The sequence below is a fragment of the Peristeroidobacter soli genome (assembly GCF_004138485.1).
In the GTDB taxonomy this organism is placed as follows: domain Bacteria; phylum Pseudomonadota; class Gammaproteobacteria; order Steroidobacterales; family Steroidobacteraceae; genus Steroidobacter; species Steroidobacter soli.
The window spans coordinates 1-115343 of the sequence record NZ_RYEV01000004.1; the positions used below are offsets into that span (position 1 = coordinate 1).

At 60.1% G+C, this 115343-nt stretch carries 88 protein-coding genes, 3 tRNA genes and 3 pseudogenes (1 of these 94 running past the window's edge); 42 read left to right on the forward strand and 52 right to left on the reverse strand.

The features are described from left to right. Window positions 1–149: 149 nt before the first annotated feature. The gene (locus EKO19_RS15785) at window positions 150–1415 is read right to left on the reverse strand and encodes an IS256 family transposase (RefSeq protein ID WP_129777438.1); all 1266 of its coding nucleotides are present in this window, start codon (window positions 1413–1415) and stop codon (window positions 150–152) included. Window positions 1416–1661: 246 nt separating this feature from the next. Next, on the reverse strand, window positions 1662–2972 hold the full coding sequence (locus EKO19_RS15790; RefSeq protein WP_129777439.1) for a glycosyltransferase: 1311 nt from the start codon (window positions 2970–2972) through the stop codon (window positions 1662–1664). A 304-nt stretch (window positions 2973–3276) separates the two neighbouring features. Between EKO19_RS15790 and EKO19_RS15795 the strand changes: the two genes are divergently transcribed. After that, a complete protein-coding gene (locus EKO19_RS15795) occupies window positions 3277–5562 on the forward strand; it encodes a hypothetical protein (RefSeq protein ID WP_129777440.1) in 2286 nt (761 codons plus the stop codon). A 287-nt stretch (window positions 5563–5849) separates the two neighbouring features. Here EKO19_RS15795 and EKO19_RS15800 read toward each other — a convergent pair whose 3' ends face one another. Together EKO19_RS15800 and EKO19_RS15805 are read right to left on the reverse strand one after the other, a co-directional pair. Next, window positions 5850–6881 carry a glycosyltransferase family 2 protein gene (locus EKO19_RS15800; RefSeq protein WP_129777441.1) on the reverse strand — a complete coding sequence of 344 codons (1032 nt, stop codon included), beginning with the start codon at window positions 6879–6881 and terminating at the stop codon, window positions 5850–5852. Window positions 6882–7253: 372 nt separating this feature from the next. After that, complete coding sequence (locus EKO19_RS15805) at window positions 7254–8651, reverse strand: MATE family efflux transporter (RefSeq protein ID WP_129777442.1); 1398 nt, start codon at window positions 8649–8651, stop codon at window positions 7254–7256. A gap of 754 nt (window positions 8652–9405) precedes the next feature. On the opposite strand from EKO19_RS15805, the gene EKO19_RS15810 reads away from it, so the two are divergent. Both EKO19_RS15810 and EKO19_RS15815 read left to right on the forward strand, forming a co-directional pair. Further along, the gene (locus tag EKO19_RS15810; protein ID WP_129777443.1) at window positions 9406–10623 is read left to right on the forward strand and encodes a Gfo/Idh/MocA family protein; all 1218 of its coding nucleotides are present in this window, start codon (window positions 9406–9408) and stop codon (window positions 10621–10623) included. A 12-nt stretch (window positions 10624–10635) separates the two neighbouring features. Further along, a complete protein-coding gene (locus tag EKO19_RS15815) occupies window positions 10636–12129 on the forward strand; it encodes an LVIVD repeat-containing protein (RefSeq protein ID WP_129777444.1) in 1494 nt (497 codons plus the stop codon). Between the two features lie 108 nt (window positions 12130–12237). Here EKO19_RS15815 and EKO19_RS38310 read toward each other — a convergent pair whose 3' ends face one another. From EKO19_RS38310 to EKO19_RS15830, 3 genes are all read right to left on the reverse strand, one after another. Next, window positions 12238–12711 (reverse strand): gluconate 2-dehydrogenase subunit 3 family protein, encoded by a 474-nt coding sequence (locus tag EKO19_RS38310; protein WP_157995280.1) that lies wholly within the window; start codon window positions 12709–12711, stop codon window positions 12238–12240. 188 nt (window positions 12712–12899) lie between these two features. Next, window positions 12900–14588 carry a GMC oxidoreductase gene (locus EKO19_RS15825; protein ID WP_217705400.1) on the reverse strand — a complete coding sequence of 563 codons (1689 nt, stop codon included), beginning with the start codon at window positions 14586–14588 and terminating at the stop codon, window positions 12900–12902. A 467-nt stretch (window positions 14589–15055) separates the two neighbouring features. Next, window positions 15056–15271 (reverse strand): hypothetical protein, encoded by a 216-nt coding sequence (locus tag EKO19_RS15830; protein ID WP_129777446.1) that lies wholly within the window; start codon window positions 15269–15271, stop codon window positions 15056–15058. Window positions 15272–15335: 64 nt separating this feature from the next. On the opposite strand from EKO19_RS15830, the gene EKO19_RS15835 reads away from it, so the two are divergent. Further along, on the forward strand, window positions 15336–16298 hold the full coding sequence (locus tag EKO19_RS15835) for an aldo/keto reductase (protein ID WP_129777447.1): 963 nt from the start codon (window positions 15336–15338) through the stop codon (window positions 16296–16298). Window positions 16299–16329: 31 nt separating this feature from the next. Here EKO19_RS15835 and EKO19_RS15840 read toward each other — a convergent pair whose 3' ends face one another. The 8 genes and pseudogenes from EKO19_RS15840 to EKO19_RS15880 form a co-directional block, all read right to left on the reverse strand. Continuing rightward, the gene (locus tag EKO19_RS15840; RefSeq protein WP_175597079.1) at window positions 16330–18306 is read right to left on the reverse strand and encodes an outer membrane protein assembly factor BamB family protein; all 1977 of its coding nucleotides are present in this window, start codon (window positions 18304–18306) and stop codon (window positions 16330–16332) included. A gap of 390 nt (window positions 18307–18696) precedes the next feature. Continuing rightward, window positions 18697–19161: pseudogene (locus EKO19_RS15845) on the reverse strand (IS3 family transposase); the annotation flags it as partial. 81 nt (window positions 19162–19242) lie between these two features. Next, a pseudogene (ltrA, locus tag EKO19_RS15850) lies at window positions 19243–20767 on the reverse strand (group II intron reverse transcriptase/maturase). A 670-nt stretch (window positions 20768–21437) separates the two neighbouring features. Then, a pseudogene (locus EKO19_RS40160) lies at window positions 21438–22162 on the reverse strand (IS3 family transposase); the annotation flags it as partial. A 196-nt stretch (window positions 22163–22358) separates the two neighbouring features. Then, complete coding sequence (locus EKO19_RS15865; RefSeq protein ID WP_129777452.1) at window positions 22359–24977, reverse strand: alpha-mannosidase; 2619 nt, start codon at window positions 24975–24977, stop codon at window positions 22359–22361. A gap of 516 nt (window positions 24978–25493) precedes the next feature. Beyond that, the gene (locus tag EKO19_RS15870) at window positions 25494–27380 is read right to left on the reverse strand and encodes an alpha-amylase family glycosyl hydrolase (protein WP_129777453.1); all 1887 of its coding nucleotides are present in this window, start codon (window positions 27378–27380) and stop codon (window positions 25494–25496) included. Between the two features lie 114 nt (window positions 27381–27494). Next, entirely contained in the window at window positions 27495–29099 is a 1605-nt protein-coding gene (locus EKO19_RS15875; protein WP_129777454.1) for a sodium:solute symporter, read from the reverse strand. A gap of 20 nt (window positions 29100–29119) precedes the next feature. Then, window positions 29120–29905 (reverse strand): phytanoyl-CoA dioxygenase family protein, encoded by a 786-nt coding sequence (locus tag EKO19_RS15880; protein ID WP_129777455.1) that lies wholly within the window; start codon window positions 29903–29905, stop codon window positions 29120–29122. Window positions 29906–29950: 45 nt separating this feature from the next. Between EKO19_RS15880 and EKO19_RS15885 the strand changes: the two genes are divergently transcribed. Continuing rightward, a complete protein-coding gene (locus EKO19_RS15885) occupies window positions 29951–30946 on the forward strand; it encodes a helix-turn-helix domain-containing protein (RefSeq protein ID WP_129777456.1) in 996 nt (331 codons plus the stop codon). On the opposite strand, the gene EKO19_RS15890 is transcribed toward EKO19_RS15885, so the two are convergent. The 3 genes from EKO19_RS15890 to EKO19_RS15900 all read right to left on the reverse strand — a co-directional run bounded on the left by EKO19_RS15890 (window position 30895) and on the right by EKO19_RS15900 (window position 33553). Further along, window positions 30895–31287, reverse strand: coding sequence for a GtrA family protein (locus EKO19_RS15890; RefSeq protein WP_129777457.1), 393 nt, complete (start codon window positions 31285–31287; stop codon window positions 30895–30897). The genes EKO19_RS15885 and EKO19_RS15890 overlap by 52 nt on opposite strands. A gap of 45 nt (window positions 31288–31332) precedes the next feature. Further along, window positions 31333–32103, reverse strand: a complete 771-nt coding sequence (locus EKO19_RS15895; protein WP_129777458.1) for a class I SAM-dependent methyltransferase — start codon at window positions 32101–32103, stop codon at window positions 31333–31335. A 334-nt stretch (window positions 32104–32437) separates the two neighbouring features. Next, window positions 32438–33553, reverse strand: coding sequence for a glycosyltransferase family 2 protein (locus EKO19_RS15900; protein WP_246038903.1), 1116 nt, complete (start codon window positions 33551–33553; stop codon window positions 32438–32440). 862 nt (window positions 33554–34415) lie between these two features. On the opposite strand from EKO19_RS15900, the gene EKO19_RS15905 reads away from it, so the two are divergent. Together EKO19_RS15905 and EKO19_RS15910 are read left to right on the forward strand one after the other, a co-directional pair. Then, window positions 34416–36134, forward strand: coding sequence for a hypothetical protein (locus EKO19_RS15905; RefSeq protein WP_129777459.1), 1719 nt, complete (start codon window positions 34416–34418; stop codon window positions 36132–36134). A gap of 394 nt (window positions 36135–36528) precedes the next feature. Continuing rightward, complete coding sequence (locus tag EKO19_RS15910) at window positions 36529–37866, forward strand: SGNH/GDSL hydrolase family protein (protein ID WP_129777460.1); 1338 nt, start codon at window positions 36529–36531, stop codon at window positions 37864–37866. A gap of 23 nt (window positions 37867–37889) precedes the next feature. Here the strand turns inward: EKO19_RS15910 and EKO19_RS15915 are convergent, their stop codons facing one another. Continuing rightward, window positions 37890–40019: a CehA/McbA family metallohydrolase gene (locus EKO19_RS15915; protein WP_129777461.1), complete on the reverse strand. Its 2130-nt coding sequence runs from the start codon at window positions 40017–40019 to the stop codon at window positions 37890–37892. Window positions 40020–40443: 424 nt separating this feature from the next. Between EKO19_RS15915 and EKO19_RS39175 the strand changes: the two genes are divergently transcribed. Beyond that, complete coding sequence (locus tag EKO19_RS39175; protein ID WP_281281088.1) at window positions 40444–40680, forward strand: integrase core domain-containing protein; 237 nt, start codon at window positions 40444–40446, stop codon at window positions 40678–40680. Window positions 40681–40977: 297 nt separating this feature from the next. On the opposite strand, the gene EKO19_RS15925 is transcribed toward EKO19_RS39175, so the two are convergent. Beyond that, window positions 40978–43842, reverse strand: a complete 2865-nt coding sequence (locus EKO19_RS15925) for a condensation domain-containing protein (protein WP_175597081.1) — start codon at window positions 43840–43842, stop codon at window positions 40978–40980. A gap of 597 nt (window positions 43843–44439) precedes the next feature. On the opposite strand from EKO19_RS15925, the gene EKO19_RS39875 reads away from it, so the two are divergent. The 4 genes from EKO19_RS39875 to EKO19_RS15935 all read left to right on the forward strand — a co-directional run bounded on the left by EKO19_RS39875 (window position 44440) and on the right by EKO19_RS15935 (window position 48857). Then, window positions 44440–44847 carry an SxtJ family membrane protein gene (locus EKO19_RS39875; RefSeq protein ID WP_407676652.1) on the forward strand — a complete coding sequence of 136 codons (408 nt, stop codon included), beginning with the start codon at window positions 44440–44442 and terminating at the stop codon, window positions 44845–44847. A 7-nt stretch (window positions 44848–44854) separates the two neighbouring features. After that, entirely contained in the window at window positions 44855–45007 is a 153-nt protein-coding gene (locus tag EKO19_RS39180) for a DUF5989 family protein (protein ID WP_246038904.1), read from the forward strand. A gap of 3 nt (window positions 45008–45010) precedes the next feature. Beyond that, on the forward strand, window positions 45011–46846 hold the full coding sequence (locus EKO19_RS15930) for a carbamoyltransferase family protein (RefSeq protein WP_129777464.1): 1836 nt from the start codon (window positions 45011–45013) through the stop codon (window positions 46844–46846). Between the two features lie 604 nt (window positions 46847–47450). Further along, entirely contained in the window at window positions 47451–48857 is a 1407-nt protein-coding gene (locus EKO19_RS15935) for an efflux RND transporter periplasmic adaptor subunit (RefSeq protein WP_175597082.1), read from the forward strand. Here EKO19_RS15935 and EKO19_RS15940 read toward each other — a convergent pair. The 5 genes from EKO19_RS15940 to EKO19_RS15960 form a co-directional block, all read right to left on the reverse strand. Beyond that, on the reverse strand, window positions 48823–50118 hold the full coding sequence (locus EKO19_RS15940) for a DUF262 domain-containing protein (RefSeq protein ID WP_246038927.1): 1296 nt from the start codon (window positions 50116–50118) through the stop codon (window positions 48823–48825). The genes EKO19_RS15935 and EKO19_RS15940 overlap by 35 nt on opposite strands. 218 nt (window positions 50119–50336) lie before the next feature. Continuing rightward, window positions 50337–51176 (reverse strand): DUF6615 family protein, encoded by an 840-nt coding sequence (locus EKO19_RS15945; RefSeq protein WP_129777467.1) that lies wholly within the window; start codon window positions 51174–51176, stop codon window positions 50337–50339. Window positions 51177–51284: 108 nt separating this feature from the next. Then, window positions 51285–52598 (reverse strand): McrC family protein, encoded by a 1314-nt coding sequence (locus tag EKO19_RS15950; RefSeq protein ID WP_129777468.1) that lies wholly within the window; start codon window positions 52596–52598, stop codon window positions 51285–51287. Continuing rightward, the gene (locus EKO19_RS15955) at window positions 52595–55093 is read right to left on the reverse strand and encodes an AAA family ATPase (protein WP_157995285.1); all 2499 of its coding nucleotides are present in this window, start codon (window positions 55091–55093) and stop codon (window positions 52595–52597) included. The genes EKO19_RS15950 and EKO19_RS15955 overlap by 4 nt, the downstream gene beginning before the upstream one ends. Window positions 55094–55257: 164 nt before the next feature. After that, on the reverse strand, window positions 55258–56025 hold the full coding sequence (locus tag EKO19_RS15960; RefSeq protein WP_175597083.1) for a restriction endonuclease: 768 nt from the start codon (window positions 56023–56025) through the stop codon (window positions 55258–55260). Window positions 56026–56842: 817 nt separating this feature from the next. On the opposite strand from EKO19_RS15960, the gene EKO19_RS15965 reads away from it, so the two are divergent. Beyond that, window positions 56843–57076, forward strand: a complete 234-nt coding sequence (locus tag EKO19_RS15965) for a hypothetical protein (protein WP_129777471.1) — start codon at window positions 56843–56845, stop codon at window positions 57074–57076. Window positions 57077–57236: 160 nt separating this feature from the next. Here the strand turns inward: EKO19_RS15965 and EKO19_RS15970 are convergent, their stop codons facing one another. Further along, complete coding sequence (locus EKO19_RS15970; protein WP_129777472.1) at window positions 57237–57512, reverse strand: hypothetical protein; 276 nt, start codon at window positions 57510–57512, stop codon at window positions 57237–57239. 872 nt (window positions 57513–58384) lie between these two features. On the opposite strand from EKO19_RS15970, the gene EKO19_RS15975 reads away from it, so the two are divergent. After that, entirely contained in the window at window positions 58385–59080 is a 696-nt protein-coding gene (locus EKO19_RS15975; RefSeq protein ID WP_281281065.1) for a proline racemase family protein, read from the forward strand. A gap of 373 nt (window positions 59081–59453) precedes the next feature. Here EKO19_RS15975 and EKO19_RS15980 read toward each other — a convergent pair whose 3' ends face one another. Next, window positions 59454–59753 carry a hypothetical protein gene (locus EKO19_RS15980; RefSeq protein WP_129777474.1) on the reverse strand — a complete coding sequence of 100 codons (300 nt, stop codon included), beginning with the start codon at window positions 59751–59753 and terminating at the stop codon, window positions 59454–59456. 628 nt (window positions 59754–60381) lie between these two features. Between EKO19_RS15980 and EKO19_RS15985 the strand changes: the two genes are divergently transcribed. Then, window positions 60382–61419, forward strand: coding sequence for a proline racemase family protein (locus EKO19_RS15985; protein ID WP_129777475.1), 1038 nt, complete (start codon window positions 60382–60384; stop codon window positions 61417–61419). 9 nt (window positions 61420–61428) lie between these two features. Here the strand turns inward: EKO19_RS15985 and EKO19_RS15990 are convergent, their stop codons facing one another. From EKO19_RS15990 to thrS, 9 genes are all read right to left on the reverse strand, one after another. Continuing rightward, window positions 61429–61971: a sigma factor-like helix-turn-helix DNA-binding protein gene (locus EKO19_RS15990; protein WP_129777476.1), complete on the reverse strand. Its 543-nt coding sequence runs from the start codon at window positions 61969–61971 to the stop codon at window positions 61429–61431. Window positions 61972–62269: 298 nt separating this feature from the next. Next, window positions 62270–62626, reverse strand: a complete 357-nt coding sequence (locus EKO19_RS15995) for a MerR family transcriptional regulator (RefSeq protein WP_129777477.1) — start codon at window positions 62624–62626, stop codon at window positions 62270–62272. Further along, a complete protein-coding gene (gene ihfA, locus EKO19_RS16000) occupies window positions 62607–62906 on the reverse strand; it encodes an integration host factor subunit alpha (RefSeq protein ID WP_066919939.1) in 300 nt (99 codons plus the stop codon). Before ihfA ends, EKO19_RS15995 begins: the two co-directional genes overlap by 20 nt. Before the next feature lie 16 nt (window positions 62907–62922). Continuing rightward, entirely contained in the window at window positions 62923–65304 is a 2382-nt protein-coding gene (gene pheT, locus EKO19_RS16005; RefSeq protein ID WP_129777478.1) for a phenylalanine--tRNA ligase subunit beta, read from the reverse strand. Window positions 65305–65354: 50 nt separating this feature from the next. Next, window positions 65355–66383: a phenylalanine--tRNA ligase subunit alpha gene (pheS, locus tag EKO19_RS16010; RefSeq protein WP_129777479.1), complete on the reverse strand. Its 1029-nt coding sequence runs from the start codon at window positions 66381–66383 to the stop codon at window positions 65355–65357. Between the two features lie 89 nt (window positions 66384–66472). Continuing rightward, on the reverse strand, window positions 66473–66841 hold the full coding sequence (gene rplT, locus EKO19_RS16015; protein WP_129777480.1) for a 50S ribosomal protein L20: 369 nt from the start codon (window positions 66839–66841) through the stop codon (window positions 66473–66475). Window positions 66842–66852: 11 nt separating this feature from the next. Next, window positions 66853–67050 (reverse strand): 50S ribosomal protein L35, encoded by a 198-nt coding sequence (gene rpmI, locus EKO19_RS16020; protein WP_116810930.1) that lies wholly within the window; start codon window positions 67048–67050, stop codon window positions 66853–66855. 169 nt (window positions 67051–67219) lie between these two features. Then, window positions 67220–67744, reverse strand: a complete 525-nt coding sequence (gene infC, locus EKO19_RS16025; RefSeq protein WP_129777481.1) for a translation initiation factor IF-3 — start codon at window positions 67742–67744, stop codon at window positions 67220–67222. Window positions 67745–67747: 3 nt separating this feature from the next. After that, the gene (thrS, locus tag EKO19_RS16030) at window positions 67748–69673 is read right to left on the reverse strand and encodes a threonine--tRNA ligase (protein ID WP_129777482.1); all 1926 of its coding nucleotides are present in this window, start codon (window positions 69671–69673) and stop codon (window positions 67748–67750) included. A gap of 786 nt (window positions 69674–70459) precedes the next feature. On the opposite strand from thrS, the gene EKO19_RS16040 reads away from it, so the two are divergent. After that, window positions 70460–72934, forward strand: coding sequence for a hypothetical protein (locus EKO19_RS16040; protein WP_175597084.1), 2475 nt, complete (start codon window positions 70460–70462; stop codon window positions 72932–72934). 164 nt (window positions 72935–73098) lie between these two features. Beyond that, window positions 73099–73173 (forward strand) — tRNA-Val (locus EKO19_RS16045). A 111-nt stretch (window positions 73174–73284) separates the two neighbouring features. Here the strand turns inward: EKO19_RS16045 and uvrB are convergent. Beyond that, entirely contained in the window at window positions 73285–75321 is a 2037-nt protein-coding gene (gene uvrB / locus EKO19_RS16050) for an excinuclease ABC subunit UvrB (protein WP_129778488.1), read from the reverse strand. A 185-nt stretch (window positions 75322–75506) separates the two neighbouring features. On the opposite strand from uvrB, the gene EKO19_RS16055 reads away from it, so the two are divergent. From EKO19_RS16055 to EKO19_RS16070, 4 genes are all read left to right on the forward strand, one after another. Then, window positions 75507–76703 carry a pyridoxal phosphate-dependent aminotransferase gene (locus EKO19_RS16055; protein ID WP_129778489.1) on the forward strand — a complete coding sequence of 399 codons (1197 nt, stop codon included), beginning with the start codon at window positions 75507–75509 and terminating at the stop codon, window positions 76701–76703. Window positions 76704–77104: 401 nt separating this feature from the next. Continuing rightward, complete coding sequence (locus EKO19_RS16060) at window positions 77105–77332, forward strand: hypothetical protein (RefSeq protein WP_129777485.1); 228 nt, start codon at window positions 77105–77107, stop codon at window positions 77330–77332. After that, complete coding sequence (locus EKO19_RS16065) at window positions 77329–77706, forward strand: helix-turn-helix transcriptional regulator (protein ID WP_129777486.1); 378 nt, start codon at window positions 77329–77331, stop codon at window positions 77704–77706. Before EKO19_RS16060 ends, EKO19_RS16065 begins: the two co-directional genes overlap by 4 nt. Then, window positions 77703–77921 carry a hypothetical protein gene (locus EKO19_RS16070; protein ID WP_129777487.1) on the forward strand — a complete coding sequence of 73 codons (219 nt, stop codon included), beginning with the start codon at window positions 77703–77705 and terminating at the stop codon, window positions 77919–77921. Before EKO19_RS16065 ends, EKO19_RS16070 begins: the two co-directional genes overlap by 4 nt. 83 nt (window positions 77922–78004) lie before the next feature. Here the strand turns inward: EKO19_RS16070 and EKO19_RS39520 are convergent, their stop codons facing one another. Continuing rightward, window positions 78005–78277 (reverse strand): helix-turn-helix transcriptional regulator, encoded by a 273-nt coding sequence (locus EKO19_RS39520; RefSeq protein WP_322095750.1) that lies wholly within the window; start codon window positions 78275–78277, stop codon window positions 78005–78007. A 317-nt stretch (window positions 78278–78594) separates the two neighbouring features. Between EKO19_RS39520 and EKO19_RS16080 the strand changes: the two genes are divergently transcribed. From EKO19_RS16080 to EKO19_RS39880, 6 genes are all read left to right on the forward strand, one after another. Next, on the forward strand, window positions 78595–79128 hold the full coding sequence (locus EKO19_RS16080; RefSeq protein WP_129777488.1) for a plasmid mobilization relaxosome protein MobC: 534 nt from the start codon (window positions 78595–78597) through the stop codon (window positions 79126–79128). A gap of 382 nt (window positions 79129–79510) precedes the next feature. Then, window positions 79511–80161 (forward strand): DUF4145 domain-containing protein, encoded by a 651-nt coding sequence (locus tag EKO19_RS16085; RefSeq protein ID WP_129777489.1) that lies wholly within the window; start codon window positions 79511–79513, stop codon window positions 80159–80161. Between the two features lie 87 nt (window positions 80162–80248). Then, window positions 80249–81019: a hypothetical protein gene (locus EKO19_RS16090; RefSeq protein WP_129777490.1), complete on the forward strand. Its 771-nt coding sequence runs from the start codon at window positions 80249–80251 to the stop codon at window positions 81017–81019. 117 nt (window positions 81020–81136) lie between these two features. Continuing rightward, window positions 81137–81547 carry a DUF2513 domain-containing protein gene (locus EKO19_RS16095; protein WP_129777491.1) on the forward strand — a complete coding sequence of 137 codons (411 nt, stop codon included), beginning with the start codon at window positions 81137–81139 and terminating at the stop codon, window positions 81545–81547. Window positions 81548–81620: 73 nt separating this feature from the next. Further along, a complete protein-coding gene (locus tag EKO19_RS16100; RefSeq protein ID WP_129777492.1) occupies window positions 81621–82214 on the forward strand; it encodes a hypothetical protein in 594 nt (197 codons plus the stop codon). Between the two features lie 103 nt (window positions 82215–82317). Next, window positions 82318–82668, forward strand: a complete 351-nt coding sequence (locus EKO19_RS39880) for a toxin-antitoxin system YwqK family antitoxin (RefSeq protein WP_129777493.1) — start codon at window positions 82318–82320, stop codon at window positions 82666–82668. A gap of 83 nt (window positions 82669–82751) precedes the next feature. On the opposite strand, the gene EKO19_RS16110 is transcribed toward EKO19_RS39880, so the two are convergent. The 4 genes from EKO19_RS16110 to EKO19_RS16125 form a co-directional block, all read right to left on the reverse strand. After that, a complete protein-coding gene (locus EKO19_RS16110; RefSeq protein WP_129777494.1) occupies window positions 82752–83960 on the reverse strand; it encodes a tyrosine-type recombinase/integrase in 1209 nt (402 codons plus the stop codon). Between the two features lie 164 nt (window positions 83961–84124). Then, window positions 84125–84199: transfer RNA gene (locus tag EKO19_RS16115), tRNA-Asn, on the reverse strand. A 290-nt stretch (window positions 84200–84489) separates the two neighbouring features. Beyond that, window positions 84490–84846 carry a hypothetical protein gene (locus tag EKO19_RS16120; protein ID WP_129777495.1) on the reverse strand — a complete coding sequence of 119 codons (357 nt, stop codon included), beginning with the start codon at window positions 84844–84846 and terminating at the stop codon, window positions 84490–84492. Next, on the reverse strand, window positions 84843–85976 hold the full coding sequence (locus EKO19_RS16125) for a PEP-CTERM sorting domain-containing protein (protein ID WP_157995287.1): 1134 nt from the start codon (window positions 85974–85976) through the stop codon (window positions 84843–84845). Before EKO19_RS16125 ends, EKO19_RS16120 begins: the two co-directional genes overlap by 4 nt. An 856-nt stretch (window positions 85977–86832) precedes the next feature. Between EKO19_RS16125 and EKO19_RS16130 the strand changes: the two genes are divergently transcribed. The 4 genes from EKO19_RS16130 to EKO19_RS16145 all read left to right on the forward strand — a co-directional run bounded on the left by EKO19_RS16130 (window position 86833) and on the right by EKO19_RS16145 (window position 92723). Then, on the forward strand, window positions 86833–88788 hold the full coding sequence (locus EKO19_RS16130) for a hypothetical protein (protein ID WP_129777497.1): 1956 nt from the start codon (window positions 86833–86835) through the stop codon (window positions 88786–88788). A gap of 51 nt (window positions 88789–88839) precedes the next feature. Continuing rightward, window positions 88840–89811, forward strand: coding sequence for a hydrogen peroxide-inducible genes activator (locus EKO19_RS16135; RefSeq protein WP_129777498.1), 972 nt, complete (start codon window positions 88840–88842; stop codon window positions 89809–89811). A 4-nt stretch (window positions 89812–89815) separates the two neighbouring features. Continuing rightward, window positions 89816–91306 (forward strand): tryptophan halogenase family protein, encoded by a 1491-nt coding sequence (locus EKO19_RS16140; RefSeq protein WP_129777499.1) that lies wholly within the window; start codon window positions 89816–89818, stop codon window positions 91304–91306. Window positions 91307–91436: 130 nt separating this feature from the next. Next, window positions 91437–92723 carry a cation:proton antiporter gene (locus EKO19_RS16145; protein WP_129777500.1) on the forward strand — a complete coding sequence of 429 codons (1287 nt, stop codon included), beginning with the start codon at window positions 91437–91439 and terminating at the stop codon, window positions 92721–92723. Here EKO19_RS16145 and EKO19_RS16150 read toward each other — a convergent pair. Next, window positions 92694–93182, reverse strand: a complete 489-nt coding sequence (locus tag EKO19_RS16150) for a hypothetical protein (RefSeq protein WP_129777501.1) — start codon at window positions 93180–93182, stop codon at window positions 92694–92696. The genes EKO19_RS16145 and EKO19_RS16150 overlap by 30 nt on opposite strands. A 191-nt stretch (window positions 93183–93373) precedes the next feature. Here EKO19_RS16150 and EKO19_RS16155 point away from each other — a divergent pair, with 191 nt between their 5' ends. The 4 genes from EKO19_RS16155 (at window position 93374) to EKO19_RS16170 (ending at window position 98581) form a co-directional block, all read left to right on the forward strand. Beyond that, window positions 93374–95731 (forward strand): VIT domain-containing protein, encoded by a 2358-nt coding sequence (locus EKO19_RS16155; protein WP_129777502.1) that lies wholly within the window; start codon window positions 93374–93376, stop codon window positions 95729–95731. Further along, on the forward strand, window positions 95718–96515 hold the full coding sequence (locus tag EKO19_RS16160) for an archaeosortase/exosortase family protein (protein ID WP_129777503.1): 798 nt from the start codon (window positions 95718–95720) through the stop codon (window positions 96513–96515). The genes EKO19_RS16155 and EKO19_RS16160 overlap by 14 nt, the downstream gene beginning before the upstream one ends. Then, the gene (locus EKO19_RS16165; protein WP_129777504.1) at window positions 96505–97059 is read left to right on the forward strand and encodes a hypothetical protein; all 555 of its coding nucleotides are present in this window, start codon (window positions 96505–96507) and stop codon (window positions 97057–97059) included. Before EKO19_RS16160 ends, EKO19_RS16165 begins: the two co-directional genes overlap by 11 nt. Before the next feature lie 313 nt (window positions 97060–97372). Beyond that, window positions 97373–98581, forward strand: coding sequence for an RtcB family protein (locus EKO19_RS16170; protein WP_129777505.1), 1209 nt, complete (start codon window positions 97373–97375; stop codon window positions 98579–98581). A gap of 9 nt (window positions 98582–98590) precedes the next feature. On the opposite strand, the gene gstA is transcribed toward EKO19_RS16170, so the two are convergent. From gstA to EKO19_RS16185, 4 genes are all read right to left on the reverse strand, one after another. Beyond that, entirely contained in the window at window positions 98591–99199 is a 609-nt protein-coding gene (gstA, locus tag EKO19_RS16175; protein WP_129777506.1) for a glutathione transferase GstA, read from the reverse strand. A gap of 108 nt (window positions 99200–99307) precedes the next feature. Continuing rightward, entirely contained in the window at window positions 99308–99466 is a 159-nt protein-coding gene (locus EKO19_RS38315) for a hypothetical protein (protein WP_157995288.1), read from the reverse strand. Between the two features lie 131 nt (window positions 99467–99597). Further along, on the reverse strand, window positions 99598–100788 hold the full coding sequence (gene tuf, locus EKO19_RS16180; protein WP_129778491.1) for an elongation factor Tu: 1191 nt from the start codon (window positions 100786–100788) through the stop codon (window positions 99598–99600). A 267-nt stretch (window positions 100789–101055) separates the two neighbouring features. Then, window positions 101056–102366, reverse strand: a complete 1311-nt coding sequence (locus tag EKO19_RS16185; protein ID WP_129777507.1) for an MFS transporter — start codon at window positions 102364–102366, stop codon at window positions 101056–101058. Window positions 102367–102538: 172 nt separating this feature from the next. On the opposite strand from EKO19_RS16185, the gene EKO19_RS16190 reads away from it, so the two are divergent. The 3 genes from EKO19_RS16190 (at window position 102539) to EKO19_RS16200 (ending at window position 105422) form a co-directional block, all read left to right on the forward strand. Continuing rightward, window positions 102539–103456 carry a M55 family metallopeptidase gene (locus tag EKO19_RS16190; RefSeq protein WP_157995289.1) on the forward strand — a complete coding sequence of 306 codons (918 nt, stop codon included), beginning with the start codon at window positions 102539–102541 and terminating at the stop codon, window positions 103454–103456. Window positions 103457–103618: 162 nt separating this feature from the next. Then, window positions 103619–105256, forward strand: coding sequence for an alkaline phosphatase D family protein (locus EKO19_RS16195; protein WP_129777509.1), 1638 nt, complete (start codon window positions 103619–103621; stop codon window positions 105254–105256). Window positions 105257–105332: 76 nt separating this feature from the next. Beyond that, a tRNA-Ser gene (locus EKO19_RS16200) sits at window positions 105333–105422 on the forward strand. 343 nt (window positions 105423–105765) lie between these two features. Here EKO19_RS16200 and EKO19_RS16205 read toward each other — a convergent pair. Next, on the reverse strand, window positions 105766–106362 hold the full coding sequence (locus EKO19_RS16205; protein WP_129777510.1) for a DUF3800 domain-containing protein: 597 nt from the start codon (window positions 106360–106362) through the stop codon (window positions 105766–105768). 120 nt (window positions 106363–106482) lie between these two features. Continuing rightward, complete coding sequence (locus tag EKO19_RS16210; RefSeq protein ID WP_129777511.1) at window positions 106483–107505, reverse strand: right-handed parallel beta-helix repeat-containing protein; 1023 nt, start codon at window positions 107503–107505, stop codon at window positions 106483–106485. Between the two features lie 217 nt (window positions 107506–107722). On the opposite strand from EKO19_RS16210, the gene EKO19_RS16215 reads away from it, so the two are divergent. The 3 genes from EKO19_RS16215 to EKO19_RS16225 are packed head-to-tail and all read left to right on the forward strand — an operon-like array spanning window position 107723 to window position 110920. Further along, window positions 107723–108397: a response regulator transcription factor gene (locus EKO19_RS16215; RefSeq protein ID WP_129777512.1), complete on the forward strand. Its 675-nt coding sequence runs from the start codon at window positions 107723–107725 to the stop codon at window positions 108395–108397. Window positions 108398–108401: 4 nt separating this feature from the next. Continuing rightward, the gene (locus tag EKO19_RS16220; protein ID WP_175597085.1) at window positions 108402–109736 is read left to right on the forward strand and encodes a sensor histidine kinase; all 1335 of its coding nucleotides are present in this window, start codon (window positions 108402–108404) and stop codon (window positions 109734–109736) included. Next, window positions 109733–110920: a carbohydrate porin gene (locus EKO19_RS16225; RefSeq protein ID WP_129777514.1), complete on the forward strand. Its 1188-nt coding sequence runs from the start codon at window positions 109733–109735 to the stop codon at window positions 110918–110920. Before EKO19_RS16220 ends, EKO19_RS16225 begins: the two co-directional genes overlap by 4 nt. A 27-nt stretch (window positions 110921–110947) precedes the next feature. On the opposite strand, the gene EKO19_RS16230 is transcribed toward EKO19_RS16225, so the two are convergent. Beyond that, entirely contained in the window at window positions 110948–112087 is a 1140-nt protein-coding gene (locus EKO19_RS16230; protein ID WP_129777515.1) for a PepSY-associated TM helix domain-containing protein, read from the reverse strand. A gap of 373 nt (window positions 112088–112460) precedes the next feature. On the opposite strand from EKO19_RS16230, the gene EKO19_RS16235 reads away from it, so the two are divergent. Next, window positions 112461–113135 (forward strand): Bax inhibitor-1/YccA family protein, encoded by a 675-nt coding sequence (locus tag EKO19_RS16235; RefSeq protein WP_129777516.1) that lies wholly within the window; start codon window positions 112461–112463, stop codon window positions 113133–113135. A 78-nt stretch (window positions 113136–113213) separates the two neighbouring features. Here the strand turns inward: EKO19_RS16235 and serS are convergent, their stop codons facing one another. Both serS and EKO19_RS16245 read right to left on the reverse strand, forming a co-directional pair. After that, on the reverse strand, window positions 113214–114494 hold the full coding sequence (serS, locus tag EKO19_RS16240) for a serine--tRNA ligase (RefSeq protein ID WP_129777517.1): 1281 nt from the start codon (window positions 114492–114494) through the stop codon (window positions 113214–113216). A gap of 90 nt (window positions 114495–114584) precedes the next feature. After that, on the reverse strand, window positions 114585–115343 hold the 3' portion of the coding sequence (locus EKO19_RS16245; protein WP_129778492.1) for a replication-associated recombination protein A. It continues 474 nt past the right edge of the window; only the last 759 of its 1233 coding nucleotides appear in the window; its start codon lies beyond the right edge, outside the window — the gene reads right to left on this strand; it ends in the stop codon at window positions 114585–114587.

Below are 115343 nucleotides of genomic sequence, written 5' to 3' on the forward strand. Positions count from 1 at the left end.
CGGGCTCGGTGGGATGAGCCTGTGCGACAGGCTCGGACGGATCGACTCTGGACATCGGCGGGCCACTCCTCGGCGCCGGCGGCGCCTCGAAAAGCGCTCCGCCAGGTGGTCCCCAACCGAGGAAATCCGGTGGTCCCGAACTCAGGAAATCAGGTGGTCCCCAACCCAGGAAACTGGGTGGGTCTCAACGGAGGAAATCGTGCAGCCAGCTTCCACTCGCGCGCTGATCGTACCTTGCCATCGTTGATATTGCGAAGGGCCAGCCAGAGCAACTTGATTGCGGCCTCATCGCTGGGGAAGTGGCCGCGGTTCTTGATGATCTTGCGCAACTGCATATGCAGGCTCTCGATCATGTTGGTGGTGTAAACGATCCGGCGCACTTCCGGCGGGAAGGCAAAGAACGGGATGACGTGCTCCCAGGCTCGGCGCCAGGACTGCACGATCGTTGGGTATTTCTGGCCCCAACCGCCGCTGGCAAAGTCCTCCAGCGCCTCGTGAGCGGCCTCCAGGGTTGCCGCTGCGTAGATCGGGCGCAGCGCTGCCGCGATGGCCTTTCGTTCTTTCCAGCTCGCGTAGTCGAGGCTGCTGCGGATCAGATGCACGATGCACGTCTGGACGGTGGTCTGTGGGAACGCGGTGGCGATCGCATCCGCCAGGCCCTTGAGCCCATCGACCACGGCGATGAGGATGTCATTGACGCCGCGTCTGCGCAGCTCGTTGAAGACCTTCAGCCAGAACTTCGCCCCTTCGGTCTGCTCGATCCAGATACCCAGCACGTCGCGGGTGCCGTCGGGCAGCACCGCCAGCGCCAAGTAGACGGCCTTGTTGCGCACGACCGCGTCGTCGCGGATCTTCACGCGCAGTGCATCGAAGAACACGACCGGATACATCGGCTCGAGCGGCCGGCTCTGCCAGGCAACGACCTCGGTCATCACCTCGTCGGTGACCTTGCTGATGAAGTCCGGCGAGACCTCGGTGCCGTACATCTCCAGCAGATAGCCTTGGATCTCCCGCACCGTCATGCCACGGGCGTACATCGCGATGACTTTCTGGTCGAAGCCAGTGAAGCGACGTTCGTGCTTGCCGACGATCAACGGCTCGTAGCTGCCTTCCCGATCGCGCGGCACCTCGATATCGACAGGGCCATCATCGGTGAGCACGGTCTTGCCGCTGGTGCCGTTGCGCTGGTTGGTCTGCCCGGGCGGCTTAGGTTCGCCATGCTTGTAGCCCAGATGCGAGGTCATCTCCGCGCTCATCGCGCGCTCGATAATGGCTTTCTTCAAGGCTCGGTAGATCGACTCGAACTCACCCTGGGTGATCGGACCGGGGATCAGCTGATCCAACAATTCCTTGGGAATCTTCGGCTCAGCGCTCTGCGCCTCGGTCGGGGCGTTGGACTTCTTCTTTCTCGGCATATCGACTCCTATAGGTCATGATATGCCTCGAACACAAAAATTCAGACAGGTCCGCCGCAGATTTTGCAGCGGCTGGATGCCGCTGTCGTCCAGGCTGTCGTGGAAAACCGGGTCATCAAAGAAATGACCATCTAAGCAACGCCAACGGTACGATTCGGTGTTCGGCGTTGCTGTCCGCTCACGTCAATGCGGCCCAGTCCACCCGCTTACTCCTTAAGTTCGTTCCACCCTGCCGAATCCGCGTGACTATGACTGTCGCGCGTACACCTCGCATTCCAGCGCTCTCCGAACAAGCACCCTCCACTCTTGAGTTTGCTCACATCGGGCCTTCCTTGTCTCCTGCTCGATATACATGCTCAACTCGCGCAACGTTTTACCGCTTTCGATACATTGCTTGATAATCAATGCAGCCGCACGAGGATTAGCCAAATCGATGCGTGGGACGTTTGGAAGGAAAGGCAACCCACTCATTGCAGCATCAGTGGCAACAAACGGCATGCCGTAAGCGGCGCACTCTGCGAGCTTCAGTTTGGCACCAAATGGGTTGCTTATAGGAGCGACGAATAGATCGTCACTTAGCAGATGTCGAACGATCCCCTCCCGGCCTGCGTCACCGAGGAACACCACACTGCTCGACCGCCAGTGCGCAGGCACGCAATCATCGGTTGCCCCGACGATACACATCGTTACCGTGTCGTCCAACTCACTCATTGCAGGCATGAGTCTCGTGCATATCCACTCGATGGCGTATCGGTTCGAAAAGTGCCTGATGTGTCCCACAAACAATAGCCGCCGACTTTTGGTATGTTCCCAGCCTCTGCTTTGCTCGCTGAGCAAAGGCGGGAGCACGGCCGTGAGTTGATTTGCAGGACGCATTTTTGGAATGTCATTCCGCGTCAGCACTACTATGGCTTGACATCTCCTAACGATTCGCTCGAATTTCCGGCGAAACCTGAATTGCGCGATCCACCTCGACCAACGATATGTAGTGAGATCGGATCCCAAGTAAGATAGCAACTGCTTGTGGAATGACACTTCATCGTTGAGCAAGATCAGACACTTGCGTACATTGCTATCGAACACGGCCGGCAGATGAAAGGCTGCCCAGATGTCGTTAATCATCACTAGATCTGGCTGAACGGTCTCTACGATCGCCTTGAACTCTCGATCGATATGCGACTGCTTTCGGATCAGCTGCTCACCTATGTGATCCGAGGCTCGCTGAATCGTCCGCTTGACGCCAACCCACCTCTCAGTCCCGGACGTGCCCGCTCCGTTCTCCCGCCACTGTATGGCAACATGCTCGAACGCGCCCTCGAGTATTGCGTCCGCGTGATCTCTGCTCCTCGATGAAGTCTCACTCGTCACGACCACGAAACGAATGCCCTCAATTTGGCGCAGCTGAAACAGCAGATGTCGTGCCCAAGCGGCCGCACCATCCTTCCCGCCCAGATCTGCCATTAGAAATATCATCACCGTAGGCCGTCGCGTCGTCATACGAAGCTCCTGCTCGTAAGTTCCAAACTCCATTCGCGCCGTCAATTTCTCTGCATCCATCCTTACTCCATCACGCAATCTGAGCAAGCCGCCGATCTGAGCAATCGGCACCAACTTGAGGCAAAGAGCGGCCTGAAGTTCCAACCGAACGGCCCAGAGCCTCCGAATTCCAGTCGAGACAAAGCCGGATCAGCTCGATGCGGGGCGGGATCGAACACCACGATCCCGCGGCTTACGGCGCCGCACAGACTTCGCTCTTACGCGCGCAACTCACCGCTTCCGGCCCATTCATCGCCAAAAGGGGGCATCGGAGCAGGCACCGGCGGTCGATCCACTGGGCCGGCAAATCGGCACGGAGACGAACATGAGCGTTGAAGGTAAGGTCAGGCAGCAAAGACTCGCTGTATTGGTAGCCACGAGCCTGATCATCATCCCCCTAGCACCGAAGAATGCACCTGCTGGAGTAAAGGGATGTGAGTCAGTCACTTCATCGAATCTCACCGTTGATCACGGGCATCGCTGGCGACCGCCGTTCGGTCTCGACCTTGTGGGAAGCCCCCTCGTTGCACACGTCGAGATCTCGTCCGAACAACCGACATCGGCGAAATACTACTTCACCATTTTTCACGATGACCGCCCACTCAAGCGGCAAGCGCTCGAGCTTTCAGTCAATCCGAGTGACTACGCCGGATTCAGCAGCTTCCTCGCAGAGGCAAGCCGTGGCAAGCGCTTTGCTCACGTGAGCCTTCCGCCAGCGGCCACTAGTGTAGTACTGGAAAGCCACTGCAATGAGCGTACCGAAATTCTACAGCGGCGGGAGATTACGCGCCCGGAGCTTGAAGCTGATGCCGTCGCCCACCCTCTTCACCTCGCCAATCCCGTCGATTTGGGCACCATATTGCCTCCCTATAAGGAATTACTGATGCGAAACGGCGAAAGCGCCACCGTAGACTTTGCTGCCCTCTCAAACTCGACACACCTGCCGGCCGCTCGTCTCGTAGCTTGGTTTCAAGGCGACGGGAAAGTGGAGAAGCCGCTCCCATTGCGAAAAGGAAAACGCGTCACGGCCTCACTCACACTCCCCTTGTCAAGCGAGGCCACCCAAACCACCCTACACATCCGCTTGCTCGACGGAAAGCATCAGCCGCTATTCTCGAAGGAGATCGGCGTGATGATAGCCCACCTTCCACGTCAACCTTGGCCCAGCTTCGGTGCGGTGGAAACGAAGCTCCGATACGACGCCCCCATTCCATCCTTTGACCCACAGAATGGATTGCCTCGCCGATCAATCTCGTATCAATCCGCCTGGGATGAGCGTCTCAAGGACATCGTCGTGTTCCTGCCAAACGGCTCCCGCTTCGTATTCTGGCGTGGCGCTAGCTATGTTCCATTCTGGGCTGGGCAGCACAACACCGGAACCCTGTATCAATGGGTCGAGAATTGCAATAAAGAACTGATGGTGCCCCATCCGGATGGCTCTACCGACTGCCCCGAGCCAATCTTCGACAGTGAATTACGCTACGGCCGCGTACACATTGTCGAATCAAGTGCGTCCCGCGTCCATGTACGCTGGGATTATCAACTCACTGACATACATTATGAGATTAATGGGGGATCCGCTGTCGAAGACTTTTACTTCTATCCCGACGGATTTGGCACTCGCGTCGTAACGTTCGTCGCTCCAACGGATGCCGATCCTCCGCAGCTCTCGGAGTTCATAGTTATTACCCCTCCTTCTGCATACCCACTTGAGGTGTTTCCAAAGTACTCGATCGAGGCGATAGAGTTGGATTCTGGCCAAAAGGAACGTGTCTCCCTGCCATACTCGAAGACCGAGCCCCGCGATCTCGAGAGTTCTCGTACACAGTTCTCGCAGCTCCCCCTGCTAGGCACGACTCCGACCTTATACCGAGTCTTCTCCCATAAGGATGATAGATCTTCTGCGATCTACGTACACTTCAATGGGCGAAGCGAACTCCGCGTGCTCGCTCCTTACATATTTCCACCAATATACGATCGCGGCGAGATCGTTAGTCCTGCGTACTGGGGCAATCACTGGCCAGTGACGCGGGGAAAGTGGACAGGATGGACAATCAACGATCAGATATCCGCCGGACCAGCGCACAGCAGTCTTGCAGTATGGATCCCAATTGACCCTGACTCAAACAAACTGCGATTTGAAATGGCTCCGTTGCAACAGAGTCAATGGGAGATGCCTGACTGTGCCGCTCCGCCCCGTCTCTGCAATCTCAACAGATTCGTTTGGATGATTGGAAATACCGATCTGTCAGATGCAGATGTCATCGAGATGGCGAAGAGCTACTTACATCCTCCGTCCATCACGGTTACCGGAGGGCGACCCGCCGTTCCCGCGTACACTCCTGAGCGGCGCGCACTGCGTGTGGTCGCCGAATCATCATCGATCACTCTCGACCTCAACTCTCCGCGTGCGATCATCAATCCGACATTTGAGATTGACGACGCCCCAAGCAAGCTTGCGCTAATCACGCTTGACGGAACGCCTCTCCCCGCGAACGCCTATCAATGGGACGGTTCAATTCTCTGGATCAGGACGCGCATCCAAACAGGAAAAGGGAAATTCGACATCCAATTTATTGGAGATGTTCGCGACCACTTTCAATCCCCTTGACTACCGATAGCTCTTGAACGTCGCGCCGCATTACATTCCAAAGCATATTCACAAGCTGCGCATTTCGCTGAAGCGGGCCGCTTTGTCCGCCGACAGGCGGCCTAGGCGTTAGAGGCGAGGAGCATTCTGAATTTTTGTGGCCCTTGGAATGGCTCGATGACTGCGATAACGATGACCGGCGGTTGCGGCTCAAGGCAGAACACGACGCAGGGAACACTCACGCACGCTGCCCCGAGAAGGGACGTTGTGTCGCGCTCTTCGAACACAGCATCTTGAGTGCCCAGTGCTTAATGACTCGCCCCCCCCTCGAGCCCATCAACGTATTGGTTCCAAGAGTCCGGGTGCGTCTTCTTCCATGGCGTGTGCGAGAGTTTGTACCGCTTGCCAACCGATGAGATTAGCAAACCCAGCCAGCGGGCTACCTTACGTGGCGTATGTCCCACAAGCATCGGAATCACCCTCGATCTAACCGATTGCAGGAGCGGACGAACTGACCGCTTGTACTCCAGCGACGAGTATGCCCCCACCGAACGAAGCGCTAAGAGATAAGTGAAATCCTTCCACGGCTCGGGATTTGAGAAGCTGATCTTTGTCGCTTCGGAAATAGGAAGCGACCAAATCAGCCATGGCAACTTTATGTACCAAACTAAAAAGCCGTCTCTAGCGTGCGTCTGCGCGTTGCCGAGGCGCAAGCTCATCAGTACCGACGATATTGCATATGCCCCCTGAGGCAAAGGCTGCTGAAATATTACCCCCATATGAATGAACCTGGAACCATAGTAGGCCTTCCGATCTCTCTCGAGCCATACGCTTCGCTTGATGACGACACAGCAGATGCAGATCAGGCAACGACCCAGATCGGCAAATAATCCATCCATGTCTCCGGCAGAATATACTTTGTCAGAGTCCATCATGAAGAAGTTGGGAACGTGAACTTTCGTCATAGTGAAATCGCGGTGCTCACCATTTACTAGCACCAAGCTAAAGTCGTCCTGAAGCACTCTGAGAACCGTATTCAATGCGCCTGTTTTGAGGAGATCATCATCGGAAAATAGCCAGCAATACTCACCGCGCGAGAGTTCCACCGCGCGGTCAAAATCCTGATCTATACCATTGTTTTCAGCCTGCCTGATGTAACGCAATCGTTCAAACCTGCGTCTCCGCGCTGCGACAACTTGAGCAGTGTCATCGGTAGACGCACCATCAAGAACGACGATCTCGCAATCGCTCGTTGCTTGATTGATTATGCTATCCAGAGTATCTCCAATGAACGATCCGCGATTCATCGTTGCAATACATATGGACAGTTTTATGCTCATATTCAGACAGCCCTCTCGGCTCGCTCGAACAACGTTAGAACGGCCCCAGTTTCACTCGAACGCCGTCGTGCCAGAATCAACCCAGTTCGTCCTGGCTCGATCGTGAAATCCAGAGACTCTTTGAGGACAGCAGGACCAGCAAACCTGTTAACGGCTGCACGAAGCAGCCATTCGCGCGAGTGCGCGCCCGGAGTTCCTGCTCCTTCTCAATCGGCTCAGTCTGACCGTCACCGATCAGCTGGCTCAAGATCGCGCTATTCCCTCAGGACATGAGCCACTGCAGACGCTTCAGCCATCCTGATAAGTGTCAGCGGATGGAATATTCTCGATCACCGTCCCTCGTGGGCAAGGCGTACAGTCTGCCGCAGTACCCTATGCCGTCAGGCTTAGCCGCACGCCAGACCTCATGAGCCGCCAGGCGCCGTACCTGTAGTTGAGGATCGCCAGCACCGCTCCCACCGCGGATGACATCGAGATGCTCCACCAAATTGCATCCGCTTGCCAGTAATCGACGAGTGTCGATGCGATACCTATTCTAAGAACAATCACTGTCCCCATGTCTATCAGCATCGGCATGACAACGGATCCGGATGCTCGTGCAACGCCCAACAGGACGATTGAGACCGCGGAGAAAGCGAATGACCAGGCCACGACGGCGTTGATCTGAACTGCAACCACCGCCGCCGCTGAATCCAACGGTAGGAATGCTTGATATACCGAGCTTCCAGCAAAATAGAGAACCAGCACCATCAAGGAGGTGAACGTGACGGCATAAATTAGGCCGACATAGGCTATCGAGCGGATCCGCAGCCAATTTCCGGCGCCAACGCACTGGGCCACCATCGCAGTCACCGCAACGCCAACGGAAGTTGCCGGCATCACCAAATAGCTCCACGTTTGGCTGGCCGCCCCAAATGCGGCGGTCATTTCCACACCAAAGCGGTTCACGAGAGCGACTAGCATGCCGCTGCTCAGTAGGACCAGAAGCACCGGCACGCCCATCGGAATCCCCATGCTTAGCACCCTTTTAGCGATGCGTAAATTCGGCCACAGCATTGGAAGATCTCGTTTTCGAATACAGAGAACGGTGTTCCATCTATATGCAAAAACCATAAGCACCGTTGCGCCGACCGTTTGTGCAATTCCGGAGGCAACTGCGCCCCCTACAATCCCCAATGATGGAATTGGACCTATACCGAAGATGAATATCGGATTCAAAGCGATATCAAGACCTACCGAGAGCATTAGAAAGTACAACGGTGTCTTTGCATCCCCAATGCTGCGCATAGTAGATACTATCAACGCGAAAAAGCAGGTGCTCGGAAGCGATACTAACAGTGCCTTCAGGTATGGCATTGCTAATGGAAGAGCCTCTAAAGGTGCGCCCATCATCATCAATATTTGTTCTGCAAGCCAAAAACTGCAGATCGCGAGTAGCACGGAAAGTAAAGCGATCATCGACGCCCCGGTGCCTACGACTCGTCGCACTTCCGAGACATCGCCAGCTCCCAGGTACTGACCGACAACAATGGCCGCCGCCGCTACGAGCCCGTAGACAACGCCGGCGAGGACACCCACGACGGTGTTTGCTACGACCACTGCCGCGAGCGCCGCCTCTCCTAGGTACTTTCCTATCCAGATTGCGTTCACCACACCGTTGAGTGAGAGAAGCGCGTTTGCGCATAATGTCGGTACTGCCAAACGAAGCATCGCTTCGCTAACGCTGCCTTCGGCCAGGATGGATTGATTCATACCGCTGGATGCGAACATCCCTTCACCCTAAGCGTCCGCTCACAGGCCGGCGCTGTCTTCAACGCTAGATTCATGTCGGAAAGAACATGAATCCATCCCGCCATACAAGCCTCATCAGTTAATTATGTGCTCACCTCCCACACTGAAGCGCGATGCAGCCCTGCGCGCGCACGAGGCTCCTTCAGCCCGCAGTAAGCACCGGTCGACGACGCAATGATCCGCCGCGCGCAGTGTCAGACCGAGACAATCGTCAATATCCGAGGTGTACAACCACGCGCTCGGCAATCCAACCGTCCCTCCATACGCTCGGGTGTGGCCCCAGCAAGCGCGCATTTGGACGTCGCGACGTTGGCACCCTGGGTCGCACGTGCCCACACAGCTCCATTTGACACGATGATCGTGCAGTAAATCTGCGCCACGCGAGGCGCCACTTCCCGGATCGTTGGGCTCATCCATCACCTTCGACCGGTCTGTCTGTTGAATAGCTCAGCAGAAGCCTCAGCCACGGATCAGAACCTGCAGCGGGGGCTCCGCGAATCTATCGGTCCGTCATCTCAAGATGCCGCCCCTATTGCAGTCTCCCGTCATGCTTCGCCTTCCGCCCAATGGTGGTCGATGACTTGCAGAGCGCCAAACGCGCCGGTCAAGACGCGGCTGATCATGGATCGGTGCGCCCAGAGCCCGGGTACAGACTCAATCCTTCTAAGTTGCCCCGCTTGCAACGCGGCGCGGTGAGCGGATCGTACTTACCTTGCTCTTCGGAGAGATCTGCATGTCAAGCCGTCGTGAATTTCTCAAACTGAGTGGAGTAGGAGTTCTTTCGGCCGGTGGGATCCGGCTTGCAGAGGGGGTTGATAGGAAACCAACAGACCGCCGTGCAGGGAATGGAAAGCTTCGGCTGGCGATCGTTGGCACCGGGCAGGTTTCACACAAGTTTCTCAAGCAAGCAGCAGCTAGCCAGCGTGCACAGTTTGTGGCTACGTGCGCACGTACGTCGGAAAGCGCAGAAGCTCGAGCCAAGGAATATGGTATAGGCCGCTGGTTCAATGACTACAACGCAATGTATGACGCCGTCAAGCCGGACGCCGTCGTCATCGCTACCCCAAGCTCAGTCCATGCCGCACCGACCATTGCTGCACTGAATCGTGGGATTCATGTCATGTGCGAGAAGCCAATGGCAACCACCTACGAAGATTGCCAGGCAATGGTGGATGCCGGCCGCAAGAGCGGAGCGGTGTTCCTCAATCTACCCTTCGACGCCACACCATCCTTCTACGCCGCCTTACAGCAGCTGAACGAGGCCGCCATCGGCGTTTTCACCGGTGCAGAAAGCCAATTACTGATCGACGGTCATTCGCGAGCAAATTGGTACTACGATGCGAGTGTCGCCGGCGGTGTGATGCTCGACACGCTGGTCTACCCGGTGAGTCGGCTCATCGCGATGCTCGGCCCCGCCAGCCGGGTCACCGGTTTTGTGAACACACTGATTCCTCATCGTATCGTTGGCGATAAGACCGTGGAGACCACCATTGACGACAATGTGAGCCTCGTTATCGAGTGGCCAGGTGGGCAGCAAGCCTTGCTGAGGGCACTATGGGCCGTCTCTTGGGGGCGCACGGACGCGGTGATCTATTGTCGTCATGGCACCATATGGACTCAGCTGTTCGGCGACGAGGTGGTCGTCCATTCACCAAAGCGGTCGATTCCGGGCGCCACGCCTCTAGCATCGGATGGCCGCCCGGACTGCTATCGCCTAGCTACTCGAAAGGAAACTGGGCCCAGTGAAGGAGCGGTTGAACACTTTGTCGACTGCATTCGGGGATTGGCGTCGCCCACTTGTGGCGGTGACCAACAGTTGCACGTGCACGAAATTCTTTTCAAGGGGTATCTGGCAGCGCGCATCGGTCGCGTACAGGAATTGCAAACCACTTTTACGCCGTGGCACAAGCTGGATCGCGCCTTTCTCGATACTCGCTCACGCCCGATCTAGCGAAGGACAGTGATGCGAACTCATTCATCAGCCCGCCGTCGGATCAATCACGTATTTCGCGAGATCATAGTCGGAGCGGCGCTTCTAATATCGGTCCGCCCTGCTCTTTCTGAAGATCAAATCCACTCGATGAGCAGAGCCCCGTGCGGCGCTGGCGACCGCACGGAAAGCGGACTTCAGGGACAAACCACCCTCGCAGAGAGATTCAGCTCCGGCCCTACACTGGCCTACAACTGCAATCTCGAACTGGTCGGCGCATTTGCTGGTGAAGGCTCGGGCGCCGATGTGGAGGCCTTCGACATCTGCGCGTATTACTCAACGGCAAACAACCCTGCCCTTCAGCATCCTGGGGTTACCGTTCTAGATGTATCAAACTCACGCCGCCCGACAATTGCCACGTATTTGAGTAGCCCGGCGATGCTGGACGCACACGAATCTCTTGACATTCATGTTGGGCGCAAACTCCTGATTGCTAGCCGTCCGGGATCCACTTTCGATATCTACGATCTTTCGGCGGATTGCCGCCGACCGGAACTCAAGAGCAGCGTCTCCTATCCGGGACTCTTCTCACATGCAGGCCAATTTAGCAGTGATGGCAATATATACTATGGAGCGACTTGGCCCCCCACGGTAAATGGTGCCGTAGATTCCTCAGTCTTCGCACTTGACGTGAGCGACCCATCACACCCACGGATCATCGATACCTGGAAACCCCCACAACGAAACTGGACCACTCACAGCGTTGGCGTCAACAAGGAAGGGTCTCGCCTCTACGTGTCGCTCAAGCGGATGACCGATGAATCGGTGCCCGGCGCCGGCCCCAACGGACTCGTGATTCTTGATGCGAGCGATGTCTCGAACCATCGATCGGGCGGACAATTCCGACTCATCAGCACGTTGTTCTGGAACGACTCACACGGGGCGGAGGGAACGACGCTTGCAAAGATCCGCGGCCGCCCATACCTCATCTTCACAGATAACTCTGGGACGCTCGCAACTTCGCACCCGTGCGACCTCAAGAATGCTTCGGGAGGATTCGCGAGAATCATCGATCTCCAAAATGAGCAACTCCCCCGAGTAGCTTCTCGTCTATTGCTTGAGGTCGCGGACCCAGCCAATTGCGAGCGGATTCGCTATGACGCAGGCGCCTACGGTGGCTTTGCGTGCAGCGTGGATGATCCTGAGGACGCCAAGCTTGCGGCTTGCGGCTACTTCGAGAGTGGTTTGCGCATCTTCGATATTCGAGATCCAGGACGACCGGAAGAGGTTGCCTACTACAAACCGCCCGCGCTTCGCACGGGCCATCGACCAGGATCGCTCTTTCGGGCACTGGCGCCAAAGGATAAACCGGCACTAGACAAAACGGCGGATGCTGTGATCATCGCCCCATTGTTTCGTCCGAATGGCGAAATATGGTTTACCAGTGCAGACAATGGCTTTCAGGTGGTACGCTTCACTGATCGCTTTAAATCCCTACGACCCGAGCTATTTCGGCACCGCGAGTAGATCAACGAAGCGCTCGGGTCTAGGCCTGGGTCGCCCAGAGCGAGCTTCCTACGGTATCGCGCCAACGTCGAGTCGTCCGAGGAAACCTCGACAATCCGTCGCGGCCGATCAGTTCGCCTCAGGTACTTGCGACATCGATGAGGCCATCTGCGGTATGCCCGGCAGTGCCTGAATCTGTTGCTCCAAGTGACGCACGATATCCGCCGATGCGCCAGGAAATCGCTCCAGAGGAACGTTTCCCACATACGCAATAGCGGCGTGCCCTTCGCGCGTCGGGTAGTAACCATCGCAGATCAACTCAATCAATCGCCGCGCAAAGGCTGAACTATCTTTGAAGTTGCATAGTCGATCAAAGACTGCAGCTTGTCCCGGGAGGTCCATTTGCGCAAACGGCCGTCCAAACTCCCCCAATGCCGCTTCGTCGAGCTTTGCCAAACCTTCTAAGATGATGAATCTGTCGGATTGCATTTGCGGGTAAGGTGCGCTGAGCCATTCGTCCAGAAACTCGTGTACTTTGAGCATCCCGCCCGACGGATGAGGCGGCGCGGCTGGGATCACGATATCGCAGAGAGCAGCCAGCAACGCCAGCTCCGGCGTGCTCAAAGTCCTGGCCCAATTCACCGGCCGTGTTCGTAGGTCCGGATCACTGCCATATCCGCGTGCCGGCGCTCCCGCGGCATATGCTGGAAGATCCCGCCCCCCGCGTGCCGCCAAAAGGATGAGGCCGGCATATTTCAGTGCAGTTCGACGCGTGACCCCGCTCGATTCCACTAGACCTCCTTGCGCACGAAGCGCTGTGCGAGGTTCTCGCTCGCCCGCCAGGCGAGAGCCATGATCGTATGCGTCGGATTCTTGCACGCGTGGCTAGCAAGGCTCGCGCCATCCGCAACATACAGGTTGGGGACATCCCATGCCTGGCTGAATCCATTCAATACCGATTCTGAGGGCTTCGCTCCCATCCGCGCGGTACCCACTTCGTGTATAGCTTGTCCGCCGCGAGACATCGTAGCCACTACATTCGGCTTACCCCCCATCGCTGTAATCATGTCGCTCGTCGTCGTGAGAGCATGTCGCGCTTGCTCGATCTCTTGGGCACCAAACCGCCAGTGAAACTTGAGCACGGGAATGCCCCACTGGTCCTTCACCTTGGGATCGATCTCGCAGTGACAGTGCTCGTTCGGAACCATACCGCCGCAGGAGGTCAGCCACAGTTCTGAACCGTACTTGTGACGTAACACTTCATGGAGTTGCTTGCCGTAGATCGGCTTGCCCGATTCATCCAAAATGAATTTGAATGAACCAACCGAAGGCATCGATCGGCCACCACCAGCAAACAGCTGGTACTCCGTCTGAAAACGCAGCTTGCCCGCTCGCTGGTCGCGGTGGCGCCACCATGGAACCAGACCGTGTGCGGCGGATGTCCCATCATCATTGAACGGAGGCAACCCGCACAGTGCCGGGATGACCCCTCTCACCGAGGTGACGACCGAGTCGGTCAAATTGCGTCCCACCTGCCCGGAACTGTTTGCCAGGCCAGCTGGAAAGGAGGCACTCCGCGAGTTGAGTAGTATCCGCGCACTCTCACATGCGCTCGCAGCTAACACCACCGCACGAGCTCGGACGAAGCGTCGAGCACCCGTGGACTTGTCTATATACCGGACGCCGGAGACTCGACCTCGATGATCGATGGGCAGCTCGTACGCCATCGCGTTCGTGCGGATCTCGAGGCACCCGGACGCCAACGCAGGAGCAAGCAATACGGTCGGGCTTTGGAAGCTGGCGCGGATTGAGCACCCTCGTACGCACGGCGTAGCGTAAAGACAGGCTTGCCGACCATTGAGGGGGCGCGTGAGAACCGCGACATGATTGGGAACCATCTGAATGCCTAACCGGCGCTTGAGGACCATCTGCACCCATAGCTCGTAAACGTGAAGTGGCGGCGGCGGCAGAAGCACGCCAGGCGGCGAATCTGGACTGTTTTCGATACCTTCGGCGGCTCCAAAGACGCCAACCAACCGCTCCACCCGCTCGTAGTAGGGGGCAAGATCCTCATAGCCGATCGGCCAATCAGCCCCCAGCCCAAAGCGAGTAAATGTTCGAAAGTCGTACGGGCCGTAGCGTAAGGTGGTCTGCCCCCAGTGATTGGTGCGCCCTCCGAGCATCCGTGCTCGCAGCCACTGAAACTCAGTGCCTTCTGCACGCGTATATGGCTCTCCCTCGATCTCCCAACCTCCGATGTTGGCGGCGTAAAAACCAAATGGTCTGTCTGGGGTCGCCGCACCGTTCAGCGGAGCGTCCGCTTGTACCTGGAACATTGCTGCTTCGGCGACAGGATCATAATGCCTGCCCGCCTCGATAATCAGCGTCTTCACCCGGCGTTTCGTGAGTACATAGGCGGACATCCCGCCACCGGCACCAGAGCCAACGATAACAACATCATACCCGTCGCTGTCTTTCACCGGCTTCCCTGCGCATTTACACGGCACTTGAACGGAGTTGACTGCCCCTGTTTAGCACACACCATATTGCTGTCGCGCTAAGGTCTCAACACCGACAACTCGCCTTGCATCCGCTTTCAATGGATTCAGATCGCAACTCATTTGTGTCAGCCGTGGCCAACTCGCCGATCGGCGGAGTACGCATATGAATCGCTGCCATCAGAGAGTGCACGGAATTGGATTGCGTCCGCAGGTGATCACGTCCGTCTGCTCTACTCCCCGCATTCCGCCTTTTGCCTTTCCACAAACCTGACTCTTCATCTTACGGGCGATCGGCGAAACGCATCGGTGCTTCAATCGCCGGGAACGTCTGATATCGAAGGTCAGACTTGATCGGGACTCGACATCGGCAAGTGTGCTCTACCCGTACAAAACCCACTCCCCTTCACTTCGATACTGGAAATTAAGATTGTTCGACGCCCAGCATTTTATTCATCGCTCTTCCGTTCGGCGAAATCCCACGGATACTCTTGCTGCCCTGTGACCAGCTCCTCAGAGATCCCTATCTCCATCGCAATTCCGCATAGATGCTTCAGCGTTACTCCTTGAGTGACAAACCAAGTCAATTCCATTTCAGCTGCCGGATCGATCACCCCTATGTGGACAAGACGCACGTTTATCACCCAGACAGCGCTCGCCGGCATGCTCGCTGCCACGGACCGTTCTCAGCAGAGTTATCAGCTGAGTGGTGGCGCCCCCCTGAGGCCAATGACGACGCAGAAGATCGCCCGAACAGACCTGGCCGTCTCTCGCATCGCTTACGGGTGTGCCAAGCTCGTGCCGCTCAACTCGGCTCCACTCGACGCATCCGCGATCTCATCAGCGGAGCGACTCGTTCAAACGTCCATTGACAACGGGATCACCCTCTTCGATCTAGCTGATCACTACGGCTACTTCAAAGCTGAAGAAGCATTCGGCAAGGTCCTGCATCGCTCACCGAGATTGAGGCAGAGAATCGTCATTCAGTCAAAAGCTGGGGTGCGCGGGCAGACTCAGCCGTGGCTCCCTGGCGGCTACTACCTTGATTGCAGTCGCGAGCACATTGTCAACAGCGTCGAGGGCAGTCTTCGCCGGCTCGGCACGGACCATCTAGATATTTTGCTCCTACACTACCCGGATGCACTCGGCGAACCACAGGAGATCGCCGCCGCATTTGAAGATCTAACAGCCAGTGGAAAGGTGCGCTACTTTGGCGTGAGCAACCATACCGTCAGCCAGATTGAGCTATTGAGGAAAGTGCTGCGACAACCCGTGGTGGTCAATCAGATTCCGTTGGGGCTCGCGCTCTGCGATGTCATTGCCGATGGGCTCAACGGAAATCTTGCAGATAGCACACGTGTCACCGGAATCATCGATTACTGCCGCCTGCATGATATCTGCCTGCAGGCACACTCTCCGCTGCAAGGCACGTTCGCCAACTTACCCGCGGACGCGAACCCCAAAGCGAAGGAGGCTGCTCGTGTACTCGCAAGGATCGCCGCAGCTCGAAGCACCACGCCCTGGGTCATCTCGTTGGCATGGTTGCTGCGTCATCCGGCGGCAATCCTGCCCATCATAGGCAGCACCGACGCGGCTCACATTACAGAGAACTGCGCCGCTGATTCCGTCCATCTTGATCGAGAGGAGTGGTACGGACTGTTGGTGTCAGCTGCGGCCGCGTTGCAATCGTAACTCGCACTGAGCACTGGCGTTCGGCCGCGGCTCAACGATCAGCCAAGGCCGCCTCACGCGCGCCGGCTCGCACGTACATGAATATCGCCCGAAGATCCGTGTCAGACACATGATCAAATGCAGGCATACCTGCCGAGGCTAGTGCTCCCTCACGCACAACGGACTTGAACGCATCGAAATTCGTCGCCAATTGAGACTCTCGCAGATCAGGAGCAATGGACGCGTAGCTGTTGAGCCCAAAGCCATGGCAACCGGAGCACCGATGATTATCGAAGGCAACCGCTCCTCGAGCTGCGAGCGCCGTATCGATCTGCAAAGTTGGAACATCGATCGCTTTGACACTAAATCGTGGAGGCATGCCCGGTGGCAACGTCGCGCTCTTACCAAGAGCGAAGACGAGTAATCGCCGCTGCTGCTCGTTGAAGCGCCACCCGTAGTCACCCGCTTTGTTCGAATTGGCGGTTCCGCCAAAGCCCACGAGTACCGCGACGTACTGCACACCGTCCAGCGCGTAGCTCATGGGCGCTGCATTGATGCCAAGGCCGGCATAGAATGACCAGAGCTTCTCCCCGCTCGCTGCGTTGTACGCATTGAAATACCCTCGCCCGGTTCCTTGGAACACCACGCCGCCGCTGGTACTCAATACTCCGCCGTTCCAGAAGCTATCTTGTAAACGCACTTCCCAGCGCTTCTTCTGAGTCCTCGGGTCCCAAGCAAGCAGTCCTCCGGAGCCGTTGTCTTGGTCGGCAGCCGGATCGGTCGGATAGCCGAGCTTGATGGTCGGAACGTACATGAGCCCCGTATCAGGACTAAATGACATCGGTTGCCAATTATGCATACCGAAGGCACTAGGCCATTCTTCGGCGGGCTTTTTCTCGCCAGCAAATCTAGCGCTGACCACTGGACGGCCGGTCTGTAGATCGATGCGATCAGCCCACGTCACCTTGCCGATTTTTTCGGCTGAGATCAGCTTGCCCTCGACCCGGTCTATCACGTAGAAGAAGCCGTTCTTCGGCGCTTGCATCAACACGGCACGAGGTTGATCAGCAATGGTCAGGTCGGCTAGCACTATGGGGCTGGCGGCATCGTATTCAAGCGTATCGCCAGGATTCATCTGATAGTGCCACGCGTACTTTCCTGTATCCGCATCGAGGGCCACAATCGAAGCCGTAAAGAGCTTGTCGTTACTACGGGGAAGATCAGGTCGCATCGCACTGGCTGTGCCGAAGTACACCCGGTTGAACTTGGGATCGCACACGATGCTCTCCCAAACTGTTCCATGTCCGCCCTGCTTCCACCACTCTCCACTCCAAGTCTTCGAAGCCATCTCCATGGCAGGATCCTCAAAGCCGCTTGCCGGGTCACCTGGGACCGTGTGAAAACGCCACAACTTACGCCCGTCCTTCGCGTCGTACGCGGTGACATAGCTTCGCGTGAGGTCGTACCCTCCTTGGCCGATCACAATCTTTCCATCACACGCGCGCGGCGCGCCTGAGATGATTTTCTCCATGGCGGGTTCGTCGAAGGTCTGGGCAGACCAACGAACCTTCCCTGACTTGGCTTCGAGCGCAACCAGCCGACCATCAACCGTCCCGACGTACACCATTCCTTTCCAGACTTCGACGCCTCGATTTGCTCCGAAGATCGCCGCCCGAGAATGGGACGGATGAGTGGAAAGCTCCGGATCGTATTGCCATCGTACTTGGCCGCTGCGCGCATCGACGGCAAAGACCCACCCATTGGTGCCTGAAAAGTACAAAGTGCCGTCCACCTCCCGGGGCGTCGCCTGAAGCGTTCGCTGCCCGGGAAGGTCTACGTACCAAGCTAATCCCAGCTGTTTGACGTTGCTTGGGTCGATGGACTTTAGAGAGCTATGGTATTGAGTGAGATGGTCGCTCGGCGCGCTCAAGCCGGGGTGCGTGGGTACACTTTGGCTCAGTGCTCCTCTGGCATGCGCCCCAAAAGTCCCTAACGAAAAGCCGGTGAGTATGACGACAACTTTTAACATGATCATCCTTCCACAGAACCATTTTCAACCAGCTGCAATGAGTCGAGACGTTCACACTTGAGGTGAATACCTGCCGACGCAGCTTCGATTGCTGCACTTCAATGGGAAGTAGGGGTGTGTTGTCCAGCAACCATTCAACAAAGAGACTGCCGACTGACGCATCAGACCACTCGCGCAGGTTGACTCGAGCTGGTAATACGGCTTTCCATACGCCGAGGATTTACGACGGGTCCCATTTTAGAGATGGACTGATGGTCGGCGTTGCCCCCCCATCTTCTTAGAGACTGCGTTTGGAGCGCCCCATCGGCATCACGAAGATGGGCGTCCATCGCCGCCGACGGTGCACTTGTAATAGGGCTATGATCTTCCCCCGAGATCGCGGAGACATCGCTAAGCGACTTTGTCCATCGTCTCGAACTCGGCCGGTGAACGGTAGCCGAGCGTAGAGTGACGACGTTGCCGATTGTAGAACACCTCGATCCATTCGAAGATGTCCTGGCGTGCTTCATCTCGCGTGAGATAGCGACGATGATGCACGAGTTCGACTTTCAGCGTGTGAAAGAAGCTTTCGACCACTGCGTTGTCCCAGCAGTTGCCCTTGCGGCTCATCGAGCAGTCGATGCCGTGCGTGGCCAGCAGCCGCTGATAATCTCCGGCCGCGTATTGAACTCCACGGTCAGAGTGATGCAGCAGTCCGGGATGCGGCTTGCGCCGCCACAGTGCCATCGTCAGCGCCTGCGTCGCCAGATCCGCAGTCAGACGTTCGCCCATCGCCCAGCCGATCACGGCTCGCGAGTACAGATCGAGCACCACGGCCAGATACAACCAGCCTTGCGCCGTCCACAGTGGAGTGAGAGACCGGGCGTAGTCGAACTATTTCCCGGTCTCTCCGCCCCGAACCGGACTTGCACCTTTCAGCGCATCCGGCTCTCCATCTCAAGTGTTGCTCATAGCAAAGACGAGATCAGCGTAATGCGATTCGAATGTATTGTGCTTCTCTTCGCGCAAGATGTACGGATTGCCTTGCGGCAGCCGCCACTTGAACTGACCCTTCCGGCTCGTCACCAGTCGCCGCAGTGTGATTTCTCGGAAGGCTCCGCGACTATCCGGCCCTGGTAGGCCCCAGGTTTTGGCCCGCCCGGGTTCCGGAGCACGCACCCACTGACGACAGAGGGTTTTGAGGGTGGCTCGATATTTTCGACCGAGCCAGTGCCCGAGCTTCCAGAACACGATCCGATCCAATCGCTGGAACACAGTTGCCGTGTAGTCGGTGAACCGGTAAAACTCTGCCCATCCTGCGAGGATACGATTCAGAGATTCCACCTGGTCAATTTTGTTGATGCTGTAGTTGCCCGACAGTTCTTTGACAAGTTTCTGTGCAAGTCCCCGGTATTTCGCCCACGGTATCGTTGTGACGGGCCGCATGCTCCCACGAGGTCCTCGTTTGCGGATAATCCGGTGGCCGAGAAAGACAAAGCCGTCGTTCACGTGAGTGATATGGGTTTTCGCCATATTGAGCGTGAGCTTCAGTTTGCCTTCCAGAAAGGCCCGGCAGGCTTCACGCACTTCCTCTGCATGCGCCTTGGTACCTTTCACCACCACCGTAAAATCATCTGCATATCGGCAGTATGCCACCGCTGGCTTCCACTGCCGGCCTTCTCTCACAGTAATAGGTCGCCGCTTGAGAATGCCAAAGTTCCACGCCCACCGGTCTTTCCGCACTTTGCTTGCTCAGGTAGTTCGTTTCCATCCACTGATCAAACTCGTTGAGCATGATGTTGGATAGCAGTGGGGATAGGACTCCCCCCTGTGGAACGCCTTCGCTGGCAGCGCGAAAGAGACCGTGATCGACGCGACCGGCCTTGATGAGTCTCCACAACAATGCCAGAAAACGCTGATCTGCAATGCGCTTACGAACGGCTCTCATCAGCAGCCGATGATGGACGGTATCGAAGTAGCTGGCGAGGTCACCTTCAATAATCCAGCGACCAGACACGCTTGATTCATCGCCGTCCTGCAGCTGCAACTTGATCGTTCGTATCGCATGGTGGACGCTGCGTTCGGGTCTGAAGCCGTAGGAGAGCCGATGAAAATCGCTCTCCCAGATCGGCTGCATCGCCATCAGCATGGCCCGCTCCACGATTCGATCCCGCAGACTCGGGATGCCCAGAGGCCGCAGTTTCTTCTTGTCACTTGCTTTAGGAATATACACACGTCGCGCCGGCAACGGCTCATAAGTGCCCGCCAACAGCTCGTTACGTATCCTCGATAGCTCTGTAGGGAGATCGATCTCCATACGTTGCTTGTCGATTCCGTCTATCCCCGCCGTTCGCGCACCCCGTGAGGCCAAGGTCACGCGCGCAGCTTCCGCGAGCCAAGTTCTATCGGTAATCAGTCGCAGGAGTCGATCGAACTTGCGTTCTTTGTTATCCGTTGACCATCTCGCCAGCTTGTCCTGCATTTCGCCGATTATCAAAGGTCTTCACCTCATTGCAGTCGGCTAATTTGCCGCACAAGCTTCAGACTGCTCCCCTTCGCCATGTGACAGGCTTTCCCTGTCGCTGACTACTACGAGAGCTCCGCCAACTTGGACAGCCTCGGAGGGCACACCCCCTTAACATCTGTTCCAAGCCTTCCCTAGTTCACATGTCTGGACTCGAACACACGGGCGAGGTTGCCTATCGCAGTCTTTATCCTTGCTTGCCGCAAGTCGTCGCAGGTGGTTTGGTCTAGCGACGCTCTTCCCAAACCGCATCACCGGACCACCTACATGTTGGTCCAGCGATTTGCCAGTTGGCGCATACGTGTTACCAGTTGGCACACCCACGTCCTGCCTGTTAAGTCGTGTAGGCAGGGGTGACATTTCAACCCTCAGATGCGTTTCAAATAGGTTCGTGTTCCTCAACCGTCCCATGCTCAGCCTAGAGACTCATCTTGGCGTAACGACTTCGCCTCAAGCCCCGTTATCTGCGGACTTCGTCACCTTGTCAGTGTCCGACAAGTCACCGCCGCTTCGGCTCACTTCTTCTCGTAGCAGAAGAAGGGCATCTTCATAACTCGATGCATTCCACACATGCTCAAGCGCTGTTTCCCCCTCAATGCGGCGGGGACTGGCAGCGTCTAGGCGTACCGTAGCTGATGTCCCCAGCCCATACGCGATTGGGCTGAGCGACGCTGAACGCGCGGTCCAGCGTGTTCTCGGCCACCGGCCATCGATGAGCGGACAGCGTCGTCGCGCGCCACTTGCGAGCGCTCTTGGCGCGTATCTGGGCTGTTCTCATCAGTCCAGCGACACGGTTCTCGCCGACGCGATGGCCTTGGGCCCTCAACTCGTGGGTGATCCGCGGGCTGCCATAGGTACCCCGTGAACGCTGGTGAGCTTCGCGAATCTCCCCTAGCAGCTGATCATTGGCCCGCGTCCGTGCGCTCGGTGGTCGATCTCGCCAAGCGCAATAGCCGGAGACCGATACACCCAGCGCCGAGCACATCAAACCCACAGCAAAGCGGCCAATGTTGTCCCGGATGGCTCGGAACCTCATTTCACGTCCTTCGCGAAGAACGCCGCCGCTCGCTTTAAAAAATCGCGTTCCGCGGTCACCCGCGCCAGCTCTCGACGCAATCGAGCCAGCTCCTCCTGATCGCCCTTGACCTCACCTCGCGTTTTGCCTGCCGCCTGCGCGTCACGTTCTTCTCGTGACCATCGATGCAGCATGTTGTCGTTGATTCCAAGCTCACGCGCGATCTGCGACAGAGGCTTGCCGGACTCCCGCACCAAACGCACAGCCTCCGATTTGTACTCGTCGCTGTATTGCTTTCTCGTTCTCTGCTCTGACACTTCCAACCTCCAACTTCGCATTGTCCACCTTTTGGTGGTCTCCACGAAATCGGGGGACGATCACTACATTCCGCAGCGCTAGGTAGCGCGATCACGCGACAGAACGTCGCCCGGTTTTATCATCCTGCCCTGCACTCACTTCGATCAGGTGGTACCCGAGAGCAAGAGCCGGTGGAAACATCGCTAGATCGATGGGTGATCAAAGGTCCACTCCCACTCAAGATCGAGTTTCGAACTTCAATTTGAATGTCCGGATCTCATACGGCTTGAGATCGAAGACAATTCGATTCGACGCCGATGCGATCGCTGCGCCATCCTCTTCGATGAGACTGCTTTCATGGACCCTTCCAACATCACTGCTGAAATTGATACTTGCTCCTCGGGTCGGCCTACCAGCCGCTTCGTACACTCGCAGCACCGTCGCACCATCGGCTGCTAACTTCAATGCAGACACGACGACATTGTCTTGAGAAACAGAAAGCAGCCCCCAACTCGCAGCAACATCGCCAGGGTGAGATATTGCTGACTCCGCGAGCAGCGGATGATTGAACTCAAGACCTGCACGCCAGGGCAGCGTGGCTCGCCAATCGCCTACGTGGGGAACCAGCGCATAGTCGAGAGTGAACACTCGGCCCATCTCGTTTCTGCCGGCCTTGTTTCCCGTCGAGCGTCCCAGCGAAAGCATGAGCATGCCGTCGGCGACATTGCCGCCGGGCAAGCCACGGTTCAACAGCGTGAGTCCCTGATGTCCGTCGCTGTAATCGATCCAGTTCTGCGCGGGCCATTCTTGCATGGTCTTGCGCTCGATCGCCCCGAATGGAATTTCGTGCGTCGCGACGCCTTTCGTCATCACCGTGGGAAACACCGCTCGGTATCGAACGTGGTCCTCCTGGTTTGTGATAGTGGTGCGAATATCGATGCGGGCGAGGTCGTGGTACAAACGGACCCGCGTCGCGTAGCCGTTGGTGCCAAAAGGATGAGCGACATCGAACTGGGAAAACACCGGCCCAACCGTCGTCTTACCGCCATAGCTCGTGAGGGTACCGCCGCCGCCGCCGCCGAAGTCAGAACTCCACAGTGTGCGAGCCGGTCGGGGAGCCGGGATGGGCATTTGCATCGCCGTGAGCCGTCCGGGGTTGAGTTCCAAATCGATTTCGAACCAGTCTCCAGCATCGTCTTCGCGCGCGACGAGATTCCCGGATGAGGCGAGTACCTCCCAGTTCCTATCCTTGACGACGAGACTCGTCATCGCGCCCGTCCAGAGGTTGAACGTTGCCCTGTACAGGCTGTTCTCGATGCTGCTGGAGTCTTCATGCATGCTCGTGCGGGAATTGGTCGGTACATCATGTGGACCCGGCCCATGGGATATGGCATGGTAGATCGCAAGCCCCAGCGCGGGAACTTCCCGCGCAATGAAACAGATGCGGGCACGACGGATTCCTCCGTCCCTATCGCGTTCGGTACTCAGAATCTGAACGGGCACCGATCTGCCTTTCTCATCGAGCAGCCCGATCTGCCGCACGTGCGACTCCCGGAAGGCAACGTCCACTTCGGCAAGGTCGGTGCGCGACCAGCTCAGTGTGTTGAACACGGCGACGGGCACACCTTTGCCTGACGTGTCGATGCGCGCGAGAATGGTGTCCACGGCTCGCCCGGTCTCGCTCTGCGCCGTGCGCCGTGCCTGCCCATAGGTTCGCGCGACTTCATCGTAAACGTGATCTGCCATGACACCGATGGCCGGGTCGTGTGCCTGGTTGAACAGGACCTGCTCCCAGGCTTGTTCAAGGCCGACGGGACGGGCTTTGCCACCAAGGACCGAGGCTACCACACTGAGCTTCTCCGCCGTCAGGAGCAGTCCTTCGGTCTCCCGCATGGTCTGCTTCATTTCGATTCGGGTGCTGTATCCACCGCGGAAGATCGGATTGAGCTCCCCGGTCACGACGGGTTGCGTGGCACGCTGTGCAACGATCGTCTCGAAATCTGCTGGCGTTGCAAACTGAGTGCTGAATGGCTGGTTTGGTGATCGATTGAATCGAGCGAGCATGACCGGAATCACTTCTTCCGGAGGAAAAACGTCAGCGCCGGCAATCAGCGCCCGCTCATGACCTCGACTGAATGGCGTGAGCTGATCAAACACATCGACCAGTCGGTTGTCGAACTCGATCTCCGTGGTGGGGGTTTTGCCAGGGTAGAAAATGCCGTAGCCCAATGGCAACCAGAATGCCGGTATCCGCGTCCCATCGATGCCTTGCCATAGGAACTCGCTCGGAGTGCTGCGGTCCGGTGCGCCACGCTGAAACCAATAGGACTTCATACCAGCGAGCTTCAGGATTTGCGGCATTTGGGCATTGTGACCGAACGTGTCGATCGCCCAGCCCGTAGTCACGTCATAGTTCAACCGCTTCCGAAAGTAGCTTTTACTCATCAGATACTGGCGCACGATGGCCTCTCCAGTGGGCACGTTGCTGTCGTGCATCGTGTAAGTGCCGCCGACGATCTGCACTCTTCCCTGCCTTAGCAGCTCGCGAAACTCGCCTTCCTTCTCGGGATACCGATCGAGAAACGGCTTCACATAGCACATTTGATCGAGCACGAACCGATATTCAGGGTAATTCTCGAGCAGCTCAAGCGCTTTGAGAATATTTGGTAGCCCAATCTGTAGGTATTCCTCGCGCGTTTTGAAGACCTGCCCTTCCCAGTGTGAGTGCGGGATGACGAAGACTCGCTGAGTGAGCGCGCCTCCATTGGCCAAGGCGGACGTCGCAAGCAGTAACTGCAGTGCCAGTAGTCCGCAACGGACCAACCTCGCAGGGGGCGTGGCATGGAATGGCGTCATATCAAGGGGTCTCCGCGCGTTCGATGACTAGCAGCCCGCGAGCGCTGCATGCCGACATCGACCCGACATCTCGTTAGCTGCCGCGCGCGGCGTAGTACCATCGATGAGACACGCAATCCGGCTCGGCCAATGGAGCACCGCAGTGCGGGATCGTCGGAGTGATAACGCTCCGCAACTCAAAAGCCTACGCATGTGCGCGGTTGCGGCTCCCCGGAAGAATCGCATCGACAAGAAATGCCCGTGGCATCGATCGTTGGCATCGATCTGACCGGTTGAACGAGCCGGCCGACCCCAACGAAAAACAGATACAACGCCCTTCACAGGCCGCTCGCAGCGCTGCGTCGGCTCCTGTTACAGCCAGCTCGGAGCCTACCGCGGTCCAGCTACTGCCAGCCATTGACGCGACCAGGGTGATCGTGCCCTCATCGCGTACATACGCAATCTGGTTGCGGCGCTAGTCCACCGCCGTATTCTTCACGCACGGATGTCGCGAATGAATTCCTCCGATGACGCGGCTCACGTACCGTCTTCGGGTGGCGTAACCTCAATTTTCAGTATTCCAAGGCCGCCCCCCGGAGTTTTGTCAGGCTTTACGGTATAGGGAAAGTTCGCGAGTTCTTGTCTTGAGTACATTCTTGGTTCCGTGCCCCTCCAAAGATCGGTCACTCTGTATTTGGCTCCCGGCGTGTCACCGAGACGATCCACCGGAACTTTCAGCTGCAGCAGCGCCTCAGACTTCGTATCGCGATTCGCCATCACGATGATGGCCGTGTCTTCCTTCCATCGCATGTAGGGCACGGGCACATCGATGCTTGAAATATGGGGAACCGCCATGAGCTGCGGCTCAAGATCACTGCGCATCCACGGGGCGAGCACGGCACGCTCTTGCTTGCGAATCGCTAGCATTTTGGATACGTCATCGAGCATGTCTCGATGATGAGACTGCGTGAGTTCACTCCAGTCCAGCATGGACCCGTAGAGCCACCGACCTTTGCCAGGGCTTTTTCCGCCATAGAGGTTCGGGGAAAGCGTAGGTAGGGCATGAAATTTAGCATCGAACTCTTCGCCTGCCATGAAGATGGGAATCATGGGCGTGAACAGAAACGCATAACCGAACAGCGCTCGGCTTCCCTGGGCAACGTAGGGGTTCTGATCTAAGGAAAAGCCGTCCCAGCCGTTATCGTGGGTGCTGAGCAGTACTGATGACAGACCATCACCGAGCGTTCGCAGATTGAGCTTGAAATCAGGCAGCCATCCGTCAACGATCATGGCGCCCGTTCTAATGGGGATAGGGTTTCCCGCAAAATTCCCCAGAATATTGACCCCGCTCAAGGTCCACTGTGCCCCATCGCCCTTGCGTGTCACGATAATGTCACGAATCGGCCGCGTCGAGGCTTGGTCTTTTCTCGGCGCGCCCGAAACGCTCGTGACTCGCAACTGGACATCAGCGACTTCATCGGTTGGAACAAAGAAATCCATTCGTGGCGATACCTCGTCGGCGAGTCCGTTGAGCCGCACCTGTAGGTCATCGCTCTCTTCGGTCGTTCCGGTGGATTTGCCGCCGTCCGCAAATTGAATCTCAACCCTGTAACTGCCCGCCTTACCGAATTTCTGGCTGTAGAACGTGGATACATCGTCCGCGAGGTCGGTGGCGCGAGCGTCCCCTTGCTTGAAATCCGTCACCCCAGAAATCACGCGACCAACCTCCGGAAATAGGACAATGGGCCGCCCAGCGGCCGCGGCATTCTTCCGGATTCTCGACCATAGATCGGGACGATAAATGTCGACGTCGAGCCGAAACCCATCGACACCATATCGGACAACATAATCCGTCCAGACCTGCACCCACCAGTCGTCGAGGTCCGTGTGGCCTCCATACCAGTCGTAGTCGATCATTCCGAAGCTGCTGCCCCGAAACCAATGAGGATGCCGCTTGATCAATGGGCTTTCGGGCATGACACCGTGCGTGATTGCGTCGAGAAAAATCTTGATGCCGCGCCGATGCGCCTCGTCGATCATTGCCTTGAACTGTTCGGGCATGCCCAGAGATGGGTCGAGCTTGTCAGGTTCGATCGTCGCATATTGCGTCCAAACGTTGTAGAAGTGATGGGGATCGGAAAGCGAGTGGCCCGACAACCAGATAGCCGTAATTCCCAGATCCTGCAGGTAAGCAAGGCGTGCTTTCAGACTCTCGAAGTTTCCGCTTTCGGGACCACTGGGCGAGGTGAACGATTTAGTTGCGATCTCGTAGATGACGAGGTCTTTCGCCCATTCCGGCGTCGCTGGTAACCGGGAAGTCGGCGTGCGTGTCACATCTTCCGCGTGAATACCGAGAGCGACGAGTGCAGCGAAAACGCCAAAGAATAGCCCCGGACAAGACCTGGGCCGATCGATCTGAAGCATGGACGAATATTCTCCGGCTGGATTGAACAACAGCCCGGATTGGCCGGACTCCTCCGGTCGTCCATGACGTCACCTACCGTTGTGGTGACTCGCTCGGAAGCGCCGCGGCCTTGGTTAGCTGAAGCACAGCCAGATGATGCCGACGATCGCGATCACCATGAGACTCAGTACGTGATTCATTTGAGTACCGCGCCAGCCTCTTAGCGATAGACCGTCATAGTGGAGCACCAGGCCCTCTGTTTTTTCTCTCGGCGGAGCCTCAGTAAGGAGGCTAACTACCACCATGATGACGACGGCCAGTGCAAAGAGAAGCAGTGCAAAATGCAGAAAATTGATGCTTGCGAACTCGCGCCAGATTCCATGCAACCCAGCCTTGTTCATCTCCAGAAATAGTCTCGATGCGCCCACGACAAATCCCACCAGGAGCGCCGCCATGGCGCCTTTGTCGTTGGCTCGCGGCCATAGAACGCCGACGAGAAATGCGGCGGCGATCGGAGGCGCGATGTAAGACTGCACGCTCTGGATGTATCTGAAGAGTCCGTTTGATATCGCACCAATGAACGGTATCCAGAGCAGCCCTAGGATTACAGCGGCGAGCGTTGCAAGCTGCCCCACTCTCAAGAGTCGGTGTTCGGACGCGTTCGGTACAATCTTTCGATAGAGATCCATCGTCACGACGGTGGCACATGAGTTGAACACGGCCGACAATCCGCTCATGAGCGACGCCAAGAGTCCAGCGACGACCAGACCCTTGATACCGGCAGGCAACAGCGTGCCCACCAACGCGGGCAGGGACTGATCAGTGCGGTCGTAGTGCAGCAGCCCGCGCTCGGTGAGAACGGATGCGATCAGACCAGGTACAATAAAGATGAACAGAGGCAACTGCTTGAGCAGCGCCGCAAAAATCGTGCCCTTTCGGGCTTCATCGATATTTCGCGCCGACAAGGCACGCTGTACGATGAATTGGTCAGTACACCAGTACCAAATGCCCAGGATGGTGGTGCCGAATATGAGCCCCGTCCACGGATAGGTAGGATCAGACGCACTCCGCCAGAGGCTCAATGCACTCGGCTCGACTGACGCCTTCAGTTCATTCCACCCACCCAACTCCCGGAGTCCGATCACGGTAACCAGCACCGAGCCCCCGACGATCAGCACAACTTGCACCACATCGGTATACAGCACCGCGCGCAGACCACCGGCGATCGTATACAGGCCCGTCGCGAGGGTGACGATGATGGCGCCGGTCCAGAAATTCACGCCCATCAAAGTCTCGAAAACGATACCACCTGCGGCGATCGTGACCGAAATCTTTGTCAGCACATAACTAATCACAGAAATGACGGCGAGATACAGTCTCGCGCCAGATGAAAACCGTCGTTCAAGGAACTCCGGCATCGTAAACACACCGGACTTTAAATAGAAGGGAACGAACAGCCATCCCAGAATCAGCAGCGAAAAAGAGCCCAGGATTTCGAACTGCGCGGCTGGCATCTCACCCGCCGCACCGCTACCAGCCAACCCAACCACATGATCCGATCCAATATTGGCCGCGAAGATCGATGCGCCGATGACAAACCAGCCAACATTGCGGCCGGCTAGGAAGTACTGCTCAGACTCCCTGTTGCTCCTCTTCGATGATGGCCAGAAGGCGATACAGAAAACGGCTACGAAATACGCAGCGATGATGCTCCAATCGAGCAGGCTCAAGTGACCCATGGTTCGTATAGTCTGTGCTCTCAGGTATGATCAGAGCCCGCATCTCCCCCAGCACGCATCTTCCGCTGGGTATTCTTTACCTCGTTCCATGGAAATCGCCGGAGAGCGGGGTAGGGGCGGTCTGGAAGTACCGAACTCACGACCAGCGCCCTTCTCGGTGCCTCCGTAAGATTTGGCCCGGCATAGTGCGCCGTGCGATTGCGATGGATGGTGAAGCCTCCTGCAGGGAGTGGGCACGCCACCGCATGACGGATGACGCTATCATCGACGAGTTCGAGGCCATGAACGCGCGCATCACCGCCGATGCTGCGATGCTCCAAGACTTCCCACTCGTGGCTTCCATCGTTGAACCACAGACATCCATTCTCTTCGGTAGCAATTTGAAGGGGGATCCATATTGAGATGGAACGATACTGTCGATCAGGTTTCCAGTAGGCCTCGTCCTGATGCCAGGGCGTACGTACTCCGATCCCGGCCGGCTTCAGGATTGCATGGAAGATTTCCGTCTTCGCTTCCGGCCCCAAAAGTTGACCCGCCACGCTGTGCAGCCGATCCACGTATGCCCCTCGCAACTCGGGGAAATAACGATGGGGGTGTAGAATCTGAGACAATCGTGCTGGCTCATTCTCTGAATCGGGACCAGCGAGGTCAAACTGGTTGCCATCTGCACGACCTGCCTGCTCGGCAAACATTCGATCATACAGCGCGATGAGACGGTTCAGCTCACTCCCATCCAGCACTGGCTCAGCCACTGCCAGAAAACCCGAGTTGTGAAAGCTACGGATCTGCTCCGCTGTTAGTTTCACAGTGCCCGCCTATCAGTCAGAAGAGTTGCCTAGTTGTAATTCAGAATGCACGATCGCGTCGTTCACAAAGTCTTGGATGAAAAAATGAACATGTCTCGACGCCTCGTCTTCGGCTCGGGGAGCCGCGCCGGTCACCACCTGTTGCCGGAAGTCCTCGAACTCGGCCGGGGAACCTTCGCTGTCGCTGACGTGGGACATCTGCAGCCTCACTGCCACCCAGACGCTTACGAGCTGTGCTTCATCACCTCGGGTGAGGTTGAATGGGCCACGCCTACCTCACGCGATGTACTGCGCAAGCGCGATGTATACATCACCCATCCCGGCGAAATGCATTGGGGATGTGACTCAACCATGCACCCCTGCACTCTTTACTGGGTCATTCTGGGATCGTTGGATCACGGCTACACCTGGCCAGATCTGGATCAGGGTGCTGCGATGCAAGCCAACGACCTGCTGAGGCAAATGCGCCCTCATCGACTACGTGGAACGAGACGGGCTTTCGATGCCTTGACGGAGCTTTTTGAGGAGCATGCCGCCACAAGGACCCGCCCCACGAGTCAGCAAGCACTTGGCGTCGCCAACGCGCGCGCTGCGCTCCACCGTCTGGTGATAGAACTCGTACGCACATCAGACGAGCGGAACAAAACGCATACCCAATCTGCTGATCTTCTCGCGTCAACGCAAACGGCGATCCAGATTTTGCTTCGTGAGCCACACGATCCTCAGGTGATTCGGAGAATGTGTCGATCGATGGGAATGAACTATAACCAACTGAATGAAGCGTTCGTCGAACACCTCGGGGCGACGATTTCTCAGTACTGCCTGCGACAGCGGATCCGCCTAGCCCGCGCGCGACTTGAACAATCTGACGCATCAGTTACCGAAATTGCAGCAGAGTTTGGATTCTCTTCGGGCCAGCACTTCGCCACGACTTTCCGTCGCGTTACAGGACTGACCCCCAGTAGCTGTCGCCGTACCGCTATCTCGCTTCATTCGCCGGAGCCGACATCTTTGAATACCCAGAATTTTGCCAATAGGTAATTCCAAATTACAACCACGCACACTCCTGTAAACAAAAGCAACGCCGTTGGCAATTGAGTGAAGCTATCGCTGAGAAACAAGAACCCGGAGTTGATCGCCATCCCCCCCGACGAAGCAACGAGGAATCGCAAGACGGCACTCGCGTGAGCTCGGCGCGATCGAAACGTCCACGAGTAGTGGAGCAAATAATTGATGATGACCACCAGAAGAAATGATGCGGCGGCGCTGCCCATCAATTGCATACGAGCGTGGCGCATCAATAGCATGGTCGATGAGAAGTACGCCGCAGTACCCAGCAAACCGACGAGACCGAAGCGCACTGCCTGCCAAAATGACGACATTTCAGCGAACTCGATATCGAATTCAGGAGGGCGACTGGAGCCGTCTCACCGAGTACGTCTCACGACGTAATATTGAGTCCAGAGAATGCCATCACACGGCGTGCCACGTATCCTCTGCTCCAGCCACGCTGCGATTCGCTGACCAGTCACCCCCAGCAATTCGGCGACCAGTGGCAGGTATAAGCCCCCCTTGTACTGTTCGACAATCCGAAGCCCGGCCGCACTCATTTGAACCTGAAGCTCCCTCGCGGTCATCAAGTTGATGTGGCCAAGCTCCAGCACCGGCTCGCGGTAGAAAAGTCGCGTCAACCACAATAGTTCGCGGGATAGCGCCACGCGCGCAACGACCTCGAGCGAGCTATACCGCTGCGGCGTCGACAGCACGAGTATCCCGCTCGGCTTCATGACCCGAGCAATATTCCTCATCGCGGCAGATGAATCCGCAATGTGCTCCACGACCTCAGTGCACAAAACCAGATCGAAACTTTCATCGTTCAGTTTCGAATTCGTAATATCGTCGACGACAGTCCGGACTGCCGGATCGTCACAGTACAATGTTTCAATCGCTTCAAGGTATGCGTGCTCGCAATCAGACACGCAGACCTGGGCACATAGATCCTTCAACACGGGAATGTAGACACCCGAACCCGGACCGATTTCGAGTGCCCTTTCGCCTTGCGACAAGAAGCGTCTCATAGCAAGTTCGATCCAGTCGCGGCGAGAACAATGCAGCCATCTTCTGGTGGGATTCCGAGACTCGTATAATGCTCTCTGTAGCCTGACGAGTTCTTTATTGTCCATAACATCGACACCCATTCCGCGTCCGTCTTCAGCCTATGGCGCCTGTGATCGCGCGCCACTCAGATCCTGCGCACGTCCACGAGACAATCTATCCATCAGTTGATGAGTATTCCAGATATGGGATTTCATCACGCTCCCGGCGCCGTTCTGGCCTGCGCCGACGCGGATGTATCAATCGTTGGAACCAGCTAGGTACTAGCAAGATATGTCCGCGGTTCTCGGCCGAATCGCACGATTTACCCATAGCGCCTCATCACTTAGAGCAGAAACACAGTCCGAGCCCACGAGGCAACCTTGCAAGCCGGCGGCTGCCCCCATCGGCTAGTCACATTCTCGATGGATGTGGCGCTCATTTCCCTCTGGCATCTTCGCCCGCTCTCACAACGTTTTTAGAATCATCCAAACCCACCGCACACATGTAGACATCGAGGAGATACAGCGGTCTTCCCTTGGACTCCATAAAAATTCTCCCCACGTATTCACCGATGACGCCCATCGATACCAGTTGCACGCCCGCCAGCAACAAGATGACGACCATCAAGGAGGCGTATCCAGGAAGCGCGCGCCCAAATACCAATGTCCTAACCACGATGAATGCCGCATAGAACAGAGCCAACAACGCAGTCCCTAAGCCTAGGTATGTTGATAGCTTCAACGGCGAGATGGTGAATGAGGTGATTCCCTCGATAGCAAAATTCCACAACCGCCAATAGTTCCACTTCGTCTTCCCTGCAAAGCGCGGATCTCGGTCATAGAATATCTCAGTGCGCTCGAAACCAATCCAAGCAAACAGGCCTTTCATGAACCTCCTTTGTTCACGACATCTTGCCAATGCATCAAGGCATCGCCGACTCAGTAAGCGAAAGTCCCCTGTGTCCGCCGGGATTGGCGTCTCGGCAATTCTGCCCATGAGCCGATAAAACGCTCTCGCGGTCGATCGCTTTAGCCACGCTTCCCCACGACGCTCGCGCCGGCGCGCGCAGACCATGTCGTATCCTTGAATCCATTTATCCACCAGCAGTGGAATCAGCTCCGGTGGATCCTGCAGATCTGCATCGATTACGATCGCTGCCGCTCCTCGGGCATGATCCAACCCAGCCGTCACAGCGATTTCCTTTCCGAAATTTCGACTGAGATTCACGATCGCGACGCGCCCATCCAGATCCCTGAGTTTGTGAATGTAGCGCAAGGACTCATCCCTACTACCATCGTTCACATACACGATCTCTGAAGACTCGCTCAACGCATCCAACATCGCCACTAGTCTGCGGTGAAACTCTTCAATGACTTCTTCTTCGTTGAAAACAGGAACAACGATGCTAAGGATAGGCGCCGCACTCACTCGCACTGCCACTTCTCCTTGAGCAGCTCCAGCCTCCTCGCGTCGCGCCCAATCCGCAGTGCGATGAACGTCCCTATCTACCGCATTCATCGCCGAACTGGCGTATTGATTAGCAGTCATCATATTGAGCGTCAGCTCCGTCTCTCGCCTGCTCCAACCACCCCACGAGTAACCTCTACGCCTTAGCAAATTTGGCGTCAAGCCTTCCGAGGCTCGCTGCAGCATCGATCCTTCGTACGATCCGTGTCACACGCCGCACCTACCCGATCTCTTCTGTTCCTATCGAGCATCTCGATCGCTGATGTCTTTGAAAAGAATAAGAGCACGATTTTCCGTCTCCCGCTCAATCTCAGTGCCTGTTCGTATACATATCCTTCAAATCCCAAAAAGAAAATAATCACAAGAGTTTCTGCTTTCAACGCTCCTCGATGCTCCCCGCCTGAGACTCCCCAGATGGCACCGCTCTTCAGACATCACTAAATTTCTCTCCGCTAGCAGGCACTTCGATCACCTAGCAAGTGTCAGTCATTCCGTTGATCGCAACCTCGGGGCGCTTTGTCAGCCTTCCGCTCTGGTGATACTGATCCGACGGTATTTCGATCGCACCGCTCTAAGCAATTGATAGACCAGGAACAGCGAACGACACCCCCTCCACCATCATCATCTCAGCAATGACAACCGATTTTCACGCGCACATGCTTCATCGAAAGAACGAGCATTCTTCGCTCACACTCCGGCATCATCGCTACGAGTGCCTCGCGGCTTGCCGCCGGAACTAGAGCTGAGAACTCGCCAAGTGTGAGACACCAGGAATGGTGCTCTCAATGTCGCAGGTGGCACTCAGAACAGTCTTGCGGACCAGCAGCCAGGCGAGAACAAGACCGAAATGACGACATCGGATTGGCAACGGGCGTGCTCTTCCGCCGACTGACTTTCTTTCCCACTCACCTGGACGGGTGCATCGCCCCGAATTTGAGCGTGTACGATGAAGATCGATCTGCTGAAGCTCCGTCGCCGCACGTTTCTTCAGTTGCTGCTGGCGACCTCCATCACGCTGCTCATACGAATCGATGATGTTGGATATGCAGCCAAAAGCCTATGGGCGGACGATGGCTATGTCCTAATAAATCAATTATATGAAATTGGGGTCCCGACACTATGGACACCTGCCAATGGACAACAGTATCTGTATTTGCGGCTCGTCACGCTGTTAACTGGGCTGTCTCCGGAATCGACGCCCTTTATCTTCTTCTTCGGGTGGCTGCTCTCGTTCTATGCGGTGATCTACGTCCTGAGCAATCGCGAAAGAGACTCCGGTCTCAATCGCATCCAAATAATATTTCTTGCGTGCGCGATCGCACTTCAGCCCAACTACAAGGGCGATCCATTCTTTGCTCTCTACATCTCACACTTCTTCCTGGGGGTTGCGCTCGCATTCCACATCTGTATTCCCTCTCGCAATTCCGGCTCCAAGGCCGAGATTCTCTTCCTCACGGTAACCTCTCTCTCTGGACCATTCTCGGCGTTTCTGATTCCCGTGCTCGCTTTTCAGTGGGCGAACCTCCGTGACTTCTCCTCGAGGAGATCAACCTACACCATCGTTACAGCGTGCGGACTGCTCCAGGCCTGCTTCATTTTGCAATCACGACGCATCGAAACCACGCCGCTGAGCCCGAGGCTAGCCGACTGGCTCGACGCATTCTCGACGCTGCTGACTTTTGGAGGGCACGACACTCTCACGCGTGCAGCGGCGGGGGCTTTCTGGATTATCACCGTGATCTTTCTGGGCAAGTGGTCGTTCGGAACACAAAGAAGCTCCGACCGCCTTACATGGATATCTCCTCTCGCCGCGACACTCGCCGGGCTTTGGCTGTTCGTCGTCACCGCGCTAGCCGCTGGGGCCGGGCTTCTCCCGGAAATGAGCCCAATCGGCCTCGCCTCTAGATATTTCATCATTCCTTACTCCTTGGCGTTCTATGTCGCCCTCGTATGCACCAGCAACCACAAGGCCGCCAACACTGCCATCATCTCTTTGATCTGCATGATATGCGCATCGGCGCTCTCGATTCATGGGCGCGCTGACAGCGCTTCAAGATCGGGCGCTGCATCCCATCGTTACTCGATCCAATGGACCGCGCACGTGAAGTTTCAGCAGGTGAAGCCAGATTTGGTGATCCCGATAAATCCAATCATGGCCGTAGATCCGCCCTTCTGGAACGCTCGGCTCAAGGGCTATCGCGATGATAGATTGCGCCCGACGATGGAGCCGGTCCGGTTAACCCCCTTGCTACGACCAGCATCTGGCAACTCAGCCAGCTCCGCGGGCATCTCGAGCGTGTATTTCGACCTTCGAAACCACTGCGCCACCAATACTCATATCGCCCTAGAGATCGACATCTGGCGCGCCGACATGGGCTGGGCGCGGTTGTCTTGGGGAACACCAGAAGAGTTCGATGCTGCAAGAACGATGGAGAGATTCTACGCTGGTGGGAATACGACGATGCAGTTTGCGTTTCGCCGGGACACCTCCGACTACTTGATTCGATTGAGTCCGGCCATGGGGGTTCAGGCGGATTCACTAGACGACACCTTGTTCATGGGCATGCGATCGCTCCTGACTCAGGGAGGAGCCGTGGTGGGCACACCCACCCCTCCCGGCGGGGCGACGCGGATCGCTGAAACCCGACTGTATTGTCTGCAGTGACTCGAACGACAAAGGACTGTGACCCATGGTAACCATCCTCGCATCTTCTCAAAGATTGCACCTATGTTTTCCACGCTACACGTACCTAGCAAGCCTGGATAGGAACGGGTTCATCGAACGCTTCGACCGAACCGCGTGTATCAAAGCTTTGGATGCTCACTTGGTCGGCTCGATCCAGCAGATGCAACCGAACGCTCGGATGCGTGGATAACGAGCCAGAACCAAGAGGGCCCTCACGAGATACTTGGTCGCATGCCGCCCGCCATGCTCATGCCCGTATCCGTGCGACCCGCCGGAGCATCAGGGTGTCCGCCCGCCTACTTGACGGTGGAGCTTACGGGCAAAGAAGGATTTTCATTGAAGGGAGCACTAGATCAGCATGAGGAGACTTGATATGACGATGAGCCGGGTAAGCCTCGGAACATACTACGGGCTTCGCAAGCCATTCAATTTCACAGTTGCGATCCCATTCCTACTGAACGCGCTCGGGCTGTCCCTGGTGCTCATTGCGTTCATCGTTGCCCTTATAATGGGAAACCTAATCGTCGGAACTAACCGCTTCTATTTCTTTACGTACGTCTTCGCGCTGCTCCTCTGCGCCGCCATCTTTAGCAAGCACGTTCACTTATCACTCGCCGTCTTCCTGTGGTGCCTATTGGAGCTGGGACTCGCAGCGTCAAGTCGGGCGCTCGAGTCGGTCGTCGGCATCGCCCTTCTTCCGAGCAATACTTTCTCTGTGGCACGTGATTCACGATTCGCATACCACCCCCAGCTGCAACGTGTTCCAAGAGCAAACTGGTCAGAGACGATCCGTTACGACGGTCGCAACCAGAAACTGATCGCCCCACCATGGAACAATTTCTTCGAAAGTGGCTACTTTGACCAAGATTTCGTGTTCTCTCACAACTCCTTGGGGCTGCGAGGACCTGAACCTACGCCAGATGATCTACGGATGCCGCTGATCTTCGTTTATGGCGGATCCACTACCTACGACTGGACTGTGACTCAAGGGGACACTTGGGTCGAGCAACTACAGTCTGCCCTCAACAGTAGATTTACCGTGCTAAATTTTGGCGTCCCTGGTCACAGCACTACTGAGCACCTCATACGCACCGCCTTCTATCAAAGCATTCTAGGAAAGTCTCCAGCTTGTGCCATCTACTATGTCGGCTGGAATGACCTAACCAACACGTACGTGGAGAATCTCGACCCGACCTATGCAAACTATCACTCACTACTGTTGGCCGAGCGCAAGCCCGCAATCGTCGCCGCCAGATTCTCACCCACGATCCTTCTTGCCTACACCGCGGCCAGGCGCCGACTCGACACCATTCCTGAGGCTCCTTCCCTTGAGGCCCAAGCTCGCCCCGGCGATGTGAGCCAGCTCGAGCGATTCTTTGTCGAACACATCCGGACCATTGCAAGCATCAACAGAGGCCGCGACGTGAAGTCAGTGTTTATCGGCCAGATTCTGAATCGGGATCTATTGAACTCTGTGCCTGACGTTGGTCCATTTCCGAACCGAGTACGATACAGAGACATGTGGCCTCTTCAAGAGCGATTGAATTTGCTGCTGATGAATACAGCGACTGCGCTTGGAGCAACGTATATCGATGCAGGAATCAACAACTTTGGGAAGGAGGACTTCACCGACATGGGTCACTTTTCCGCAACCGGGGCTAGAAAGTTCGCCGAATTGGTGTCTCCAAGCGTAGAGACCTTCTGCAAGTAATCTGCATCAGTGGCAAATGTCAGCTATTGCACAGTGGGTTCCGGGCGCTCGATCGACGCTTTCGGGCACTGCGATATCGTCGCATGATTCCGTCGGAGCTGATTTTCGCCACTTTCAGATCTGCCGGCACGTTTGACCAGCTCATCGTAGATTGCATCTGCTTGTTCGATTCGCTCTCTCAGCAAGCACTGCTGCGCCTCCCAATGCTTATCGAAGACCTCTGATGTATCCCACGGCTCCGTAGTATCTGGCTGCCTCGGCTTGACGAGTACTTCCTGCATCTTTTCTTTCAGCTTCGCCACAATTGAGGGTACCTCTGAGGGCTTCCAAAAGCTTTCTCCATCAACCGCAACATAGATTGGGGCGCTCACGGCCGTTACATTCGGATTCTTCCCATGCGCGCGTAGGACATACCACGTACCATGTACCGCAGAGAGATCGTCATGAATCGCCACCTCCATTTGTCCCCTCTTTGGCGAAACGTTCTTGACGACATCAGATTGTTCGATTAGTTCCAAAGAAGCTAGCTCGTCGGTAGTTGAGTCGAGCGATGCCTTGCCGGTAATGTGCAGCGCTTGACCCTTACTCACATGAATTTCGGATCCAATGCCCTGCCCGTTGATACTGAACTCGAGCATTGGCCCGGAAGTGACAAAGACATGTCCCTTCTTCAATTCATCAAACCATGCCTGCGGGGTAAATTTCCCATCGATCTTCACATAGTTGCGCACCGCGCCCGGGATATCGACCCAGGGATAGTCCGATCCCGCCGATGGAGCGAGCTTGTAGCCCAAGTTCAAGAAATCGAACCAGATCGAATATCCAGAAACATGGCCTGTCATGATTTCTGCAAAATCCACGATCCCGAAGGGCACATCGATCGCCATCCCTTTCATAGACGCGTCAGCATTGAAGGGATCGAAGACATGCGCATAGCCGGTTATCCCACCCTGTTCTCGCACTTTTTCGAATAGCTCGTGGTAGAGCAGATAGCGGGCGGGATCGCGAACGGGCTCGCGAATGTTCAACTGAAGCGTGTGGCCGCGATGCGTAGTCCGAGGATCCTCCTGCCCCGGAACGAGCACATAGTTGGCCGCTTCATCGACGAACTGTGGATGCCAGTCTCGCTGGTGAAAGTAAGTACGAGCGATGTTCCCCATCTGAACCACGTTGGCCACTCGAAGGTCTTCGGCTTGGGCGAACATCGCCAATGCAAAATCGTCCGCAGCACTACCACGTGGGTGATGAATGTGGTCTTCACCCGAATACCAAGCTTTGGCCGCCATATCGGTCCAGCGCTTCAGCTTGATGCGAATCGCGCGGGTTTGATCGGCATCAATTGTAAAACGCTCTCGCGTCAAACGGTACTCTGGGCCCCGCGCAACAATAAGCTGGTAATCTCCAGCTGGCAGCCGCGTTCGATAGCGCCCGCTCGTATAAAACACGGAACGGTTTGTGACGGGCCACATCGACGCATCGCCTAAAGGAACGACGCGAGCGGGCCCACCCAAATACTGAACCGTTACCGCATCCTCGCTCGGCAACGGCATGTGTCCGAAAGAATCGTAAATGCCCATACGAGCCGGCACCCGATGCCCTGTCTCATTCACAATTTCGATTTCGGCCAGGCCGAACGTCTTCGTTGGCGTCCGGTAGGTGCGCTCAAGAGACAAGTTGCAGATCGTAAACTCAACCGGCTTTTCACCTTGCTCGTTGAGGCTGTAAAGTATCAAGTCCGACCTCAAAGGCCCGAGGTTCGCGAATCGAGCGTGCTCCAAGGGAATGCTAAGGGCCTGCCACTCGTGCTTGGCATTCTTTGCTAATTGAATGGACTTATGGATGTTTCCGGTGATCCCATCGTAGCTCACCATCATTTGATGGTTTGCCGAGGCCCCGCGCAGATCCAGGTGTAACCAAACGGTCTCGTCGAGATCGAACGCGTATGCATCGCGCACTTTCAAAGAAAAATCTGCCCCGGCTAGGCACGCTTTGCCGTCCACGAAAACCGTGCGCGCGGAGTATGAAATCGCTTGTTCAATCTGGTCTGTAGTCCAATCGAGCTGCGGAGGGCTCCAAAGCCGATCACCGTGTGCGAGGACACAGCCTGAAAAGAAGCTCAGCGATAAGCAGATTGGACGCAGCCATCGTGTCATCGAATTTGTTTTCTACTAATTGTTGGCAATGCAATTCGTCACTCACTCATCGCCGCCGGGCCGCGCGCGACCTGCGTTGTCTTCTATCGGGAGACCGGGTGATCGAAAGCACTGACCCTGAGGGAGCCGCTCTTCATCTTTGGTGCAATTTGGGGACGACTTGGCGGTTTCTTTGAGGTTCCGAGCGCCTTTTAGCCGCAAGTTGCCGGTCGCTAGGCAGCTCGACAGCTGGGGCATGCCCCTATGTGGTTGTCAAAGGGTTTGTGTGGCGGGCGGGCTGTAAAAGGTCCCCTCTCGTAGCGTGGCGAACAGGACATCACAGCGACTAATCGCGCGCTTCGGCACGTTCGGGCGCGTACCGACGCCGTTCCTGTTTCGTTCGGACAACGGCTTGGTCTTTACCAGTCGCAGCTACACGGCGCTGGTGCGAGCGCACGGGCTTCGCCAGGAGTTCATCACGCCGCACTCGCCGGAGCAGAACGGCATGGTCTGGCGCGTGATCCGAACGCTGAAGGACTACTGTATGCATCGCCACCGTTTCGAGACACTACAGCACGCGAGCCGGGTCATCAGGGACTGGATCTGCTTCCACGAGAACTGCAGACCTCATCAGTCATTGGGAGTGAGAACGCCCGCTGAGGCGTTCAAATTAGCAACCTGACCTGAGCAGGAATCGCTGGGTCACTACACGTCCGCGGAAGACGAATGGAGGAAAATTGATGGCGAACGCGTCGCGATGTCGAAGATTACACCGAACTCCAGGATCAATGGCGCTGAGGTCGGCCTTTAGGCGCAGGCGTAGCAGTGTGGAAGAGAGTATTCCATGGTGCCACGTTGCGTGTCGCTCTAAGACACTTCAGTCGAGATGTTATCGCTGCGTACTCCGCTCGCCGGCCCCGCCGCTGGTGAAACGATCACGGTACAGCTATCTTTCCGCCTTCTCTAGCGATGTGTGGAACTAATCCGGACTTTGAAATCCCTCAGAGAATTCTTTCCCGGATTCGCTGCAGATGAATACCGTCGGCACCATGTAGCCGGGCATACTCGACTCAAGGTACGCACGTAGCTGCGAGGGCACAGGCACCTCGTGCTCTCCCTCGACGTATGCGACGTACGAATCACCTCCGGTCTCGTTGCGACGCAGCGCGACCGAGGCGAATTTGACGCTCGGGTGCGATAACAATTCACTCTCGATGCGCACCGCTTCCGTTTCCCATTGTGCGTTCACGCGGGAGTAGAACACGAGTTCGAACTGTCCCTCAGGGGTCCAATAGCCTCGATCTCCAGTTTTGAACAGGAGCGAGTTATCGTTCTCCGCGAGCAACATCGACTCACGGCAGGCAAGCTTTCGAGCCGCACGACGGCTTCGGGCGACCCCATATCCCGCAACGTACAGATCTCCCACGACGCCGATAGGCACAGGCCGCCGGTAACGGTCTAAGATGTAGAGTCGGCAGCATGACAGTGGCTCCCCTCCGAGCAAACCCCGTGACACGCGCACTGCGTCGGCAAGTTTGATCGTCGACAAGGCGCTCGCGACGGTGATTCCGCGATGTCCACACAGGTAGATGATTCGTGGCCAGCGACGCCCCATATCGAACCAGGTCTTGAGCCTCGCCGCCCGCAAAGGCCCGCCGCTCAATATCACCGTATGCAGCGGATATCGTCGAGCATGATCCGCCACGTCAACCCACACGAGGAATTCACGCGGCGTCAGATTCGAAACAGTGATTCCAGTATGCGCGAGGAAATCGTCGAAAGATCTCGCATCTCTAATCGGGCCCGCGGCAACGGTCACCGGGCTTCCATGCAGCAACCCTCCCCAAAGTTCAATCAGAGCAACATGCGAAGATAATGAGTGCGTCAGCGACCACACATCGAATCTCGCGAAATGCAGCCGCTCATCCAACGCTGCCACCATGGATGTGATGTTTCCATGATCGAGTCGCATCCACCGACCTCCCCCCTTCGAATCGTCCCTTTTTACTACGCACGCCGGATCGAAAACCGTGCGATCACCGCGCTCCAGGTTCTCTTGCGATTCGGTGCTGATCTCATGAACGTCCGGATCGATCACTATGACTTGCTCGCCCGCCCTTCCCGCTCCAGGGCACACGATGCACATACGTAGACCATGAGCGCCCCGTGACCGAATAGTGCCATCCCGAAGATCTGTCGGCGTTGCTGCCCTATAGGCGCCGCCTGCCTTCAGCACGGCGATGACCGCCACGATGCCTGTGACGCTCGGATCCGCAGGCACCCCAATCATTTCGCCCCTGCGCATACCCCGGCAGCGCAAGACGCGCGCCAGTTGGTTGGCTCGTTGGTTGAGCTCAAGATACGAGAGGACTTCGCTGCCACCCGCCGATGTCACTGCCGGCGCATTTGGCGACAGCTCAACCTGACTCTCAAACATGGCGTCGATGAGCAGCGGCTCGAGCCGCCGCCCCTCCCCATTGTTAAATTCGCTGATCACCAGTCTATGCTCGCTTGGGGTCAGCATCGTAAGACGTGCCACATTCGTCCGCGGTGTTCTAGTCATGGCTTCGAACAATGCTATCCACCAATGGCACACTCTCTCGATCGTGCCCTTCTGGAACAACTCCTTCGCATACTCACACACGGCGATGAGGCGCCCGCGATGTGGCCATAGAGCCAACGATATCTCCAACGTGCACTCACATCGCTCCTGCCAAACCCGTCCGACTCCTATTCCGATGGAGGGAAACGTAACTCCGACAAACTCCTCCGACGATATCTCGCTGAGTGCAATAGCGGTTTGAACGATCGGTCGACCGTCTCGCAGTGCTCGGAGCGATTCGGCGATTGCTTGAATCGGAACGTCTCGGCGAGACGAAGCCATTGTCAACGCCGCATCGATCTTCGCGAGGAGCGTTGCGGTAGTGATCGCTGGCGCTACCGCAACCCGAATGGGAAGAACATTCTCAAACGGACCGATGAGACTATCACCGCCCTCCAGGGGACGGTTCGCAACCACTTGTCCGATCGTCACGTCATCCTGCGCCGACCATCGACTCAACAACACGCACCATCCTCCAAGAAGCACCGCTAGCACGGACACCCGGCGATGGGTCGCGAGATCATAGATGTCGCGAGTCAGCCTCTCGGAGATCTCGAAACGATGCGTCCTCGGCGTGTAGATCGTGCATGCCGAGCGCGGCCGATCCGTGGGCAACCGCACCAGATCTTGGGCACCGAGCAAGTGCGTCTTCCAGAAACTCAGTTGAGCTTGGAGCGAGCTTGGATCGAGCGCATCGAACTGGCGCCGCTCGACGCGCTCACGGACCATAGGCTGCGCATTCCTGCCGAGCTTGCTATCTTCATATCGGTCCCAAAGTTCCCTCAAGATCACGACCAGCGATGCGCGGTCGCACACGATCGGATGCGCGCTGATGAGCAGGAAATGCTGATGCGTCCCGCGTCTCAGTAGCCGTGCTCGGATCACCGGACCACTCGTCACATCGAAGTGAGCCCGAACTTCTTCGTGAAGAATAGATAGGAATTCCTCGTCGCCTCGAATATCCTGCTCCCAGAGTGCCATTCCCCTGTCGACGGGCCCAACCTCTGACAGCGGAACACCGTCAACGTACCGAAACACGGTTCGCAGTAGCGGGTGCCGAGCGACGAGATCATCGAGTGCCAGCCGCAGCGAGGGTCGGAACAACTCGCCAATGAGTTCGATCGCAATCGTCGTATGAATCGGAGCGGCAGGCCTCAGCCGTGCCGCTTGAAGCAGCCAATGCTGAGCGATCGACACCGATGGCGAACCCCATCGAGCGGTTGCATGGCTGTAGGTGTCCATTGTTCTTGTCGGTGCTTCGCGCATCTCCAATCGGGTCAATGCGTCAGTCGATATTCTCACATCACGTTGCTGCTCTCTGAGTTTTGCGTCCCTTTCGCGCATGGTCAAGATGCAACGAACCGCCAACCACCACGGACTCAATCATCTTTATCGACACGCAGGGGCCGCTCGGTGAAGACCTGTGAGGTTTGCTGAGAATTATCTAACAAGTAACGATCGGCCCTGATTCTGTCCGGAGCTATCCTTGACCGGTGGAGGTTTCGTGACCCAGGGCACGGCTCTGACACGCAGTCATTTCCCAACGCGAAGACGGGCCGCATGTTCGCGACCGCCGTTCGGCCACATACTGTTTCCGAGCCAAATACCCAAGAGCTGAGACCGACACCTCAGGTCTCGCTGCACTGTCGCGATTGAGTTCGTTTCGTATTAGAAAACAAACACTTGCAGAGGAAGAGGCCTTGGAATCGAAGCGCACGCCGCAGGCACGCTTCCCCAAAAGAAGCAGAGGTGCCGCATGATCTAGGCGGCCGACGACGGAGGCCCAGATTGGGCCGATTGAGAACACGAGCACCTGGTCCTCAGCATCTTTGACCCTCTATGGAACCATGGCTCTCAGACAGGAGACCCTCCGATCGAAAGTTCGGATTCACATTCGGGGCCATTCTCTTCGCTGTTAGCGCATACGGCACCTACAGGGGTTGGCCAACGATCATCTCGAGCCTGTGCACTCTCACGGGGGTTTCTCTCGCCCTGCTCGCTTGGCTTGCACCGAGCCGACTGAGCCCCGTCAATCGAGCGTGGTTCGCCATCGGTGAGCTTCTGGGGAGAGTGGTGAGCCCAATCGCGCTCGGCTTCATATTCTTCGCGCTGATCACACCCGTTTCGATCATCGCTCGCCTGTTTGGACGCGACGAGTTGCATCTGAACCGCCGCCCCGCCGCTTCGTATTGGATACCTCGAGAGACAACCCGCATCGACCCCTGCTCCTTCAGGCAACAATTCTGAGCAACTTATGAATGAGTTCATTCGAGAGCTGTGGGACTTTCTACGCGTACGAAAGAAGCTGTGGCTAGCTCCGCTGCTCGTATTGATGGTAGCGATTGGAGGCCTGCTCATTCTCGCTCAGGGCTCCGTGATAGCGCCCTTTATCTACACATTGTTCTAAGCGATGAACATCCTGGGCCTGTCCGCCTATTACCACGACTCCGCGGCCTGCTTACTGCGGGATGGCGAGATCATCGCAGCGGCCCAGGAGGAGCGATTCACTCGTAAGAAACACGACGCCCGTTTTCCAGCGAACGCCATTCACTATTGTCTGCAAGCCGGCAGAATCGATGCAACCGAAATTCACCATATCGTCTTCTACGACAAACCATTCGTCAAATTCGAGCGACTGTTGGAGACCTACCTAGCTTTCGCGCCGCGCGGCTTCGTGAGCTTCTCGAAGTCGATGCCTGTGTGGCTGAAGGATAAACTCTTCCAAAAAGCTACGATCGCTTCGGAATTGAAAGCCGCCCTGTGCCAGGAGGTGGACTGGAGCGCAAGGCTGCTCTTTTCAGAGCACCACCTGAGTCACGCCGCGTCCGCCTTCTACGCCTCACCCTTCGAGGATGCTGCAGTATTGACCATGGACGGCGTGGGAGAGTGGACAACAACGTCAGTCGCGATTGGTACCGGCAGTGACTTATCACTGCTGAAAGAAATCCATTTTCCACACTCATTGGGTTTGCTCTACTCCGCCTTTACCTACTATACCGGTTTCAAGGTCAACTCAGGCGAGTACAAACTCATGGGGCTTGCGCCTTACGGGGAGCCCAGGTATGTCGGGCTAATCCGGGATCATCTCATCGACATCAAGGACGACGGAAGTTTCCACCTCAATCTCGAGTACTTCGACTACTGCACGGGTCTCACGATGACGAACGGAAGCTTCGATGCTCTGTTCAAAGGGCAAGCGAGACGACCGGAGGGGCGGCTAACCCAGCGCGAGATGGATTTGGCAGCCTCCATCCAAGTAGTCACGGAGGAGGTAGTTCTGAAGCTCGCGAAGAGCATTCGCGATACGACGGGCCAATCGAACCTATGTTTGGCCGGTGGCGTCGCACTCAATTGCGTCGCGAACGGGAAGCTCCTTCGGAGCCGAATTTTCGACCAGATCTGGATCCAGCCGGCCGCGGGAGACGCTGGCGGCGCCTTAGGCGCTGCCCTCTCAGCACATCACTTGATGCTCAAGAAGCGGCGCAAGCCGAGCAACAAGGATCACATGCAGGGCGCCTACCTAGGACCTGAGTTCTCGCAGCAAGAAATAGAAGCTCGGCTCTCAAGGATCGGTGCGCGGTTCTCTTCTCTTAGCGAAGCGGCGCTGATCGAGGAGGTCGTCCGCTCACTGATTGAAGGCAAGGCGGTCGGCTGGCACCAGGGGCGGATGGAGTTTGGACCCAGGGCGCTGGGCGCACGCTCCATCATCGCCGACGCTCGCTCACCGACGGTGCAGAAGACTCTCAATCTGAAGGTCAAGTTCAGGGAGTCCTTTCGTCCTTTCGCACCGAGCGTGCTGCGCGAAGATGTCTCGGAATGGTTCGATCTAGATTCCGACAGCCCATACATGCTCCTCGTAGCAAACGTCCGTGCGGACAAGCAGATGGCAATGACCTTGGAGCAGAGACAGATGTTCGGAATCGACAAACTCAATGTTCAGCGCTCTGCGGTACCCGCCATCACGCACGTGGATTACTCTGCACGAGTGCAGACCGTGCATCGAGACACCAATCCGAAATATCACCGATTGATCTCCCGCTTCAAGGAACTGACGGGTTGTCCGGTCATCGTAAACACGTCGTTCAACGTGCGCGGTGAACCCGTGGTGTGCACCCCGGAAGATGCATTTCGCTGCTTCATGGGGACTGGCATCGAAGTCCTGGCAATCGGAGACTGCTTTCTGTCAAAGCAGCGCCAAGATCCAACACTGGCGACCGACTACACAAATGCCTATGAGCTTGATTGAGCGGCTTGGATGTCCTGGACCCAAGACTTCCAATCTCACGCACCGGACCATTCCGAGGTAACGAGGCGTCAGCGGATACTGGGTGCGAACGCATCTGCAAACGACTGCATCGCATAGTTCGCCTCTGGCAAATATCGCCACCCGCTCGCCGACTTTAGACAAGGAAAATCGCAGAAGCGGCAACCTATCGATTGTGGAATCTATAGTACGAGGCAGGGGAACCTGAATCCCGATCGACAGCACCAACGGCAACGCCACCTCCTGTTGGTTCGCGCGGACGCGCATTCTATGATTCAACGATTCTTGCTCATACTGATGCCAGATGCATGAGTGCCAGTGGCGGCTCCCATACTCGGCTTGCCGTCAGGTCCTCGCTCGCTATCGCGGCGCATCCACTCACCTATCACGTAGCAGGCGTGCTCAAACATCCGAAGCCGATGACGATGTACCGTACGCTCGTCCTTCGGCGTGCAGGGGGTCGTATGATCCCGTTCGCCACGCGTGGCGTGAAGCGCGATGATCGATGTTGCCCAAGGCGATCAGCGAGCTGTGCCTGCAACTCGGTGAATCCCACGTCATGGCCTGAATGTCAGAGGAGGCTTCGGTGCGCGAACGAGGCTTGCTCGGCTACCCAGTAAATGTGGCGATCATTGAGATCTGCCTATACGACGTGCGCCCGACCGGAATTGACATTGAAACGTGTCGTGCCGTATTTGAAGCATCTTCATCCCGCGAGGGTCGAATGGATTCATCTAAGGGTTTCCTTCGTTTTCTCTCTCCACCGTGCTTTCTCGCAACGTGCCTGAGCGCCTTCTTGGCCCTCGTGATCGTCGCACTAGCCCTGCCCACAACCCTTGATAAAATCACCTCGTCACCCTTTCCGGTCCGCATCGACGAGCTTAGATTCGGGATCGTCCACCGAAGCAACTTCATCGATCTCATCCCGTTTCGCGCCAAAGTAGCTCCCCGTGAGACTCTCTACATCGATGCAGTCGACGGCGGTCGGGTCGATCGGGTATTAGTAGAGCCAGGCGATCTCGTGCAGAAAGGACAAGCTCTAATCGAGTTGAGTAACACGACCTTGGCCCTTCAGGTAATCCAGCAGGAGTCGCAGCTCAATCAAGCGATCTCCCAGCTTCAGCAGAATGAGATTGCGCTCGAGCAAAACCGGCTCTCCAACGAACGGGCGCTCGCCGACATTGACTACCAGATCGTGCGCTTGCAACGTTCGGCGGCGCGCCATGACGTCCTCGCCGCAAGTGGTGCAGATTCGCTGGAGCAACGTGATCTGATCGCAGACGAGCTCAGTTACTACCGACAGCTAAGATCCATCCAGACCGAAAGCGGCCGACGGCAAGCTGAACTTTGCTCGCGTCTGCTGCCCGACATTCAACAGCTGCTGGTGCTCTTGCGGCACAATCTCGGCATCGTTCACGACAAGCTTGATGGTCTAGTCATAAGGCCCCCCGTCGGAGGAAGGGTATCGGTCATAGACCTGAAAGTCGGTGAAAACCGTAGCCCCGGGCAACGTCTCGCAGAACTAACGCCGGACCGCGGCATGAGATTGTCCGCGAGCATCGCGGAGATTTTTCTTGGGCGCGTGCACCCCCATCAATCGGGCACAGTCAGCGTTGCGGAAAGCGACACCCGAGTTATCGTACGGCGCGTGTCTCCAAAGATAAGGGATGGAGTTGTCGACATCGAATTGGATTTCGACGGTGGTACCCCGCCTGGATTGGTCTCGGGAGCCACGCTAACCGGTCATCTCGCCTCCGAAGGCAATGCACCCACGATGATAGTGCCTACCGAGCCGTTTCTAGAGCGCACAGGTGGACGCTGGGTGTTCGTAGTCGCAGATGACAACAGATCTGCGCACCGGCGAGCCATTCAGATAGGTCGTCACAGCCCTCAGCAGATCGAAATACTCAGCGGCCTCTCTCTAGGGGAGAAAGTCATCACATCAGACTATGCTGGAATCATCGACGAAGATCACCTCCTTTTCGTCGACTGAGATCCGCCTCTCGTTCGATCTCGGCAGTCAGCTTAGCGAACCGCTCGATCCGCTCGTTGACCCCTGACTTTCTTATCAGCATGGCGTAGGCCAGACGCTCGAGATCCTTGAAGAAGCCCAGCACGCGCGCAGACTCCTGGCGATGACGGGCCATGAACGCGAGCGCCGGGGGCATCCAATCAGTGAATTCGAGCCGATTCAACCATTCTAGGTGCGAATTGATGGCTTCCGCGTGGCTCGCGCTCTCATACGAGGCTCCCAGGATCTCGGCATAGGCTCGCGCCATCGGCTTTAGTACTTTATCCAGAAACACCGTCGGCTGCTTCAGCTCCGGCACATGCTCTCTTATTTCTCTCAGGAGCGTACCTTTCGGCTTGGCCTTGCGATAGACCATCCGGATGTGACTGAACAGGTCCGTGAATGCGTCGCGCCCCAAGTCTTCCTCGAAATCTTCCCACCTGCGGGTATAGGCGTCGCGCTGGACGACATCGACAGCGCCGACAATCTCGGACTTCAAAATGTCAGTTGCCGACAAATCCAGGCCCCGGCTATTGAGCACAGAGAAAATTCGATATGCAGAGTCGAGACCCGGCGTCGATACCACGACGAGATAGCAGCGGCGTACGATGAACTGGGCCAATCGCAAGAGCTTCTGTTCCGGAAGCTTGCATAACTGCTCGGCGAACATGCGAGCGTTGGTACGCAGGTGATGATGTGACTCAGGTAGCTCTTCTGTGAGCTTCAAGAGCTCTGCCATGCCGTTCTCTCTCTGAACGTACGTCTGAAATAACTCACGATCGCGCTCGCGCAGAGACAGGCGAAATTGGTCGGCGGTCCCGAGAATCTCACTTCCCTTCTGATAGATCAGCCGCGTCAGTTCCGACGCATTATCCTCCGTCATCTGCTTGCGGATCGCCGACCGCAGCAGCGTAATCGTCGTCAACCGCTGCTGACCATCTAAGACATCCGCCTCAGGGTTCGCTTCCTGCTTGATCAGCACGATACTGCCTAGAAAGTAGGGCAGCATATCCTCTACCCCAACGGGTTCCGGCTGCATGAACCCGAGCAGATCGTCGAATAGTTCACGAGCTTGCTCCGTGGTCCAGGCGTAAGGACGCTGATAGCCAGGTATTCGGAACACACAATCGTCACTGAAGACTCTGGCGATCGGCTGTTCATGAGCAACTATCGTTCTTGTAATCTGCTCGCCCCTCGATAAATCTGTACTGCATCGAATGCGTGGCGAGCTCAGCAAACTCATCGCATCAGAGCGACGCTGTACGGCACGATAGCGACAGCCCGTCGTGTCCGTTCGAGCCTGCCGCAAGCGCAAGGCGTACTGCAACGCCCCATCACCTCCGCGCCAGCGGCCGATCGGTGGGTGTCGCTCACCCCTCGCTACTACGCACAACTCGCATCGCACCCGCACTCACGTGGCGCCTCACGCGAAGCCGCGTCGCAAGTCACCCTCATCACTCGTCAGCCGAGCCGCAGGCGAGGTGGGAGTTCCCTCCGATCGTCGGGTCCATCGCCCCACAGTGGCGCCTCGCCCGTATCCACCACGACGCGCCACCGGGGATAGAAGGATTCGTCCTCCCGGGAATATGGCTGCTGCTCATCGCGACCACTCCGCTCTGCCATCTCGATGCCGGGCGCCAGGTCGGCCGTGGCGCGCAACGCCTCCGGCAGCCGGTCATGATAGAACGACTCACGCGTCGGCCAACGAAATGGCGCATACGCGCTCGCGTGCTGGCCATGCAATGGCGGACACGTGATGAGACAGCGCCAAGGAATGGCTTCCGGCTGCATGTGCAGCCACCCAAAGTGGCGGCAGCCACGCATCCGTATCGCATCTTCGACGACGCCGACCGGCACCACCATGCATCCGAGCTGCGTGGCGTCTTTATCGCGCTTGCAATTGAACGTCAGGACGTGCGGGGCAAAGTTGTAGAAACAGTAGATCGGTGCCGCTCGCACCGTTGCCGCATAGTCCTTCAGGACATCGATCTGATCTCGCCCGCGAACCACGTGCTTGAGCTTCTCGTAGCGCCAGCCGTTGAAACTGACCTTCTTTGCTTGCACGGCATATCGATACCATCCCTTGTGATCACTGCCCGTCCACATTTCGAAGTCACACCCCTTGTGTGCTTCATCGGCCCGGGCATCCTCGACCACCACGCTGCCAGGCAGTGAGGCGATCGCGTTCAAGTTGATGGAGGTGATCGCATCCTCACCAAAGGAAATGCGATTGCGGTTGGCACGCAGAATCGTGCGCCACGTGGTGCTCGCCAGGAGTTCGAACAGTTCGTCGGCTCGCATCGATTGCGCCTCCTCCATCTTCGATCGCGCCGAGATGCTGGCGCGGGTCTCACCGTTCCTTTGCACGACACGCAACCGGTGGCGTCTCAGGAGTCTTGCGACTCGAGTCTACGACGCGCAGCTCGCCGGCGTGCTCACGCCGAGCACGTCATCGACCAATCTGCGCAAGTCCGCCACGACGCGCCCTGCGCTACCTGAGACATCGATCGTCGCCATCGACAACACCTCGTTGCCGCCTGCGATTCGATGATGCGCAGTCACCTGCCGATCGGCCAGTCCGGCATGGTGCGGATACAACAGCAACAACTTTTCGCATCGATAGATTCGAGCGTATCCCATCATCTGATAGACATCGGCTTGACTCACGCCGCGCTTCGGATCTTCCGCGAGATGACTCAGGCGCTTCCACTTGGTATCGATCACCAGCTCGCAGCGTCCTCGATGCATGATGAGAATGTCCGGCTTCGTCATGAACAGCGACTGACCGTCGGAGACGCGTTCCAAACAATGGAGCCGACCGCCTTGCACGTGTACCGTGCGATCGGTGCCCGACAGCGCCCGCCCCAAGAGGCGGGCGATGTATCGCTCGAAGAGCGTGTTCATCTCGAACGACAGAGAGATCCCGGGGGCCGCACCGAGCGAGGTGTTCTGAAATCGCTCGCCGAGCAGCAGCTTCGCGAGCCTCGAGAGCTCCTTCCAGCGCAGGTTGGTGCGATCGATCACCACCTCATCCCACCGCAACGCGCTCACCGGCACCTCAGCGATGTCCGCATAGACGAAGTCGATCTCACGCAGCCGACGTTGCGTCTCACTCACGTGAGAAAGAGGCAGCAGACGCCGCACGGCCGCCTTCATGATCCGATTCAATGCTATATCGGGGCTCAGCACGTCATATCGACAGGCGAGCCGGTGGGGACTCGCGGCCAGCGTAGTGAACTGACGGGCGACGTTCATCCGTCCCTGGAGCGCGGGCAGATCCTCCTGCATGCCAACGTAGCGTCGCGTGATGCCCTCGCGCAGCGCATCGGCGAGCTTGCGCGCAAACAGGCCGATCAGAACCTCGAGGGGGTTGTCTCGCTGCCAGCCCAGCGCCGTCATCGCCCCCGCATCGACGGGGAGGTTCCAGGCGACCGCCAACATGTGCACCAACTGTCGGCGAATCCGCCCCGCCTCCTCCCCTGGGCCGCCAACATCGATCTTCGGTAGGATTTCGAGCGCACAGCCGGGCGCGGCAATGACACCGACGACCTGCGCGGCGCGCGCTTCCGTGCGTCCGAGCGTCAGTACCCGCGCGCCCTCTTCCCCGCCGAACCCGGATCGGCGCGCCACCGCGCCGAGACGATCCGCCGCCCACACGGGCAGGCACGCCTCGTCCTCTCCGTAGCGAATGGATTGCCACTCGAGGATCGTGCGTCGGATCATTGGAACTGGTCATAGCACGAGGGATCGAAGGCCGCCTTGATGCTCCAGCGGTAGCGCGGCTCGGCAGCGTGATCCGCCAGACCCTCCGGCGCTCGTAGCATCGACCTGTCCAAGAACGAGCCCTTGCCAGCACTGTCGCCCAACACGATGGCGACCTTCCCCCAGTCATCGTAAAAATATTCCGAGAGCAGCGGGATGATCTGGGTCCGCATGGCCTCATCGACCGCCGCACGCGAGGTGCAGTTCATGAAGTAGGCATGGCCGATTTGATGCTCGCGATCGAAGAGGTATTCGATGCGCTCATTCATCACCGCGAGCAGTCGAACGAGATTCACACCGGATTGGGCACTCGCCCCTGACAAGCGCTCAGGCTCCGGCATCAGCTCGCGAAACGAGAAGCGGCGCCTGAGCGCGGTGTCGAGCAGCGCAATCGAGCGATCTGCGGTATTCATCGTGCCGACGATGTGCAGGTTCGAGGGCACGCCAAATTGGCGCCGCGAATAGGGCAAGATCACCGTCAGCTGCTCGGGCCTACCCAACCGCTTGCCCACCTCGATCAACGTGATCAACTCCCCGAACACCTTCGAGACGTTCGCGCGATTGATCTCATCGATGATCAGCACGAACTGATCCGGCGGCGTGCCTCGCGGCTCGTCTTTCGTCGACAGCAGCCTCACCAGGGCGTCGCGCTTGAGCAGGCCATCACGCAGTTGGTAGCAGGAGCGCTGCACGAAGGGCTTCTCGTAAATGGTGTCGACCGACAGGGACTCATCGAAGCGGGCGAGCCAACGCACCGAGCGACGATGATTGTAGAGCTGGCGATCCGTGTCATCGAAATAGTAGGGCCCGGTCACCTCGGCAATGGCGCGAAACTGAGCGTTTCCATCCGATATCACCACCAAATCGCGCTCGCTCATGCCGGCGCGAAATTGCCACACCTGAGAGACGTTCGCGTCGCTTCCCTGTGTGCCCGGATGATCGCGGTTCCAGCGCTCATGAATGGCCTCCTTGCTCTCATAGCGCGCCTCCGACCAATCGATGTCTCCGCCCCAGCCCAAGGCGATGTAGTCGCCCAGTATTGCCGAATCGAAGATGTGCTCCTCGAGCCCCGCCCGGCCCAGCGACATCTTGAATACCCGACGCCCGCTCAGATCGAACGCCGCGGAGCCTGCGCCGCGCTTGCGCGCATCTTCCGCCAAGGTTGCGATTTGTCTGAAGATCCCCGGCTTCGGCACCAGCCGAAATCCAGTGCCGCCTTCACCGCCCTCGTCGCCCTGGGCGGCTCGATCGGTCGTCGGCCGCAGGCCCTCGACAAAATCCTCATATGAGTAGGATTGATGAAACGTGGTGAAGGCGATCTGCCCTCGGGCGACCAGATCATGGTATCGCTCCATGAGCGCCGCGCGATCGTCAGGGGCCGCACCCTCGCACAGACGAACCGCCTCATAAGCCGTGGCATAGGTCTTTCCGGTCCCAGGCGGACCATAGAGGATGAGGTTCGTCGGATCGTGATCGGGTAGCACGGCGTCAGCATCCTCTTTGGAGACAGTAGATTCGGTCGACGATTCGCGGCCGCTCGCGCGCTCGTACCAATCGAGCAGCTCGCGCAATTGCGCCATGGTGCGAAGGCCGACCCTCGCGACGGTCCGCGCGGCACCTTCGTTTCGGGGCTGCAGGCTCAGCCGAGACGTGAGCTCCGCGTGTCGACCCTGCGTCGGACCATGGACCGTATGGTCCAAACCCGACGGCGGCGGCCTGACCTGCGCCTCGATCCACACTTGTGCGGCGGGTTTGTCGCGCTCGAGTGCGATTTGCCGCCCATCGGGCAATGCCCAGGCCTTGATGTTCCGAACCTGTTTGATCGTTCGTCCAAAACGCCTGGACAGGGCTGTCTCCACCGTCGGCACCGTAAAGGGCTCGGCGGCCAGATCGAACTCGAAGACCGTCGTGGTGCTCCCAGGCGGCCCGACACGCCGTGGCGGCGACACGCCCGCGAGTGCTTGGAACTTTGGGCCTTCGATGGCCTGGCACACGTTGGCCCAGGCTTGCGAGAGTGCGAGCGCATCGTGGACCTGACGAACCGGCACCGAGGCGCTCCGTGCGCCCTCCTTGCGGGCAGGTTCGATATAGTTCTCCAAGACGTACTTGCGAATGCGGTCAGCATCCCGGGCGGGTGCGCGGCTCGCCGTTTTGAAAGTACGATAGTTGCCGAGCCACGCGGTGTAATTCGTGAGCCGTGGAATCGGTGTCTTGGAATTCGGCAGCAGCACCCGGAATTGCTGCCCCCCCTCTTCAGCATCCGCCTTGAGCCGCTCCAGCGCCTCCTTCGTCGACGCGAGCCGATCCGCCTCGAACGCATGATCCACCGTGGCGTGGAAAACTCCCAAATCCTTCAGGCACCGCTCGATGCGTCGCACGGCAGACACCCGGGTGGCGACGGCTTTGCCTTGCAGATTCTTCGCCTGGAGCCACGCACGAAAACCTTCTCTATCCAAGAGATCCCCTCCCTGCCCGTGCCCACGAAACATTCCCGAACGCGCCGTAAAACATCTCCGATCAACGTATCGGCACGATGCACGAGTCTACGTTGCATTCCGCGCAGGTGAAGCGCATCGCTTGATGCGTCGCGCCGCCGGTGCGCATGCCGACGCGCCTTGCCTCAGGCGGTCTCCGCGACCGGCCTGACACCGCGACATCGCGGATATGAGCGACACCCCCAGAACGGCTGGCCGGCCCGCGTTCCACGACTCGCCTTCCGCTGCACCATCGCGCCACCGCAGGCCGGACACCTCGGATCATCCGGCGTCATTCGAATGACCGGCTCCGTGCGCGTGGCCGGGATCGCCTCCTTCGAGGATGCCGGCGCGGGCGCGCGCGTCGCCGCGATCATCTCCACCAGTGCCCGGCCATCGATCAGTTCGATGGGGCACTGGCGCGCGAAATCATGCGCCTCGTTCGTATACGCCCCTGAGGCCACGAAGAATCCACCGGCCGCACCGCCCGCTGCGATGACACCCTGGAGTTCCCGAAGGGGCTTTACGCCAACCTTCGCTCGTTTCCACTGCTTGCACTGCACGTAGAACGTCGCCCCATGCTTGCGAAGCACCACATCGACGCCGCCGTCCGGCCCGTCGACGGCGTTCTCTTGGACCTGGTAGCCGCGGCGCCGGAATGCCTCGCCGACCATCGATTCGAACTCGCGCCAGGTGAGCCGCCGCAGTGATTCGATCCCCGAAAGATCGTCGAACTTGCGCCGGATGAGGTGCGCCCGGAACAGGCCGAGCACGCCGATGAAGAGGAGTCCCCCTGCGAGGAACGCTGCGTTATTTTTGGCCACGATGCCGAGGCTCGCCGTGTACCGGTGACCCGCGAGAAAGTGAGGGGCGACGAAGGCGAGCAGCACGTATGCCGCTACGGCCACGGCCACACTGACCCACCATGGGCGCATCGAGAGCTCGCGAGCCAATGATTCACGTCGCCTCGCCATGCGGACACGTTCCCTCTGTGACACGGGAGAGTGTATTCCGCCCCGCTGGAATCACCCGTGACCCGTGTCGCTTTCAGAGGCACGGAGAAACCCCGAAAGCGCCCGGTGATGACGATGACACCCGATGGGCACCGCCACGCCTCCGTTCTAGCTCTCACCTCCCGCGACCGATCGGGTAACCGACATCATCTCGGTGCAGTTGGTCGCATAGAGCATAAAATCGAAAGCTCGGCTCTCCCTTCGCTTTGGCATGAATCGCCGTCTGCAGCTTCCGAATACTCAGCGGAGTTGATAGGTTACCCAATCTCCCATTCCTCGCTGCTTATTACGATCTTCTCGAACTGAGGTCCCTTCCCTCCGTCATGGACTGCAGTGGACCATGACTGAAGGCGGTGATGCGATCGTTTGCAGCAATGAAGCGGTGTCGTTCGTCGCATTCACGCCCCCCCAAGATCGCCTCCGGCCAGAAGCCGTCCGCGACCTCATCGGGGGGCATGGAGGGAGTGACCGGTGCCTTGCATGAGCAGTCGGCCTCGGGGTACCTCCGCTGAGCTGGAGCCTCCTGCCTCCGGACGCCTTTGAGGAATTGTGCTATGAGGTCCTGCTTCGCAGCGGCCGGTTCGATGAGCATCGCTTCAAGAAACACGGCAAGACGAGATCGAGAGACCGGGGGCGCGACATCGAGGCTTGGACCCTGCCGCGATTGAATGAGCCGGGTAGGAAGTGGATCTTCCAGTGCAAGCTGATCACCTCCAACGTGGCGCTGAGCGCAAGCAAAGTGAATGTCGCGGATGTCATTGATCCGTACGCTGCCAGCGGCTTCGGCATCATGACCAGCGAGTTGATTGACTCGACGCTCTACGACGAGATGGATGCGATCGCCGCCAGCCGATCGCTCAGTCTGGATACGTGGGATGGCCTGCGACTGCAGCGATTCCTCTCCTCCCGAAAGGATCTTCTGCGGCAATACTTCCCTGGAGACGCAAGCTGAACGACTGCGCTCAGCACCGTTCATCTGAGAAAGAGACGATCCTCGATCCCTGAACGAATGTCATCACTGATTCATCCTTGCAGGAAGTGACAGGTCTCGACGATGCGCGCCTGCGCTCTGCAAGCATCTCGAGCTTGTCCTCGATCATCGTCACGAGTGCTCAGGTGAAGGACTGTCGCTCTTTCAGTGCGGATGCAATCCACGACTGAACCTCGTCGATGGAAAGCGAGGCAGCCTCGTCAATCAAATTGCTCTCGGCGTCATAGACACCGCAGTCGATGAAGGCATCGGTGTCCTCCGGCACGTAGCCCTCGCCGACCGTGTGCAGGAGGTGCCCTCCGTCATCAAAGCGATACACGAGCCCCGAGCAGTTACCGCCAGTTCCTTCCTCTTCGAGCTTCGGGAGGATCGCACGAATGTCACTGATCGTTGTCATCTCTGATCTCCTCCTGAGCAGTCACTGCGCGCAGCGTGGGCACTGGCCCGCGCTCGTGCGTTTGCAACATGATAGCGCAAAAATACTCCAGTGAAACTCTCCCCATCGATCCTCAGAAGGTAGCGCTTCCTCGAGACGGTCATCGCGCCGTCGATAAAAGGAATGCCCGTAGCTCGAGCGCGATGGGAAGAGGCGCATCCACGCGATGCGGCAGGTGGAATCTAATGTTTGTCTCATGCTCGGTAAACTCGAGCCAGAAATGATGCGAGCACTGTACCAACAGGGTCGCGGATGACCCTCGAACATTCATCGGTCGACGCGCCAGCGCGAGCGTGATGATCCGGGACTGAGCAAGGCAGCGGGCCGTGGTGAGAAGAAAACCGATGGGGAGGGAACATCTGGAACATCACCAGGCTCGATGACCATGCAGCGCGACCGGTGGTTGATCACGGCGTGGCTCCTCGGACGCCCCCTCTCGCCGACTCAGAAGGGCCGCAGGTCGCACCACTGACCTGGCTTTGGGCAGGAACAGAGGCGGTTGTTGATCCATTCCCGCCACCGCCGCCCACCACACCGCTGCACGATAGAACAGACGCGGCACCTTATTCGGGCAAGGATCATCGATGGCCTGTGGCGGCACGACCGATGCCTGAATTGCTCCAGCGCACGAGCCCGTCGGATGAACGGTTGATGACCGAAGCGCATCAGCGATGTCAGAGACAACTGCAGGGAAGACGAAGAGACCATGTTCGATCAGGGAGCTGTCTCGCCAAAAGAACATCCAAGCGTGTAAGCAGGATAGCCTCGCGACCGCCACCGGGTCACATCACGGTCTTCACGACCTGCCTGCAAGAGCCAGCAGGGCTGCATCGATGCGGCGCCAGCAACCTCGCCTGGTTCGTCGCGATCAAAAAAGATCGCGCAACTCAAATCAGTTGCAGAATACCTCTGGCTTCGATCATCGAAGCGGCGCGACCATGTGGGAGCCCCGTGGTCATGCAGACATGGATGCCGCCGTCATCACCGCCTCCCGCGATGCCGACCTGGACGTGTTCCTCCTGCACAACGATGGCTACAGCACCGTGTGCGGGCACGCGATCATCGCGACCATGACGCTCGCCTTCGAAACAGGCCTGGTCGCACGCACCGGCGACCGACGCGAACTTACGATCAATGTCCCCGCCGGACGCATCCATGCCCCCGCCCACATGGACGGCGATCGCGTCAACTGCGTGTCGTTCCGCAACGTGCCCTCGTTCGTCTATCGACACGATCAGCACATCCACGTGCCAAGCATCGGCAGCGTGCGATTCGACATCGCCTACGGCGGCGCCTTCTATGCCCTCGTCGAGGCGCCCCCGCTCGAGCCCACACTCGTGCTGAGCGAGCTCAATCGCCTGATCGATCTGGGCCGGCGCCTCGAGCATGCGGTCATGGCGACCACACCGATCGCGCATCCGTTCGAATCCGATCTCAGCTTCTCGTATGGCACGATCTTCACGGGACCGGCGCTATCATGGCGTCGCCCTCAAGAACAGCCCGGGACTCGCTCGTCGGTCACGATTTGAGGTCGCGGTGTGCCTGTCGCCGTAGGCTGCGAATATATCTGCAGCCATGACGCGGCTTTGTTTGAGGCCTCTGAGGCTGCCCGCCCGCCGCGCGCCACATAGCACCATTCCTCATGGCTTGCCGTGGCTCCTGCGAACGCATTGGCGCCGTGATCAGCAAGCCGGGTCGCCAGCTCCTGCGGCGAGAGGCACACGGGCGATAGTGGCGTGCCCTCGGTGACCTCCTCGTGCATCTGATAGTCCGAGCACGCCGGCTCAGGCCAGCGCGGCATGTAGCTCTCCCGGCCCGGAAGCTCCCCGGCATATTCCGCATAGTTCGAGGCGCGAAGATCCTCGGGCAGCGGGATCCGCATCGCTTCCAGGCGACACGCAATCACGCATCCCGGCTGGCGCCCCGGATCGCATCACGCTCGTACAACAGCTCGCGCAGCAGATCGCACGGATCGGTCGCAAGCCCGCCGCACAGCTCCAGGTATAGAAACAACGGACCACTCGCCTCAGCCGCCAGCACGGAGTACACATACGAGCGACTCACGCCACTGCGGCGGGCCAGGCCCGCCTGACTGATGCGACGAGGACGCCGCCCGGTCATCCGTCTGCGAACGACACGCGACAAGGCAAGTCGCGTCATCCTCTCGCGCTCCTCGCGCGTCTCACCCGGTGGATTCATCACGATACCTTCCTTGAGTGCCGGTTCAGGTGCGCCCCTGGCGCATGCGACACCAGCACACGCATGCCCACACCGGCGAATCGCCGAAGCCACTTCATCATTCTTCGATCTCTGTCGACGGTAGCTGGACCCGGCGCGCCAGACGGTTGATGGGGAGCGCCGCGTCCTCGATGATCTGAGACTCGAATTCTGTGTACTCCGCTATCGCCCCACAAGCAGTCGGCAAGATTTTGTCTACTATAGTCCCCACTCTCGTCGCGAGACCGTCTCACCGGCCACGCAGTGATGTACACGCGAGGCTTTCCACGGTAAGAAGCATCGATGTCTGCCTGACCATCACTCGCATCCTGCCGATATCTGCCTGGTCACAGCCATTCGCGCAGGCAGCACCGCCGCTCTATGACATCGCGGAACTGATACACGATCATGAGCCGCCAGCGGGAGCAGCAGCAACAGGATGGCCTCGTGGTGGCCGATGGTCCCCGCCCCACATGATCGGCCAATATCATCAGCGCACGCGATCACCGCCGCCGGCGCACCGGGGCCCGACGGGACCCTCGACCGGTCTCCTCCGCAGCGTCCGTCACGGCTCCGCGACTGATCCGGCATGGCCGGCAAGGACCCACATCCCATGAGTTCCCTCTTTGATCAATGGCCGTGGCAGCCACCCGCCCGCATGCATCGGCTCACGACCGTCGAAATGCACACCGGCGGCGAGCCGCTGCGCATCTTCACCTCGGGGCTTCCGGAGCTGCCGGGCGATTCGGTGTTGGAGAAGCGACGTTACTTCCGCGACCACCATGATCATCTTCGCACCGCCACGATGTGGGAGCCGCGCGGTCACGCCGACATGTATGGCGCGGTGATCACCCCTTCGCGCGATGCCGACCTCGACGTGTTCTTCCTGCACAACGAGGGCTACAGCACCATGTGCGGGCACGCCATCATCGCGATCACAACCCTCGCCTTTGACACGGGTCTGATCACGCGCACGGGCGATCGGCGCAAGCTCACCATCAACGTCCCCGCCGGACGCATCGACGCCGTCGCGCACATGAGCGGCGATTGTGTCGATCATGTGTCGTTCCGTAACGTGCCTTCGTTCGTGTATCGGCGCGAGCAGCAGATTGAGGTCCCTGGCATCGGCACCGTGCAGTTCGACATCGCCTATGGCGGCGCCTTCTACGCCATCGTGGCGGCGCAACCGCTCGGTCTCACCCTCTCACCGACCGAGCTCAATCGCCTCATCGAGGCGGGCCGGCGCATCAAGCACGCGGTGATGGCGACGACCGCCATCGAGCACCCGTTCGAGCCGGATCTCGGATTCTTATACGGCACGATCTTCACGGGCCCTGCGCGCGAGCCCGGTCATCACAGCCGCAACGTGTGCATCTTCGCAGACGGCGAAGTGGATCGATCCGCGACGGGCTCCGGCGTCAGCGCCCGAGCGGCCTTACACCACGCCCGCGGCGAGCTGCCACTCAACGCCCCCATCACGATCGAGAGCATCCTGGGCAGCACGATGACGGTTCGCGCCGTCGAGACGACGCAATTTGGTCCCTACGCGGCGATCGTGCCGGAGGTGAGTGGCACGGCATTCATCACTGGCCGCAACGAGCTCTATCTCGATCCGCAGGACCCGCTGGGCAGAGGATTCAACTTTCGCTAAGCACCTCACTCACGAGGACATCCAATCCACCACGCTCTCATCGAGTTTCCCCAACACGCTCGCGTATGCCCGCGCCAGATCCCGCTGCACGAGCCTCGGCGTCATCCGAAACACTTTCGCGATCTGCTGATAGCTCATCCCCTCATTCACGTGCATCAACAGCATCCGTTGCTGTCGCACCGGCAGCGTCGCGACCGCCGCGCTCACCTGTTTCACTAACTTCTGACTGACCGGGCGCGCGGGCTCGATCTCCTCGCCCCCCTCGATCATCGCCACGCGATCCGGAGTCTCACAGTCCAGGTCACCTCGCGCCTCATCCACCACGTTCGCCGCCACCAGCAGCACCAGCCGCTGCGGCGCTTTCGCCAGCGTCGCCTCGTCATAGCGCGACAACCGAAGGAACGTTTCCTCGGCAACCTGCTCGAGCTGCGTCGACTGCGACGGCGTATTGCGCGAGAGCCAGCGGCGAAGCGCAATCTCCCAGTTCGACGATCGCTTCGAGGGCGGGGCGACGACGACCGGTTCGAGCACCCTCACGAGACCTAACCTCATCGCAGCTCACCTCCACCGCATCGCCGCTAAATGAACTTTATTCAGTTATATACCCCTATCTGTGAACGTTCGTCAAATCAAAGGAGGCCGATCGCGAAGCACGCACGGTCGTGTGGCGGCGAGCCCACGAGGCCCGCGCCACGACCGCGTCTAAACACCAATCGACGGTGAGAACGTTGCGCCTGGCGCACTGGCGCCAGGGCCACGAGATGAGGGAAGGATCACGAGAGAAATGTCGCCGACGGGCCAGAACGGCAGCGCCGGGCGCCACGAAAACCGTGGCGCAGAAATCAAAGCCTCAGCGTCGCAGGATCCGCAGGACTTCCTCGAGCTCGACGCGGATCTGCCGGACGATCTGTTGGGCCTGCGTCAGATCATCGCGCGCCTCATCGCCGCCCAGGCGATTGCGGGCGCCGCCGATCGTGAAGCCCTGCTCATATAGAAGAGAGCGAATCTGTCGGATGACGAGCACGTCCTGGCGCTGGTAGTAGCGTCGGTTGCCCCGCCGCTTCACCGGCTTCAATTGCGGGAACTCTTGCTCCCAATAGCGCAGCACGTGCGGCTTCACGCCACACAGCTCGCTCACCTCGCCAATGGTGAAGTAGCGTTTGCCGGGAATCGCCGGCAGTTCGCTGTTATTGCCTGCTTCCAGCATACGCTTCGACTCGGGCTTTCAGTTTCTGGCCGGGGCGGAACGTCACCACGCGACGGGCGCTGATGGGGATCTCCTCGCCGGTCTTGGGATTGCGCCCGGGGCGCTGGTTTTTATCACGCAAATCGAAGTTACCGAATCCGGAGAGCTTCACCTGCTCGCCAGTCGACAAGGAGGCGCGCAGTTCTTCGAAAAACAGGTCCACCAGCTCGCGAGCCTCGCGCTTGTTGAGACCCAGCTGGTCGAACAATGCTTCTGCGATCTCCGCTTTGGTCAGTGCCATGCTGTGGGTGTCCCGCTCATTGGTCCCGGAGGGTGGCGTTCAGCTGACGGCCCAGTTGTTCGACGACCTGCGCCACGAGGGCGTCGGCTTCGTTGTCCGTCAGCGTCCGGGAAGTATCCTGTAATTGCAGGCCTAAGGCTATGCTTTTCTTGCCTTTCTGCAACTGCTGCCCCTGATAGACCGAGAGCACGGTCAGGCGCTTCAACAGGCTGCCGGCGCTCGCTTGCACGACCGCCCGAACGGCCTCGACGGGCAGTCCTTCGTCGACGATCGATGCAATATCGCGCCGGATGGCCGGGTATCGGGAGATCTCCTCGAACTCCGGGATCACGGCCGCGAGCCCCGCCGCGGTCTCCAGCTCGAAGACGAACACCGGATATGTCAAATCGAGCCGTCGCAGGTGCTCCGGATGGACACCGCCCAGCCAGCCGACCGCGCGATCGCCGCGGTAAATTCGCGCGGATTGCCCCGGATGCAGCGCCGGATGCACTTCCGCTTTGAAGCGAAATTCCTCCGCGGCGCCGGTGAGGGCGATCAGCGCTTCGACATCGGCCTTCACGTCGAAGAAGTCGACCTTGCGCGCCTCGGCGTCCCATTGCTCGGGGAGCACGGAGCCGGTCGCGACGCCCGCGATCACTTCGGTCTCGCCGTCCGGCGCGTAGCGACGACCGACTTCGAACAGCCGGACGCGCGGCTGCTGGCGACGCTGATTGCTGCCTACCGCCTGGAGCAGGCCGGGCCACAGCGACACGCGCATCACGGCGAGCTCCGCCGAGATCGCGTTGCTCAGCGCGACCGCCGGCTCCGGGCACAGCGAGGCCTGATACGCCTGATCGGTGAATGCATAGTTGATCGCTTCCTGGTAGCCGCGATCGACGAGCAGATCGCTCGCCCGCTCGTTGCGCACGTGCGCCTCGGTCCAGGGCGCCGGTGTGTGCGTGCCGATCTCGGCGGCTTCGGGAATGTTCTCGAATCCATGCAGACGCGCGACTTCTTCGATCAGATCCTCTTCGATGCGGACGTCGAAGCGCCAGGTGGGCGGCGTCACCTGCCACTCCGCACCACTGCCGCTCACGATCATGCCGAGACGCTCGAGCAGCGACTTCACGATGGACGCATCGATCCTGGCGCCGAGCACGTGCTCGACGCGAGCATGGCGCAGGCGAATCGGCGAAGGCGCCGGGTAGTTGCGCTGCGCGCGCGTGACGACGAGCGGACCGGCCTTGCCGCCGGCAGCCTCGAGCAAGAGCTGCGTCGCGCGCTCGACAGCGCGTTCTTGCAGTTCGGGATCGACGCCGCGCTCGAAGCGTTGGGACGCATCCGTGATCAAGCCGTAGCGACGGCCGCGACCGGCGATGTCGTTGGGATCGAAGAACGCGCATTCGAACAGTACGTCGACGGTGCCGTCCGCGATACCGGAGTCCTCCCCGCCCATCACGCCGGCCAGGCCGAGGATGGAACGATCATCCGCGATCACGAGCACGTCGGGCGTGAGCGCGATCTCGCGGCCGTCGAGGAGCTTCAGTGTTTCCTTCGCCGTCGCGAAGCGCACGACGATGCCACCGCTCAATTTACCGAGGTCATAGGCATGCATCGGCGCGCCGAGCTCGAGCATCACGTAATTGGTGATATCCACCACCGCGCTGATGGGACGTAAGCCCGCGCGACGCAGCCGCTCCTGCATCCAGAACGGCGAGGCCGTGTTCGCGCGAATGCCACGAACGACGCGGCTCACGAACTTATAACAACCGACCGGTGCCTGGGCGGTCGCGCCGGTATCGATGCGCACGGGAAACGTCTCTGTGATCGTGGCCGCAACCGGTTCGATCACGGGCGCATGCAGCGGCTTGCCGCGCGCAGCGGCCGCCTCGCGGGCGATGCCCTGCACGCTCATCGCATCGCCGCGATTGGGCGTCAGGTTCACTTCGAAAATGGTGTCATCGAGGCCCAGCGCCGTCACCAGATCCTGACCTGCCGGAAGCTGCGCCGGTAGATCGTAGAGACCCGAGGCCTCCTCGTTGATGCCGAGCTCGCGCGCCGAGCACAGCATGCCGGCCGACTCGACGCCGCGCAGCTTCGCGCGCTTGATCTCGGTGCCATTCGGCAGCTTCGCGCCGATCATCGCGAGCGGCGCCTTCATGCCGGCGCGCACGTTCGGCGCGCCACACACGATCTGAAATTCCTCTTTGCCGGCCGAGACTACGCAGACGTTCAATTTCTCGGCGTCCGGATGCTTGGTCACCGACTTCACTTCACCGACCACGACGCCGGGCAGTTGCGGGCCTGCCTTCGTGATGCCCTCGATTTCCAGGCCCGCCATCGTCAAGGCGTGCGCGAGCGCCGGCACGTCGGTGCCCGTGTCCACCCAATCACGCAACCAGTTGAGGCTGATCTTCATCGCAAACGTCCCAGAGTCAAACGGTGGGCTTCAATCGTGTGGCGCAACGTTCAGGCGAACTGCTTCAGGAACCGCAGGTCGTTCTCGAAGTACAGACGAATGTCGTTCACGTTGTAGCGGAGCATGGTCAATCGATCGATGCCCATGCCGAATGCGTAGCCGGTGTAACGCTCAGGATCGATGTTCACAGCCTTCAACACGTTCGGATGCACGACGCCGCAGCCGGAGACTTCCACCCAGCCGGTTTGTTTGCAGACACGGCAGCCCGAGCCACCGCACGACACGCAGGAGATATCGACCTCGGCCGAGGGCTCCGTGAACGGGAAGTACGAGGGACGCAGACGCATCTTCACGTCCTTCTCGAACAGCTCGCGCATGAAGCTGTGCAGCACCGCCTTCATGTTCGCGAACGTGATGCCCTCATCCACGACCAGGCCTTCGACCTGATGAAACATCGGGGTGTGCGTCATGTCGGAGTCGTTGCGATACACGCGACCCGGCGCGATCAAGCGGATCGGTGGCTTCTGCGTTTCCATCGAGCGCACCTGCACGGGCGAGGTGTGCGTGCGAAGCAGGCGGCCGTCCGGGAAATAGAACGTATCGTGCATGGCGCGCGCCGGATGATTCTCCGGAATGTTGAGCGCGCCGAAGTTGTGCCAGTCATCTTCGATCTCGGGGCCATCGGCGATCGTGAAGCCCGCGTTCCGGAAGATCTGCTCGATGCGACGACGCACACGCGTGACCGGATGCAAGCCGCCGATCGTCTGTCCCCGGCCGGGCAATGTCACATCGACCGCATCGCTTGCGAGTTGCGCCGCCAGCTTCGCCGCCTCCAGCGCCGCGCGACGCTCCTCGAGCCCCGCCGTCAATGTCTGTTTCGCCTCGTTGATCTTGGCGCCGGCCGTGCGACGCGCGTCCGCGTCCATCGCGCCCAACGACTTCAACAGCTCGGTGACCGAGCCTTTCTTGCCGAGCAGACGAACGCGGATCTGCTCGAGATCCTCGAGGCTTGCGCACGCGGCGATCTCGGTGCGAGCAGCATCGATGAGCGCGGGCAGATCAAGAGCGGTGTCGGTCATGGCCTGTGTTTTTCCGGGTTCTACAGACGAATCGGGCGTCACTATGGACGCCCGATTCAATCAACACTATCGAGCGTGGTGCCCGAGGATCAGGCTGCCTGTTTGAGCAGACTGTCCCGAGCCTTTTGCGCGATCACGCCAAACGCCGCCGGATCGTTCATCGCGATGTCGGCCAGCACCTTGCGGTCGATGGACAGGCCCGCGAGGTTCAGACCCGCGATCAGCTTGCTGTAAGACAGGCCGTGAACGCGCGCTTCGGCGTTGATGCGCGTGATCCACAGCGCACGGAAGTTGCGCTTGTTGGTCTTGCGATCGCGATACGCATACTGACCGGCCTTGATGACGGCCTGCTTCGCGGCGCGGAAGACTTTGCGACGGGCGTTGTAGTAACCCTTCGCCTTCTTGAGGATCTTCTTGTGACGGGCGCCCGCAATGACGCCTCTTTTAACGCGTGCCATGGTTTATCTCCTCACTTCGCGTTCGGGAGCAGCTGCTCCATACGGACCAGATCCTGCTTCGCGACCATCGACGGCGCGCGCAGCTGACGCTTACGCTTGCTCGGCTTCTTGGTGAGGATGTGACGACGGTGCGATTGGGCTCGCTTGAACCCTTTGGCAGTCTGGCGAAAACGCTTCGCCGCTGCCCGGTTGGTCTTCAACTTAGGCATTGCACTTCTCAACTGATTGTTAGCCTTTGAGGAACACAGCCCACGTCTTGAGACACGGGGCTTAGCCCTGTCAGGCGGGACAGCGCCGCTTCTATTTATTAATGAAGCATTGCTGTTCGCTTGTTGCGCCCCTGTTCTTACGAATCGGGGCGCTTGTTTGTCCGACGACCTACTTCTTCTTAGGTCCGAACATCATCACCATCTGCCGTCCTTCCATCAGCGGGTTCTGCTCGACCGTGGCGTATGGCGCCAGATCGTTCTGTACCCGCGACAGTAATTCACGGCCGACTTCCTGATGAGCCATTTCCCGGCCACGGAACCGCATGGTCACCTTGGCCTTGTCGCCCTCTTCCAGGAAGCGGATCAGATTACGCAGCTTGACCTGGTAATCGCCGTCCTCGGTGCCGGGGCGAAACTTCACTTCCTTGATCTGTATCTGCTTCTGCTTGCGCTTCGCTGCGTGCGCCTTCTTGTTCTGTTCGAACAAGTATTTGCCAAAGTCCATGATGCGGCATACCGGCGGCTCCGCCGTCGGCGATACCTCAACCAGGTCGAGCTCGGCATCTTGCGCCATCTTCAGCGCGTCGAAGCGGCTCATGACACCCGCCTGTTCGCCGGCAGCATCGATCACTCGCAACTGGGGCGACGTGATCTCTTCGTTGCGTCGGACGCGTTTTCCAATGGGAGCAGCGATGCGTTATACCTCCAAACTAGTCTGGCCGCGGCTCGCGACCTCTTCGGCAAGCTTCGCGGCCAACACCTCGACGGGCATCGCCCCGAGATCTTTGCCACTGCGCGTGCGTACGGCCAGAGAATTCGAACCTGCTTCGCGATCGCCCGCTACCAATAGGTAAGGCACCCGCTGCAGGGTGTGTTCGCGAATCTTAAAGCCGACTTTTTCATTGCGCAAGTCCGAAGTCACGCGAAGCCCCTGATTTCTCAGGGTTTCAGTGACGCTTTGCACGTACTGCGCCTGGCCGTCCGTGATGTTCATCACTACGGCCTGCACCGGCGCGAGCCAGGTCGGCAACCTGCCCGCGAAATGCTCGATCAAAATGCCCGTGAAGCGCTCCAGCGAGCCGAACATCGCCCGGTGCAACATCACCGGGGTGTGCTTCTGACCGTCCTCGCCAATGTAGTGGGCGCCGAGCCGGCCAGGCATGTTCAAGTCGACCTGCAGGGTGCCGCACTGCCAGTCCCGCCCAATGGCGTCGCGAAGCACGAATTCAAGCTTCGGCCCGTAGAAGGCGCCCTCGCCGGGATTCAAGGTGTATTCGAGGCCGGCGGCGGTAACCGCTTGTTTGAGCGCGGCTTCCGACTGATCCCACACCTCATCCGAGCCCACGCGCTTGGGCGGGCGATCCGAGAACTTGATGCGCACGTCGGTGAAGCCGAAGTCGGCGTAAATGCCGAGAATCAGCTTGGTCAGATTCACGGCCTCATCGAACAGCTGATCCATCGCGACGAAGCTATGGCCGTCGTCCTGCGTGAAGGCGCGCACGCGCATCAGTCCGTGCAATGCGCCGGAAGGCTCATAACGGTGCACCTTGCCGAACTCGCAGAACCGCAGCGGCAGATCGCGATAGCTGCGCAGGCCCTGGTTGAAGATCTGCACGTGGCCCGGGCAGTTCATGGGCTTCAGGCAGAACTTCCGCTTCTCCACTTCGGTGAAGTACATGTTCTCGCCGAACGTTGCGAGATGCCCCGAGGCCTCCCACAGCTTCACGTCCATGACTTCCGGCCCACTCACTTCCTGCCAGCCAGCCCGACCCTGGTACTGGCGCATGTAGGCGATCAGATTCTGGAACAGCGTCCAGCCCTTCGGATGCCAGAACACGGCGCCAGGGGCTTCTTCTTGGAAGTGGAACAGATCCTGTTCCTTGCCGAGCTTGCGGTGATCGCGCTTCTCGGCCTCCTCTAACCGCGTGAGATACGCCTTCAGCGCCTTCTCATCGCCCCAGGCGGTGCCATAGATGCGCTGGAGCATTTCGTTGCGCGAATCGCCGCGCCAGTAGGCGCCCGCGACCTTCATCAACTTGAACGCCTTCAGCTTGCCGGTGCTCGGCACGTGCGGGCCGCGGCACAGGTCGACCCAGTCGCCCTGCCCGTACAGACTGATGTCTTCCTTCTCCGGAATGCTCGCGATGATCTCGGCCTTATAGATCTCGCCCTGATCCTGGAAGAACTTCACCGCATCGTTGCGACTCATCACACGGCGGCTGACTTTCTGATCGGCGTCCGAGAGCTCGTGCATGCGAGTCTCGATCGCGGTCAGATCCTCGGTCGTGAACGGGCGCTTGTAGGCGAAGTCATAAAAGAAGCCGTCCTCGATCACCGGGCCAATCGTGACCTGCGCTTCGGGAAACAGCTGCTTGACCGCCTGCGCGAGCAGGTGCGCGGTCGAATGACGAATGACGTCGATGCCTTCGGCATCGCGGCCCGTGACGATCGCGAGGTGCGCGTCCTTCTCGATGAGATGGGACGTGTCGACGAGACGGCCGTCGACCTTGCCCGCGAGCGCGGCTTTCGCGAGGCCTGCGCCGATATCGGCAGCGACTTTCTCGACCGAAACCGGTTCTGCGTAGGTGCGCTGACTGCCGTCGGGCAGGGTGATTACAGGCATGAGACGAAGGAATTCAAGCCGTTAGCGGCGACAAAAAGGACGCGCAGTATGCCCGGGTGCGTTATGGCAGGCAACCGGACCTGCGAGTGCCAGCCGTGCGGGTCACGGGCCCCGCGATTGTGCAGCCGATTCAGGGGGTTGGCCCAGTCACCGCGGGTCGATTCGCCAGGTCTCGACTTTCGCCGCTCACCGGCGCGAGGCCATGCCTCCCCGCCGCGCCCGAAGATCGCCGAAGCGTCGCGAAGAAGGCGTCCCCGCTCATTGAAGTCGCTCCGCGCATCGTTGTCGACGGGTCGCACCACCGCTTGCCCGATCCGACGAGCGTCGCTCGTTGACGAACCGCTCCGCGCGGCTGCCATGGCTCACCGCCCTCACCGACTCACAGCGGCCGCGGGCCGACCGAAGGCCGGCCTCCCGACGCGTCGCCTTTAAAAACACATTGAGATTTTTTCGAGGCGGCTGCACTTCAGCCAACTGTGGACCAAAACAGCGACGGCGTGACGCCCCATCGCTCGCGCAGACGTTCCGGGCCGTGATGTTTCACACCCTCGTGTTCGCACACGCGTCTGAAATTCAGCGATGACGCCTTGGGCATCCGTGCCGAGCGACGTTGCGGCTCACACGCAGCGGGCCACTGATCAGTGCTCTGCCGAGCCATCAAGCGCGACTGGCATACCGATCGGCGCACTTCTATGATGCTGCCGCGGGGAGGCTCATGAAAGAGATCACAGATCGACCAAAACTCAACTCATCGACCTGTATGGAGTAGTCATCAAGGAGGCCAGAATGACGATTTGGAGACGCGCACTCGTATGCGCCGCATTGATAGCTCAGGTCCCGCTCGCTTTTTCCCAACAACTTCCCATCCTGCCCGAGCCCAGTACCATCCCGGCGCTGGCGCGCACCGTGCCGATCGATCTGTCGCGTGAGCAGCCACTGAAGAGCACGAGCACGCCCGAAACCCTGGCGGCGGTGAATGCGAAATCTCTCGCTGCCGGCGAACCGCAGGCACTGCAGCTGATCGATCTGGATCCAAAACTGCTCCGCGCGCCCCTGGCCAACCGATCTCAGCCAGGACAGTTCTCGATCGGTGGCGAGTCGCGGCCAACGGCCGCCCTTCCATTCACCGTCACGCTCGAGGGGCGCACGCTCAAACTCGCGGTGATCGCTGAGACCTACAGTCCCAACACGATCGATCGCTACGTCACCGCGGCCGTGCTGAACGTACCCGGCGCCTATGCACGCTTCACGGTCGGCCTGGATCGCGTCGTGGGAACCCTCGTCACCCCGGAGGCGACCTATCGCTTGCTGCCGGCAGGCAGCGGACAAGTGTCGGTCCACAAAGTGGGCACCAAAGATGCGACCGGCACCGCCCGATACCGGCAGATCGAGCAGGCCGGCAGCCTGGATGCCGCGATGGAGCAACGGCACATTCAACTGGAGCGACTCGCGCAGATTCAGCCCACGCGGGCGTTTGCCAGTCAGTCGGGGCGCTACTTCAAAGCAGAAGGCGGCCAGCTCGGCACGCTGACGGGCGAGCCGTCAGCGCAGGCGGTGGCCTCGGTGCTGCGCGCGCTGGCCGATGTGAACTACGCGCCCGATCAGCTGCAGCTGCGAATTCGCGGCATCCACTCATCCTCGCGCGGCAGGCTCATCGATTTCCAGCAGACGATCCGGAACATTCCGGTGATGGGCTCCAACCAGCTGATGCTCGATGCCACCGGTAAAGTCATCGAGATCACGACCCAGTTTGTCGACCCGTCGCAGGCAAGCGATCTGCCCGTCATGTCAGAGGAGGACGCGCGCAAGGCCGCGATCCGCGAGGTGGAGAAAGAAACGAAGGGAGCGGTCTCCGAGTATGAGGTGCTCGGCCCGGTCACCTTGCAGTATGAGCGAGAGACCGATGCGAGTCTGGCTGCGTACTACACGCTCGCGCTGCGCCCCTTGCCTGCCGGCCGGGCGGTCAGCGTGCACGTCAACGCGCACTCGGGTCAGGCGACGGTGCTGATCAATCCGCAGGCGTTCGGTTGGCGCGTCTGCTCGCGCTATCAGGCCGATCCGGGCCCCGCGAATCCGACCACCTGCTCCGATAGCAATGCCTGGCTCATCTGGGACAATTCCTATGGCGCGGCGGCGGGCTGCGTGACCATCGTGCGCCCGAAGGATGGCGGCTATCCCGCCGGGTGCGGCAATGCCAACGCGCAAGGCGCGAACAATGCGATGAAGCACGCGGATATCGCGCTCAACAAGGTGCCGGCGCCCATCATCGGTGGAGGCGATCGGACCGTCGATGTGGTCTATCAAACCAACTCAGCGACCAGCGCCGCCGAGTACAACACCGCGACCGAGTCGATCGTTTCGAATACGACCAGCACCCTTCTTAGAAACGCGGAGGTCGTCTGGCACGAACTTGGGCATCATATCCTGGTGACTTCCGGCACAAATTTCAATTGGAAATCGACTTACAACCAGCCCGGCCGAGAGTTCGAGACGGCATTTGAGGAAGCCTTCGGTGATCTGATCTCTGTCGGCGTGGCGATGAACATCGATCCGACCACCGAAGTGTCCTACGGCACCGTGTGGACCTATGCGGACGGCACGACGACGCAGCGTCGACTGGATGATCCGGCGGTCACCTCGTTTTACTACATGAGTCAGGCGCCGGACCTTCACCAAGCCGGGCGCGCCATCAGCAAATACTTCTACCAGGTGTTTACTGCCGCGGGCCTGAATGCACAGCGGTTCCTCGAATTGTTACTTCAGGTCGGCCAGACGCTCCGGGATTTCGATGGCAGCGGAAAGATCGATCTGATCGACCTGCGGACAGCGCTGCAGCAGTCGGTGAGAGCGAACGAGACGGCGTTGCTCAACGCCGTGAACGCGCAGTTCGATGCCATGTACAACAACATCCCGCCCGGCCAGCAGCCGCCTCCGATCGGGGTGCCGGCACCGCCGGTGCCGGCCGCCGCTCCGTTTCCGATCGTCGCGGTGTTCACAGGCGCGTGCCCCGTGGTCAATGGCGCAAGAACCTCTGAGTGGCGCGTCGACTGGGGCGCCGTTCCGTACGCGGTGATTTACCGCGTCACTGCCATCGCCGGTGGCACGCTGTGGGACGTTGCCCAGACGCCGAGTCTGTGGACCTATGCGCAGACCAATCTCTCCAATGGAGAAGTGTACGTGCAAGGCTGCAATTCGATCGGTCAATGTGGCCCGCCCTCGATCCACGTCGCGGTCTATCACCAGCCGAGCTGCAATTTCTAAGGGCTTCGGGATCCGGGTCGGCGGGCCAATTCGCCCGTCGATCCGGCGCGAATCGTGCCCGGAATCGGCGATGACCAGAGCCGCGGTCGGAGAATCGAGGCGCTGCTGCTTGCCACCACCCCGACTCGCCGCTATTCTCTGCGCCCCTTTCGATCCGCCCGGATGCGCGCGTAGCTCAGCGGTAGAGCACTACCTTGACATGGTAGGGGTCACAGGTTCGATCCCTGTCGCGCGCACCACCCTCATCGCCTCGATTCAGTGACTTGCCCTCTATGGCGGATGGGTGCGCACGCAGTCATTGCGACGGCGTCGATCGCCTGCATCGCAAGCCGTGGTGAACGAGGTGCGGCCTACCCCGCCTTGCTCGTCGCGAGTCCCAGGCTCGCCTTGCGCAAGGTCGAGATCTGATCGCGAAGCTTCGCCGCCTCCTCGAATTCGAGGTTCCGGGCGTGCTTCAACATCTCGGCTTCGAGCTTCTTGATCCGGCGCATCACCTGATCGGGTGTGAGACTCGAATAGTCGGGCATCGCGTCCGCAATCTTGCGTGCCGGTCCCCGGCTTGCGTCTGAATGCGCGCCTTCCAGAATGTCGGCGACCGCCTTCTTGATCCCGCGCGGCGTGATGCCATTCGCTTCATTGAACGCGAGCTGCTTGGCGCGACGACGGGAGGTTTCCTCGAGCGCCTTCTGCATGGAGCCCGTGACCCGGTCCGCGTATAGGATCGCCTTGCCGTTCAGGTGGCGCGCCGCGCGGCCGATCGTCTGGATCAGGGAGTTCTCCGACCGCAGGAAACCTTCCTTGTCCGCATCGAGAATCGCAACGAGCGACACCTCCGGCATGTCGAGCCCCTCGCGCAGCAGGTTGATGCCCACAATCACATCGAACTTGCCCAGGCGCAGATCGCGAATGATCTCCATGCGCTCGACGGTGTCGATGTCCGAGTGCAGATAGCGCACCTTCACGCCGTGCTCATCGAGATACTCGGTGAGATCCTCCGCCATGCGCTTGGTGAGCGTCGTGATCAGCACGCGCTCATCCTTCTCCACCCGCAGCTTGATCTCGGAGAGCACATCGTCGACCTGAGTGCGCACCGGACGCACTTCGACTTCCGGATCGACGAGACCGGTCGGGCGCACCAACTGCTCGACGATTTCTCCGCCGGAATGCTCGAGCTCATACCGCCCGGGCGTCGCCGAGACGAAGATGGCCTGGGGCGCGAGGCGCTCCCACTCCTCGAAGCGCAGCGGCCGGTTGTCGAGCGCCGAGGGCAGGCGGAAACCGTATTCCACCAGGGTTTCCTTACGCGACCGATCGCCCTTGAACATCGCGCCCAGCTGCGGAATGGTTTGGTGACTCTCGTCGATGACGAGCAGCGCATCCTGCGGCAGATAGTCGAACAAACACGGCGGCGGCTCGCCCGGCTCGCGCCCCGACAAGAAGCGCGAATAGTTTTCGATGCCGTTGCAGTAGCCGAGCTCGCGGATCATCTCGATGTCGAAGCGCGTGCGCTGCTCCAGCCGCTGCGCTTCGAGCAGCTTGCCCGCGTTCTTGAGCTCGATCAGCCGGTCGTGCAATTCATCGCGAATGTGATCGACCGCGAGCACCAGCCGGTCGCGCGGCGTCACATAGTGCGTGCCCGGGAACACGGTGTAGCGAGGGATCTTGCGCTGGATCTCGCCGGTCAGCGGATCGAACAGCATCAGCGAGTCGATCTCATCGTCGAACAGCTCGACCCGCAACGCCTCGCGCTCGGATTCGGCCGGGAAGATATCGATCACATCGCCACGCACGCGATACGTGCCCTGCGTGAGATCGAGCTCGTTGCGCTTGTATTGCATGTCGGTCAGGCGACGCAGGATCGCGCGCTGATCGATGTGCTCGCCGCGTGAGAGATGCAGCACCATCGACAGATACGTCTCGGGCGCACCCAGGCCATAGATCGCAGAGACCGTCGCGACGATGATGGCATCGCGCCGCTCGAGGATCGCCTTGGTCGCCGACAACCGCATCTGCTCGATGTGCTCGTTGATCGAGGAGTCCTTCTCGATGTATGTGTCCGAGGACGGCACATATGCCTCGGGCTGGTAGTAGTCGTAATACGAGACGAAATATTCCACCGCGTTGTCCGGGAAGAATTCCTTGAACTCACCGTACAGCTGCGCGGCCAGCGTCTTGTTATGCGCAAGCACCAGCGTCGGACGCTGGATCTGCTGGATGACGTTCGCGACGGTGAAGGTCTTGCCCGAGCCCGTCACGCCGAGCAGCGTCTGGTGCGCGAGCCCCGCCTCGATACCCTCGATCAACTTGGCGATGGCCGTGGGCTGATCGCCGGAGGGCTTGAAATCCGCCTTGAGCGCGAACGGAGTCTGGGCCGGTTTATCGGTCATGGTTTGCAGCGAGCGAGGTGCGACGGGCATGGAGGCTCACGAGGGTTGGGGCTCGAACGGCCCGTTTCCACTCCAGGGCGGGGCCTTTCGTATAGAGCCGGGCGGCGAATCGCTCTACAATCGCACGAAAACGTCCCGACCTTTGTCAGGGATTTTCCATGATTTTCAAGTCACTCGGTGTCGCCGTGAGTCTACCAGTTTCGAAGCGCGTCCAGCGTGTGAAGCCCTCCCCGACCGTCGCCCTGACCGGGCGCGTCGCGCAGCTGAAGGCGGAAGGCAAGGACATCATCAGCCTGGGCGTCGGTGAGCCGGATTTCGACACGCCGCTGCACATCGCGGACTCGGGCGTCGAGGCCATCCGCAAGGGTTTCACGCGCTACACGCCCGTCGAAGGCGTCGCTGAGCTGAAAGACGCGATCATCGCGAAGTTCAAGCGCGAGAACGCGCTCGACTACAAGCGCAATCAGATCCTGGTCTCGACCGGCGCGAAACAGACCATCTTCAATCTGATCCTCGCGGTCGTCGATCCGGGCGATGAAGTCGTCGTGCCCGCCCCCTACTGGGTGTCGTATCCGGACATGGTGCTGCTCGCCGATGGCATTCCCGTGATGCCCTACGCGGGCCCCGAGCAGGGCTACAAGCTCACGCCGGCGCAGTTGGAAGCCGCGATCACGCCGAAGACGCGCCTCTTCATTCTGAACAGCCCGAGCAACCCGACCGGCGCCGCCTACTCCGCCGCCGAGCTGCGGGCGCTGGGCGATGTGCTCGTCAAACATCCGCAGGTCGTCATCTGCACCGATGACATGTACGAGCACATCTACTGGGCTAAAGAGCCGTTCGTGAGCCTCGCGCAGGTGTGTCCCGAGCTGTATGACCGCATCGTGACGACCAACGGCGTATCGAAGGCGTACGCGATGACGGGCTGGCGCATCGGCTACTGCGGCGGTCCGATCGAGATCGTCACCGCGATGTCCACGATTCAGAGCCAGAGCACCTCGAACCCCTCCTCGATCGCGCAGAAGGCGGCGATCACCGCGCTCAATGGCGATCAGGACTGCGTGCGCGAGATGAACAAGTCGTTCAAGGCGCGCCACGATTTCGTGGTCGCGGGGTTGAACAAGCTCCCCGGGGTCACCTGCCTGGAAGGCGCCGGCACGTTCTACGCGTTCGCGCATGTCGAGAAGGCGATGAAGATCGTCGGCGTGAAGGATGACAACGCCTTCGCCGAGCACCTGCTCATTCACGGCGGCGTCGCCGTCGTGCCGGGCAGCGGCTTCGGCGCGCCCAATCACATGCGCCTGTCCTTCGCGACCAGCATGAAGAATCTGGAAGAGTCGCTGAAGCGCATGGAAAAGACGCTCCGGGCCGCGCAAGCGGCCTGACCTGGAGCGGGCTCTAGCCGCAAGGGGAGCCGTATGCGCCCTATTGGCCAGTCCACTGACGATGGTGGGACGCCTGCTCGCTTAAGCACTCTGTAGCAGAGTATTGCGGCGATTGGTGACCTCCTTGGATCAGGAGGTGGCTCCCGGGCCGGACGCTAAACGACGCGTAACCTATTGACCGGAGAGGACTGAGCTGGGTGATCTGATTTCGTGTACCCCCAGCAATACCCCCGCATCTTACCAGTGGTCGCAAGAGCGCCGCCAGCCGTGGGTGCAACCACGACTGGCGGCTAACCAAAAACCTGCACAAACGAGGTGCAAGTCATGGCTGCTGGAGATTCTATCCCGTTGCCGCTGGCTGCCTATGCGCCGTCCATCCTCGGACGGCGGGGCGGTCTGGCATGAGCGAGCAAGAGGAATCGGTTCGGGAACGCCTAAACGGTCAGCTTCGGCGTCTGCAGAGGGCTGCCGCCGTCCTGGCGTGTATTCAATACGTGGCGGAATACGAGGAGGACTTTAAGTTTAGCTTGGCCGACGCGGTCAGCGTCGCGGTGGAGATGATCGAGGACGTGGCGGATGCGGTGAGCTTCATCGCGTCCGAGGTCGGCGACATGGAGGTGCGGCCATGATCAAGCAGGAAAGTCGCGCCTACTTCAAGGCACTCGGGGCGCACGTCACGGCGCTCCGCAAGTCGCGAGGCATGACGCAAGCGGAGCTGGCACGCGCTATCGGCGTATCCCAGCAGGCGGTGTTCGCGTACGAACTCGGCGAGCGTCGTATCTCGGTCCTCGTGCTTGCCAAGCTCGCGAGAGTATTCGCGATCTCGGTCGAGAGCATGGTCGGTCTGTCGAAGCCGCTGCACATCAGGAAGGGGCGTCTGTCTCCGCGTTGTGTGAGACACGCGGAGCGGTTGCAGGCACTGTCGAAGACTCAACAGCGCTTCGTCATCCGGATCATCGACGTACTCGAAGATGGCAACTGCCGTCAGGGATGGGCGCGATGACGCACAGGCCGATCACGGATGAGCTGGCCTGCCTGAAGCAAGCGATCGATCTCCTCAAGATCGCCGAAGACCTGGCGCAGCCCGAGAACATCGAGCACTACCCAGGCGCCATCGCGTCGGTCATCAGGTCGGCTCGGACGCTGGTGGAGGAGGTTATCGGAGCGCTTACCGCGTACTTCGTTGCGCAAGGGGGTGCGACTGACCGGACGGATTGAAGATCATCAGGGAGGCGGCGGCTCCGGCGTGAGCGTCGGAGCCCTCCCAGCCGCGCCACTACGGCGGGTGCCCCAGCCCCAATTCAACGAGAGGAGATTGGGCTCTTTCGGTGTTCCGTGCGGCTCGAAGCAATCCTGCCCGCGACCCAATCGGCCACTTCTCCCTCGACCCAGCCGACCGCCCGAGATCCGATCTTCACGCGCTGAGGAAATCTATCCTCTGCCTCCAATTTATAGATCATGGATCGGCACAGCCCGGTAGCGTGGCAGACATCACGAAGCCGTAGCAGCCGCTGCGGTTGCGTACCTGAGCCCAATGCAGTCGCCGGAGTTGTCTCGTGCCGCATGGACGCCATTGCAGTCTCCGCGTTTAGCGATGAACTGGTGATGATCTTAGGCGTACCACGGGCATCCACCAACGGGCCTTCTTGTCCTCTTTCGTCAAAAACAGATTGCAGGCTTGCTCGTGCGCGCACGATGCAACAGCCTGCGACAGAACGCGACAGGTGTCGCTGATGTCAGGTGGCTGCCGAAACTCCACAAACCGATCGGGCCTGAGTCGCACAAACATGTTTCGCGGGGAAGCATACAAACATGCGAGCGGTGCGTTTTTGAACAAAGGCGAGAGATTGGCAGGATAGCCTTTCGGCTGCTCGTGTCACACGATACGTCCATGAAAGCGGACGCATTCATTCAATGTCGAGTGACACCGGAGATGAAAGCCCTGGTCCGGCGGATCGCGCAACGAGAGCAGATCACTGAGTCTGCTCTCGTGAAGCAGCTCTTGGACGTCGTGCTGCGCAGTTCAGTGGTAGAGCAGCTTCCACCTGTTGAGGAGAGGATACAGCGGCATGCGCGCCTATCCGTGAGACTAGAACCGGGAGATCGCCTTCTACTGCGTGAGCGCGCCACCGCGCGTGGCCTTCCAAGTGCGACCTATGCTTCTGTGGTGATTCGGAGCCATCTGCGAGGGGTTGCCCCGCTCTTGAAGCAGGAGCGAGTACTGCTCAATCAGGCAATCGGGGAACTCAGCGCCACCGGTCGTAACCTCAATCAAATCGCCCGGGGTATAAATCAGGGTATCCACGTTGCCGGCCCGACTCTTGACGACTTGCGGGCATTGTTGCGTGCCTGCGAGGGGCTGCGGAATCACGTGAGCCGATTGTTAGATGCCAATCTCCGGAGTTGGGATATTGGTCATGATTAAACATTCGGCGCCGCGCCTGATCGGGAGGCTATGCCCACTAGCCTTGAGTTCAGCACGATAGTCTGCCCGCTCCATGGCGACGTCATTGGATCTCGGGCCTGGCACGGCCACGGCGTTATGTCGCGAGTGTCTATGCGCAGCGTCTGAGGATGGCTGCTTCCGTCTGAATCCGTGGTTGCTTAGGGCGCGTGAGCTGTTACCGCAGTATTACGCTGCGGAAGTCTTGACGATTCTGTCGGGCTTACGGGAAGCTCCTATCCTGCCGACCTTCACTAGCTACTAGATCGTGTTCTGCGCAACAACACTCACAAATAAGGGCGCCGCAGGTCGTCGTGAATTGCGCGACTTCGGTCGTCTATGTCCGGTTAGCCAGGAAAGAACCATGTTGAACGAGACATTTGCTCGGCGATTTGGGGAGCTCGAGAAAAGCTATAGCTCCATCCCATATGTTTCGAGCCAGCACTCTGGGCGCTACGTCCCGAACGGACAGTGGCATCGGTGGGCTACAAGTGTTCAAAATCTTGTTTTGGCGGTGTTCGGTGAGGCCTCGCCTCACTACAAGAACTTTGTAACGGTGTACGAGAAGTGCTCAGGCAGCGACTACGAAGTCGAAACACTTCGGGCGGTCTTCCTAAGTGCCAAAGAGGATTTTGAGGGAGGTTATGTCTTCGATGTCGATTTAAGGGTTTCTGGCGAGGTTTTCGGAGACTTTGTCGCGCTTGCTCGGCAATCGTTGGCTGAAGGACATAAGGATGTCGCGGCTGTGTTAGCTTGCGCTGCCCTAGAAGACGCGCTAAAGCGATACGCCACCGCGGAGGGGATAGCTGCAAATGACAAATCAATGCAGGACGTGGTCAACGCGCTCAAGTCCAAGGGTCTTGTGGCAGGAGCGCAGAAATCCCTGTTGGATACCATGCCGCGAATACGGAACTTCGCCTTGCACGCTGATTGGAGCAAGATTTCAGAACCTGATGTAAGCAGTGTCATTGGCTTCGTCGAGCAGTTTTTGCTTGCGAAGTTCAGTCACGGCTAACAATCGCGTGCAGTTCAGCTACATTAGAACATCGAGTCTTGACGGACGATATTTCACTCACGCATCGCATCTAGGATTTATATGTCTGTGTCGGCACTGAAAGTAGACGTATCAATTGCGCAGCCGTTTGTGGTAGCTGGTACGCCATTTACTTTGACGACGACGTTTGAAAACAACCATGAAGGTAATATAGAGGTACTTCAGCTGTCGTATCACGTGCCATTTCAGGTGCAATGGGTTGGCGAGCAGGCATATAGAAATCGCTTTGAAGAGACGAGATCAAATTTCCTAAAACGCGCTTTCCTTTCGCATCGCGCGTGGAGGGCTGGTGTCAGTGCTCCCGGGGCTGGTATGGTTTGGGGTGACGGCAAAACTGACTACAACACGGCCGTTTTCACGTTAGTTCCTGGTGAGTCTGGAACTTACTCATTCTCTGCAGTAGTGCGCCGCTGGCTATTCGCTGCGGGTGGTGACTTGGTTTTCCCCGGCCAAGTGAAATACAGATACAACGGAGAGATTCATCATCACACCTTTCAGGTGAGATTTACTCTTCGGCCTCCACTCCTGGCGAACTGCATTGGCGCAATTGTCGGCTCTGTTGTCGGACCAGTAGCGAGTGGTTTGCGTGACCAGGGTCCAACATTCTTTTCGTCCGTGGGGGTCGCGTTTATCGCAGGGGTCACACTCACGGCGATCCTCTCGGTAGTGGCCGTTATTTACTCCTCGCGCAAAACCGGTGAGGCGCAACCGATCATTACCGTTGAAGACTTCTGGGGCGGTCTTCTGGTTGGATTCTTGGTCGGCTTTCTTGGCAGCGACTTCTTTGGCAAGCTCGTCCCAATCGGCGCAGTTGGCTAGGGCGACGGCACATTCAAGCATGGCGGCAGACCCGAATAATGCGCTGATCCGACCTATGCAGCGACGCGCCTATGCTCGCGGCAGAGCGGCGCAGTTAATGCTTTTTAGAGATTCAGCATGAGAATTGATCAGGACTATTTGCGCACACTGCTCGGTGTCTTCCTCGATTCGCCGCGGTCGTTTGTGGAATTGGGCGATTTTCAGAAGGAAAGTATTGCCATCGACGACAAGTTCCTGTTTCACATGCAACTGCTCGAAGACCAATCGTTCGTGGAGCGCCTCAACAAGGACAAGAATATCGGTTACGTGATCGCAATCAGCGGAAACTTTGAATGGATCAGCCGGCCGCTGCGCCTCTCGGCTGCTGGACATGAGTTTGCGGACGCACTGAACCGAAAGGAGATCGCGCAGATTCTGAAGTCCGGTTTCAGGGACGCCTCCATGTCCACTCTAAAGTTGGCGGCAACGGAGCTTCTTACCGCGTTCGTCAAGACGCAGGCTGAGAAGCATTTGGGATTGAAAGCATAACAAATGCGGTGCACGCGTGCGTAAGACGCGTCCCGGGGTTAACGGCGACGGTGGGCCGAGGAGGATCTATCCGGTGTGGAATGATGTAGCTCTGCTTCGCGTCCTTGGTTTCTGGTTGCAATGGACAGCCATCGGACTTGTATTCATCGGTGGTCTTGTTCAGGTCGCAACATTTCTTGTTGATCGTCATGAAAAGGAGCTGTCTGATCAGCAGGCATTAGAGCTTGCGAAGCCAGGGGCGCAAATTGTCGGCTCCGGAACGGCACTCATTGAACTGATCGTTAACTCATCCGATGTGGTCAATGCGCACTATATGGATAGCGGCGCTTACGTGGCATTAGCGAAAGGCACCGACGCACTGATGGTTTTTAGATCACTGGATTCATTCGCCGCACAAGCTGGAAACAATCAAGTTCATTGGCGAGCCTCTTTGTCTCTCGATCCAACAGACCCATCAGTGGGGCGCCCTCTTGGCTCGCTAACGAGTGTGGAGTACGTTCAGCTGGGCTTCGGCCAGCTCAAAAGTGGTGCGCAAGTCGCTTCTGGAAAAATCATTGTCACGATTAACGGAGTTCACGGGTTTACGTTTCCAATCGGAGCACAGATCGTTGATCAAGACCGTCTCTTTGTTCGGACGATGGAAGGTTGGCGCGCTTGGTTGCGATAAGGCGGCCCAACAAGCCTATGCAGGCGACGTGCGAAACGCGCGCGCATGATGGCGGACGTGTTGGGCTTGAGAAAAATGTGAGTTGGACCGTCGATTGAATAGTATGGACTACGAAAGAAATCACTTTTCGTCGGGCGCTCTTGAGTTCGAATGCCCTCTGGTCCGTGGCGTGAGGCACGGACTAGCCCGAAGGTGGTATGAGAACGGCGCTCTTTTTTCTGAAGGAGATTATGTGCACGGAAAGCTAAGCGGCCAACTCCGAGAGTGGAGCCCAGACGGAGTCCTGACGCTGTGTGCGCATTTTCGCAACGCCGAACACGATGGCTCATATGAGTCTTGGTGGGATAGCGGTGTCCCAAAAGAGCGAGGGCACTTCATCCATGGAAAACGTGCGCCGGGCTATACATGGTTTTCCGAGGATGGCGGCGTGTGGAGCCGCATAGAATCCATATGATCGCGTAGACGCAACAAATGCGCTGGTCCCGACTCGCAAAGGCAAAGAGCGAGACGATGCGGCTCACGTGAGAGGCCGGTGGCTCAATCCGCCGTCCGGCGAAAAGGTATGATCTCTGCGCCGGCGCGCAGCGTGTCGAGGTAGTCCGCCCACGCCTGCATCATCTTTCGTCGTTCGGTCAGGCGAGTTGCGCGGTTGTACGCTGCGCGAACTTTGTTGCGCTCGGCATGCGCCAGCTGAAGCTCGATCAGATCAGGATGCCAGCCTTGTTCGTTCAAGCATGTCGAGGCCATCGAACGGAACCCATGCGACACCATTTCGTCGCCCGTATAGCCCAGCCGACGCAATGACGCGTTCAAGGTATTGTTGCTGATCGGCCGATCGCCGCCCCGAAGCGACGGGAAAACGTAGCGACCTGAGCCAGTCAGCGGGTGCAAGTCACGGAGAAGGGCGACGGCCTGGCGAGAGAGCGGGACGATGTGCGGCTCGCGCATCTTCATGCGACTCCCTGGAATCCGCCACTCGGCAGCATCCAGGTCGAACTCCGACCACTCGGCAGCACGCAGTTCGCCTGGCCGGACGAACACGAGTGGCAGCAGCTTCAATGCGAATTCCGTCGCTGGCTGACCTTGGTAGCCGTCAATGGCGCGCAGTAGCTGGCCAATCTTCACGGGTTCGGTGATGGCGGCGTGGTTGCGAACGACGACCGGAGCGAGCGCGCCGCGCAGGTCGCCGGTCGGATCACGCTCCGCGCGCCCGGTCGCGATGGCGTAGCGGAAGACTTCTCCGCATTCTGCGCGCACTCGATGCGCCGTCTCATGATTCCCGCGCTCCTCAATCCGGCGCAGGGCCGCGAGCAACTGCGGCGCCGCAATCGAAGTGATTGGCAGCTTGCCAATGAAAGGGAAGGCGAACGCCTCGAAACGGCCGAGCTTCTTGGCGAATGTGCGTGCGCTGAGGCTCTTTGACTTCAGCTCCAAGTATTCGCGCGCAATCGCCTCGAACGTGTCGGACGTAGCAGCGCGCTCGGCTTTGCGCTTGGCGCTCGGATCAACGCGGGCGGCGATCAGTCGTCGCGCTTCGTCGCGACGCTCCCGCGCGCTCCTAAGCGGCACATCGGGGTACTGACCGAAGCTAAGGAGCTTTTCGCGCCCCTCGACGCGGTACTTCATCCGCCACAGGCGCGCGCCGTTGGGCTGCACCAGCAGATACAGCCCGCCACCGTCGAAGAGCTTCACCGCTTTTTCGGGCGGTTTAAGGCTACGAATCGCCGAATCGGTCAGCGGTGGCATTTGGGGGTACCACTCCGAGCGCTGTGAGGGATACCCCCAGCTGTACCCCCAAATATGGTACGCTGTCAACGGATCGCTGAAGATACGGGTGGATCTGGAAACGCTGGATTTGTAGACTTTTGCAGCGTTTGGTGACCTTCCTTGGACCTCCTAAGACTAGGAGGTGGCTCCCCGGGCCGGACTCGAACCAGCGACCAACGGATTAACAGTCCGTCGCTCTACCACTGAGCTACCGGGGAACAGGTGGGTCAAATCGAAGGCGCGGGATTTTGCGTAATGCGCCGCGGGTGTGTCAAGGAATCGAAGCGACTTCCGTCGCAACTTTTTGAGTTGACTTTCTTTTCGGTCATCGAACGCCGCATTGCGGCAGGGCAATCCCGGGAGTCGTCATCGGCTGACAGACGCTTACCAGACCGCCGCACGCGCAATCTTGCGTCACCTTGGATCGGCATCTAACGAGGCTTGCGCGGTCGCTATCGCGCCGGCACCTCACCCAATGCGCGATGGACCAGCGGCTCGTCGGGCATGCTCATACGAGCTCGCCCACAACCACGCCGAGCTGCCAAGTCACTTGCATTCCGATGAATGCCAGCAGTGCCAGAACTATCGCCACCGTGGCCTTCTGCCACGGCAGCGCGCGGAAGAAGTAATACGGCACACCTACGGGAGCAAGCAGCCCCACCAGAACGGTCGCCCCCGGCGGACTGTTGATGTTCCGTTCCGCCACATCCGACTTGCACCACGTAAATAGAAGCACGGCGAGCGGGAGCCAAAAGATCGTCGCGATATCCTGGGGCCGCGCACCCATCGACGCCTCGGCCTCTACGATTCCTCCTGCCAGGTGCAGCCCGAACATCGCGCAAACGATTCTCCTGCTCTTCTTCATGCTCGGGCCCGGACCTTGGCGAGGCCCGCTCGACGGCGCGTCACCCACCCCATGCTGATCAGCCCCACGGCGAGTAAAGCCAGCGTGCCGGGCTCCGGCACATTGTGAATGGTGAGAGTCCCATGCCAGTTGCTGCCGAAGGTCAACTGATTGTTGAACCAGTTTCCATCCTGCAGGTAACCCGTGAGCCAGCCATTGCTGTAGACGAGATCGCGGCCGTAGATGTTGAAATTGACCCATTCGTCGATGAAGAAGCCGTTGCCGGCATTCCCATAACCGAACTGACCGCCCGAGATATCGAGCGTCGAGAACGCCGTCGAACTGTAGTAGCTGTGAGAATCAGAAAATGCGAGCAACCAATCGCCACCGTACGCGTCGAACGCGCCGCCGGTGATATTTAGCGAACTGACCGAGGCCTGGCTCGGCGTGATGAAGATGCCGCCGACCACTTGGCCACCCCGGAAGCTCCCGACGACATTGCTGGTGCGGATGCCGCCGTCGATATAGCCATCGGACATGGTCATATCGAGCCAGCTCGGAAGGCCGTGAACACCGCCGAGAATGGCGCCGCCGCTCATCGTGATCCGATGAAAATCCGCGCCTCCAAGAGCGACGGCGCCGACAATCGTACCGCCGCGCAGATCCAGATTCAGGGTAGTGAACCCCTGACCGCGAACATCACCTAGGATCAACGCTTGATCCTGAACTCGCATGAAGCCGCCGAGGGTCACGTTGCCGTTCACCACCGCGTGATCTTGTACAAACAACCGCGCCGAACTACTCAACTCAGGGTTGTACCCCGGCGACGCAGAATAAATATTCCCTGTGACGGATGCCTGGTCGCGAAGCGTGACCACCGCCCCGGTGCTGGTCAGGTCGATCGCGTTTGGGTTCGTGCCGGCGATGATCCGACCGTTCCCTGCCACCTCAAGGCTGCCACGCCGCACCTTGACGGCGCCCGGATAGACCGTTGGATTGCTGGCGTTCCCGCGTATCACACCATTATTGCCAACCACGACGTGGGCGTCGGCATTGTCCGTGAGCACGTCGTCGTCGACGGTCGTATTGATGAAATACGTACCGGCCGTGTCATACAGAATGGTGGCGTCGGCGTTGATGACAAAGCCCATCGCGACCAGGCAACTGACCGCCGTCAGACAGGTTCGATTCCGTTCCATATCTCCCCCTGAGTTTTTATTAGCTTGCCCGTGAAGCCACGGCGCACACCCCAAGGAGGATTATAACGAACGCGCGCTCCAAGAGATCTTTCGATGGATTTATTTGTTTTATATGTAAGTTACATCGACAACCATCGATGCCGATCGCTTCTCGTGATGCATCTCAACCTCGGCGTTGCCACTCCGACAGACACTGCGCGCACCGGACAAACATAAGGGAACCTGTCGTCGGATTCCCAGACCTCAGGTGGAATCGGATTCGAGGCGGACAACTGAAATCGCGTGGCACAGTCGCCGCAAAGCAGGTGCCCGACCAGCACCGTGCCATCGCCAATCATGTCAACCTTAAGTGTATCGAAACAAATGAGGGCAGCACCCGCGCTCGATGCGAGACGGACGTGATCGCAGCACGACACACCCGGATGCGTCCCATGTTTTTCACACGCCGCTGCGCCCACGCCCTACCTCACGAAAAATATAAAAATCCAAGGTCGCATTCAGGAAACACGAGCCACGGGTCCGTCAGTGAATGACATCCGGGAGCGACGGAGGATTCCTCGTCAGAAGCACACAATATCGCCCCAACGGCGACTAGCAACGCGGGCTGTGCCTGGCCGCATTCCGTGGTCCTCCGCGGCTGGCGGCATCCTTGCGGGCGCTGGTAAGATGCGCGGGTATCGCTGGAAGCACTTCAAATCACAGCACCCAGCACAGTCCCCTCTGGTCAATAGGTTACGCGTTGTTTAGCGTCCGCCCCGGCTCCTCTGATACCGACACGGCATCCGCACCGAACGCACCCCGCGATCGCATGACCAGGACCGATCCGGCGCTGTACCTGCCCCTGAGCGAATCTGCGCTGAATCGGGTCTTGAACGAAGCGCACAGCCTCGCGACCTCTCTCGCAGACTTACGAGCGCCACAGCTCGCGGCGCTGATGCTCCTGCAATCTCTGCCCACGATCGCACGACACGGCCCGGTGTTCGCCGAGCGCGTGCTCATGGAAGCCATCAAGGCTGCCCAGGCGAAAGTCGAGCGCGACGGTTCGGCCGCCCTGATCGATGAGGCGGTCGAATCGCTCGATCGGGCGAAGCTTCGGGCCGGTCACAGTCTGCTGCCCGATCTGGGCCTGTCGTTACTGGACGATGACCAGGCAGACAAGCGCGAGTACCTGACGAGCGAGGGTCAGTGGGACAGCGGCGGTCGCGATCGCTACAACGCGCGCGATCACGAGCTTCGAGAACAGATCCTGCTGCCCTCGGGCACAACGGCCTTCCTGACCCGCGAGCAGACCCGCATCTATCGGGAGATTCGCGCGCAGAGTGACGACCACCTGCACGTGCAGGGCTATGCCGGGACGGGCAAGTCGTATCTGATCAAGTCGCTGCTGGGCACGCTGCGCCACGCGCGAGTGCTGGTGCTGGCGGAACGACAAACGCAACTGAAGGCCTTGCTCGCAGGCATGAGCGAGCTGCCTCAAGTGTATCCGCGACGCTTCGATGCCCTCGCACGCGAGATGATTCCGGCGGATCTGACCGATCCCATCAACGCGCGGCTGAGTCTGCCCTACTCAGCATCCGCGCCGATCCCCGATGAGCTCGTCATCCGTCACTTGGGCATTCACGCAAGCGACACGCTACGGGCGCGCGATCTCGTCGTGATCGTACGCAGCACGGTCGCAAGCTTCTGCTACAGCGGCGATGCGGAGCTCGATGAAAGTCACATTCCGGCGCGTCATCTCTCGACGCTCGATGCGGCCACCAGACGCCTCGTCCTTCATCACGCGAGCGAGCTGTGGCATGCGATCCTGCTGCCGCCCTCGCGCGACTTTCAGCCACCGGTGCGCGGCGAGCATCGAATCAAATGGGCGGCGCTCAAGGGCTGGAAGATTCCGGCGCGCTACACGCACGTGCTCATCGATGAATGTCACGACCTGAGGAAACCGATGCTGCAGATTCTCGATGGCAGCCCGCAGGCGGTGATCAGCCTCGGCGATGAATATCAGAATCTGCAGGGCCGTCCGCAGCAGCGCACGAATGTCGTACGCCAACGCGCGGTCACCGCCTCCGTGCGCTCGGGACAGTTGCTCGAAGGAATCGTCAATCCGATCATCTCCGCGCATCCCGGCGACACGAAGGAGCCGTTCCTCGGCAACCCGCTGCATCGAACCGAGATCATCTATTACGACCGCCCTCGCATCCCCGACCAGCCGGCCGCCATTCTGGTGAACGACACCTGGGGCCTGTTCGAGTGGGCGCAGCGCCTCGCCGCCGAGGGATTGGATTTCGAGCTACTCAGCAGCCGGCAACAGCTCACCATGTTCGTAAGCGACTGCATCGAGCTGCGCCGGAATGGCAGCCGCCCCCGCCACGGCGAGATCTTCCGCTTCGGATCGTGGGAGGCGCTCGCCGAGAGCAAACAACACAACCCCGGCTTTCAGCGCATCGATCGGATGCTGCAGAAGGGCTACGGCACCGAAGACTGGACCCGCACCGTCGATCGCTTCACCTCGCCCGGCAAGTTCGCGCTGGGGTTGATCGGCGACGTACGCAACCGGGAATTCTCAGGCGTCATGCTCGTGCCGGAGCTGGTCGAGGGCGTCTGGGACCTACGCAGGTCCGACTACGCCGCCGCGAGCGCCGCGCTCTATGTGGCAGTCACCCGCGCTCAGCACCGGCTGATCGTGCCGGAGCGATTGCGACACTGGCTGGAAGAAATATCCGCGCGAGGTCGTTCGTCGCGACCTCAGCTGCTGCTGGGACGCTGACCCGGCGAGCTATCGCCAATGAGCAAACGGGCGCCTACACTCCTGTAAACCATGACGCTCACCGAACTGCGTTACATCGTCGCCCTGGGTCAGGAGCAGCACTTCGGCCGCGCGGCCGAGCGCTGCAACGTGAGTCAGCCGACCCTGAGCATCGCCGTGAAGAAGCTCGAGGACGAGCTCGGCGTGAGTCTGTTCGAGCGTGCCAAGCAGGGCGTGCTGGTCACCCCGCTCGGCGCACGCATCATCGCGATGGCGAGCGCGGTGCTCGAGCGAACCGCCGAGATCAAAGACGTCGCGGCCGGCGACGCCAATCAATTACAGGGAGCGCTTGCGCTCGGCACGTTGCCGACGGTCGGTCCCTATCTGTTGCCGCAGTTCATTCCGCTGCTGCGGGAGATGGCGAGCGGCATGCCGCTGTTCGTCGAAGAGGCGGCGGCCCAGACCCTGGCGGCAAAGCTGCGCAACGGCGATCTCGATGTCCTGTTGATCACCGGCCCGTTCAGCGAGCCGGACATCGTCACCCAGCCGCTGTTCGATGAGCCGCTCACGGTGCTGCTGCCGGCCCGGCATCGCCTGGCGAGCAAAGCGAACATCGACATCGCGGATCTCGACCCCGCCGAAGTGCTGCTGCTCGATGAGGGCCACAGCTTCCGCGAGCAGGTTCTTGCCGCGTTTCCGCAGCTTCGGCCCGCGGACGCCGAGCCCAACCTGCGCGGCGCCATGCGAGGCAGCACCTTCGAAACCCTGCGTCACATGGTGGCCTCGGGCCTCGGGGTGACGATCCTGCCGCAGGCCGCCGCGCATGCCCCGCTCTACTCGCCCGATATATTGGTGATGAAGCCTTTGACAGAGCCCGCCCCCAAACGCACCCTGGTGCTCGCCTGGCGGGTGAGCTATCCCCGGCACAAGGCCATCGACGTGCTCCGAAGGGCAATTCAAGCCAGCAGCGCCGCGTATTGGAATTACAATACGCAGCGTGAGCCGGCGGCGCCCGGCGTGATGATTGAGAACCGGGACTGGTAGACGGATGCAACCGTTGTCCAAAATCGTGGTGGTGGGAGGCGGCACGTCGGGGTGGCTCGCCGCGGCCATGCTTCGTCATCACGTGAAGCGCGAGCGGTGTGAGATCGAGCTGGTCGAGTCCGAGGACATCGGCACGATCGGCGTCGGCGAATCCACCGTGCCGCCGTTCGTCGGTCTGATTCAGCGCCTCGGCATCGATGAGAAGGACTTCATCCGCGCCACGAACGCAACCTACAAGCTCGGCATCCAGTTCGTGGGCTGGCAGCAGCGCACCGACACCTATTTCCATCCCTTCGGCGTCATCGGCAAGCCGATCGGCACGCAGGAGTTCTATCAGTGCTGGCTCAAGGCCCGGGCCATGGGCGAGCGTTCCTCACTGCAGGATTTCTCTCCATGCAACGTCATGGCGGAAAACGGTCGTTTCTTTCCACCCGCGAGCGCACGTAACACGCCGATCGGTGGCGCCAACTACGCCCTGCACGTCGATGCGAACGCGGTCGCGCAGTACCTGCGGCGCTTCAGCGAAGCTCGCGGCGTCAAACGCACCGAGGGTCTGGTCACCGACGTGCATCGACGTGACGATGGCTTCATCGATCACCTCACACTCGCCGACGGCACCACCGTTCGCGGCGATTTCTTCCTCGACTGCTCCGGCGCCCGTGCCCTGCTGATCGGCAAGGCGCTCGGCGTGGAGGCCCTCGACTGGTCGAGCTATCTGCCATGCGATCGCGCCATTGCCGTGCGCACCGAGAACAGCGGACCGCTCGTTCCCTACACCCGCGCGACCGCGCAGAAGTCCGGGTGGATGTGGCGCATTCCACTGCAGTCACGCATCGGCCAGGGCTACGTGTATTCGAGCCGGTTCTGCAGCGACGCCGAGGCGAGATCGACCCTGTTGCGGAACCTGGACAGTGCCTGTCTCGATGAGCCGCGCGTCATTCCCTTCACGAGCGGGCATCGGCGCGAGCTGTGGAAACACAACTGCCTGTCGATCGGTCTCGCGAGCGGTTTCATCGAGCCGCTGGAGGCGACCGCCATTCACATGATGGCGCGTGGCATCGATTTCTTCCTGCGCTACTTCCCGAGCCGCGACTGCGATCCGGCGCTCGCCCGCGAATACAACCGTCGCATGACGACCGATTACGAAGAAGTGCGCGACTTCATCGTGCTCCATTACAGCGCGACGAACCGTGACGATTCCCCCTTCTGGCAGGCCTGCCAGCGACTGCCCCTGCCCGACTCGCTGCGCGAGCGCATCGAGCTCTTCAGGAGTCAGGGCGCGATGCGTGATGGCGTGGATGAGCTGTTCCGCGCCTCGAGCTGGCAGTCCGTGTTCGAAGGCATGGGCATCCGGCCGCGCGGCTATTCCTCGCGCGTCGACAATCTCGACTACGCGCACATCGAGGCGACGCTGCGCACGGCCAGGGCGGCGATCGCCGGCATGGTCGAGCATCTGCCGACGCACGAGCAGTTTCTCGGCGGCCAGCTCGCCTGACCCGCGCTGCCAATAGCGAGAATCAATCGATCCGCGGTTGAGCGCCGCCGCCCCGCGCTTCTATAAACTCGCATCGCCCACGGGCGCCCGCCACCGGCCGGCCCCTTCCCAAGAACGATGACGGGGTCTCATGTCGGTCGCCAAGCTGTCGATTGCCTTCTTTCTGCAGATGTTCATCATCCTGGCGACCTGTCGCCTGGTCGGGTGGCTCGGCCAGCGCTATCTGAAACAACCGCAGGTGGTCGGCGAGATGATCGCCGGCGTCGTGCTCGGCCCCTCGCTGTTCGGCCTGTTCCTGCCCGACCTGCAGAAGGCGCTGTTCCCGGTCGAGACCAAGGGCGTGCTGTATGTCGGCGCGCAGTTCGGCGTCGGGCTCTATATGTTTCTGGTCGGCCTCGGCTTCCGAAGCGATCACTTCCGACACAATCTTCGCAAAGCCGCGGCGGTCTCGATCTCCGGCATGGCGGCGCCATTTCTGATCGCCGTCCTCGGCACGCCCTGGCTCATGACGGTGCCGGGCCTGTTCTCCGAGAGCGCCACGCGCTTCGATGCAACCCTGTTCATGGGCGCGGCGATCGCGATCACCGCGTTTCCGATGCTCGCCCGCATCATTCACGAGCGCGGCCTGAGCCACACCTCGCTCGGCACGCTGTCGCTCTCTGCGGGCGCGATCGATGACGCCGCGGCGTGGTGCGTGCTCGCGGTGGTGCTCGCAAGCTTCGGCGCGGGCGCCGGGGTCGCCGTCACCGCCATCGCCGGTGGCATCGTGTTCGCAACGTTCATGCTGGTGGTCATGCCGAAGCTGCTCGCCCCGCTCGGGCGCATGGCGGAGCGCGAGCAGGCGCTCAATCAACCGATGAGCCCGACGCTGCTCTCCTTCGTGCTGATGCTCTTCATGCTCTCCGCCTACGTCGCCGACGCCATCGGCCTGCACGCGGTGTTCGGTGGCTTCCTGCTCGGCACCGTCATGCCGCGCGGTGCGCTCGCCGACAATCTTCGCAAGCTGCTCGAGCCCTTCACCGTGGTGCTGCTGCTGCCGATGTTCTTCACCTACTCCGGTCTGAACACGCAGCTCTCGATGGTGAACAACGTCGCACTGCTGCTGATCGCGGCCGTGATCCTGGTTGCATCGATCCTCGCGAAGTTCGGCGCGTGCTGGGCGGCGGCGCGCCTCAGCGGTCAGGACAACAGAACCGCGCTCGGCATCGGTGCGCTGATGAATGCGCGTGGATTGATGGAGCTGATCATCATCAACATCGGCCTGCAAGCCGGCGTCATCGGACCGGCGCTGTTCTCCATCCTGGTGCTGATGGCCATCGTCACGACACTGATGGCCTCGCCGCTCTTCGAGTACGTCTACGGGCGCGAGGCACGCGCACGTGGCGAGCTAGGCTCGCTGCAGAACCCGGCACACTGAGGAGGCCGGCCAGCTGCGAGCACGCAGACCCGCAGCGGTCTGCGCAAGCTCGATGGGCGATGGCACGGCGCTGCCTGCCGCGTACACGATGGTGCGACGTGCACGCAGGGCGCCATCGAAGATCGTGACGAAGTGCTCGCGGGCACCGACGCGCCAATCGGCGGGCAGCAGGTCATCCACCTCGCTCGCCGGCATCAGGCGCCCGCCGACCTGCCCGATCCAGCCGCGACGATCGTGTCCACCCACGCCGATCACGGCCAGATCCAGGCGCTCCAACTCCTCGCTCAAACACGACAGCCAGCGATCCGCCTCGAAGCCGTGGGCCGCGAAGTCCTCTGGATGCGAGAACAGCAGCGACCAGCGGCCGGCGAGCGCGCGGCGCAGACGCTCGGCGGGTGAAAAGGCGATCGCCTGGATGACCTCCGCGCTGAAGTCACGGTTGACTGACAGTTGCAGCATCGCTCCTCCGGACTCTCGTTACAGTGAGTCCAGGATGCACCGCGTCGCTCTCTGAAGTCAGTCGGATCCGGGTTATGTAACGGTCACCATCCGCGCAGGACCGGTTGCCATAGTTTGTCAGCGTCCCCGCACATCCAAACCTGAATCGCCAACTAATCTGCAGTCATCCTGGAAACATTGCAGAGGACGGCATGGCGACGACGATTCCATCCCACGCGCTTTCGGGCTGGCGGGAGCGCTGGCGGCGCGGGCCGGGACTGCCGTCACTGGTGTTCGGGGTCCTGCTGCCGCTCGGCACCCTCGGCATCGAGCTGGTCACCGGCCTGTGCGCCGGGGCGCTGTTCGACCCGATGCCGACGCTGTTCCATCTGGTGCTCGTGGCCCTGGTGCCGGCGTGCAATCTGTGGGTCTGGTCATCCTTCACCCGCACGCACACGCGCCCTCGACGGCTCGCATTTGCGAACGGCATCGCGATCGCGGTCGCCGCGCTCTACACCGTTTTGTTTCTACCCATACTGCCGGTCGCGGCCGTCGCCATCGCGTACTTCGGTCTGGGCCTGCTGCCCTGGTCGCCCGCGCTCGCACTGATCGCGGCGCTGTGTCTGCGCGCACATCTCAAGCGGGAAGCCGCCGAGGCGCAGCGGAAGATCGCGACGTGGCCCGGGATGCTCTGTGGCGCGCTGGCGCTCTTCGCTGCTGACCTTCCCCAGACACTGACTGCATATGGCATGAGTCAGGCGACGTCCGCCTCGGCGAAGAAACAAGTGCACGGCATTCGCTGGCTGCGCGCGGTCGGTAATGAAGAGGCGATGCTGAGATTCTGCTACGCACGCTCGGGCCATGCGACGGGGCTGGCGAGCCTCCTCATGCGCACCCATCACGTGAGCCCGCTCGCAGCGCGCGAGGTGTACTACCGCGTCACCGGCCACGTCTTCAACACGCAGCCCGAGCCCACGAGCCTGCATCGGCGCGGCTGGATGAATTGGGGCGCCGATCAAGGCACGCAGACCGTGGGCGCGCGAGTGGACGGCCTGTCGCTCGCGAGCTCACGCATCGACGGCTCCATCGATGCCAAGGCAGCCCTCGCCTACCTCGAATGGACCCTCGTCATGAAGAATGACTCCTCGGTCATGAGCGAGGCGCGCGCCCAACTGGCCCTGCCGCCCGGCGCGGTGGTCTCTCGGCTCACGCTGTGGGTGGATGGAGAAGAGCGCGAGGCGGCCTTCGCTGCGCGCGGGCAGGTGACCGCAGCCTACCAGGCCGTCGTGTCGCGACGGCGAGATCCCGTGCTCGTCACGACTGCGGGCGCCGACCGGATCAGTGTACAGATGTTTCCTGTGCCGCCGAACGGCGAGATGAAAGCGCGCATCGGCATGACGGTGCCGCTGCAGCTCGATCACTTACGACAGGGCACACTGCCGCTGCCCTATTTCCACGAGCGCAATTTCGAGCTGGCAGAATCCTTCCGGCATGCGGTGTGGCTCGAGGCGAAGTCGCCGCTTGCGGCCGGCTCCCGCCGCGCTCAGCTGACACCAGCCGGTGCGTACTCGCTGCAGGTTGAGCGCACCGATGGCGCGCTCACCGAGCCGGGCTCGCTCATCACCGTGTCTCGCGATCCGAGCACGACGGCGTGGGCGCGCGATCCCGTGGCAACCGGGAAGGTCATCAACCAGGTCATCGAGCTCGTGCCCACCGTCGTGCCCGATCGACTCACCGTCGTCATCGACTCCTCGGCGTCGATGGCCGCCTTCGCGCAGCCCATCGCCGAAGCATTGTCCCGGCTGCCGCCTGGGGTCGAGCTGTTCGTGAGGTTCGCGGATGAGATGACGGACGCCCTCATCACGCCCACGACCCCGCAGGATGCCGCCGCCTCGATTCGCGGTCACGAGTTCATTGGTGGTGAGGACAACACCGCCGCGCTCGCGCAGGCACTCGACAAGATCCTGCCCACGCACAACGGCGTGCTGGTGTGGATTCACGGTCCGCAGCCCGTGGTGCTGCAAACGACGGAGGCGATCGAGCAGCGGCTCGAACGAGGCGGCCAGACGCGCTGGTATGACGTGCAGGTGACGCCCGGTCCGAACCGCATCGCCGAGCGCCTGGATGGCGTCGCGAACCTGCGAACGCTCTCACTCCCGGGACTGCACGCGCTGTTCACGCGCTGGCGCACCGGCGGCAACGACATCCTCGTGCATCGAAGCCAGGTATCTGACGCGCGGGCCGAAGGCGCCGCGGCGGAGCAAACATCGGATCACCTGGCGCGACTGTGGGCTCATGACGAAGTCAACCGCCGCCTCTACCTCGAGCACGCTCCGCGGCCCTCGATCATCGAGCTCGCGCACGACTATCAGCTCGTCACGCCTGTCACCGGCGCGGTTGTGCTCGAGACACAGCAACAATATGACGCCGCCGGATTGACGCCCGTGCCGGAGGGCACCGTACCCAGCATTCCGGAACCGGAAGAATGGGCGTTGATGATCGTCGCCGCCCTCGTCCTACTGTATGCATGGAAAGCTCGTCCGCGGATGATTCGCCATGACACCGTCTAGACGCGTGTGGCTGCTCGCGACGCTCGCGGCCGCGCTGTGGCCGGTGTGGCGATGGATGGCACATCGCTTCGCCGATGGCTCTGGCGATCGGTGGGAATGGCTCGCCGCGGCGACGGCAGTCGCGGTCCTGGTGCGCGATCGTTCGCTCATGCCTCGACACGGCGGCGCGGTGAATCTGTGGATGCCAGTGGCGTTGCTCGTCGCGTATGCGGTTTCATACAACCAACTATCGCCGCTGCCGCGAGCGCTGCTGGCCATGGCGGCGCTCGGCACCGCCTCGAGTGCGTCGTGGTACGGCAAGCGAGTCGATGTCGCGCTCTGCGGCCTGCTCCTGATCTCTCTTCCCGTGATGGCGTCGCTCAATTTCTACGTGGGCTATCCGTTACGAGTCGTGGCGGGCAGCATCGCCGAAGCGCTGCTGCAGCTGAATGGCATCGCGGCCGTTCGTGAAGGCGCGCAACTGCAGTGGAACGGCCAGATCGTTGCCATCGATGCGCCGTGCAGCGGCGTGAAGATGTTGTGGACCGGCGCCTACCTGAGCCTGTCGCTCGCCGCGATGATGCGATTGAGTGACCTGCGCACGCTCGCGCTGCTGGGGTGCTCGGCGCTGGTGGTGATGCTCGCGAACGCGTTTCGGGCGACCTCGCTGTTTTATGTCGAGGCCGGATTCATTCAGGCGCCCGATCAGCTGCACGACGCCGTCGGCGTCGTGATGTTTGCTTTCGCGGCCGCGACGGTCTTCGCTCTTGCGCGCACGCTCGCGGGGTCGGACCGTGCCTTCTAAATCCATCGTCACGTTCCTGTTGGCGTGTCTGCTGGCCGCGCTCGCGCCACTCGCCTCACCTACGTCCGCACCGGTCGTGACCACTGCCTTCCCCGGCTGGCCGGCGACGTTCGAAGGCCGCCCCCTTCGCGCCCTCGAGCTCACCGACATCGAACGGCGCTTCGCTCAGTCCTTTCCCGGCCGCATCGGCCGATTCAGCGACGGTCGGCGGGAGATCGTGATGCGCTGGATCGCATCGCCGACCCGGAAGCTCCATGCCGCCTCCGATTGTTTCAAAGGCAGTGGCTACCGCGTGACGCCGCTGCCACTGCAAACGACTGACGGCGCGCTCTGGGGCGCCTTCTCCGCCGAGCGCGGAAATCAACGGCTCACGGTTCGGGAGGCGATCGTCGATACGAACCGCCGGCGGTGGACGGATGTTTCCGCCTGGTACTGGGCGGCGGTGCGCGATGAAACGCCAGGGCCGTGGTGGGCGATCACTGTGGCGACGGTGGGACCGGCTGAACCATCAGGAGCAAACATGCCGCTGCTCGGCGCCGAGTAAATACCGAGGTCATCGATCACTTAAGGAGATGTGAGCAAATTGCCGCCACGTCATGTCGGTGTTGACACCGCGCCGCCCCCGAGTAATATGCGCGCCCCCGGCTCAACACCGGGTCCATCGGAGTCGGACATGCACGCATCGAACAATCTTGAAACGAACATGAACAACGCGCGTTGATCCGCAAGATGACTTGCGGAGCACGCCCGCTCCCCAAGTCAGGTGCGCCGCTTATGGCTCCGCTAAAACCCCTGGTTGGGAAACCCGACCAGGGGTTTTTTATTGGGCACCTGGCCGCAATAAGGAATATTCACTCATGCCAGTCCACATTACGTTGAACAAGGCTCGGGTGCCGGTGAAAGTCTTCACCCGCGACATCGAGCACGATGCGATCCAGCAGCTGCTGAACGTCGCGCAGTTGCCCATCGTCTACGGCCACGTCGCCGCGATGCCCGACGTCCATCACGGCATCGGCGCCACCGTGGGCAGCGTGATCCCGACTAGGCAGGCCATCATTCCGGCGGCGGTGGGGGTCGACATCGGCTGCGGCATGAATGCGGTTCGCCTGACGTTGCGCGCGAGCGATCTGCCGGACAACCTCGCCAAGCTGCGTAGCGCCGTGGAGGCACGCGTGCCGGTGGGCTTCAATCAGCACGCCTCGGACAAGGTGCGTGGCAGCCTGCATGCGCGCCAGGCACGCGTGCTCGATGATCGACTCGACAAGATCGTCGGCAAGCATCCGGGTGTGATGAAGATGCAGCGCCAGTTCGCACGGACCTGGGTGTGTCAGTTGGGCACGCTCGGCGGCGGCAATCATTTCATCGAGCTGTGCCTGGATGAGGAACAGCGCGTATGGGTGATGTTGCATTCCGGCTCGCGCGGCGTCGGCAACGTGTTCGGTCGTTACTTCATCCAGGCAGCGCGCAAGGACATGCAGCGTCATCGGGTGAACCTGCCGGATCGCGATCTCGCCTACTTCAGCGAAGGCTCCGATCTGTTCGATGACTACGTCGAGGCGGTGGACTGGGCACAGGACTATGCGCTGTTGAATCGCAGCATGATGATGAGGCTGGTGCTCGATGCACTGGCGCCACATCTGCCGGCGTTCAAGACCGATGGCGAGGCGATCAACTGCCACCACAACTACGTGGCCGTCGAGCATCACTACGGCGAGAAGCTGTTCATCACTCGCAAGGGCGCGATCAGCGCGCGCGAAGGACAGCTCGGCATCATTCCGGGCAGCATGGGCGCGAAGTCCTACATCGTGAGCGGCAAGGGCAATCCCGAGTCGTTCTGCTCCTGCTCGCACGGCGCCGGCCGCCGCATGAGCCGCACCGAGGCGAAGCGTCGCTTCAACCGCTTCGATCTCGCGACGCAGACCGAAGGCGTCGAGTGCCGCAAGGACGGCGGTGTGGTCGATGAGATTCCGGCGGCTTACAAGGACATCGATGCGGTGATGGCCAACCAGTCGGACCTGGTGGCCATCGTGCACACGTTGAAGCAGGTGATGTGCATCAAGGGTTGAGCGAGATGACTAACCGTCCAACCCTTCGGCCTTTCTCGCGGCTTGCACCGAGGGACGGGCGCGAACGCGCTCATACAGCGCCGTGACCTTGGGAAACTGGCTCAGATCGACGCCCAGTTTCTGGCGCCAGCTCAGGATGACGTAGAGGTAGGCATCGGCGACCGAGAAGTTCTCTCCCATGAGGAACGACTGGTCGCCGAGCTTCTGCTCGATGAAGCCGACGCGCCTGGCGATATTGTCCTTCGCGATCTGCTTCATCGCCTCCGGCGCCGACGGGTTGAATAGCGTCGAGAAATTCTTGTGCACTTCGCTGTTCAAATAGCCGAGCCATTCCTGCAGACGAAAGCGCGCGAGCGTGCCGGCGGGCGGTGCGAGCTTCGCGCCCGGATTCAAATCGGCAATGTACGGCAGCACCGCGGTGTTCTCGGTGAGCACCTCGCCGTCATCGAGCTCCAGCGCCGGCACGTATCCCTTGGGATTCACGGCGTTGTAGTCCCGACCATCGGGTACTTTCCTCGTCTTGCGATCCACCGCGACCGCCTCGAACTTCGCGCCGGCTTCGATCAATGAAATGAGCGAAGCCAGCGAGCACGCACCCTGCAGATAATAGAGCTTCATGTCTGGACCTTGTCGTCGGTTGGAAGTAAACGCTGAAGCGTGAGTTTATTGGGCACGATTCGCGGCGCCAAGAGGGTGTCGGCGACCTTGAGTCTACCTACACCTACCTCACGCGGACACCTTGCCCGCCACGCATTCATCGATGAGCGTTTGCAGCACCGCAAGCGGCAACGTGCCCGGGCGAGCCGCGCGGAACATATAGGACTTGATGTAACAGACCTGCCCGAATAGATCGTTCTCATAGACGCTCGCGGAATCGTGGCACAAGAATCGAGGCTGAAAACACCCGGATGCTCCAGCATCTGTCTTTGCTGATACAAAACCTCGGCAATAGCCGACTCACATCCAAGGGTTTGTATCAACACAGGCGGGTGGAGGCTCGCGCCCCCACCCGCACTTCACTCCAAGATCTTCAAGACGGCACCCGCGCCGACGGTCTTCCCGCCTTCACGGATGGCGAAGCGCTGTCCCGCTTCCATCGCAACGGGGCTGAACAGCTCGACGTTCACCGTCCTGGTGTCACCCGGCATCACCATCTCGACGCCTTCCGGCAACGTGATGGCGCCCGTGACATCGGTGGTGCGGAAGAAGAACTGCGGCTGATAGCCCTTCAAGAAGGGCGTGTGTCGACCACCTTCCTCCTTGGTCAGCACATACAGCTCACAGTCGAAACGTTTATGAGCCGTCACGCTGCCCGGACTGACCAGCACCTGACCTCGCTCCACCTCATCGTGCTTCACACCGCGCAGGAGCAGACCGGCGTTGTCGCCCGCCCGCCCCTCATCGACGATCTTGCGAAAGATCTCGATGCTGGTGCACGTGGTCGTCCTCGAAGGCTTCAGGCCCACGATTTCCACCTCGTCGTTCGGCCGGATAACGCCGCGCTCGATGCAGCCGGTGACCACGGTGCCGCGACCGGAGATCGTGTAGACCTCCTCGACCCGCATCAGGAACGGACCGTTCAGCACCCGATCCGGCAGCGGAATGAATCGATCCATTTCCGCCACCAGCCTGACGATGGACGGCACGCCCAGATCGCACGGATCGCCGGCGAGCGCCTTGAGCGCGCTGCCTCGAACGACCGGCGTCGCATCGCCAGGAAAGCCGTTCTTCGACAGCAGCTCTCGCACTTCCAGCTCCACCAGATCCAGCAGCTCCGTGTCATCGACCAGGTCCGCCTTGTTCAGGAACACGACCATGTGCGGCACGCCCACTTGGCGCGCGAGCAGGATGTGCTCACGCGTCTGAGGCATGGCGCCATCAGCCGCCGACACCACCAGGATCGCGCCGTCCATCTGTGCCGCGCCGGTGATCATGTTCTTCACATAGTCGGCGTGGCCCGGACAGTCCACGTGCGCGTAGTGACGCGCCTGCGACTGAAACTCCACATGGGCGGTGGTGATGGTGATGCCCCGGGCACGCTCCTCCGGCGTCCTGTCGATCTGATCGAAGGCCTTGAACTCGCCTCCATACAGATCCGACATGACCTTGGTGAGCGCCGCCGTCAGCGTCGTCTTGCCGTGATCCACGTGACCGATGGTGCCAATGTTCACGTGCGGCTTGGTGCGCTCGAACTTCTGTCTCACGATGATTCTCCTCGACTCTCGAGTCCACGTTGGAAATGGCCGGTGGACGTTCGGCCACCTGCCCCAACACGCTGAAATCAGAGAATCGAGGCAGGAAAACAAAAAGCCCCCTCCGGCAGAACCGAAGGGGGCTTGGTGTTCTCGCAGCCCGATGTGGCGCTCAAACGCTAGGCACGACCCTCCCGTCCCGCGTGGGGCAGGCTTGCAGATTCACCTAGTAGAGCGATTGAAAAACGCATGGCCGTAGTGTGGGGGCGCTTAGGAAACAAGTCAATGCGGAGCAAACATCGTCGTTGCCCGTGCTTCACGGGCACGTTCCCAAATGACCAGCGCCGCGCCGAGACCCAGAAACACCGCGATGAGCAGCAAGCTTGCGGCGTAACTGTTCGTATAGGTCTTGGCGAGACCGATCGCGGCCGGCCCGAGAAAGCCACCGAAGTTTCCGAGCGAGTTGATCAACGCGATGGCGCCGGCCGCGGCCGCGCCCTGGAGCCCGCGACTCGCGAGCGCCCAGAACGAGGGCAATCCGGAGTAAATGCCGACCGCGGCGAGACACAACGCGGCGAAGGCGATGACCGGCGCACTCGTCCAGCCGCTCACGATCAGCGCCGTCGCCCCGAGTAACATCGGCAAGGCAACGTGCCACGAGCGCTCCTCGCTCGCATCCGAATGCCGCCCCCACAACACGAGCCCGATACACGCGAGCGAGTATGGAATCATGGTGACGAGACCGACCTGCACGTTGGTCATCGATCCCAACGAGGCGATGATCTGCGGCAGCCAGAAGCTGAATCCATACAGACCGACGAGGATGCAGAAGTACACCAGGCCACTGCGCCACACCCGCGGCAGCATCAGCGCCTCGCGCAAACTGCCCGCGTGATCGTGACCGGCAGATCCTGCGTGCTCACGCTCAAGCTCACTCTGCAGCCAGCGTCTCTCCGCCTCATTCAGCCACCTCGCATCCGAGGGCCGATCCGGCAGCACCGCGAGAACCGCCAGCCCCAAGAGGATCGTCGGGATCGCCTCCAGCAGAAACATCCACTGCCAGCCCTCGAGCCCCATCGCCTCGATACCGAGCAGCGAGGTCGAGATCGGCGCGCCGATCACGCTCGACAGCGGCAGCGCGATCATGAACAGCGCGATGATTCGGGCACGGTGCTGCGAGGGAAACCAGCAGGTGAGATAGAAGATGATGCCGGGAAAGAACCCGGCCTCGGCGATCCCGAGCAGGAAACGAACCGTATAGAAGCTCTTCGGCCCCTGCACGAACGCCATCGCCGCGGACAGGAGGCCCCAGCTGATCATGATGCGCGCGATCCACAGCCGCGCGCCGAAGCGCTCGAGCATCACGTTGCTCGGCACCTCGCACAGGATGTAGCCGATGAAGAAGATGCCCGAGCCGATCCCGAAGGCGGCCGCCGAGATCCCCAGATCCGCGTTCATGGTGAGCGCGGCGAAACCGACGTTCACCCGGTCCAGGAACGCAAAGAAATAGAGGAAGCCCAGAAAGGGAATCAGGCGCCTCGCCACTTTCCGCAGCGTCAGCGGGCCCAGGGTGTCATCGGCCAGTGAGGTCATACGGAGCAGATGTTATCTGATTTGAGCGCAGCGACGCCGACCGCGATAGCATCGGTTGCACGAACTTGCCCGCCGCTGGCCTGACCATGATAAATGCTGACCCAACCCCGGCAGATGCCGGCCGGCATCCTCTTCTATGATCGAACAACCAACAACGATATCGAGGCCTCGCATGAAGCAACGCGCGCGTCCGTCCACTCTCCTCGCTCTCCTCGCCCTCCTCGCCGTCGGGCTGCTGCCCGGCCTCGCCGTAGCTCAGACGCCGCTCAAGCTGTACATCTCGGCCGATATGGAGGGTGTCGCCGGCGTGGTCAGCGAGCAGCAGCTCGGGCCGAGCGGCTTCGAATACTCGCGCTTCCGGGAGTTCATGACGGCCGAGGTGAACACCGTCATCGAGACCGCCTTCGCCGCCGGCGTCACCGAGATCGTCGTGAGCGACTCGCATGGCAACGGCCAGAACCTGCTGATCGAGAAATTCCCGAAGAAGGTCTCGGTGGTGCGCTCCTGGCCTCGTCCTCTGATGATGATGGAAGGCATCGACAGCAGCTTCGCCGGCGCCGTTCTGCTCGGCTATCACACGAGCACGCACAATGAGCATGGCGTCCGCGCGCACACGCTCTCCAGCGCACGCCTCGCCGACGTGCGCATCAACGACAAGCAAGTGGGCGAAGGCGAGATCAGCGCCGCGATCGCCGGCCACTTCGGCGTGCCCGTGATCATGGTGACCGGCGACGACCAGCTCGTGAAGGAGCTGCAGGGCACGCTCGGCAACGTCGAAGGCGCGGTCGTGAAATCGGCGATCGGCTTCCACTCTGCCCGCACGCTCACGCCCGCCGAAGCGAACGACGTGATTCGCGCCGCCACCGAGCGCGCGCTCGGCCGGATCAAGAGCTTCAAGCCCTACAAGGTCGCAACCCCGGTGCGCTTCGACATCCGCTTCAAGAGCTATCGCCAGGCCGACATGCTGAGCTATCTGCCCATCGTCGAACGCCTCGACTCGCACACCATCCGTTACGTCGCGAAGGACATGCCGACCGCCTCCAAGTTCGTCGAGTTCGTGAGCACGTATGAATCCGACATGGATCCGTGATCCGGTGAGCCTGTAAAAACTCCGCATCGTGTGAGGGGCAGGATGCCCGCCGCGAGCACAGGGACGTGCTGCCCCGCTGAAACCTGCGCGTAACGCGACCGACACATCGGCCGCCTAGCCTTATGACAAGCGCCTCCCCAGCCCCGTCATAGGAAGCCAGGTATGACCGACAACAGCAACGATCCCCGTTTGTCTCGTCGCTCCTTCTTGCAGCAGGCCGCGCTCGGCGGCGTCACGCTCACGGGCATCGGCGGCATTCTGTATTCGAAGCAGGCCCCCGCCGTGATTGCCTCGGACGCCGCGCGTCCCATGGCGAGCTGGGGCCTGCAGATCGGCGATGTGATCGACGATCGCGCCATCATCTGGAGCCGCGCCGATCGGGCCGCCCGCATGATCGTGGAATGGTCGCTCGATGAGACGTTCAAGCGCTCGAAGAAGATTCGCGGCCCGCATGCGCTCGATGTCACCGACTTCACCTCGCGGATCGACCTGACGCAGCTGCCTGCCGATTCGGAAGTGTTCGTGCGCGTGAGCTATCAAGACCTGGATTCCGGCCGCGCGAGCAGCGAGCCGCTGGTGGGCCAGTTCCGCACGCCGCCGTCGCGTCGTCGTGACATTCGTTTCGTGTGGTCGGGCGACACGGCCGGTCAGGGCTGGGGCATCGATCTCGGCTTCGGCGGCATGAAGATCTACGAAGCCATGCGCCAGGTGCGCCCCGACTTCTTCATTCATTCCGGCGACACCATCTACGCCGACGGTCCGATGGTCGAGCGCGTGACCGACACCGCCGGCAACCTGATCTGGACCAATGCGTTTCTCGATGAGGTGCCGGAGAAGCTGAAGGTCGCCGAGACCTTGCACGAGTATCGTCGCAATCATCTCTACAACCGCTACGACGCGAACATCCAGCGCTTCTCCGCCGAAGTGCCGCAGATCTGGCAGTGGGACGATCACGAAGTCACCAACAACTGGTCGGATAGCAAGGTGCTCGACTCGCGTTACACCGAGCAGCGCATTCAAACGCTGACCGCCCGTGCGACGCGCGCGTTCCTCGAGCACTCACCGATGCGCTGGCACAACCAGGCCGAGGAAGAGCGCGTCTACCGGCACATTCCTTATGGCCGCGATCTCGATGTGTTCGTGCTCGACATGCGCAGCTATCGCGGACCGAACACGCACAATCTGCAAGCTCAGCCGGGCGCGGAGACGGCGTTCCTCGGCAAGCCGCAGATCGATTGGCTCAAGAAGAAGCTCAAGGAATCGCGCACGACCTGGAAGGTCATCGCGGCCGACATGCCGCTCGGCGTTCAGATTCCGGATGGCACCGATCCGCAGGGACACGCGAAGTGGGAAGGCCCTGCGAACGGCAACGACGGCCCGGCCTCAGGCCGCGAATTGGAGATCGCCGATATCTTGCGCTTCATCAAGCGCGAGGACATTCGTAACATCGTGTGGGTCACCGCGGACATTCATTACTGCGCAGCTCACTACTACGACCCCAACAAGGCGGTGTTCCAGGACTTCGCGCCCTTCTGGGAATTCGTCGCCGGCCCGCTGAACGCCGGCACGTTCGGCCCGAACCCCATGGACAAGACGTTCGGCCCGCAGGTGATCTTCTCGAAGACCCCGCCGGCTGCGAACGCCCCGCCGAGCGCCGGCTATCAGTTCTTCGGCCAGATCGACATCGACGAGCACAGCAAGGTACTGAGCGTCGCGCTCAAGGACTTGAACGGCACGAAGCTGTTCGGCAAGCAGCTCGAGCCGCGCCCCTCGAAGGGCGACCACGATCGCTGGGACTGAGCCTCAGGCGTCCCACCCGCGATCCATGCTAGGATGCGCGCCCCCGGGCCGACCCGCCCGGGGCCGCCTCGTGCGTGGAAGGGTGGCAGAGTGGTCGATTGCACCGGTCTTGAAAACCGGCAGGCTCTCACGAGTCTCGTGGGTTCGAATCCCACCCCTTCCGCCAACCGCGGCAGGGTGTTCGCCTTTCGAGCGATGGAACAACAATAGTTACTAAGTTACGTCGCGTTCTTCCAAGCGGTAGTAGGCGACGCGGGCGCCCCGTCGGATGCGCAATGGAGCGCTGCAATTCACTTGGCTACTGTCAGCAGCAAGACTGCTAATGCTCTGATTATCAAGAAAAAGCCTAACAGAGGCATTGACCTGTCAGATGGGTGCCTCAAGATAGCCCCCGACAAGTCGCCCTGTGGTTCGCCGAACCGGCTCCGTATGGAGTACTTGCTACAGAATCCTGTAGCTAGGCACCGAGGACGCAACAACCAGCCCCGCCCGTCGGGGCTTTTTGTTGCTCATCGGAATCGCCATACATTGGTGATTCGACGGGTCAACATCTTGTGCCAACGCATGGGATCCTTCCTGTCCCGGTAGCCTCGAGCAATGGCACCAACGCACATGTCTGCCAGCTGCGCCAGTTGGTCGCGCTTGGAATCAACCATGGCGAAGTCTTGGATCTCGATCTCGCGCCTCAGATAGCTCTTGAGACTTCGTTCAAAATCCCGCCCACCGCTGCCATCGAGGCGAATCTTCGCCGCCGACAGATCGATGCTGCCGCCCAATAGCAGCTTGAGGAAATAGTTGTAAAACTTGTCGTGATCGGTCCGGAGCGTGGGACTGTAGATTTCTTCTTTCTGAACCACCATCGTAAAGACTCGAAACGGACAAGCCGCAACACCTTGGAAGAACCGGTCACGCACGTCGTGGCTGGTCTTGCTGAATTTGAATTCGGGCCTGTGCGGGATGCTGCCATGGAGTTCGCATATGGCAGACGTCGTGAAATCGGCGTCCTCACTGGTATCGAACACCACCATGCCGATGGCGAATATGGGATCGGAGCCTTTTGTTATCTTGAATCCTGGGCATCCACTTTCGTCGATGAATACGAGCATCGCCTCATCCCAGCAGCCCCGCACGAGCAACTGATCGAGAAGATCATTGGTTGACGCCCTTTAAGACCGTGTCAGCCTACCCTTCAAGCCCCTCTTGCTCGCCGACGCTCTGAGCCGATCTCAGCGCAACCCGATCAACGCACCAAACTCCGGATCCCCCTTCCCCTCGAGCGGCGATCCCGGCTGCACTCGATAATCCGCGGCCAGCAACGGATCCGACTCGATCACGTTCGCGCCCTTTCTCACGACTGCCGCGTCCTTTGCGAACAGCCCGCCTTCATTTCCAAACAGCGCACTGAATCCCACCCAGATCCTGCTGTTCTCCGTCGCACGCGCGACGTACGGTTTGTTGTTCAGGAATATGGTGTTGGTCGCATAGATGCTCGCCTCCTGCTCTGCATACAACCCATCATCGAGATTGCGATCGAACACGCAGTTCGCGACATGCGCCGATGAGTTGTTATAAGCGGCGACGCCGGCGGAGTCGTTGCCGCGAATGATGGCGTTGGCGAGACGCAGGTGCGCGTGCTCATCGAGCCAGATCGCGACGTGACCATCGAGAATGCGAAGACTCTCCGCGTCGAGATCGGAATTGCCACGGCCGGTGAGGCCCATCTTCTGATACTTCTCGATCGTCACGTCGCGCACCCGCACGCGGCTGTCGATCGCGAAGATGCCGTGGCCTTCGTAGATCTCATCTTCTTCGATGTCGAACTTGAATCCGCTGAGCGTGAGGCCGCGCACCTCGACGTTGGCCCGACGAATCACGAGGCCCGTGGTCCGCGGTCCGGTGCCGCCATCGAGCACGGCGCCGGGCTCGCCGATCAAGGTCAGCTGCTTGCCATCGATCACGACGAAGCCGCGAATCGTGTGGATCTTGTACGGCACGTCGCGCACCGAGGTTGCCGTATAGGTGCCTGGTCGAATCCGGATCGTGTCGCCGTCGGCCGCGGCATCGATGGCCGCCTGGATGCCGCTGCCGCCCGAGAAGGCACAATCGGCGGCGAGCGCCTGCGAGGGACACACCACGTGAACCTTGGGAGCGGAGGACGCCGCCGCGGGCGGACTGGCGCCCGGCCCGCGCGAGCAACCGGACAGAACGCTTGCGGCCACGAGCACGGACAGGCTGAAACGCACAGGCATGCGGATTCTCACTACGTTGGTGAGCCGAGTATGTTGGCAACCTGCCGATGCTCGTAGATGCGAAGTTGGCCCCGCCTGGTGCCGAGCCCACACCAGTGCGATGTCAGGTCTTGGTCAGCCCGACCGCCTATGCTGCATCCTGTGCCGCCAGCCCAGAGTCGCCAGCGCAAGTAGTTGAGAATGAATCGCGATCCCACCCCTCCTCGCCGTGCGTGTCATGCGACTGCTGCTCGTTGAAGACAATCCGCAGCTCGCGGAGCTCGTGCAGGAGGGACTTACGCGGCAGGGATTCGCGATCGACCGCTGCGGCTCGCTCAAGGAGGCGATGGTGGCGCGCGGCGCCGCAAGCTATGACTTGATCCTGCTGGATCTGGGCCTGCCCGATGGCGATGGCATGACCCTCGTGCGCGAGCTGCGCCGGGGCAACGACTCCACGCCCATTCTGATTCTCACCGCGCGCGGCGGCTTGAACGATCGGCTGATCGGTCTCGATGGCGGCGCGGACGATTATCTGGTGAAGCCCTTCGAGATCGCGGAGCTCGCGGCGCGCTGCCGGGCGCTCTTGCGTCGACCGGGCGCGAGCCTCGGGGTCGTCCTGCACCTGGGCAACGTCGCGCTCGACACCACGACGCGCTCGGTCACGGTGAACCAGCAGCGCATCGACGTTCCACCCCGCGAAGTCGCGCTGCTCGAACAACTGCTGCGACGGGCGGAGCAGGTCGTCCGCCGCAACCAGCTCGAAGAGTCGCTGTACTCCTTTGGCGAGGAAGTCACGCCCAATGCACTCGAAAGCGCCGTGTCCCGACTTCGCAAGCGCCTGACGGCCGCCGACGCGAATGTCCTCGTGCGAACGGCGCACGGCATCGGCTACGCCCTCTTTCAGCAGTCGTAACACGATGCAGGCCGGCCCCAGTCTCGTGCGTCAGATCTCCGTGCGCCTGGTCGCGGCGGCGGTGCTGGTCTCGCTGATCGAGATCATCGGCGTGCTCGTGCTCTATTCCGGTCGACGCCCGAAGCTTGCGCTCGAGCTCGTGACCGCGCATGCGGACACCATCTACGAAGCGCTCAGCTCCAGCGATCCTCGCGGCAATCTCTCGAGAATCTCGCCACCGCGGGGCGCCGATGACTGGACGTTCGTCATTCACGACAGCGCCCGCAAGGTGATCTTCGAACAGCAACCCGACCATCCCGGAAGCTTTCAGGCGCTGCCCGAGCCCACCGATCACGACTGGACCCGGCTCGAGCACGACAGCAGTCCCGTGATTCTGTACGGCTCGCGCCATCTGCCCAACAACGCGTGGGTGACGATGGCGGTGAGCGGCGAGACGCTGCCGCTGTTCTGGCGGGTGTTCGTCCGCGAAGCCTGGACTCACGTCGTCGTGCCCGTGGCGCCCGTCACGATCCTCGTACTCCTGCTGAACGTTTACATCGTGCGGCGGATGCTGGCGCCGCTCGCCGCCTCCGCCGCCGAAGTCGATGCACTCGATCCCTCCCGAATGGAGACGCGCCTCACCGTGCCGGCGACGCCGCGCGAAGTGCGAGCGCTGGTGCTCGCGATGAATCGCGCGCTGGACCGGCTCGAACAGGCGATGCAGACGCTCGAATCGTTCACGGCGGATGCGGCTCACGAGATGCGCACGCCGCTGTCCATCCTGAAGCTGCGCGTCGAGGCGCTCGAGGCGGGCCCCGCGAAGAATGCGCTGCGCGAGGACGTGTCCGCGATGACGCGCCTGGTGAACCAGATGCTGGATCTCGCGCAGGCGGACACGCTCGACTCGCAGATCACGCAGACGGTGGATCTTGCGACGCTCGCGCGCGATGTCGTCGAGCGCATGCTGCCGGTCGCGGTGGCGCGCGGCTGTGACATCGCGCTCATCGATCGAGGCGCTACGTCGGTGAAAGGTCATGCCGAGGCGCTCGCGCGCGTGCTCTCGAATCTCATCGACAACGCCATCGCCTACTCACCGAAGGACCGCAGCATCGATGTGATCGCAGGTCCCGGTGCGCGCCTCGTCGTTCGTGATCGCGGCCCGGGATTCTCGCCCGAGAGCGCGGCGCTGCTGTTCCGACGCTTCTGGCGAGGCGCCGGGCCCGGCCGTGCCGGCGCGGGCCTCGGGCTTGCGATCGCCCAGAGCATCCTCGCCCGACACGGCGCGACGATCACGGCCGACAACGCTGCCGACGGCGGCGCCATCTTTACGATTCAGTGGACCAAAGAGAGCCAGACATGAGAACTGCGGGAGTGCCGGCGATGGTGGCGGCACTGGGATTGCCGATATTTGCAGACGCCGCCGAATCACCGGATGGCAATTCAGCGCTGTCCCTCGAGGCGGCCTACACGGGCGAGGTGTGGCGCAACTTCAGCGGCGGCGCGCGCCAGGATGGCACCTATCTCGACAACATCGACGTGATCGCAACCCTCGATGCCGAACAGGCCTGGGGGTGGACCGGCACGACGTTTCTCGTCTCGGGCCTGCACAACAATCGACCGACGCTGTCGGATCGCATCGTTGGTGACATTCAGACGGTGAGCAACATCGATACGGAGGGCGCCACGCGCTTGTATGAAGCGTGGGTGGAGCGCGCATTCGAGACTGGCGCGATCAAGCTCGGTCTCATCGATCTGAACAGCGAGCTGGATGTAAACGAGACCGGCGCGCTGTTCATCAACAGCTCGCACGGCATCGGTCCGGATTTCAGCCAGGTCGGCGAGAACGGCCCGTCGATCTTTCCGATCACCGGCCTCGGCACCGTGATGCGCTGGGATGCGAGCGAGCGGTTGCAGATCCGTCTCGCGGCCTTCGAAGGCACGGTCGGCGACCCGACGCATCCTCGACGCACGACGGTCGATCTGGAGACGGACGAAGGCGCGCTGCTCGTGGGCGAGCTCACGGTGCATCCGAGCGATGAGAGTCGCGCCGTCGTCGGCGTGTGGCGCCATACCGGTCGCTCCACCGATTTCAGCGATGATGAGCTGCTGCATCGGAACGAGTCGCTTGGCGTGTATGCGCTGACCGAAGGTAAGTTACTCAGCCGCGGCGAGAGCGCGCTCTCGGGCTTCCTGCGCGTGGGCGTTGCGGACGCCGACGTGCATCAGATCTCCCGTTATATGGGCGCAGGGCTCGTGTGGTCGGGACCGATGCTCGCGGGGCCCGAGCGCGAGGAGCAATTGGGACTTGCGCTCGCCACCATCACCAACGGCAGTCCGTTCCTGCGCGCGCAGGCGGCGCAAGGCGCGGCCCACGATCGGCACGAGACGGCCGTCGAGCTGACCTATCGCGTGCAGGCGCTGTCGTGGCTCGCGCTTCAGCCGGACCTGCAATACATCATCAATCCCGGCACCGATCCGGGTCTGGACAACGCGTGGGTGGTGGGACTGCGATTCGAATTCAGCTGGAGCAACGAGCCGGGCTGACCGCCCGGCCCGGGAACAAACTCACGATCAGGCGGCCGCGGTGGCCGCCTGTCGCTTGCGAGCCCGCTCTTCGACCTTGCGACGGTCCAGATACATCATCCAGCCCGTGACCATGAAGAGCGGCAGCGCGAGGCTCGAGAGCATCAAGGCGATCGTGCCCACGAGGCCGAAGTAGCCGCCCTTGTGAATCGACAGCATGCTCGCGATCAGTCGTGCGCCCGTCTGTTTCTCAGCATAGCGCTCGTGCGACAGGATCTGCGAGTCGGTCGGATCGATCTTGATCGTGTTCACGGCGGTCGCATGCGGCGCATCCGCCAGCAGGTACTGAATGCGCAGCGGCTCCTCTTCCTTCTTCGGAAAACGCACGGCGATATCGCCCAACGCCTGCGAGCCGGTCGCCTGTTCGAAGGAGACCCACACTTTCTCCACGTCGGGTGCCACGAACGGCTTGCCTTTCATCTGCTCCTCGACCGCGGGAGGCATGCCCGCCATCCATTTGAGCATGTCGCCGTACCAGGCGTACGCGAAATACAAGCCGGTCAGCGCGGAAAGTAACAACAGCGGCAGCACATACGTGCCGATGACCGCGTGCATGGAATAGAGAAAGCCGCGACCGCGCAGTTTGCGATCGATCACGAACCAGGCACGCCAGTTGGTCGTCCGACGCGGCCAGCGCAGATACAGGCCCGTTGCAACCATCGCCACCAGCAGGATCGCCGCGATGTCGATGATCCGGCGGCCCACGTACTCACCGGCGAGCCGATCGGTGATCAGGCCTCGATGCACCTCCTCGACGATCTCGAAGAACTTCTCACCACGCGCACCGCCACTCAACCAGTCACCCGTGTAGGGATTCAGATAGCGCACGGTCTCGGAGGGGCCGGTCAGAAACAGCACCCGCACGGCGCCATCGCTCGCGCCCGGCACGGTCATCGTGCGCACGCTCGCCCCCAGACGCTGCGCCTCGGTCTGCGCGCGCGCATAGAGCGCCGGCATCGTGAGCCGCTCGCCCTTCGCCTCCACGGTGCGCGCATCGGCGTTCAATGCCGCGAGGATGGGATCCTGGAAGGACATCATCGCGCCGGTCAGCCCCATGAGGGCCAGCAAAACGCCGATGGTGATACCGATCAGCCAGTGGGCCTGAAACCAGAACCTGCTTTTAGCCATGAACGTGCGCACGAAAGAAGAAGGAAAACGGCGGCCAGCCTAGCCCGTACGGGCTGACAGAGACCTGACACGGGGTGCGAATTTCCACTGAAAAACGGCCCTCCGATGTAACGAATTGTGCCGGGCTGCTTTGCGGAGAGGCGCCTCCGTCACATCGTCGGCCGCCAGCGGCGTCGCTGCGCAGGCGCGGCGGTTCATGACAGGGTTTCTGACAGCGCCGTAAGGTTCAACCTCTTGTAATTCAAAAAGTTGCAATCACTTAGTGCCTCATCGCACGGCCTCTGTAGAATGGCGTGCAAAGGCGTTTTCGATCTGCAACTCGCGGCGCGGAACGCGGTCCAACTGGACGATATTCCTGGAGGAGTCGAAAGTCATGGCGTCTTATCCGAGCTCTGTCGCAAGTACCACGCGCGGCTCAGCGCTTGCGACCAACAAAGTTCTTCGCAACACCTATCTGTTGCTGGCCGCCACGCTCGGCTTCAGCGCGCTGACCGCAGGCGTCGCGATGGTGTTGAACCTCGCCCCGATCAGCCCGTGGATCACATTGATCGTCTACTTCGGCCTGTTGTTCGGCGTCGCCAAGACCGAGAACAGCTCCTGGGGTCTGCTGTTCATCTTCCTGTTGACCGGCTTCCTGGGCTTCACGCTCGGCCCCATCGTCAATGCCTATCTGAAGTTCCTGCCGAACGGCGCGCAGGTCGTGACCACGGCACTCGGCATCACTGCCGCGACGTTCGTGGGCCTCTCGGCGTATGCGATCAAGAGCGAGCGCGACTTCAGCTTCATGGGCGGCTTCCTCACGGTGGGCATCATCGGTGCCTTCCTGCTGGGTCTGGTCGCGATGATCTTCCAGCTCTCGACGCTGTCGCTGGTCGTCTCCGGCGTGTTCGTGATCGCGATGGCGGGCATGATGCTGTATCAGACCAGCGCCATCATCCATGGCGGGGAGACCAACTACATCCGCGCGACGCTGACGCTGTATGTGAGCATCTACAACATGTTCATGAGCCTGCTGCACCTGTTGGGCGCGGCTTCCAGCGACGACTGATCGGATTGTCAGAGTCTGAAACGACAAAGGGCGCTGCCACCGGCAGCGCCCTTTTTGTTTGCTCGCGAGCCGCGCGACTTACGGCCGGCGAATCACCGCGAGGCCGCCCATGTAAGGCCGCAACACCTCAGGCACGGTGATGCTGCCATCGGGCTCCTGATAGTTCTCGAGCACGGCCACGAGCGCGCGGCCCGCCGCGAGGCCCGAGCCATTCAGCGTGTGCAGCGGCTCGGGCTTGCCCGTCTCGGGATTGCGCCAGCGTGCCTGCATGCGACGCGCCTGGAATGCCTCGAAGTTCGAGCAGGAGGAAATCTCGCGATACGCCTGCTGCCCTGGCAGCCACACTTCGAGGTCATAGGTCTTGGCCGAGCCGAAGCCGATGTCGCCGGAGGCGAGCGCCATCACTCGATACGGAAGATTCAGGCGCTTGAGCACTTCCTCGGCGTTGCGCGTCAACGTCTCGTGCTCGGCATAGGAGTCCTGCGGCTTCGAGAAGTGCACCAGCTCGACCTTCTCGAACTGATGCTGACGAATCATGCCGCGCGTGTCCTTGCCGTGCGAGCCCGCCTCGGAACGAAAGCAGGGCGTGTGGGCCACGTAACGCAGCGGCAGCCGATCCGCCTCGATGATGGACTCGCGGGCGAGATTGGTGACCGGCACTTCGGCGGTCGGAATCAGATACAGGCCCGATTCGCCCTTGATGCCAAACAGATCCGCTTCGAACTTCGGCAGGTTGCCGGTGCCCGTCAGGGACTGCGCGTTCACCAGATAAGGAACATAGGTCTCGCGATAGCCATGCTCGCTGGTATGCAGATCGAGCATGAACTGAATCAGCGCGCGATGCAGTCGGGCGAGCGGCCCGGTGAGCACCGTGAAACGCGCGCCGGAAATCTTGCTCGCGGCCTCGAAATCCAGCTGGCCGAGCTTCTCGCCGAGCTCGACGTGATCGAGCGGCTTGTATGGAAACTGACGCGGCTCGCCCCAGCGACGCACTTCGACATTCGCGGTTTCATCGGGACCGACCGGCACGCTCTCATGAAGCATGTTCGGTAAGCCCAGCGTGATCTTCTCGAGCTCCGCCTGGACCTTCGCGAACTCTGCTTCCGCGGCGGTCAGCTCATCGCCGAGCGTTGCGACCTGCTTCAACAGCGGCGCGATGTCCTCGCCCTTGGACTTTGCCACGCCGACTTTCTTGGCATGGACGTTCTTCTCGTTGCGCAGCTCATCGGCACGCATCTGCCATTTCTTGCGCGACTCCTCGAGCGAGCTCAGCTGAGCCACATCGAGCTTGAAACCGCGCTTCGCGAGGTTCGCGGCAACGGCATCGGGATCGGAACGGAGCAGTTTTGGGTCGAGCATAGCCAGGTGAATGCGAAGTTCGGCGAGCGGCAGAGTCTAGCACTGAAGCGTGTTATCGCCGCTGTATGGCGCTGGCCGGGCCGCAGGCCGCTATTTCTTGCGCCGGGCCAGGGCCTCGGCAATCTTGATTTCCATGCCCCGGGGCACGGGCTGGTAGTACTGACGCGGCTCCATGCCTTCGGGAAAGTAGTTCTCGCCGGTCGCGTACGCATCGGGCTCATCATGGGCGTACCGATAGTCCTTGCCGTACCCCAAGGACTTCATCAGTTTGGTGGGTGCATTCCGCAGGTGCAACGGCACATCGAGCGAGCCCAGGGCTTTCGCATCCTGCATGGCCTCGCCGAACGCCTTGTACACAGCATTGCTCTTCGCCGCGCAGGCGAGGAACACGACCGCCTGCGCGATCGCGAGCTCTCCTTCCGGCGAGCCGAGCCGCTCGAACACCTCGCAGGCTTCCAGCGCCAGCGTATGCCCGCGAGGATCGGCGAGACCGATGTCCTCCGCGGCCATTCGCAGCACCCGGCGCGCGAGGTACCGCGGATCGCAGCCGCCATCCAGCATTCGACACAGCCAGTACAGCGCCGCATCCGGATCGCTGCCGCGTACCGATTTATGCAGCGCCGAGATCTGGTCGTAGAACGCCTCGCCCTGCTTGTCGAAACGTCGCAATCCGCCCGAGGCGACTTCGTTCGCGATGGCCTCGGTGATCATCGGTGGCGTGCCATCGCTCGCAAGGTCAATCGCAAGCTCGAGCATATTGAGCGAGCGGCGCGCATCGCCGTCCGCCGCCTTCGCCATCAACTCGAGCGCACGCTCTTCCGCGCCCGGCGCGCCGGGCTGTCTGGCGAG

Excerpts from the sequence above, each read along its gene's own strand:
- EKO19_RS16210 (WP_129777511.1), bottom strand. The coding sequence starts at position 107,505 with ATGCCTGTGCGTTTCAGCCTGTCCGTGCTCGTGGCCGCAAGCGTTCTG.
- EKO19_RS15945 (WP_129777467.1), bottom strand. The coding sequence starts at position 51,176 with ATGCGAGCCGACGAACTGTTCGAACTCCTGGCGAGCACCACGTGGCGC.
- EKO19_RS16095 (WP_129777491.1), top strand. The coding sequence starts at position 81,137 with ATGAGAATTGATCAGGACTATTTGCGCACACTGCTCGGTGTCTTCCTC.
- EKO19_RS15795 (WP_129777440.1), top strand. The coding sequence starts at position 3,277 with ATGAGCGTTGAAGGTAAGGTCAGGCAGCAAAGACTCGCTGTATTGGTA.
- EKO19_RS15810 (WP_129777443.1), top strand. The coding sequence starts at position 9,406 with ATGTCAAGCCGTCGTGAATTTCTCAAACTGAGTGGAGTAGGAGTTCTT.
- EKO19_RS15785 (WP_129777438.1), bottom strand. The coding sequence starts at position 1,415 with ATGCCGAGAAAGAAGAAGTCCAACGCCCCGACCGAGGCGCAGAGCGCT.
- EKO19_RS15875 (WP_129777454.1), bottom strand. The coding sequence starts at position 29,099 with ATGGGTCACTTGAGCCTGCTCGATTGGAGCATCATCGCTGCGTATTTC.
- EKO19_RS15970 (WP_129777472.1), bottom strand. The coding sequence starts at position 57,512 with ATGACAACGATCAGTGACATTCGTGCGATCCTCCCGAAGCTCGAAGAG.
- serS (WP_129777517.1), bottom strand. The coding sequence starts at position 114,494 with ATGCTCGACCCAAAACTGCTCCGTTCCGATCCCGATGCCGTTGCCGCG.
- EKO19_RS15865 (WP_129777452.1), bottom strand. The coding sequence starts at position 24,977 with ATGACGCCATTCCATGCCACGCCCCCTGCGAGGTTGGTCCGTTGCGGA.
- pheT (WP_129777478.1), bottom strand. The coding sequence starts at position 65,304 with ATGAAGATCAGCCTCAACTGGTTGCGTGATTGGGTGGACACGGGCACC.
- EKO19_RS16080 (WP_129777488.1), top strand. The coding sequence starts at position 78,595 with ATGAAAGCGGACGCATTCATTCAATGTCGAGTGACACCGGAGATGAAA.
- EKO19_RS15915 (WP_129777461.1), bottom strand. The coding sequence starts at position 40,019 with ATGACACGATGGCTGCGTCCAATCTGCTTATCGCTGAGCTTCTTTTCA.
- rpmI (WP_116810930.1), bottom strand. The coding sequence starts at position 67,050 with ATGCCTAAGTTGAAGACCAACCGGGCAGCGGCGAAGCGTTTTCGCCAG.
- EKO19_RS15890 (WP_129777457.1), bottom strand. The coding sequence starts at position 31,287 with ATGTCGTCATTTTGGCAGGCAGTGCGCTTCGGTCTCGTCGGTTTGCTG.
- EKO19_RS15930 (WP_129777464.1), top strand. The coding sequence starts at position 45,011 with ATGAACATCCTGGGCCTGTCCGCCTATTACCACGACTCCGCGGCCTGC.
- EKO19_RS15895 (WP_129777458.1), bottom strand. The coding sequence starts at position 32,103 with ATGGGTGTCGATGTTATGGACAATAAAGAACTCGTCAGGCTACAGAGA.
- EKO19_RS15940 (WP_246038927.1), bottom strand. The coding sequence starts at position 50,118 with ATGAGTTTGCTGAGCTCGCCACGCATTCGATGCAGTACAGATTTATCG.
- EKO19_RS16145 (WP_129777500.1), top strand. The coding sequence starts at position 91,437 with ATGTCGGTCGCCAAGCTGTCGATTGCCTTCTTTCTGCAGATGTTCATC.
- EKO19_RS39180 (WP_246038904.1), top strand. The coding sequence starts at position 44,855 with ATGAATGAGTTCATTCGAGAGCTGTGGGACTTTCTACGCGTACGAAAG.
- EKO19_RS16220 (WP_175597085.1), top strand. The coding sequence starts at position 108,402 with ATGCAGGCCGGCCCCAGTCTCGTGCGTCAGATCTCCGTGCGCCTGGTC.
- EKO19_RS15950 (WP_129777468.1), bottom strand. The coding sequence starts at position 52,598 with ATGATCCGACGCACGATCCTCGAGTGGCAATCCATTCGCTACGGAGAG.
- rplT (WP_129777480.1), bottom strand. The coding sequence starts at position 66,841 with ATGGCACGCGTTAAAAGAGGCGTCATTGCGGGCGCCCGTCACAAGAAG.
- EKO19_RS16125 (WP_157995287.1), bottom strand. The coding sequence starts at position 85,976 with ATGGGCTTTGTCATCAACGCCGACGCCACCATTCTGTATGACACGGCC.
- EKO19_RS16190 (WP_157995289.1), top strand. The coding sequence starts at position 102,539 with ATGAAGCAACGCGCGCGTCCGTCCACTCTCCTCGCTCTCCTCGCCCTC.
- EKO19_RS15805 (WP_129777442.1), bottom strand. The coding sequence starts at position 8,651 with ATGTTCGCATCCAGCGGTATGAATCAATCCATCCTGGCCGAAGGCAGC.
- EKO19_RS16235 (WP_129777516.1), top strand. The coding sequence starts at position 112,461 with ATGGCGTCTTATCCGAGCTCTGTCGCAAGTACCACGCGCGGCTCAGCG.
- EKO19_RS16150 (WP_129777501.1), bottom strand. The coding sequence starts at position 93,182 with ATGCTGCAACTGTCAGTCAACCGTGACTTCAGCGCGGAGGTCATCCAG.
- EKO19_RS15995 (WP_129777477.1), bottom strand. The coding sequence starts at position 62,626 with ATGCTGGAAGCAGGCAATAACAGCGAACTGCCGGCGATTCCCGGCAAA.
- EKO19_RS16195 (WP_129777509.1), top strand. The coding sequence starts at position 103,619 with ATGACCGACAACAGCAACGATCCCCGTTTGTCTCGTCGCTCCTTCTTG.
- thrS (WP_129777482.1), bottom strand. The coding sequence starts at position 69,673 with ATGCCTGTAATCACCCTGCCCGACGGCAGTCAGCGCACCTACGCAGAA.
- EKO19_RS16155 (WP_129777502.1), top strand. The coding sequence starts at position 93,374 with ATGGCGACGACGATTCCATCCCACGCGCTTTCGGGCTGGCGGGAGCGC.
- EKO19_RS15910 (WP_129777460.1), top strand. The coding sequence starts at position 36,529 with ATGACGATGAGCCGGGTAAGCCTCGGAACATACTACGGGCTTCGCAAG.
- EKO19_RS16040 (WP_175597084.1), top strand. The coding sequence starts at position 70,460 with ATGACGATTTGGAGACGCGCACTCGTATGCGCCGCATTGATAGCTCAG.
- EKO19_RS16160 (WP_129777503.1), top strand. The coding sequence starts at position 95,718 with ATGACACCGTCTAGACGCGTGTGGCTGCTCGCGACGCTCGCGGCCGCG.
- EKO19_RS16060 (WP_129777485.1), top strand. The coding sequence starts at position 77,105 with ATGAGCGAGCAAGAGGAATCGGTTCGGGAACGCCTAAACGGTCAGCTT.
- EKO19_RS16065 (WP_129777486.1), top strand. The coding sequence starts at position 77,329 with ATGATCAAGCAGGAAAGTCGCGCCTACTTCAAGGCACTCGGGGCGCAC.
- EKO19_RS16110 (WP_129777494.1), bottom strand. The coding sequence starts at position 83,960 with ATGCCACCGCTGACCGATTCGGCGATTCGTAGCCTTAAACCGCCCGAA.
- uvrB (WP_129778488.1), bottom strand. The coding sequence starts at position 75,321 with ATGACCGATAAACCGGCCCAGACTCCGTTCGCGCTCAAGGCGGATTTC.
- EKO19_RS39520 (WP_322095750.1), bottom strand. The coding sequence starts at position 78,277 with ATGGCGTCCATGCGGCACGAGACAACTCCGGCGACTGCATTGGGCTCA.
- gstA (WP_129777506.1), bottom strand. The coding sequence starts at position 99,199 with ATGAAGCTCTATTATCTGCAGGGTGCGTGCTCGCTGGCTTCGCTCATT.
- EKO19_RS16120 (WP_129777495.1), bottom strand. The coding sequence starts at position 84,846 with ATGAAGAAGAGCAGGAGAATCGTTTGCGCGATGTTCGGGCTGCACCTG.
- EKO19_RS15900 (WP_246038903.1), bottom strand. The coding sequence starts at position 33,553 with ATGATGACTGCTAATCAATACGCCAGTTCGGCGATGAATGCGGTAGAT.
- EKO19_RS39880 (WP_129777493.1), top strand. The coding sequence starts at position 82,318 with ATGGACTACGAAAGAAATCACTTTTCGTCGGGCGCTCTTGAGTTCGAA.
- EKO19_RS15905 (WP_129777459.1), top strand. The coding sequence starts at position 34,416 with ATGAAGATCGATCTGCTGAAGCTCCGTCGCCGCACGTTTCTTCAGTTG.
- EKO19_RS15830 (WP_129777446.1), bottom strand. The coding sequence starts at position 15,271 with ATGCCGGCGAGCGCTGTCTGGGTGATAAACGTGCGTCTTGTCCACATA.
- EKO19_RS15925 (WP_175597081.1), bottom strand. The coding sequence starts at position 43,842 with ATGGACACCTACAGCCATGCAACCGCTCGATGGGGTTCGCCATCGGTG.
- EKO19_RS15790 (WP_129777439.1), bottom strand. The coding sequence starts at position 2,972 with ATGGATGCAGAGAAATTGACGGCGCGAATGGAGTTTGGAACTTACGAG.
- EKO19_RS16130 (WP_129777497.1), top strand. The coding sequence starts at position 86,833 with ATGACCAGGACCGATCCGGCGCTGTACCTGCCCCTGAGCGAATCTGCG.
- EKO19_RS15815 (WP_129777444.1), top strand. The coding sequence starts at position 10,636 with ATGCGAACTCATTCATCAGCCCGCCGTCGGATCAATCACGTATTTCGC.
- EKO19_RS39875 (WP_407676652.1), top strand. The coding sequence starts at position 44,440 with ATGGAACCATGGCTCTCAGACAGGAGACCCTCCGATCGAAAGTTCGGA.
- EKO19_RS16185 (WP_129777507.1), bottom strand. The coding sequence starts at position 102,366 with ATGACCTCACTGGCCGATGACACCCTGGGCCCGCTGACGCTGCGGAAA.
- EKO19_RS16070 (WP_129777487.1), top strand. The coding sequence starts at position 77,703 with ATGACGCACAGGCCGATCACGGATGAGCTGGCCTGCCTGAAGCAAGCG.
- EKO19_RS16215 (WP_129777512.1), top strand. The coding sequence starts at position 107,723 with ATGCGACTGCTGCTCGTTGAAGACAATCCGCAGCTCGCGGAGCTCGTG.
- EKO19_RS16085 (WP_129777489.1), top strand. The coding sequence starts at position 79,511 with ATGTTGAACGAGACATTTGCTCGGCGATTTGGGGAGCTCGAGAAAAGC.
- EKO19_RS15840 (WP_175597079.1), bottom strand. The coding sequence starts at position 18,306 with ATGTTAAAAGTTGTCGTCATACTCACCGGCTTTTCGTTAGGGACTTTT.
- EKO19_RS16225 (WP_129777514.1), top strand. The coding sequence starts at position 109,733 with ATGAGAACTGCGGGAGTGCCGGCGATGGTGGCGGCACTGGGATTGCCG.
- EKO19_RS15985 (WP_129777475.1), top strand. The coding sequence starts at position 60,382 with ATGAGTTCCCTCTTTGATCAATGGCCGTGGCAGCCACCCGCCCGCATG.
- EKO19_RS16135 (WP_129777498.1), top strand. The coding sequence starts at position 88,840 with ATGACGCTCACCGAACTGCGTTACATCGTCGCCCTGGGTCAGGAGCAG.
- EKO19_RS15990 (WP_129777476.1), bottom strand. The coding sequence starts at position 61,971 with ATGAGGTTAGGTCTCGTGAGGGTGCTCGAACCGGTCGTCGTCGCCCCG.
- EKO19_RS15975 (WP_281281065.1), top strand. The coding sequence starts at position 58,385 with ATGCGGCGCCAGCAACCTCGCCTGGTTCGTCGCGATCAAAAAAGATCG.
- EKO19_RS15885 (WP_129777456.1), top strand. The coding sequence starts at position 29,951 with ATGCACGATCGCGTCGTTCACAAAGTCTTGGATGAAAAAATGAACATG.
- ihfA (WP_066919939.1), bottom strand. The coding sequence starts at position 62,906 with ATGGCACTGACCAAAGCGGAGATCGCAGAAGCATTGTTCGACCAGCTG.
- EKO19_RS16205 (WP_129777510.1), bottom strand. The coding sequence starts at position 106,362 with ATGCTCGTATTCATCGACGAAAGTGGATGCCCAGGATTCAAGATAACA.
- EKO19_RS16140 (WP_129777499.1), top strand. The coding sequence starts at position 89,816 with ATGCAACCGTTGTCCAAAATCGTGGTGGTGGGAGGCGGCACGTCGGGG.
- pheS (WP_129777479.1), bottom strand. The coding sequence starts at position 66,383 with ATGACCGACACCGCTCTTGATCTGCCCGCGCTCATCGATGCTGCTCGC.
- EKO19_RS16230 (WP_129777515.1), bottom strand. The coding sequence starts at position 112,087 with ATGGCTAAAAGCAGGTTCTGGTTTCAGGCCCACTGGCTGATCGGTATC.
- EKO19_RS15800 (WP_129777441.1), bottom strand. The coding sequence starts at position 6,881 with ATGAGCATAAAACTGTCCATATGTATTGCAACGATGAATCGCGGATCG.
- EKO19_RS16170 (WP_129777505.1), top strand. The coding sequence starts at position 97,373 with ATGCCAGTCCACATTACGTTGAACAAGGCTCGGGTGCCGGTGAAAGTC.
- EKO19_RS15870 (WP_129777453.1), bottom strand. The coding sequence starts at position 27,380 with ATGCTTCAGATCGATCGGCCCAGGTCTTGTCCGGGGCTATTCTTTGGC.
- EKO19_RS15835 (WP_129777447.1), top strand. The coding sequence starts at position 15,336 with ATGACGACGCAGAAGATCGCCCGAACAGACCTGGCCGTCTCTCGCATC.